Source organism: Cobetia sp. 1AS1 (genome assembly GCF_029846435.1).
Lineage (GTDB): Bacteria > Pseudomonadota > Gammaproteobacteria > Pseudomonadales > Halomonadaceae > Cobetia > Cobetia amphilecti.
In genome coordinates, this window is record NZ_JARWKU010000001.1 from 115,343 (window position 1) to 230,685 (window position 115,343).

The 115,343-nt window shown below is 63.1% G+C and carries 98 protein-coding genes, 1 tRNA gene and 1 pseudogene (2 of these 100 running past the window's edge); 69 read left to right on the plus strand and 31 right to left on the minus strand.

Translation table 11 applies throughout. The annotated features are described in order from the left end of the window. The 3 genes from QD280_RS00485 to QD280_RS00495 form a co-directional block, all read left to right on the plus strand. A protein-coding gene (locus QD280_RS00485) for a GGDEF domain-containing protein (RefSeq protein WP_279837961.1) crosses the window boundary here: on the plus strand, positions 1–760 show its 3' portion. It extends 437 nt beyond the left edge of the window; the window shows 760 of its 1,197 coding nt (coding positions 438–1,197); its start codon lies beyond the left edge, outside the window; it ends in the stop codon at positions 758–760. Positions 761–847: 87 nt separating this feature from the next. Continuing rightward, complete coding sequence (locus tag QD280_RS00490; RefSeq protein WP_043331848.1) at positions 848–1,483, plus strand: hypothetical protein; 636 nt, start codon at positions 848–850, stop codon at positions 1,481–1,483. Between the two features lie 369 nt (positions 1,484–1,852). Beyond that, on the plus strand, positions 1,853–2,392 hold the full coding sequence (locus QD280_RS00495; RefSeq protein WP_279837963.1) for a glycine zipper 2TM domain-containing protein: 540 nt from the start codon (positions 1,853–1,855) through the stop codon (positions 2,390–2,392). Positions 2,393–2,511: 119 nt separating this feature from the next. Here the strand turns inward: QD280_RS00495 and QD280_RS00500 are convergent, their stop codons facing one another. From QD280_RS00500 to QD280_RS00535, 8 genes are all read right to left on the minus strand, one after another. Further along, positions 2,512–3,207 (minus strand): ABC-type transport auxiliary lipoprotein family protein, encoded by a 696-nt coding sequence (locus QD280_RS00500; protein WP_279831377.1) that lies wholly within the window; start codon positions 3,205–3,207, stop codon positions 2,512–2,514. Positions 3,208–3,218: 11 nt separating this feature from the next. Further along, on the minus strand, positions 3,219–4,853 hold the full coding sequence (gene pqiB / locus QD280_RS00505) for an intermembrane transport protein PqiB (protein ID WP_054554969.1): 1,635 nt from the start codon (positions 4,851–4,853) through the stop codon (positions 3,219–3,221). Then, on the minus strand, positions 4,850–6,352 hold the full coding sequence (locus QD280_RS00510) for a paraquat-inducible protein A (protein ID WP_279837964.1): 1,503 nt from the start codon (positions 6,350–6,352) through the stop codon (positions 4,850–4,852). The genes pqiB and QD280_RS00510 overlap by 4 nt, the downstream gene beginning before the upstream one ends. Positions 6,353–6,714: 362 nt before the next feature. Next, a complete protein-coding gene (locus tag QD280_RS00515; protein WP_054554968.1) occupies positions 6,715–9,846 on the minus strand; it encodes an efflux RND transporter permease subunit in 3,132 nt (1,043 codons plus the stop codon). Positions 9,847–9,947: 101 nt separating this feature from the next. Then, entirely contained in the window at positions 9,948–11,246 is a 1,299-nt protein-coding gene (locus tag QD280_RS00520) for an efflux RND transporter periplasmic adaptor subunit (RefSeq protein WP_279837966.1), read from the minus strand. Between the two features lie 549 nt (positions 11,247–11,795). Further along, complete coding sequence (locus QD280_RS00525; RefSeq protein WP_279837967.1) at positions 11,796–13,037, minus strand: ArsA family ATPase; 1,242 nt, start codon at positions 13,035–13,037, stop codon at positions 11,796–11,798. Continuing rightward, complete coding sequence (locus tag QD280_RS00530; protein WP_199852375.1) at positions 13,028–13,348, minus strand: cory-CC-star protein; 321 nt, start codon at positions 13,346–13,348, stop codon at positions 13,028–13,030. Before QD280_RS00530 ends, QD280_RS00525 begins: the two co-directional genes overlap by 10 nt. Beyond that, the gene (locus tag QD280_RS00535; RefSeq protein WP_279837969.1) at positions 13,338–15,086 is read right to left on the minus strand and encodes a carbon starvation protein A; all 1,749 of its coding nucleotides are present in this window, start codon (positions 15,084–15,086) and stop codon (positions 13,338–13,340) included. Before QD280_RS00535 ends, QD280_RS00530 begins: the two co-directional genes overlap by 11 nt. A 443-nt stretch (positions 15,087–15,529) precedes the next feature. On the opposite strand from QD280_RS00535, the gene coxB reads away from it, so the two are divergent. Genes coxB through QD280_RS00555 form a run of 4 tightly spaced genes read left to right on the plus strand, consistent with a single transcriptional unit; the run spans position 15,530 to position 19,884 of the window. Next, positions 15,530–16,720, plus strand: coding sequence for a cytochrome c oxidase subunit II (gene coxB, locus QD280_RS00540; RefSeq protein ID WP_279837970.1), 1,191 nt, complete (start codon positions 15,530–15,532; stop codon positions 16,718–16,720). A gap of 30 nt (positions 16,721–16,750) precedes the next feature. Further along, a complete protein-coding gene (gene ctaD, locus QD280_RS00545; protein WP_107335293.1) occupies positions 16,751–18,403 on the plus strand; it encodes a cytochrome c oxidase subunit I in 1,653 nt (550 codons plus the stop codon). 27 nt (positions 18,404–18,430) lie between these two features. Continuing rightward, positions 18,431–19,027, plus strand: a complete 597-nt coding sequence (locus QD280_RS00550; protein ID WP_192838461.1) for a cytochrome c oxidase assembly protein — start codon at positions 18,431–18,433, stop codon at positions 19,025–19,027. Further along, positions 19,024–19,884: a cytochrome c oxidase subunit 3 gene (locus QD280_RS00555; protein ID WP_131431479.1), complete on the plus strand. Its 861-nt coding sequence runs from the start codon at positions 19,024–19,026 to the stop codon at positions 19,882–19,884. The genes QD280_RS00550 and QD280_RS00555 overlap by 4 nt, the downstream gene beginning before the upstream one ends. Before the next feature lie 17 nt (positions 19,885–19,901). Here the strand turns inward: QD280_RS00555 and QD280_RS00560 are convergent, their stop codons facing one another. Further along, on the minus strand, positions 19,902–20,093 hold the full coding sequence (locus QD280_RS00560) for a DUF2909 domain-containing protein (protein WP_279837971.1): 192 nt from the start codon (positions 20,091–20,093) through the stop codon (positions 19,902–19,904). Between QD280_RS00560 and QD280_RS00565 the strand changes: the two genes are divergently transcribed. From QD280_RS00565 to QD280_RS00575, 3 genes are all read left to right on the plus strand, one after another. Then, complete coding sequence (locus QD280_RS00565; protein ID WP_279837972.1) at positions 20,092–20,916, plus strand: SURF1 family protein; 825 nt, start codon at positions 20,092–20,094, stop codon at positions 20,914–20,916. The two genes, QD280_RS00560 and QD280_RS00565, sit on opposite strands and share 2 nt — an antisense overlap. Before the next feature lie 75 nt (positions 20,917–20,991). Then, entirely contained in the window at positions 20,992–21,633 is a 642-nt protein-coding gene (locus QD280_RS00570; protein ID WP_279837973.1) for a hypothetical protein, read from the plus strand. A 398-nt stretch (positions 21,634–22,031) separates the two neighbouring features. Continuing rightward, positions 22,032–23,138 (plus strand): COX15/CtaA family protein, encoded by a 1,107-nt coding sequence (locus QD280_RS00575; protein ID WP_347881950.1) that lies wholly within the window; start codon positions 22,032–22,034, stop codon positions 23,136–23,138. 168 nt (positions 23,139–23,306) lie between these two features. On the opposite strand, the gene QD280_RS00580 is transcribed toward QD280_RS00575, so the two are convergent. Then, positions 23,307–23,702, minus strand: a complete 396-nt coding sequence (locus QD280_RS00580) for a glutathione S-transferase N-terminal domain-containing protein (RefSeq protein WP_043337063.1) — start codon at positions 23,700–23,702, stop codon at positions 23,307–23,309. A 75-nt stretch (positions 23,703–23,777) separates the two neighbouring features. Continuing rightward, on the minus strand, positions 23,778–24,845 hold the full coding sequence (locus QD280_RS00585; protein ID WP_279837975.1) for a LysR family transcriptional regulator: 1,068 nt from the start codon (positions 24,843–24,845) through the stop codon (positions 23,778–23,780). A 131-nt stretch (positions 24,846–24,976) separates the two neighbouring features. Here QD280_RS00585 and QD280_RS00590 point away from each other — a divergent pair, with 131 nt between their 5' ends. The 6 genes from QD280_RS00590 to QD280_RS00615 all read left to right on the plus strand — a co-directional run bounded on the left by QD280_RS00590 (position 24,977) and on the right by QD280_RS00615 (position 30,320). Beyond that, positions 24,977–26,182, plus strand: coding sequence for a multidrug effflux MFS transporter (locus QD280_RS00590; protein ID WP_225347735.1), 1,206 nt, complete (start codon positions 24,977–24,979; stop codon positions 26,180–26,182). Between the two features lie 146 nt (positions 26,183–26,328). Next, positions 26,329–27,237 (plus strand): lipid kinase YegS, encoded by a 909-nt coding sequence (yegS, locus tag QD280_RS00595; protein WP_279837976.1) that lies wholly within the window; start codon positions 26,329–26,331, stop codon positions 27,235–27,237. Between the two features lie 163 nt (positions 27,238–27,400). Beyond that, complete coding sequence (locus tag QD280_RS00600) at positions 27,401–27,856, plus strand: NfeD family protein (RefSeq protein WP_279837977.1); 456 nt, start codon at positions 27,401–27,403, stop codon at positions 27,854–27,856. A gap of 137 nt (positions 27,857–27,993) precedes the next feature. Further along, a complete protein-coding gene (locus QD280_RS00605) occupies positions 27,994–29,019 on the plus strand; it encodes an SPFH domain-containing protein (protein ID WP_043337056.1) in 1,026 nt (341 codons plus the stop codon). 82 nt (positions 29,020–29,101) lie between these two features. Then, a complete protein-coding gene (locus tag QD280_RS00610) occupies positions 29,102–29,551 on the plus strand; it encodes a nucleoside deaminase (RefSeq protein ID WP_279838380.1) in 450 nt (149 codons plus the stop codon). Positions 29,552–29,771: 220 nt separating this feature from the next. After that, on the plus strand, positions 29,772–30,320 hold the full coding sequence (locus QD280_RS00615) for a hypothetical protein (RefSeq protein WP_279837978.1): 549 nt from the start codon (positions 29,772–29,774) through the stop codon (positions 30,318–30,320). A 259-nt stretch (positions 30,321–30,579) separates the two neighbouring features. Here QD280_RS00615 and QD280_RS00620 read toward each other — a convergent pair whose 3' ends face one another. Beyond that, positions 30,580–30,783, minus strand: coding sequence for a cold-shock protein (locus tag QD280_RS00620; protein WP_031382854.1), 204 nt, complete (start codon positions 30,781–30,783; stop codon positions 30,580–30,582). Positions 30,784–31,030: 247 nt separating this feature from the next. Between QD280_RS00620 and QD280_RS00625 the strand changes: the two genes are divergently transcribed. From QD280_RS00625 to QD280_RS00660, 8 genes are all read left to right on the plus strand, one after another. Further along, a complete protein-coding gene (locus QD280_RS00625) occupies positions 31,031–31,870 on the plus strand; it encodes a 2OG-Fe(II) oxygenase family protein (RefSeq protein ID WP_043335503.1) in 840 nt (279 codons plus the stop codon). A gap of 218 nt (positions 31,871–32,088) precedes the next feature. Continuing rightward, complete coding sequence (locus QD280_RS00630; RefSeq protein ID WP_166019341.1) at positions 32,089–32,514, plus strand: TM2 domain-containing protein; 426 nt, start codon at positions 32,089–32,091, stop codon at positions 32,512–32,514. A gap of 127 nt (positions 32,515–32,641) precedes the next feature. Further along, the gene (locus QD280_RS00635) at positions 32,642–33,067 is read left to right on the plus strand and encodes a hypothetical protein (protein ID WP_054554953.1); all 426 of its coding nucleotides are present in this window, start codon (positions 32,642–32,644) and stop codon (positions 33,065–33,067) included. Then, complete coding sequence (locus QD280_RS00640) at positions 33,067–33,780, plus strand: divalent cation transporter (RefSeq protein ID WP_279837980.1); 714 nt, start codon at positions 33,067–33,069, stop codon at positions 33,778–33,780. Before QD280_RS00635 ends, QD280_RS00640 begins: the two co-directional genes overlap by 1 nt. Positions 33,781–33,867: 87 nt before the next feature. Then, positions 33,868–34,452, plus strand: a complete 585-nt coding sequence (locus tag QD280_RS00645; protein ID WP_043335511.1) for an exopolysaccharide biosynthesis protein — start codon at positions 33,868–33,870, stop codon at positions 34,450–34,452. A gap of 300 nt (positions 34,453–34,752) precedes the next feature. Further along, positions 34,753–35,397 (plus strand): LysE family translocator, encoded by a 645-nt coding sequence (locus QD280_RS00650; protein WP_043335514.1) that lies wholly within the window; start codon positions 34,753–34,755, stop codon positions 35,395–35,397. A gap of 67 nt (positions 35,398–35,464) precedes the next feature. Beyond that, on the plus strand, positions 35,465–36,001 hold the full coding sequence (locus tag QD280_RS00655; protein WP_043335517.1) for a hypothetical protein: 537 nt from the start codon (positions 35,465–35,467) through the stop codon (positions 35,999–36,001). 113 nt (positions 36,002–36,114) lie between these two features. Beyond that, the gene (locus QD280_RS00660; protein ID WP_279837982.1) at positions 36,115–37,197 is read left to right on the plus strand and encodes a hypothetical protein; all 1,083 of its coding nucleotides are present in this window, start codon (positions 36,115–36,117) and stop codon (positions 37,195–37,197) included. A gap of 141 nt (positions 37,198–37,338) precedes the next feature. Here QD280_RS00660 and QD280_RS00665 read toward each other — a convergent pair whose 3' ends face one another. Continuing rightward, positions 37,339–39,321 (minus strand): transglycosylase SLT domain-containing protein, encoded by a 1,983-nt coding sequence (locus tag QD280_RS00665; RefSeq protein WP_279837983.1) that lies wholly within the window; start codon positions 39,319–39,321, stop codon positions 37,339–37,341. A gap of 274 nt (positions 39,322–39,595) precedes the next feature. Between QD280_RS00665 and QD280_RS00670 the strand changes: the two genes are divergently transcribed. The 12 genes from QD280_RS00670 (at position 39,596) to sixA (ending at position 54,841) form a co-directional block, all read left to right on the plus strand. After that, positions 39,596–39,934, plus strand: a complete 339-nt coding sequence (locus QD280_RS00670) for a DUF1232 domain-containing protein (RefSeq protein ID WP_279837984.1) — start codon at positions 39,596–39,598, stop codon at positions 39,932–39,934. Positions 39,935–40,175: 241 nt separating this feature from the next. Continuing rightward, positions 40,176–40,562: an MAPEG family protein gene (locus tag QD280_RS00675; RefSeq protein WP_153635312.1), complete on the plus strand. Its 387-nt coding sequence runs from the start codon at positions 40,176–40,178 to the stop codon at positions 40,560–40,562. Next, entirely contained in the window at positions 40,562–41,728 is a 1,167-nt protein-coding gene (locus QD280_RS00680; protein WP_279837985.1) for a PaaI family thioesterase, read from the plus strand. Before QD280_RS00675 ends, QD280_RS00680 begins: the two co-directional genes overlap by 1 nt. A gap of 344 nt (positions 41,729–42,072) precedes the next feature. Continuing rightward, positions 42,073–43,956, plus strand: coding sequence for a molecular chaperone HtpG (gene htpG / locus QD280_RS00685; protein WP_279837986.1), 1,884 nt, complete (start codon positions 42,073–42,075; stop codon positions 43,954–43,956). 416 nt (positions 43,957–44,372) lie between these two features. Beyond that, the gene (locus tag QD280_RS00690; protein WP_279837987.1) at positions 44,373–45,314 is read left to right on the plus strand and encodes a glucosaminidase domain-containing protein; all 942 of its coding nucleotides are present in this window, start codon (positions 44,373–44,375) and stop codon (positions 45,312–45,314) included. Positions 45,315–45,371: 57 nt separating this feature from the next. Continuing rightward, complete coding sequence (locus tag QD280_RS00695) at positions 45,372–47,429, plus strand: ATP-dependent helicase (RefSeq protein ID WP_279837988.1); 2,058 nt, start codon at positions 45,372–45,374, stop codon at positions 47,427–47,429. Next, complete coding sequence (locus QD280_RS00700) at positions 47,422–49,164, plus strand: YdiU family protein (protein WP_279837989.1); 1,743 nt, start codon at positions 47,422–47,424, stop codon at positions 49,162–49,164. Before QD280_RS00695 ends, QD280_RS00700 begins: the two co-directional genes overlap by 8 nt. A 619-nt stretch (positions 49,165–49,783) precedes the next feature. Then, entirely contained in the window at positions 49,784–51,001 is a 1,218-nt protein-coding gene (locus QD280_RS00705) for an NAD(P) transhydrogenase subunit alpha (RefSeq protein WP_279837991.1), read from the plus strand. Beyond that, positions 50,998–51,330, plus strand: coding sequence for an NAD(P) transhydrogenase subunit alpha (locus QD280_RS00710; protein WP_043335532.1), 333 nt, complete (start codon positions 50,998–51,000; stop codon positions 51,328–51,330). Before QD280_RS00705 ends, QD280_RS00710 begins: the two co-directional genes overlap by 4 nt. Continuing rightward, on the plus strand, positions 51,330–52,718 hold the full coding sequence (locus QD280_RS00715; protein WP_043335534.1) for an NAD(P)(+) transhydrogenase (Re/Si-specific) subunit beta: 1,389 nt from the start codon (positions 51,330–51,332) through the stop codon (positions 52,716–52,718). Before QD280_RS00710 ends, QD280_RS00715 begins: the two co-directional genes overlap by 1 nt. Positions 52,719–53,046: 328 nt before the next feature. Beyond that, positions 53,047–54,174, plus strand: coding sequence for an NAD(P)H-dependent glycerol-3-phosphate dehydrogenase (locus QD280_RS00720; protein ID WP_279837992.1), 1,128 nt, complete (start codon positions 53,047–53,049; stop codon positions 54,172–54,174). A 157-nt stretch (positions 54,175–54,331) separates the two neighbouring features. Continuing rightward, a complete protein-coding gene (sixA, locus tag QD280_RS00725) occupies positions 54,332–54,841 on the plus strand; it encodes a phosphohistidine phosphatase SixA (protein ID WP_054554945.1) in 510 nt (169 codons plus the stop codon). Between the two features lie 127 nt (positions 54,842–54,968). Here the strand turns inward: sixA and QD280_RS00730 are convergent, their stop codons facing one another. Together QD280_RS00730 and QD280_RS00735 are read right to left on the minus strand one after the other, a co-directional pair. Continuing rightward, a complete protein-coding gene (locus tag QD280_RS00730; RefSeq protein WP_043335541.1) occupies positions 54,969–55,919 on the minus strand; it encodes an AEC family transporter in 951 nt (316 codons plus the stop codon). A 140-nt stretch (positions 55,920–56,059) separates the two neighbouring features. Then, positions 56,060–56,191 carry a hypothetical protein gene (locus QD280_RS00735; RefSeq protein WP_263643036.1) on the minus strand — a complete coding sequence of 44 codons (132 nt, stop codon included), beginning with the start codon at positions 56,189–56,191 and terminating at the stop codon, positions 56,060–56,062. Between the two features lie 592 nt (positions 56,192–56,783). On the opposite strand from QD280_RS00735, the gene QD280_RS00740 reads away from it, so the two are divergent. The 6 genes from QD280_RS00740 to QD280_RS00765 all read left to right on the plus strand — a co-directional run bounded on the left by QD280_RS00740 (position 56,784) and on the right by QD280_RS00765 (position 65,373). Next, positions 56,784–57,959, plus strand: coding sequence for an ABC transporter ATP-binding protein (locus QD280_RS00740; protein WP_279837993.1), 1,176 nt, complete (start codon positions 56,784–56,786; stop codon positions 57,957–57,959). Beyond that, positions 57,956–60,730, plus strand: a complete 2,775-nt coding sequence (locus QD280_RS00745) for a GldG family protein (protein WP_279837994.1) — start codon at positions 57,956–57,958, stop codon at positions 60,728–60,730. Before QD280_RS00740 ends, QD280_RS00745 begins: the two co-directional genes overlap by 4 nt. Further along, entirely contained in the window at positions 60,730–62,076 is a 1,347-nt protein-coding gene (locus QD280_RS00750; RefSeq protein ID WP_279837995.1) for a hypothetical protein, read from the plus strand. Before QD280_RS00745 ends, QD280_RS00750 begins: the two co-directional genes overlap by 1 nt. 126 nt (positions 62,077–62,202) lie before the next feature. After that, a complete protein-coding gene (locus QD280_RS00755; RefSeq protein ID WP_279837997.1) occupies positions 62,203–63,177 on the plus strand; it encodes an alpha/beta hydrolase in 975 nt (324 codons plus the stop codon). Next, on the plus strand, positions 63,174–64,142 hold the full coding sequence (locus tag QD280_RS00760) for an alpha/beta fold hydrolase (protein ID WP_279837999.1): 969 nt from the start codon (positions 63,174–63,176) through the stop codon (positions 64,140–64,142). Before QD280_RS00755 ends, QD280_RS00760 begins: the two co-directional genes overlap by 4 nt. 58 nt (positions 64,143–64,200) lie before the next feature. Beyond that, entirely contained in the window at positions 64,201–65,373 is a 1,173-nt protein-coding gene (locus QD280_RS00765) for a patatin-like phospholipase family protein (protein WP_279838000.1), read from the plus strand. A gap of 156 nt (positions 65,374–65,529) precedes the next feature. Here the strand turns inward: QD280_RS00765 and QD280_RS00770 are convergent, their stop codons facing one another. Then, complete coding sequence (locus tag QD280_RS00770; protein WP_279838001.1) at positions 65,530–66,372, minus strand: transporter substrate-binding domain-containing protein; 843 nt, start codon at positions 66,370–66,372, stop codon at positions 65,530–65,532. A 156-nt stretch (positions 66,373–66,528) separates the two neighbouring features. Continuing rightward, positions 66,529–67,134 (minus strand): Smr/MutS family protein, encoded by a 606-nt coding sequence (locus tag QD280_RS00775; protein WP_279838002.1) that lies wholly within the window; start codon positions 67,132–67,134, stop codon positions 66,529–66,531. 254 nt (positions 67,135–67,388) lie between these two features. Here QD280_RS00775 and prmB point away from each other — a divergent pair, with 254 nt between their 5' ends. The 5 genes and pseudogenes from prmB to phaC all read left to right on the plus strand — a co-directional run. After that, complete coding sequence (prmB, locus tag QD280_RS00780) at positions 67,389–68,351, plus strand: 50S ribosomal protein L3 N(5)-glutamine methyltransferase (protein WP_279838003.1); 963 nt, start codon at positions 67,389–67,391, stop codon at positions 68,349–68,351. Between the two features lie 132 nt (positions 68,352–68,483). Beyond that, entirely contained in the window at positions 68,484–69,575 is a 1,092-nt protein-coding gene (aroC, locus tag QD280_RS00785) for a chorismate synthase (RefSeq protein ID WP_279838004.1), read from the plus strand. A gap of 236 nt (positions 69,576–69,811) precedes the next feature. Continuing rightward, the gene (locus QD280_RS00790; protein ID WP_279838006.1) at positions 69,812–70,354 is read left to right on the plus strand and encodes a DUF6489 family protein; all 543 of its coding nucleotides are present in this window, start codon (positions 69,812–69,814) and stop codon (positions 70,352–70,354) included. Between the two features lie 220 nt (positions 70,355–70,574). Next, complete coding sequence (locus QD280_RS00795) at positions 70,575–71,027, plus strand: phasin family protein (protein ID WP_043335557.1); 453 nt, start codon at positions 70,575–70,577, stop codon at positions 71,025–71,027. 534 nt (positions 71,028–71,561) lie between these two features. Then, positions 71,562–73,325: pseudogene (gene phaC / locus QD280_RS00800) on the plus strand (class I poly(R)-hydroxyalkanoic acid synthase); the annotation flags it as partial. Positions 73,326–74,389: 1,064 nt separating this feature from the next. Here phaC and QD280_RS00805 read toward each other — a convergent pair. Further along, positions 74,390–75,529, minus strand: a complete 1,140-nt coding sequence (locus QD280_RS00805; protein ID WP_279838008.1) for a YaaC family protein — start codon at positions 75,527–75,529, stop codon at positions 74,390–74,392. Positions 75,530–75,601: 72 nt separating this feature from the next. After that, positions 75,602–76,486 carry a LysR family transcriptional regulator gene (locus QD280_RS00810; protein ID WP_279838009.1) on the minus strand — a complete coding sequence of 295 codons (885 nt, stop codon included), beginning with the start codon at positions 76,484–76,486 and terminating at the stop codon, positions 75,602–75,604. 359 nt (positions 76,487–76,845) lie between these two features. Here QD280_RS00810 and leuC point away from each other — a divergent pair, with 359 nt between their 5' ends. The 15 genes from leuC to QD280_RS00885 all read left to right on the plus strand — a co-directional run bounded on the left by leuC (position 76,846) and on the right by QD280_RS00885 (position 95,538). Next, positions 76,846–78,297 (plus strand): 3-isopropylmalate dehydratase large subunit, encoded by a 1,452-nt coding sequence (gene leuC / locus QD280_RS00815; RefSeq protein WP_043335560.1) that lies wholly within the window; start codon positions 76,846–76,848, stop codon positions 78,295–78,297. Positions 78,298–78,308: 11 nt separating this feature from the next. Beyond that, the gene (leuD, locus tag QD280_RS00820; protein ID WP_107335256.1) at positions 78,309–78,962 is read left to right on the plus strand and encodes a 3-isopropylmalate dehydratase small subunit; all 654 of its coding nucleotides are present in this window, start codon (positions 78,309–78,311) and stop codon (positions 78,960–78,962) included. A gap of 145 nt (positions 78,963–79,107) precedes the next feature. Next, positions 79,108–80,190: a 3-isopropylmalate dehydrogenase gene (gene leuB, locus QD280_RS00825; protein ID WP_279838010.1), complete on the plus strand. Its 1,083-nt coding sequence runs from the start codon at positions 79,108–79,110 to the stop codon at positions 80,188–80,190. Between the two features lie 218 nt (positions 80,191–80,408). After that, positions 80,409–81,530, plus strand: a complete 1,122-nt coding sequence (asd, locus tag QD280_RS00830; protein ID WP_043335566.1) for an aspartate-semialdehyde dehydrogenase — start codon at positions 80,409–80,411, stop codon at positions 81,528–81,530. Between the two features lie 456 nt (positions 81,531–81,986). Beyond that, positions 81,987–84,836, plus strand: a complete 2,850-nt coding sequence (locus QD280_RS00835; RefSeq protein WP_279838012.1) for a FimV/HubP family polar landmark protein — start codon at positions 81,987–81,989, stop codon at positions 84,834–84,836. Further along, positions 84,836–85,957 carry a tRNA pseudouridine(38-40) synthase TruA gene (truA, locus tag QD280_RS00840; protein WP_347881943.1) on the plus strand — a complete coding sequence of 374 codons (1,122 nt, stop codon included), beginning with the start codon at positions 84,836–84,838 and terminating at the stop codon, positions 85,955–85,957. Before QD280_RS00835 ends, truA begins: the two co-directional genes overlap by 1 nt. A gap of 22 nt (positions 85,958–85,979) precedes the next feature. Next, positions 85,980–86,612 (plus strand): phosphoribosylanthranilate isomerase, encoded by a 633-nt coding sequence (locus tag QD280_RS00845; RefSeq protein WP_213113930.1) that lies wholly within the window; start codon positions 85,980–85,982, stop codon positions 86,610–86,612. Between the two features lie 303 nt (positions 86,613–86,915). Beyond that, on the plus strand, positions 86,916–87,935 hold the full coding sequence (accD, locus tag QD280_RS00850; RefSeq protein ID WP_213113867.1) for an acetyl-CoA carboxylase, carboxyltransferase subunit beta: 1,020 nt from the start codon (positions 86,916–86,918) through the stop codon (positions 87,933–87,935). Further along, positions 87,928–89,442 carry a bifunctional folylpolyglutamate synthase/dihydrofolate synthase gene (locus QD280_RS00855; RefSeq protein ID WP_279838014.1) on the plus strand — a complete coding sequence of 505 codons (1,515 nt, stop codon included), beginning with the start codon at positions 87,928–87,930 and terminating at the stop codon, positions 89,440–89,442. The genes accD and QD280_RS00855 overlap by 8 nt, the downstream gene beginning before the upstream one ends. Positions 89,443–89,491: 49 nt before the next feature. Further along, positions 89,492–90,220, plus strand: coding sequence for an SPOR domain-containing protein (locus tag QD280_RS00860; RefSeq protein ID WP_279838015.1), 729 nt, complete (start codon positions 89,492–89,494; stop codon positions 90,218–90,220). After that, on the plus strand, positions 90,217–90,945 hold the full coding sequence (locus tag QD280_RS00865) for a CvpA family protein (protein ID WP_279838016.1): 729 nt from the start codon (positions 90,217–90,219) through the stop codon (positions 90,943–90,945). Before QD280_RS00860 ends, QD280_RS00865 begins: the two co-directional genes overlap by 4 nt. A gap of 243 nt (positions 90,946–91,188) precedes the next feature. Beyond that, the gene (gene purF, locus QD280_RS00870; RefSeq protein WP_043336916.1) at positions 91,189–92,703 is read left to right on the plus strand and encodes an amidophosphoribosyltransferase; all 1,515 of its coding nucleotides are present in this window, start codon (positions 91,189–91,191) and stop codon (positions 92,701–92,703) included. Positions 92,704–92,938: 235 nt separating this feature from the next. Continuing rightward, positions 92,939–94,153, plus strand: a complete 1,215-nt coding sequence (locus QD280_RS00875; RefSeq protein ID WP_043336917.1) for an O-succinylhomoserine sulfhydrylase — start codon at positions 92,939–92,941, stop codon at positions 94,151–94,153. 177 nt (positions 94,154–94,330) lie between these two features. Continuing rightward, entirely contained in the window at positions 94,331–94,873 is a 543-nt protein-coding gene (locus tag QD280_RS00880) for a cytochrome b (RefSeq protein ID WP_279838017.1), read from the plus strand. Positions 94,874–94,938: 65 nt separating this feature from the next. After that, positions 94,939–95,538: a YceI family protein gene (locus QD280_RS00885; RefSeq protein WP_279838018.1), complete on the plus strand. Its 600-nt coding sequence runs from the start codon at positions 94,939–94,941 to the stop codon at positions 95,536–95,538. A 182-nt stretch (positions 95,539–95,720) separates the two neighbouring features. Here QD280_RS00885 and QD280_RS00890 read toward each other — a convergent pair whose 3' ends face one another. Together QD280_RS00890 and QD280_RS00895 are read right to left on the minus strand one after the other, a co-directional pair. Continuing rightward, complete coding sequence (locus tag QD280_RS00890; RefSeq protein WP_192838490.1) at positions 95,721–96,338, minus strand: LysE family translocator; 618 nt, start codon at positions 96,336–96,338, stop codon at positions 95,721–95,723. Positions 96,339–96,971: 633 nt separating this feature from the next. Continuing rightward, on the minus strand, positions 96,972–97,838 hold the full coding sequence (locus tag QD280_RS00895; protein WP_279838019.1) for a 2OG-Fe dioxygenase family protein: 867 nt from the start codon (positions 97,836–97,838) through the stop codon (positions 96,972–96,974). Positions 97,839–98,533: 695 nt separating this feature from the next. Between QD280_RS00895 and QD280_RS00900 the strand changes: the two genes are divergently transcribed. Next, a complete protein-coding gene (locus tag QD280_RS00900; protein WP_279838020.1) occupies positions 98,534–100,324 on the plus strand; it encodes an EAL domain-containing protein in 1,791 nt (596 codons plus the stop codon). A 398-nt stretch (positions 100,325–100,722) separates the two neighbouring features. Here QD280_RS00900 and QD280_RS00905 read toward each other — a convergent pair whose 3' ends face one another. Beyond that, on the minus strand, positions 100,723–101,646 hold the full coding sequence (locus tag QD280_RS00905) for a LysR family transcriptional regulator (RefSeq protein WP_192838491.1): 924 nt from the start codon (positions 101,644–101,646) through the stop codon (positions 100,723–100,725). 234 nt (positions 101,647–101,880) lie between these two features. On the opposite strand from QD280_RS00905, the gene trpB reads away from it, so the two are divergent. Both trpB and trpA read left to right on the plus strand, forming a co-directional pair. Next, the gene (gene trpB / locus QD280_RS00910; RefSeq protein ID WP_054554923.1) at positions 101,881–103,122 is read left to right on the plus strand and encodes a tryptophan synthase subunit beta; all 1,242 of its coding nucleotides are present in this window, start codon (positions 101,881–101,883) and stop codon (positions 103,120–103,122) included. Positions 103,123–103,248: 126 nt separating this feature from the next. After that, entirely contained in the window at positions 103,249–104,088 is an 840-nt protein-coding gene (gene trpA, locus QD280_RS00915; protein WP_107335249.1) for a tryptophan synthase subunit alpha, read from the plus strand. 167 nt (positions 104,089–104,255) lie between these two features. Here trpA and QD280_RS00920 read toward each other — a convergent pair whose 3' ends face one another. After that, positions 104,256–105,047 (minus strand): alpha/beta fold hydrolase, encoded by a 792-nt coding sequence (locus tag QD280_RS00920; RefSeq protein ID WP_279838021.1) that lies wholly within the window; start codon positions 105,045–105,047, stop codon positions 104,256–104,258. Between the two features lie 553 nt (positions 105,048–105,600). On the opposite strand from QD280_RS00920, the gene QD280_RS00925 reads away from it, so the two are divergent. The 3 genes from QD280_RS00925 to QD280_RS00935 all read left to right on the plus strand — a co-directional run bounded on the left by QD280_RS00925 (position 105,601) and on the right by QD280_RS00935 (position 109,624). Beyond that, on the plus strand, positions 105,601–107,952 hold the full coding sequence (locus QD280_RS00925) for an EAL domain-containing protein (RefSeq protein ID WP_279838023.1): 2,352 nt from the start codon (positions 105,601–105,603) through the stop codon (positions 107,950–107,952). Positions 107,953–108,142: 190 nt separating this feature from the next. Beyond that, positions 108,143–108,219 (plus strand) — tRNA-Arg (locus tag QD280_RS00930). 160 nt (positions 108,220–108,379) lie between these two features. Then, on the plus strand, positions 108,380–109,624 hold the full coding sequence (locus tag QD280_RS00935) for a tyrosine-type recombinase/integrase (RefSeq protein ID WP_279838024.1): 1,245 nt from the start codon (positions 108,380–108,382) through the stop codon (positions 109,622–109,624). On the opposite strand, the gene QD280_RS00940 is transcribed toward QD280_RS00935, so the two are convergent. Together QD280_RS00940 and QD280_RS00945 are read right to left on the minus strand one after the other, a co-directional pair. Continuing rightward, the gene (locus QD280_RS00940) at positions 109,593–109,826 is read right to left on the minus strand and encodes an AlpA family phage regulatory protein (protein ID WP_279838026.1); all 234 of its coding nucleotides are present in this window, start codon (positions 109,824–109,826) and stop codon (positions 109,593–109,595) included. The two genes, QD280_RS00935 and QD280_RS00940, sit on opposite strands and share 32 nt — an antisense overlap. Positions 109,827–109,839: 13 nt before the next feature. Beyond that, positions 109,840–109,989: a hypothetical protein gene (locus QD280_RS00945; RefSeq protein ID WP_160317839.1), complete on the minus strand. Its 150-nt coding sequence runs from the start codon at positions 109,987–109,989 to the stop codon at positions 109,840–109,842. 402 nt (positions 109,990–110,391) lie between these two features. Between QD280_RS00945 and QD280_RS00950 the strand changes: the two genes are divergently transcribed. Next, a complete protein-coding gene (locus QD280_RS00950; protein WP_279838029.1) occupies positions 110,392–110,613 on the plus strand; it encodes a hypothetical protein in 222 nt (73 codons plus the stop codon). Between the two features lie 284 nt (positions 110,614–110,897). Here QD280_RS00950 and QD280_RS00955 read toward each other — a convergent pair whose 3' ends face one another. The 6 genes from QD280_RS00955 to QD280_RS00980 all read right to left on the minus strand — a co-directional run. After that, positions 110,898–111,560: a hypothetical protein gene (locus tag QD280_RS00955; protein ID WP_279838031.1), complete on the minus strand. Its 663-nt coding sequence runs from the start codon at positions 111,558–111,560 to the stop codon at positions 110,898–110,900. Positions 111,561–111,669: 109 nt separating this feature from the next. Then, positions 111,670–112,215: a single-stranded DNA-binding protein gene (gene ssb, locus QD280_RS00960; protein ID WP_054554916.1), complete on the minus strand. Its 546-nt coding sequence runs from the start codon at positions 112,213–112,215 to the stop codon at positions 111,670–111,672. Between the two features lie 565 nt (positions 112,216–112,780). Beyond that, positions 112,781–113,056, minus strand: coding sequence for a hypothetical protein (locus QD280_RS00965; RefSeq protein ID WP_279838033.1), 276 nt, complete (start codon positions 113,054–113,056; stop codon positions 112,781–112,783). 159 nt (positions 113,057–113,215) lie between these two features. Further along, positions 113,216–113,695 carry a hypothetical protein gene (locus tag QD280_RS00970; RefSeq protein WP_279838034.1) on the minus strand — a complete coding sequence of 160 codons (480 nt, stop codon included), beginning with the start codon at positions 113,693–113,695 and terminating at the stop codon, positions 113,216–113,218. 134 nt (positions 113,696–113,829) lie between these two features. Further along, on the minus strand, positions 113,830–114,819 hold the full coding sequence (locus QD280_RS00975; RefSeq protein WP_279838035.1) for a hypothetical protein: 990 nt from the start codon (positions 114,817–114,819) through the stop codon (positions 113,830–113,832). Positions 114,820–115,151: 332 nt separating this feature from the next. After that, positions 115,152–115,343, minus strand: partial view of a helix-turn-helix transcriptional regulator gene (locus QD280_RS00980; protein ID WP_279838036.1) — the final stretch only. The gene runs 621 nt beyond the window's last position; 192 of the gene's 813 nt are visible here — the last part of the coding sequence; its start codon lies off the right edge, out of view — the gene reads right to left on this strand; the stop codon is at positions 115,152–115,154.

The window sequence follows — 115,343 nt, forward strand, 5'->3', positions numbered from 1 at the left end:
GGTGCAGATCGGGTGGGAGGCAGAGCAGCGCGAGAAGCGCTACCGTCGAGACTTGCGCCATGACCAGCTGACGGGGGCACTGTCTCGTTTTGCCTTGCTGGAAGAGGGGCCGCGTCTGCTGAGTCGTGGTGGCCTGGGAGTGCTGATGATCGATGTCGATCACTTCAAGGCCATCAATGATACCCAAGGGCATGCGATTGGCGATGAGGTGCTGATAGAGCTGACGCAACGGCTGCGTCACCACCTGCGCGGCAGTGACCAGTTGTGCCGCCAGGGGGGAGAAGAGTTCGTGGCCCTGTGCCCGACGGAGGACAGAGAAGGGCTCCAGCACGCAGCCGAACGCTTGCTGCTCTCGATCAACAGTCGTGCCTTCACGCTGAGCAACGGCCAGCTGCTGCGGGTCACCATCAGTATTGGGGTGGCCCAGGGCGGACCGGCCGCTTGCGCGGAATCACTGCTGCCGGACCTTCTGCAGCGTGCCGATCAGGCCATGTACCGTGCCAAGCGCGAAGGGCGCAATCGGGTGGTTACCGTCTGGGATACGCCCGATCACGGTGCAGCCAGTCTCGATCAGATCGAGCCGTCTGATCACGACCACCGCCCCGATCACAGCCACGACAGGCTGGCCATGCCAGGCATGCCGCCACTGGACACTCCGGGCGATGGATCAGGCGAAGCGGCCTCGACCCCCAGTCGCTCTGATGTCAGTCACCATGACGATGTGCAGACCGCCGATGAGGTCTATCAGTGGAAGCGCTGACGCAAGGATGATGGCTTTGCCATTTCACCTCATTGGGCGTGATATCCGTGCGTGATCCACGCTCTCACCAAGCGGAGAGACAAGTTGATGATGGATTCCTGTGGCAGCGTTTCGCGCCAGGTGTCGCGCCGGCTCTTGCGGGGACTGCTGGTGGCGACGCTGGTCAGTGGTATGCCGCTTGCGGCGGTTCAGGCGGAGGAGTCGCCGAATGCTGCAGCGTCTTCGAGTGACGGGCAGGCGCCCCGGGCGCAAGTGATTGCCGACCCGGCGACACCCTCTCTGCCGCCTGCCGCCAAGGCCAACAACAGCATCTTTCGCTGTGTCCAGGCGGGGGTGCCCACCTGGCAGCAGCAGCCTTGCCAGCAGGGCGATACCCCCGTCACGCTGGATGATTCGCTGACGGTGGTACCCGCCGCTGACGTGATAGAAGAGACTTCAGGCGAAGACCCGACCGCACAGCGCCTGGCGCGTGAGAAGGAGCGTGCCCTGGCCGCACGTGAGGAGAGTCAGCGCCAGTATCGCATTCGTTCAGCACTGGATGATGGCTATCTGGTGCAGGGTATGAGCGAGGCTCAGGCCATCTCGTTGCTGGGCAAGCCCAGTGATATCAGCGAGACGATTGCCGATGACACGTCCTGCCGTCTATTGAACTGGTGGGAAGATGTGCGCGTGCAGTTCTGCAACGATGAAGCCGTGTCCATCACGGCCAATCAGCTGGACTGAGTGACTTGCGGTCAGCGCTATCAAGGCAAGGGCCGGTGCGAGCTGAGGCGCTCGCACCGGCCCTTGCCTTGTCCAACTCGTACAGCCCTGTGCGTCAGCGCCAGGACGATGAGCGGGGTTTTCTGGCCGCAAGCCTGCTTGCCAAGAAATTGCTAATATAAGGCATGATCTAGCGTAGAACCCGGCTTTTTCATGTCCGATGTTGCGAAATGGCGACGACCGGGTGGTGAAGTTGCCACATTACCGAGTTTATCGAACAGTGTTAGATTACTCTCCGAACGCAGCGGCAAGCCCCTCAAGTGTCATCCAGGGGCATGGCTGACTGGCCGACGAGCCAGGCTGCAACACTATTCGGTGAGGAGAACACGCATGAACAAGTCCATCCTGATTGGCGCGATCGTGGCTGCACTGGGCATTGGCGGTGGAGTGGCGATCGGCAGCTATACGGCCAGCAACTCAGGCCCTGAATATGCCGATATCGTGGCGGTGGATGCCGTGACGGAAACCGTGACCACCCCGCGCGAGGTCTGTCACAACGAGACCGTGACGCATCAGGCTCCCAGCAAGGACACCCACAATGTCGTGGGCACGGCCGTTGGCGCGATCGTCGGCGGTGTGGTGGGCAATCAGTTTGGCGGTGGCAATGGCAAGAAGGTGATGACAGCCGCGGGTGCCGTGGGTGGCGGTTATGCCGGCAACCAGATCCAGGGCCAGATGAAGAAGGGCGACACCTACACCACGACCGAACAGCGCTGCGAAACGGTGCAGGACGCGTCAGACAAGGTGGTCGGCTACGACGTCAAGGTCGACATGGGTGACGAGACCCGCACCGTGCGTCTCGAGGAGAAGCCGGATGTGAAGCGCTTCGAGATCCGTGACGGTGAGCTGGTGTTGCCCCAGCAAGGCTGAGGCCAGCTAGCCGCCAGACCAGAAGCCCCCCGACGGATTCCGTCGGGGGGCTTCTGGTTTCTGGACATCCAGCTTTCTGGGCATCCAACCGTGCTCTTTTCCATCAGACCGTCAGGTCATCAGCTGGCATCCGCCGTGGCTGGCAGTGCCTTGGCGATCTCGCGTGCCAACTGCTCGCCAGTCACACGCCAGCCTTCGCCCAGGCTATTGACCAGCGCCGGATAGCCGTCATCCGTCAGGGGAGTCAGCGTCTGGATGTCGCCTTCCTCCAGCACGCTGCCATCCACGCCGCGCAGGCGCCAGCGACCGGTGATGACGGACTGGCCATCGTGGCGGCCGATGAAGCGATCCAGGCTTACGCTCAGGCGTGCGCCCTTGAGGCCGCTCAGGCTGGTGTCCGCGATACGGTACTGGCTCAGCGGTTGGGCGGGGCTGGCCTTGAGCTGTGTCAGCAGCTGGCGGGTCAGCATGTCCTGCAGGTCATCGGCCCACAGGTTCTGACTGGCCTGTACCAGCGTGATGTCATCCGTCTGATAGACCAGACTGCCGCCTTCCAGGTAGCTGGCCAGTTGCACCGGCATCACTTCCAGCAGGGGCGCATCGGCGGCAACGCTGCGCTGGGCACCGGCCTGTGTCGTTTGTGGCAGCAGGTAGGCGCCACCGGTGGCGGCAGTCGTGCAGCCCGCCAGTGTGCCGAGCATCAGCAAGCCTGCCATCAGGCCGCCGAAGCGGCCCTTGTGCGACGTGGAAGTGCGCGGTGAGGCAGACGCGCTGCACGCTTGCGGCATGGCGGCTGTGCGGGTCGAGAGACTCATGGCTGTCGTCATCATTGGGCCCTTGGAATCGGATCGCGAGTGGTCGGCTTGTCGAAGATCAGGCTGGAGGGGTTCTTCTCCAGCGTATCAAGCAGCGGTTCCGCCTTCTTGAGCACGCGGTCCAGTCGTTCGAGATCGCCTTCCAGCTTGCGGTAGGCGGAAGAATCCGGTGTCAGGCCATCCAGGGTGCGATTGAGGTTGTCGATGCTGGTGCTGATGTCGCCCGGCAGCTTCTGTACCGCCTCGGAACCCAACAGGCTATCGACATGACCGGCCGTCTTGTCGAGGCGCTTGACCAGACTCTCGGAGGCCGACAGCGTCTTGTTCAGGTTGCTCAGTACCGGCTCGACATCGAGTGCATTGAGCTTGTCGAGCAGGGCATTGAGCTTGGCTTCCATCTGCGCCAGGCCCCCCGAGACGCTCGGCATGACCTCGATATCATCGAAGGTATCAGCCTTGTAGGGCGGCGGGTTGTCATAGAAGTCGAGATCGACGAACAGGGCGCCGGTCAGCAGGTTGCCGGATTTCAGCGTCGCGCGCATGCCGCGCTTGAAGAGGCGCTCGAGGCGCTTCTTCCACTGGGCCACGCCTTCATCATCCACTTGCCCCTCGAGGCGTTCGGGCTCGATGCGAATCAGCACCGGAATCTCGAAGCTCGACAGCGTCCGCACGCGCTGGTGGGTCAGGCGATAGGGCACGCTGACCACGGTGCCGAGGCGGACGCCGCGGAATTCCACCGGCGCGCCGCGCGACAGGCCACGCACGGTATCGTCGACCATGATCACGTAGTCGATGGCCTGGTGGAAGCTGCCTTCACGGGCCTCTTCCTGGTCGGAATACAGCGTGAAGGAGGTGTTCTCGACCACCGGACGACCACGCGGCAGGTCTTCGGGAATGCCGAAGGCCACCCCGCCGCTCAGTACGCTTTCCAATGACCCGACATCGACCTGCAGGCCCTGGGAATCCAGGCGCAGGCTGACCCCGCTGGTGGACCAGAAGCGCGTGGTGGAGGTCACCAGCTCATGGTAGGGCGAGTCGATATACAGGGTGTAGTGCATTTCCTTCTCGCTGGGGCGGAACTCGCTGGATTCCACGCGCCCGACCACGAAGCCCTCATAGGTGACGGGGTCACCATCCGAGAGCACGCTGCCATCGTTGCTGGTGAGGTCGATGCGCAGCCCCTTGGCGTCCTGCGTTGTCACCGGCGGTTGCTCCAGCGCCACGAAGTGGTCCTCCTCATCGCGGCTGTCGCCGGGCTGAAGCTGGATATAGGCCCCCGACAGCACGGTGTTGAGGCCACTGATGCCCTCACGACCGATGCGCGGCTTCACGACCCAGAGCCGCGAGTCGGCATTGAGCATGCGCTCGCTGTCCTTGGACATGCGCGCGGTGACGATGGTCTTGTCGAGATTGTCCGACAGACGCACGGATTCGACCTTGCCGACCTCGACATTCCGGGTCTTGATCAGGGTCTTGCCCGCCTCGATACCTTCCGCCGTCTCCATTTCGATCGTGATCAGCGGGCCACGGCTGGCGTAGTTGTGCCACACCATCCAGGCGCCGATCAGCAGGGCCACGATCGGGACTATCCAGATCGGCGAAAGGCGGCGTCGACTTTCACGACGTGCGCGAGAATCATCACTCATAAGTCATCCTGTGAGGCGGCAGCGGAAGGGGGATTGCGGGAGGCATTCGGGGTCGTGAATGGCGTCGTGAACGGAGGCGTGGCCTGCGAGGACGCGGCAAGAGACGCGGAGCCCGTCAGCGGCGTCAGCGGCAGATCACCGAACAGCGTGTTCGCCATCATCGTCTTCTCCGTCTCGGTGTCCCAGACAAGGCGTGGGTCGAAGCTCAACGCCGACAGCATCGTCAGCACCACCACGCAGGCAAAGGACAGCGCCGCGGGCCCCGGGTGGACCGACATCAGCGCGCCCAGCTGGATCAACGCGGCCAGCAGCGCCACCACGAAGACATCGACCATCGACCAGCGCCCGACATATTCGGTGATGCGGTACAGGGTCACCCGCGCTCGCGCATGTTGCACCTCGGGGCGCTGGGCGCTGATGCACAGCCAGGCGATGGCGATCATCTTCGAGGCCGGCACCAGGATGCTGGCGATGAAGATGACCATCGCGATGGGCCAGTCACCATGTGACCAGAGCACCACGATGCCACCGGCAATCGTCTGCGGGTCATTTTCCCCGAGGCTGACCGTGGTCATGATCGGGAAGAGGTTGGCGGGGATGTACAGAATCGCCGCCGCGATCAGCCACGCCCAGGTGCGCTGCAGGCTCTGCGTCTTGCGCTGATGGACAGGGTCGCCACAGCGGCGGCAGTGGGTGTGAGCCTCCCGTTCGCCGCAGGCATTGATCAGGCCGCAGCTATGGCAACTGGCCAGTCCCTGCAAGGCGGCGCCGATACCCGGCAACGTCCCGCTGGGGGCAGCTGGCTCGCCCGCCAGCGCGAACCACATGCGATCCCCATCGATGCTGGCCAGCGTCTTGGTCATCAGCAGGGCGAAGGCGCAGAACGCCCAGAAGGAAGGGCCGAAACTGATATCGGCCATGCCGGCGATCTTGACCAGGCTCACCATCACGCCGACCAGAAACACATCCGCCATCATCCACGGGCGCAGGTGGCTCAGGGTGCGCGCAATGCCGCGAATGCCCGGCAAGGGCAGTTTCAGCCCGATGGCTGCATGCGTATAGATGACGCCCAGCAGGTAGAGCGCCGGCAGCATCACGATGGTCAGGATCAGCAGCACGGCCAGGGAAGGATAGGACTCGGCCGTCAGGGCGGCGGGCGTATCGATCAGGCTGAGGCTTGCCGAGATGCCACTGGTGGCAAAGGCGATGAACTCGAAGGGCAGCGTCAGTACCAGCATCACCAGGCACGCCATCGCCAGTGCCAGGGTGCGTTGCACGGCATGGGCATGGCGCTGGGCGAACAGATGATCGCAGCGCGGGCAGCGGGCGCGCTCGCCGGCCTTGAGCGCCGGCAGTGCCACGACGAGGTCGCAGCACTCGCAGGCACGCATCCGCCGCCGTGACACGCCTGACGTGACAGGCGCGAACACCTGCGGCGGATCACGGGTTTCAAAGGTACGCCGGGTGTAGCGGCGCAGGGCAGCAAGGGGACGAGGCATGTCGCTCCAGCGGGATCGGGTGGTGTATCGCCGTGCCGCGCGTGTTCGGGGCATGCGCAGAGGCATTGTCAGCCGCGGCTTGACCACGCCTGCGGCTGCGCTCTCGGGGATGCGCCGTCAGCGGTCTGGCCCCATGCACACGCGGCCCTGCGAAGGTATGGGAGCTGTGGAAGCACCAGGCCTGCGCAGGCAAACAGTGTTCGATAGTAGCATGATGCCGCAAAAGGCTGATGGCACTCAATGCTTGCCGCGTGAGCGCGCCTTTTATTGCCAGCCTGCAAACAGGCACGCCGCCCGGAGAGGGCGGCGTGCAGGGCCGTCACGCAGTGTGACAGCAATGAGGCTTCTGTCGTGATCAGAGATCAGACAAGGTCATCCTCCTGGCGGGCCGCTTCGTGGGCTCGCTTGAGGTCCTTCGGCTCACCGAAGAGGCGGCGCACGACCACATAGCAGACCGGCACCAGGAAGATCGCCAGCACCGTGGCCGAGATCATCCCGCCGATCACGCCGTTGCCGATGGCGTGACGGCTGGCGGCACCCGCACCCGTCGAGATGGCCAGTGGCACGGCACCCAGGGTGAAGGCCAGCGAGGTCATCAGGATCGGGCGCAGACGCATGCGTACGGCTTCCATAGTGGCATCGATCAGCGAGCGGCCTTGCACTTCAAGGTCCTTGGCGAATTCGACGATCAGGATCGCGTTCTTGGCCGAGAGCCCGATGGTCGTCACCAGGCCGACCTGGAAGTAGACGTCATTGTCGAGTCCGCGCATCCAGGTGGCGAGCAGGGCACCCAGCACCCCCAGCGGTACCACCAGCATGACGGAGAACGGAATGCTCCAGCTCTCATACAGCGCGGCCAGACACAGGAAGACGAAGACCAGCGAGATGGCATACAGATACGGTGCCATGCCACCACTCTGCGATTCCTGCAGCGAGATGCCGGTCCATTCCAGCGCGACGCCATTGTTGAGCTGGCTGACCATCTCTTCCATGGCCTGCATGGCCTCACCGGTGGAGTAACCCGGTGCCGCCTGTCCCAGCAGTTCCATCGAGGAGACGCCGTTGTAGCGTTCCAGCTGCGGCGACCCGTAGGTCCACTCGCCGTTGATGAAGGCGCTCAGCGGCACCATTTCGCCGGAGGTGTTGCGTACGTACCACTTCTTGAGGTCTTCCGGTTGCATGCGGGCACTGGCTTCCGCCTGCACATAGACCTTCTTGGTACGACCCTCGTCGAGGAAGTCATTGACGTAGGTCGAGCCCCACGCCGTGGAAAGCGTCGAGTAGACCTCTGACAGCGAGACCCCCATCGCCGTCGCCTTGAGTTCATCGATATTGAGCGTGAACTGCGGGCTGTCTTCCAGACCATTGGGGCGCAGGCCGGTCACGGCCGGATTCTGGCCCGCCATGCCCAGCAGCTGGTTGCGCGCGTCGGTCAGTGCCTTGTGGCCGATGCCGCCACGGTCGACCAGCATCATGTCGAAGCCGCTGGCGTTGCCCAGCTCCATGATCGGCGGCGGGTTGATGGCGAAGACCAGGGCTTCCTTCAAGGTGCCGAAGTAGCTCTGTGCTTCACTGACCACGCTGAAGGAATCGCGCTCGCGCTCATCCCACGGCTTCAGGTTGATGAAGGCCAGGCCCATGTTCTGACCGCGACCGGCGAAGCTGAAGCCGGCGACGTCGAACATTTCCTGAACCGCATCTTCCTGATCGACCAGGAAGTGATGCTCGACCTTTTCCAGCGTCTCGAGGGTCTGCTCCTGAGTGGAGCCCACCGGCAAGATGACCTGGTTGAACAGATAGCCCTGATCCTCATCCGGCAGGAAGCCGGTCGAGATGCGCGTGAATACCACGCCACAGCCGACGACGATCAATGCATAGACCAGCATCGAGCGACCGGTGCGCTTGAGCATGCCGCCAACGCCTTTCTGGTAACGCGCGTTGGAGCGATCGAAGACCCGGTTGAAGAGGCCGAAGAAGCCGGTGGTCTTCTCCTTGGTCGGCTTGAGCAGGGTGGCGCACAGGGCCGGCGTCAGGATCAATGCCACCAGTACGGACAGCGTCATCGCCGAGACGATGGTCACCGAGAACTGACGGAAGATCGCGCCGGTGGTGCCGGGGAAGAAGGCCATCGGAATGAACACGGATGACAGGACCAGGCCGATACCCACCAGTGCGCCGGTGATCTGGCCCATCGACTTGCGGGTCGCTTCCAGTGGCGAGAGCTTCTCTTCGTGCATGACGCGCTCGACGTTTTCCACCACCACGATCGCATCGTCGACCAATAGCCCGATGGCGAGCACCATGGCGAACATCGTCAGGGTATTGATGGAGAAGCCCAGCACTTCCAGCACCCCGAAGGTGCCCAGCAGCACGACCGGCACCGCGATGGTCGGAATCAGGGTGGCGCGGAAGTTCTGCAGGAACAGCAGCATCACCAGGAAGACCAGTGCCACGGCTTCCAGCAGTGTCATCACCACTTCTTCGATGGAAATCTTGACGAAGGGCGAGGTGTCGTACGGAACCTTGAAGCTCATGCCCGGCGGGAAGTAGGCGGACAGTTCATCGAGGCGGTCCTTGACGGCCTGGACGGTGTCCAGCGCGTTGGCGCCCGAGGCCAGCTTGATCCCCAGGCCTGCAGCAGGCTTGCCGTTGTAGCGGCTGACGGTGCTGTAGGTCTCGGCGCCTTTCTCGGCGCGGCCGACGTCACGCAGATAGACCTGAGAGCCATCTTCCTGGGTCTTGAGCAGGATGTTGCCGAACTGCTCCGGCGTTTCAAACAGGGTCTGCGCCACGATGGTGGCGTTGAGCTGCTGGCCTTCTTCCGCCGGCAGATTGCCCAGCTGGCCCGAGGCGATCTGGTTGTTCTGCGTGCTGATGGCCGTGGTGACGTCGCTGGTGGTCAGCTTGAAGTTGTTGAGCTTCTGCGGGTCGAGCCAGACACGCATGGCCCCCGGCGCGCCGAACAGCTGGGTCTCGCCGACGCCCTGGACACGCGCGACCTCATCCTGGATGTCGGAGGCGACATAGTCGGTCAATTGCTGCTTGGTCATGCTGCCATCGTCAGAGACGAAGGCCGCGACCATCAGGAAGCTGCCGGAAGACTTGGTGACCGAGACACCCTGGTTCTGTACGGATTGCGGCAGGCGCGGAGTGGCCAGCTGCAGCTTGTTCTGTACCTGAACCTGGGCGATGTCGGGATCGGTGCCGGTGTCAAAGCTCAGCTCGATGCTGGCGTTGCCCTGGGAGTCCGAGGTCGAGCTCATGTACAGCAGATTGTCGATGCCGTTCATCTGCTGCTCGATGACCTGGGTCACCGTGTCTTCCACCGTCTGGGCGGAGGCACCGGAGTAGGTAGCCTGGATGGTGATGCTGGTAGGGGCCAGCGAGGGGTACTGCTCGATCGGTAGCTTGAGGATACTGAAGATACCCCCCAGCATCACGATGATGGCGAGCACCCAGGCAAAGATAGGGCGATCGATGAAGAATCTGGCCATGACGTTTGAGGCTCCTGGAACGTCGTTCGGGACGGTCGCCAGTCACACGAGAAGCGTCTCTCGTCTGACTGGCGACAGTGGCGCGAAAAGCGGGGGCAAGCTTACTGGCTATCGCCGGTCTTGGCCTGTTCAGTTTCCGAGGAGTCGCTGCTGGCAGCAGTCCGCGACTGAGGTGCAGCGTTCTGGTCAGTGCCTGTCTCGTCCGAGGCGATCTCGACCGTGGCACCCGGCTTGATCTTCTGCAGACCGCTGACGATGACCTTGTCATTGCTGTCGAGGCCGCTGGTCACCAGCCACTGATTGTCGATGGCCTGACCGATCACGACCTGCTTGGCCTCGACCTTGTTCTCGGCATTGACCGTCATCACGCTGGCCTGGCCCGTGCTGTCACGGCTCACGGCCTTCTGCGGAATCAGGATGGCATCCTTGGCGACGGCTTCGGTCAGACGGGCACGCACGAACATGCCCGGCAGCAGCAGCTCATCTTCGTTGGGGAACAGTGCGCGCAGCGTGACCATGCCGGTCCCCTGGTCGACAGTGACATCCGCGAACTGCAGCTTGCCCTTGGCGCCATAGACGCTGCCGTCTTCCATCACCAGCTCGACTTCCGTCTGGACCGGTGCGGTGGTGGCATCGCGATTCTCGCCCAGCTCACGCTTGAGACGCAGCACTTCGGTGGCGGACTGGGTCAGGTCGACATAGATGGGGTCCAGCTGCTGGACGGTGGCCAGGCTGGTTTCCTGACTGGCCGTGACCAGTGCGCCCTTGGTGACGCTGGACTTGCCGATACGACCACTGATCGGTGAGGTGACCTTGGTGTAATCCAGGTTGATCTGCGCGCTGGATACCGCGGCCTTGGCCGAGGCGACATCGGCACGGTCTTCGCCGACGGTGGCCACGGCATCGTCATAATCCTGCTGGCTGACCATCTTGCGCGCGACGAGATTCTTGTAGCGCTTGGCCTTGAGGCTCGAGGTGTTGAGGCTCGCCTCGGCGCGCGCCAGGCTCGCCTTGGCGCTCTCGACATCGGCGCGATAGGTGCGCGAATCGATGTGATAGAGCACCTGACCTTCCTCGACGTCACTGCCTTCGGTGAAGTCGCGCGATTCGATGATGCCGCCGACCTGCGGACGCACTTCCGCGATCTGATAGGCACGCGTGCGGCCCGGAAGTTCGGTGGTGAGCGGTACATCCTGGGCAGTGACGGTGACGACATCGACCTGAGCGGCCTGGCTGGCGCCTGCGGCGGAGCCTTGGCCAGCCTCCTCCTTGTCGCCGCTACAGCCGGCCAGCAGGGCACCGACCAGCAGCAGGCTTGCCGGAAGCAGGCCGAGGCGGCGGGCATTGAAAGCCAATAGGTGTCTCTGCAAGCGGGATTGACTGGGGGAAGTCGGGGCCATGGAGCGTCCTTTACGAAATTCAGGGGCTGAAGTGCGTCACTATCGCCACATTGTGACTTACCGCAGGCGCGGCAGGTCAAAGCAACGATATCATGATGAGGAATATATTTAGCCCGCTATTCTATCGGAATGGCGAGGCGACTGTATGGTTGTTTTGTGCAGTTATTGCGCACCCTGTTGCAACAGATTGTTGCCATGTGAGCAGCATTCTGAACGTCTTGGAGGGGGATGCAAGACAATGCAATTCGCTTGCCATGCCCGCAGGCGTGCACATGCCTCGCCTCACTCAAGATGCGTGCACAAGTCAGGTGAGACGAGGTCAGTGATGGTGCATCAATATGCGCAAATTCTGAATAAGTTATCAGATCGAAGTGTCTGAATGATGAACTCCCCGACCACGTACGCGAATGCATGTCGTCAGCACATGACGGATCAGCGTGAGGTCGGGAGAGCGAGGAAGCGGGAGGGCGAAAGAGCGGAAGTGCTGAGGGGCTGAAGCGCTGAGGGGCTGAAGCACTGATGGGCTGAAGAGCAGGGCGACCTCTCGAGTCATCTGGCGGGGGCAGCGCAACCGCAAGAGGACGCGGCAGGGGCGGGTGACCAGGGGCGGAACGCCGTGAATTGTGCCACCAGCGGGGCAAGGCTTGCGCGGTCCTCCGGCAGCTGTGGTTGGCGCAGCAGACGCAGGCGCGGGCGATCAGCGAAGGCCTCCTCCAGTCTGGCGGCCCAATGTTGTTGCTGTTCTCGCCAGGTCGCGACCCAGTCAGCCTGCGGCTCGTGGGGCGTTGAGGAGGGACCGCCAGCCCCTTGCGCGGCGGGTTCCGGCAGGCACTGATTGATGATCAAGCCGCCGACGGCCAGACCATGAGCTTCCAGCGCCTCTCGTGTTCGGGTCGTCTCCAGACACGGCAGCTTCTCCGGCGTGCTGACCAGAATCACGCGCGCCCGGCGGGTATCGCTCAAGCGCTGACGCAATGCTGCGTAGCGCGTACGGCGTTGCTCCAGCGCCTCGCTGATCGGGTCTTCCGGCGCTTCTTCGCCTGGCGTCTCTGACGCCTGCTGACTGTCCAGCCACAGGCTGCGTTCGGCGACGGCGCGCCTACGCTGACCTAGCATGCCCTCCAGCCAGCCGCCCAGCACTTCAGGCAGGCTCAGCAGTCGAATTGTGTGCCCGCTGGGGGCCGTATCGAACAGGATGTGGCGATAGTGTGAATCTTCATCTTCCAGCGGGGCTGGCGGGGTCAGGATGATCTCCACCAGCGCATCGAAGAGTGCCGCTTCACTGGTGCCGGGGGCGTGGCGTGACAGTTCGAGCTGGCGCATCACGGTGGCACTGCGCTCGCCACTTACCAGGGGGGCGATCCGCTGGCGGACCGCCTCCAGGTAGCGGTCGCATTCCCGCTCGGGGTCCAGTTCCATCACGTCGAGGCGCGGCGCGATGTTGCAGGGCTTGCCACCGATCGCACCGAACAGGTCGCCCAGATTGTGCGCGGGGTCTGTCGATACCAGCAGGGTCGCTTCGCCTTTCTCCGCCAGTGCCAGCGCCTGGGCCGCCGCGCAGCTGGTCTTGCCGACACCGCCCTTGCCACCGAAGAACCAGATCTCGGGATGCTCTGATTTCCCGGCTTGCTCCGGTGCTTGGCCAGACTGGTGAGTGTGAGCCTTGTGAGCCTTGTGAGCCTCGTGAGTTTCGTAAGTCTCGTGAGCCGCTGACGGCTGAGTGCCTTCCCAGACAGCCGTATCTTTCGCCTTGCGGGATGCTGCGCGTTTCCAGAGCCTGCTCAACAGCACTTGATGCCCTCCAGCGGTGAATGCTCAAGTCCCTGACGCAGGTGCCAGTCATGCATGCGTTCCAGCATCAGCGGCAGCATCTCCAGCGAGACGGCCGGCGCCGGATTGGGGATGCCCATCAGCTCCGCGAAGCTCATCATCATGAAGATGTCCTCCTCTTCACGGGCAAGCTGCGCCAGATCGCGCTGCTGGTTGACGCGCAGCATGGCCTCCCAGCCATCCCGCAGCTGAATGGCGCCTGTCAGCAGGCGCCTTGTCAGTCCCGGCTGGCGTGGTGATGACGCCAACCGGGTATCGTCATCAGCTCTCATGAGCGCTCACCCGGGCGGGAGACTTCAGGCTGCGGCTGGCCTCGAGCAGAATCCACAGCGCAAACACCATGATCAGGCTGCCGAAGGTGAACAACAGCCATTGTGGGTCGTTGCTGCCCATGCCCGACCAATCCAGCACCACCTGCTGCACCATCGCCCACAGCGTCATGATCATCAAGAAGACCATCGGGGCCAGGGTATAGATGACAGGGCGGCCCTGACGCTTGAGCCACACCGAGACCAGCATCAGCGAGATGCCCGCCAGCAGCTGGTTGCTGGTGCCGAACAACGGCCACAGCAGGTAGCCGCCGGAACCGAAGCCCTTGGGCCCCTGCGGCAGGATGACCAGCGCGGCACTGGCGATGACGGCGATGCTGGTGGCGACATGCTTGTGGCTGAGCGCTGGCATGCCGTATTCGCTGCCCAGTTCCGCGATGATGTAGCGCATCAGGCGCACGGCGGAGTCCAGCGTGGTCGCTGCGAAGCTGACCACGATGACCGCGACCAGCGTACTGCCGACGTTGGCGGGCAGGCCGAGGTGCGAGATCAGTTGGCCGGACCCCTGAACGAAGCTCGAGAGGCCATTGGCACCCGCCGCGGCGAAGCTTGAATAGGTTGCGGTGAAGTCGGCCTGGGTTGTGAACAGGGTTGCCACCGCGATGATGGAAATCAGCGCCAGCATGCCTTCGCCCAGCGCGCCGGAGTAACCGATCAGGCGCGCATCCGGTTCATGGGACAGCTGCTTGGAGGTCGTGCCGGAGGCGACCAGACCGTGGAAGCCCGAGATGGCGCCGCAGGCGATGGTGATGAACAGCAGCGGGTAGAAGGACATCTCGGCATCGGCGTTGAAGGCCGGCGCCGTCAGCTGCGGGCCACCTACGGCCAGTCCCAGATACAGCAGCACCAGCCCGACCACCAGCTGGTGAGAGTTGATGGTGTCGCGTGGCTGCAGCAGCTTCCAGACCGGCAAGACCGAGGCGATGTAGACATAGCTCATCAGCGCGATGATCCACACCAGGAAGGCGCTGGAGATGGGCGAAAGGCCGAACAGCAGGGTGGCATCCTCGCCACCGGCCATGGCGGTGAAGGCACCGGCCAGATCGATCTGCAGGAACTCGAACTGACCCGCCAGCAGGGCGGCGGCATACATCACCATCAGCGCGAGCAGTGAGGGAATCAGCATCTTGCCGCCACGACGATAGACGCGATGGCCGATCCATACCGCCAGCGGAATCTGGATCAGCACCGACAGCACGCTGGCCGGGAAGTTGATGAACAGATTGGCGATCACCCAGGCGAACACCGCGTTCAGCATCAGGACCAGAATCAGGATGATGAACAGAAACAGCAGCTTGGCACGCTTGCCGATCAGCTTGTCCGCCAGGGTGCCGACCGACTGGCCGCGATGACGCGCCGATAGCGTCAAGGTGCCGAAATCATGCACGCCTGCCGCGAACAGACTGCCCAGCACGACCCACAGCACGGCCGGCAGCCAGCCCCAATAGACGGCGATCGCCGGACCGACGATGGGGGCTGCGCCCGCCACCGAGGTGAAATGGTGACCCCACAGCACCCAACGATTGGTCGGCAGGTAGTCGGTGTCGTCGCGCAGCGCATGTGCTGGCGTCACGAAATTCGGGTCGAGGCGGAAGATGCGCTCGGCCAGAAAGCGGGAATAGAAGCGGTAGCCGATGGCGAAGGCAACGCAGCCGAACAGGGCAAGCCAGATGGCGTTCATGGCAGATTCCGAGGGGCGTGGTGATGGATTGAGTAGGGCGTGCTGGCGTGTGTCAGGTGTCTGGACGCGTGCAGGAGGGCTTCAACACACTGGTGCAGATCGGCGTGACGCTAACATCGATAAATGCGCATATAACTTCGCCATTGGTCGCCCCGACGCGCGCCGGCATATCGCGAGCCGACTTCTTGGCAATGTCTCAATCGCCGCCTCTCTGCGTGGACTGAACGCAGAAGCGCGCCACTGCCTTGTGCTCAGGCGGCATCACGCGCGGGGTAGCCGTTTTTGCCTCGCTCTGCCTTGCGACCAAGGAGTATCAGTGGGTTGATCCACGCGACCTTGTGTTCCGCCAAGCTCTTCTATACTCGAAGCAAGTCGGAGCACGGGGAGCCGCTCAGCGCCGTCATCTGGGTGAGGCTCTCGATAACAATGACAAGGAGGCGCCGATGTCATGGATCGCGGAATGCCTTTCCCGTGTCACCAGGCCAATGCGTCTGCGCTTGCGACGCACAGTGACGACCCTGTCACTGACGACCCTGTCACTGACGACCTTGTCACTGACAGTCCTTTCCCCTTCGGTGCTGGCAGTCGAATACAACATGCCGGTCGGGGTCACCGCGGTCAGCCGCGAGATCCACTCGCTGCACATGATCATCTTCTGGATCTGTGTGGTCATCGGCATCGTGGTGTTCGGTGTGATGGGCTACGCGATGATCAAGCACCGCAAGTCACGCGGTGCGGTATCGGCAAGCTTCCATGAAAATACCCGTATCGAGATTCTGTGGACCGCCATCCCGCTGTTGATCCTGGTGGTGATGGCGGTGCCTGCCACCGCCACGCTCAAGGACATGTACGACGCTTCCGAGTCGGCGCTGGACGTGAAGATCACTGGCCATCAATGGCGCTGGCAGTACGAGTATCTGGGCGAGGATGTCGCCTTCACCTCAAGCCTCGCGACCCCGCGCGAGCAGATCAACAACACCGCCGCCAAGGGCGAGCATTACCTGCTGGAAGTCGACAACCCGCTGGTGTTGCCCATCAATCGCAAGGTGCGCTTCCTGACCACCTCCGCCGACGTCATCCACTCCTGGTGGGTGCCCGACTTCGGCGTCAAGAAGGACGCCATCCCCGGCTTCATCAATGAGGCATGGACGCGTATCGAGACCCCTGGCACCTATCGTGGCCAGTGCACCGAGCTGTGCGGCAAGGACCACGGCTTCATGCCGGTGGTGGTCGAGGCGCTACCGGAGGCCGAGTTCGATGAGTGGCTGATCGCGCGCAAGGCCGAAGCCGAGGCCGCGCTCAACGATGCCGGTCGTGACTGGAGTCTCGAGGAGCTGATGGAGAAGGGCGAGAAGACCTACGCCACCATCTGCGCCTCCTGTCATCAGCCGGATGGCCAGGGCATGCCGCCGGCGTTCCCCTCGCTGGTGGGCAGCGCCATCGTCACCCAAGACATGCAGGCGCACATCGATATCGTGGTCAACGGCAAGGCGGGCACGCCCATGGCGGCCTTTGCCGATGTGCTGAGCCCGGTCGAGCTGGCGGCTGTCATCACCTATGAGCGCAACGCCTGGGGCAACGATACCGGCGAGCTGGTGCAGCCAGCCGTCATCAAGGAACAGCTGTCTCAATAGCGTGCAAGCGACGCATTCAGGAGGCGTGTCATGGCCAGTGAACAGCCACGCAAGGCGGTACTTCAGGCCAGCGAGAGCGAGGGGGCCACCGCAGGCGGCGCTCATGTGGGCGAGGGCCACGGCAGCGCGCCGCGCGGCATGCTGCGCTGGCTGCTGACCACCAATCACAAGGATATCGGCACCCTCTATCTGATCTTCTCGCTGAGCATGCTGTTCATCGGCGGCATCATGGCGCTGGTGATCCGCACCGAGCTGTTCCAGCCCGGCCTGCAGATGGTGCAGCCGGAGTTCTTCAACCAGATGACCACCATGCATGGGCTGATCATGGTGTTCGGCGCCATCATGCCGGCCTTCACGGGACTGGCCAACTGGATGATTCCGCTGCAGATCGGCGCGCCCGACATGGCGCTGCCACGCCTCAACAACTTCAGCTTCTGGCTGTTGCCGGTCGCCTTCCTGTTGCTGCTTTCCACCCTGCTGATGGAGGGCGGTGGCCCCAACTTCGGCTGGACCTTCTACGCGCCGCTGTCCACCACCTATGCGCCGCCCTCGACCAGCTTCTTCATCTTCTCGCTGCACATCGCCGGCATCAGCTCGATTCTCGGCGCCATCAACATCATCGCCACCATCCTCAATCTGCGTGCCCCGGGCATGCGCCTGATGGACATGCCGCTGTTCGTCTGGACCTGGCTGATCACGGCCTTCCTGCTGATCGCGGTGATGCCGGTGCTGGCGGGCGCCATCACCATGATGCTGTTCGACATCAACTTCGGCACCAGCTACTTCAATGCCGCCGGTGGCGGCGACCCGGTGCTGTTCCAGCACCTGTTCTGGTTCTTCGGGCATCCCGAGGTCTACATCATGATCCTGCCGGCCTTCGGCATCGTGTCCGCCATCGTGCCGACCTTCTCGCGCAAGCGACTGTTCGGTTACGCCTCGATGGTCTACGCCACCGGTTCCATCGCGATCATGTCCTTCCTGGTCTGGGCGCATCACATGTTCGCCGTCGGCCTGCCATTGGTGGCGGAACTGTTCTTCATGTACACGACGATGCTGATCGCGGTGCCGACCGGCGTGAAGGTCTTCAACTGGATCGCCACCATGTTCCGCGGCTCCATCAGCTTCGAGCCCCCGATGCTGTTTGCGATCGCCTTCATCGTCCAGTTCACCATCGGCGGCTTCTCGGGCCTGATGCTGGCCATCGCCCCGGCGGATTTCCAGTACCACGACACCTACTTCGTGGTGGCGCATTTCCACTATGTGCTGGTGCCCGGCGCGCTGTTCGCGATTCTCGCCGGAGCCTACTACTGGCTGCCCAAGTGGACCGGCTTCTATCCCCACGAGGGGCTCTCGAAGTGGCATTTCTGGCTGTCGGTCATCGGCGTCAACCTGACCTTCTTCCCGATGCACTTCTCGGGGCTGGCCGGCATGCCGCGCCGCATCCCGGATTACGCGCTGCAATTCGCCGACTTCAACATGCTGTCCAGTATCGGCGCCTTCCTGTTCGGTATCTCGCAGCTGCTGTTCCTGGTCGTGATCGTCAAGTGCGCGCGCGGCGGTGTCAGGGCGCCGGCGTGTGCCTGGGAGGGCGCGGTGGACCTGGAGTGGAGCGTGCCGAGCCCGGCGCCGCTGCATACCTTCGAGATTCCTCCGCAGACCCGCGATGGCCAGATCATCCGCTGAGCGATGGACAGCGGCCAGGAGAGTGACATGCCCTCACGCGATCACGCAGCACAACAGCAACAGGCAGTGGCACGCACCGTGCGGCGCACGCTGCTGGCGCTGGTCGCGATGCTGGGCTTCGCCTTCGCGCTGGTGCCGCTCTATGACGTCTTCTGCAATCTCACCGGCCTGAATGGCAAGGCCGCCAGTCAGGCCAGGGCCGCGGTGGCCATGGAGATCGACGAGAGCCGCTGGGTCTCGGTGCGCTTCATCACCCAACAGGGGCAGGGCCTGCCGTGGACGCTCGAGGCGCTGGATGAGCAATTCCGCATCCATCCCGGTGGCCAGTACAGCGCGCGTTTCGTGTTCACCAATCACGCCGATTACCCGGTGCGTGGCCGCGCGGTCCCCAGTGTCAGTCCTGCCGAGGGCTCACTGCATCTGCGCAAGATCATGTGCTTCTGCTTCCAGGAGCAGACGCTGGCAGCAGGCGAGCGGCGCGAGCTGCCGCTGGTCTTTCAGGTCGACCCTGACCTTCCGGAGGGCATTCGTGATCTGACTCTGGCGTACACGCTCTATCCGGTCACGACGCCGTCATCCGCGGGGGACGATGGTGCAGAGCATTCTGCAGGAGGTGAAACATGAGCAGTGGCAGCTATTACGTTCCGGCGCACAGCGCCTGGCCCATCTTCGGCGTGCTGGCGGTGGGCGGAATGATGATCGGCACCGGAATCTGGATGGTGCACGGCAGCGCCGCCTGGTTGTCAGGCATCGGCCTGCTGGCCGTGGTGCTGGTGATGGCGGGCTGGTTTCGGGATGTGGTGCGCGAGTCGATGGGCGGCCTCTACGATGACCAGATGGACCGCTCGTTCCGCTGGGGCATGGCCTGGTTCATCTTCTCGGAATTGATGTTCTTCGCGGCCTTCTTCGGGGCGCTGTTCTATCTGCGAACCTTCGCGCTGCCCTGGCTCGATGGTGAGGGCGCCAAGGGGGTGACGGCGCTGCTGTGGCCGGACTTCACCGCCAGCTGGCCCCTGATGACGCCGCCGGATGCCAGCATCGCCGGACCCAGAGAGCTGCTGTCGCCCTGGCAGCTGCCGCTGGCCAACACGCTGTTGCTGGTAAGCTCCAGCGTCACCCTGACGGTGGCGCATGAAGCGCTGAAGATGGAGTTTCGGCGCACGGCGCGCAACTGGCTGGCGGGCACCGTGGTGCTGGGGCTGTGCTTTCTGACCCTGCAGGGCATCGAATACTACGAGGCCTGGCACCACCTGGGGCTGACGCTGCAGGCGGGGGTCTATGGCGGCACCTTCTTCCTGCTGACCGGTTTTCATGGTCTGCACGTCACCATCGGCACCCTGATTCTGATCGTGATGCTGGTGCGCGTGATACGCGGCCACTTCTCGAGTGAACGTCACTTCGCCTTCGAAGCGGCTGCCTGGTACTGGCACTTCGTCGATGCGGTGTGGATCGGTCTGTTCCTGTTCGTCTATGTGTTCTGACAGCACGCGGCGTGATGTCAGTCCAGCATTCCGGTGGAGAAGCCAATGACCAGCAGAATCACCAGAGACACTGCCAGGCCAACCCGCCATTTGAGAGAGGTCAGCAGGCGTCGACTGCGGCTGCCATCGCGCAGCAGAAAACCGGCGCCGGCGACCAGGCTTGCCAGCATGCCGATAAAGACCAGTGCGATCAGCGATTTGAGCAGCATGTCACCTCCCGGGGCGCAGACAGTGGCGGGTGAGCACAGCGCGGCACTCGCTAGTGACAGTCGAGCTCATCCGGCAGACAAGCGCAAGTCAGCGCCAGCGGCGCAGGTGTCATCCACAGCGGCGACGCAGGAGCGCCAGGTCGGACGCGGCTGGTGGCTGTTCTGGGGATGCCTGATCGTGCTCGGTCTGTGTCTGTGCAGCTGGCAGGTGATGCGTGGCCAGGCGCGTGCCCAGCATCTGGAGGATACCGCCAGCGCGCCGGAGCTGGTGATGCCGACGGCACCGCCCGCCAGTGCCAGCCTGATCGAGCTGCGCGGCGAGTGGCTCGCGGAACACAGCCTGCTGCTGGACAACCGCACGCTGGACAAGCGCCATGGCGTGGCGGTGCTCACGCCCTTCCGAACGCTGGATGGCCGCTGGTGGCTGGTGGAGCGTGGCTTCGTGGCATCGCCGGCCCCGCGTAGCGACCCGGAGTTCACGACCCCGACAGGCTCCGGGGTGATCAGTGGTCGCTGGCAGTGGTTGAACGGCCAGGGCAACAGTGGTGGCCCACTGTTCGGCCCCAATCGCGAGGGGCAGCGCCTGCAGCAGGTCGATCTGAGCGCCTGGCAGGCGTTGGGCACGCCGGCCTTTGCGGGTGTTCTGCACCAGACGAGCGGGGAGGGGCGATTCCTGCCCTGGTGGCAGCCGAGCAACATGACGCCAGAGCGTCATTACGCCTATGCGCTGCAGTGGCTGGGGCTAAGCCTGGGGGCGGCAGTGGTCATGATTCTGGGCGCGCGCCGTCAACGCCAGTCCGCGCTGCGTCAGCGCCAGGCCTAGCGCCCGGTGCTTGTGTCTTGAGCCTGTTGTCCGCATGCCCGGACATGCAGGGAAGCCGTCGTCAGGAGGAGAGCGATGACACACGTGATGCGACAGCGTCTGAAACTCGTGGCCTTGCTGGGGCTGTTGTCCGCCCCGCTGCCCTTGGCGTGGGCCATGCTGAGCGCACAGGTCGGGATTCCCGAGGGGCGGGTGGCAAATGGTGCCCTGTTGCCAAAGGTCAAGCCGCTCACGGACTGGTCGCTCGACTACCTCGTTACAGAGAACGCCACTGACAACGTCACCGAAAACGCCACAGGAAACGCGACTGGCGGCGCTGTTAGCGCGAAGGAGGCCCCCGGCATGCCGCCGCTGGCCGCGCGAGGCGCGGATGAGCAGCGTTTCTGGCTCAGCTGGCCGGAGCCGAACCAGCCGCAGCTGGCCGCGGCGCAGGCCGAGCGCTGGTGGCGCCTACATCGCGCGCTTGGCAAGGAGGCGCCACGCCTGGGCCGCCTGGTGGTGGCTGAAAAGGCCTTTGTGCATCCTCAGGTGCCGGGCGAGCAACGGGCACTCGGGCGCTGGCCAGCGCCCAACGACACCACTTCCGCGCGGCACCAGTTACGCCTGATCGACCCTCACGGACAGGTCGTGGTCGCCTACGGGCCCGAGATTACGCCGCAGGCCGTGATGAAGGATGTACGCCGGCTGCTCAAGCGTAATCCGGTCGGACCTCGATAGGTCGCGCCTCGCCAGGTTGCGCCTCGATAGTTAGCGCCTCGCCAGGTCGCACCTCGCCAGGTCGCGCGTGATCTTCTTTCGCTTCACCAGGGAGATATGCCATGTCTCGCCTCGCCATACAGAAGCGCTATCCACCGCGGGCCTGCGCCGTCTCGCGGGCCTGCGCCGTCTCGCGGGCCTGCGCCGTCTCGCGGGCTCGCCAACGAGGGGCGGCGTTGCTGCCTCGCCCGCCATTTGCGCGCCACGCCACCACGGATGAAGCCTCAGCTGCGCAGGCCTTCTCGATGGCGACGCCTGAGCTGACGCCTGATCTGGTGCATGGCCCTGTCTCACGGCAGGCGGCGAGCCGACGGGTGACGGCACGCCTGTGGCACAGCAGCCAGCGACTGGTCGCCAGCATGTTGGGATTGGTCATTCTGGTGATCGGGCTGGGAGCCTGGACGCGGCTGGTGGACGCCGGTCTGGGGTGCCCCGACTGGCCGGGCTGTTATGGCGCCCTGGTCGTGCCGGATGCCCAGACGGCGAGTCTGCATAGCCCGCATCACCCGCTTGAAGGCTACAAGGCGTGGGCGGAGATGATCCATCGCTATGCGGCGAGTCTGCTCGGGCTTGCGGCCATCGCATTGCTCGCGCTGGGCTGGCGGATACGCCGTCAGGAAGCTCATCAGTCGCAAACCTTCGAGGGTGGCAGCGGCGAGGCAAAGGTGACTGATCACTGGGGCGCGGAGGCGCGCACGCGTTTTCCCCTGGCCGGCTGCTGGCTGTTGTTGGGCATGCTGTTGGTCCAAGGCGCGTTCGGGGCCTTTACCGTGACGCTGAAGCTGTGGCCGCAGGTGGTGACGCTGCATCTGCTGGGCGGCCTGAGCGTGTTGAGCCTGCTGCTGTTGCTGTGGCTATCACTCAGACGGCGGGCGGCGCACCTCAAGGTGACGGCTGAGCAACACAAGGCGGGCGCTGATGCAGCGCACATCCGGCGTCAGCCCTGGCTGGCCACTCTGGCCGCGGCTCTGCTGCTGGGGCAGCTGGCCCTGGGGGGCTGGACCTCGAGCAATTATGCCGGGCTTGCCTGTGAAGGTTTCCCGACCTGCAATGGTGCCGCATGGCCGGCGATGGACTGGGGAGAGGGCTTCCACCTGACCCAGGATGTCGGCCCCAGCTATCTGCATGGGCAGCTGCATGGTGAGGCGCGCACGGCCATCCACATGGCGCACCGTGGCGGGGCCGTGTTGCTGGGGGCGGTGCTGTTGGCGCTGTATTGGCGCCAGCGCCGCCACTTGCCGGCGCGGACGGCGGCGCCTGACAACCCCTGGCGCTGGGCGCTGGGATGTTGGCTGGTGCAGGCAGGCTTGGGGATCGCCAATGTGCTGTGGTGGTTGCCGCTGGATCTGGCGCTGGCGCATACCCTGGGAGCTGTCGCGCTGACGCTGGCGATGGTGTGGGCAATGGATCAGATGCGCCAGGCGGCTCGCCACAAGCGGGCTTCCGTCTCGCAGGCGCTGGCCTGATGAGAAGCAGATGGTGGGCAGCAGTTAGGCGGAAGGTAGGCAAGAAGGTGGGCAAGACGGTAAGCAGAAGAGAGGCGCCCAAGCGCGCGTGTTCGCGCTCACCAGACCGCAAGAGGCCGCTCCTGAGAGCGGCCTCTTGCGGTCTGCGTCGTATCAGCCGTTATCTTGTCAGGCCGCGCTGCCGAAGCGCTCCTGCAGGTAGGCATTGATGGTGTCGGATTCGTACATCCACTCTTCGCGACCATCGTCATGGGTGATCAGCAGGCACGGCACCTTGACGCGACCGCCACCCTGTTCGAGGGCCTGGCGGTGAGTGGCGTTGTGCTGGGTGTCGCGTTGCTCGACGTTCAGGTTCAGCTGATGCATGCGCTTGCGCACCTTGATGCAGAACGGGCAGGTCGAGAACTGATACAACGCCAGCTTGGCCGTCTCGGCATCCACCTCGGCCTGCTGGGCGGGGCTGCGCTCGAGCGCGCTGCCGCGGGTCAGCTTCTCACTGAGCAGCATGAAGGGAGCCAGCACCAGACGCAGGGTGCGGAAGAACAGGCGGATGATGGAGCGCATGGCAGAACCTCATGGGACGTGCGGGTATCGGCGCCAGTGCCGCAGGGCGGGTGGCGAATTCACAATGGGGCCATTCTAGAGCTCAGCGGCCTCGGCGTCTTCCCCATGCGCGTTGCGGATATGCGTCAGCAGGGACTGTCGCAACCAGCGGTGCCCGGGGTCCTGCTCGTGGCTGGCATGCCAGATCAAGCGGTAGCTGAGCGCGGGCAGGCGCATCGGTAGCTCAAGGATCGCCAGCCCGTGCAGCTCGCTGCTGGCCTGGGCAAAGCTTCTGGGGGCGCAGAACACCAGCTCGCTGTGCGCGACGATGCTCAGGGCATCGCGGAAATCCGGCACCAGCACGCTGATGCGGCGTGGTGCGCCGTGCTGCTCCAGCCGCTCATCCAGCGACCAGCGTGAGCGCCCCTCGCAGGTGGCCTGGACATGACTCAAGGCCGCGAATTCACTCAGCGTCATCGGTGTCTGGCGCCGCGTGAGCGGATGATCACGCCGCACTAGAATCACATGGTCGTCGCGCCACAGCAGGCGCGATTGGAAGCCAGCGGGGAGGGCAGGCGGCTCGCCCGGGGTCTCGGCACTGTGATCGTGTCCGGCAAGCCCGATATCCAGCTGGCCCTTTTCCATCAGACTCAGGCAATCGGCCTGCCAGCGGCTGATCTCGAGGCTGCCATGCGGCAGCGCATCGGTCAGTGCGCGCGTGCAGGACGGCATCAGGGTCGCCCAGGCGCTTTCCAGCACCGCCAGTTGAAAGCGCCGCTGGCTGGTGGCGGGGGTGAAGGTGGCAGGGGCGCTCAGATTCTCGAGGCGCGAGAGCAGCTCGGCCAGTTCACCACGCAATGACAGGGCCCGCGCCGTGGGGCGCAGACCGTGGCGTTCGCGAATGAAAAGGGCGTCATCAAACATCACGCGCAGGCGTGCCAGACTCTTGCTGACGGCAGACTGCGAGAGGTGAAGACGGCCCGCCGCGCGCGTCACGCTGCACTCTTCCAGCAGCACCTGCAGCACCTGCAGCAGATTGAGGTCGATGCGCGTGTTGAAGGGCGTGGCCGCTGGCGCTGAGCTCGAAGACGCAGGCAGTGAAGACGCGGCTGGAGACTGGGCGGCAACCGGCCTTGCGGGTGTCTGCGGGGCTGTCGCGCTCATGAGTTTCTCCAGTGGAATATCAGGCCTGAAATAATATCATTTTGCTTCATAAGTCGCAGGCGCTAGGCTCTGCGGATTCTTGATGGCCCCTCTGTCGGGCCGCCCTTGGCTTCTGACTCTCGAGATTATCCATGTCCGTGTCTTCCTCTGCTGCCGCAAGGCCCATGCCCAACGCACGACTATTGCTGTTGCTGCTGGTCGGCTGCGTGATGTTCTCGCCGTTGGCGATCGATATCTATCTGCCCTCACTGCCGGCGATGGCGCGCGAATTCGCCCAGCCCACCGATGTGATGCAGATGACGGTGACGCTGTTTCTGGGCGCTGTGGGTGTCGGGCAGATTCTGGTCGGCCCGTTGACGGACCTCTACGGACGGCGTCCGGCGCTGTTGGGTGGCGCGACGGTCTACCTCGTCGGCGCGATGGTCGCCGTGCTGGCACAGGACATCAGCATGCTGTATCTCGGGCGTATCCTGCAGGGGCTGGGGGCATGTGCCACGGTGACGGTGGCCTTCGCGGCCGTGCGTGACTGCTACACGCCTGAGCAGGGCGCCAGGATGTACAGCTATCTGAATGGTGCGCTGTGCATCATCCCGGCGCTGGCGCCGGTGCTGGGCGGCCTGCTGGCGGTGCAGTTCGGCTGGCGCTCCAACTTCCTGTTCATGGCCGCCTTCGCGCTGTGCGTCGGCCTGATGGCGTGGAAGAGCTTTGGCGAGACGCGTCCGGCCACAACGGTCGTGGAGCGTCCGCTGTACAACTGGGCGCGCTACCGCCCCGTGTTGACCAGCTGGCGCTTCCTGTATCAGGCGCTGGTCGCGATGGCCGCGATGAGCGCCATCCTGCTGTATGTGTCGTCGTCCTCCGAGCTGCTGGTCGAGCGCCTCGGTCACTCCGAGCTGGTCTTCAGTGCCCTGTTCGGCGGCAATGCCGTGATCAATATCATCACCTTCTTCTTCGCACCGCGCGTGATCACGCGCCTCGGCCGTCAGCCCACCGTGCGCCTGGGGCTGGCGATCATCCTGCTCTCCGGCCTGATGCAGGGCGCGGCCTTCGCCTGGCTGCCACTGTCGGCCGCTGCCTTCATGGTGCCGGTGGCAGTGCTGTCGGTCGGCTTCTCGCTGGCGCTCGGCGCGGCGTCAAGCCTGGCGCTGGAGGCCTTCGCTGAGCGTGCCGGCACCGCAGCGGCGCTGCTCGGCAGCATCCAGCTCGGCGGCTCGGCAGTGGTGGCGACGGCGCTGCTCAATACGCCGCTCGCCCCTCAGCAGGGGCTGCTGCTGATCAGCGTGGTGATGGTGCTGCCGTTGCTGCTGTTGGGCGCGCGACGTCAGCCGGGCGTCTAGTCGGTAGGACTGGCCGGTGCGACTGGCCGGGCATGGAGGATTCGCTGGCTGACAACCGCGGCGGGCCGCGGGGCAGAGATGGTTCATTGAAGGCCCCCGACCAGAGTATGCTTGTCGCTCGATCCGCATGTCGCCAAGGAGGCACCATGGAATCAGCGGCGCGTGTGCGCGTGATACTCAACGGGGACAAGGCTCAGCAGCCGGAGCTGCGTGAGGCCATCTTCGCTCAGCGTGAGCGTATGGCAGGGCTTGAAGTGCGGTTGACCTTCGAGGGAGATGACGTCGCGAGGCTTGTGAGCGAGGCGGTCGATGAAGGCGTCACGCGGCTGGTCGTTGGCGGCGGTGACGGCACCCTCAATCTGATCGCCAATGCATTGATGCAGCATCCACCCGCGAAGCGTCCGGAAGTCGCGATCCTGCCGTTGGGCACCGCCAATGACCTGGCGACCTCGCTCGGCATCCCCGAGCCGGTGACGGAATCGCTGGCGCTGGCCTGTGAAGGCGCGGCGCGGGCCGTGGATGTGGTGCAGCTGGATGATGCCTACTTCCTCAACATGGCCTCGGCAGGTTTCGGCGCCGAGGTGACGCGCTCGACGCCCGGTGGCCTCAAGAAACTGTTCGGTGGCGGGGCCTATTCGCTGATGGGTGTGCTCAAGGCGTGGGACTTCCGCCCCTATCGTGGCAGCGTGACCCTCAACGGGGTGGAGGAGGAGCTGGCGTTGTTCGTGCTGGCGATCGGCAATGGTCGTCAGGCGGGCGGCGGTCAGGAGCTGGCACCTCGGGCGCTGCTCGATGATGGCTGCTTCGATGTGCTGGTGATCCGTGACTTCCCCATCGCGCGGGTGGGTGAGGTGATCGAGGAGCTGGAGTCGCTCCCCGACAACGGCCATTTCGTGCGGTATGTGCGCACTGACTCGCTGCACTATCGGGGTGAGGCGCTGCCGGTGAATCTCGATGGCGAGAGCTATCTGATCGAGAACAGCGAATTCCAGCTGATTCCCGGCGCTATGCGTCTGGTCGCCCCGCAGGACGCCGCCCTGCTGACACCCTCATGAGCCCGAAGATGGGCCATTGAGCGCTGGCTGAGCCATGAGGGCTGGCTGGTACACGAGCGCAGTCTGAGGTTTACTCAGGCTGCGCTCGTTGCGTTGGTGGCAGCGTATTCTTCCAATCTCTCGGCCGCTCAGGGCGGGAGTCAGGACCTCAGGGAGTGATTGCATGGTCGGTTTGGCGGCGTGGCATATCTGGGTCATCCTCGCGTTGATTCTGGCGGGGCTTGAGCTGCTGGGCGCGCAGTTCGTGCTGCTGGCACTGGGTGTCAGTGCCCTCGGGGGCGCTCTGGCGGCGGGGCTGGGGGCGGGGCTAAACCTCCAGTTGATCAGCGTCGCGATCACGGCCCTGGTGCTGGTGCCGCTGTTCGTGCGCAAGATCCATCCCTATCTGTTGCCCAAGACGCCCTACGGCACCCTTGGCAGCGGCGCGGAGACCGGGCAGCTGGCCAAGGTGATCATCGGCAACGGCGGCAAACCTGCCGTGCGCGTGTCAGGCAATGAGTATCCGCTACGCTGGGAGGGGGAGACGCCGCCGGCAGCAGGGGACACGGTCAGGATCGTCAGCGTCGAAGGCATCACCGTCTGTGTCGAGCCTGTCTCGAAGGAGTCGGTCTCGAAGTAGTCTGTCTCGAAGGAAACTGCACAAAGACGCCATGAGATCGCGGCTCGACAGCGCGGTCGTGGTGGCAGCGGGTCAGGCGTGATCGGATATCTCACAAGGGCTTGCGGATACGGCCCAGTTCAAGGGAGTTGAGCAATATGATTATCAGTCCGGGACTCATCATCATTCTTTTCATACTGGCGCTGGTGGTAATCCTGCTGGCCAAGGGATTGATGATCGTCCAGCAGTCAGAAGCCGTCGTCATCGAACGCCTCGGCAGCTACAGCCGCACACTGGAATCCGGCGTGAATCTGGTAATTCCGTTCATCGACAAGCCGCGTTCCATCACCATTCGCCGTTATCGTGAGGTCAAGGGCGACAACCTGCCCTTGGTGGTGGAGGAGACGCGCATCGATCGCCGCGAGACGGTGATGGACTTCCCCGGCCAGAGCGTGGTGACGACGGATAACGTCACCGTGACTGTCAATGGCGCGCTCTACTTCCAGATCGTCGATCCCAAGCGCGCCGTCTATGAAGTCGAGAACTTCACCCAGGCCGTCGAGGTTCTGGCCAAGACCAGCCTGCGCTCCGAGATCGGTCGCATGGAGCTCGACAAGCTCTTCGAGAGCCGCAAGGAGGTCAACGACGCCTTGCAGATCACCATGGATGAAGTCGGTGACAAGTGGGGCGTCAAGGTGACGCGCGTCGAGATCCAGGACATCAGCATGCCCGAGGAAGTCGAGGACGCCATGCGGCTGCAGATGGCGGCCGAGCGCAAGCGTCGCGCCACGGTGACCGAGGCCAATGGCCAGCGCGAAGCTGCCATCGCGACCGCCGAGGGCGAGAAGCAGTCTTCGGTACTGCGCGCCGAGGGTGACAAGCAGGCCGCGATTCTGCGCGCCGAAGGTGAGCGTCAGGCCATCTATCAGCTGCGCGATGCCATCGGTGCGGAAGACCCGCAGCTGGTGGTCGGCTACATGCTGGGGCAGAAATATCTGCAGGTGCTGCCGGACATGGCGCGCGAAGGTGATCGCGTCTTCATCCCCTACGAGGCCTCTGCCTTGCTGGGTGCCATGGGCAGTTTCCGCGAGCTTGCCACTGAAGTCGGCGAGCCCACCAATGCCAGCAATGAAGGGCTGCGACGCGCCCGTCAGATGATGACCGGCGAAGCGGGCCTGGGCTGAGTGTATTGTGCCGAGCAGTGAGTGGCAGTAGGCTGCCGCTCCACTGAATATTCACCGCATCTGGAGCAAGACGATGACAGCAATGACTACCGATCATGAGCGCTTCCTGCAGGCCGCCATTGAAGAGGCGGAAAAGGGCTATGCGGCTGGCGGCGTGCCGATCGGCTCGGTACTCGTCCATGATGGCAAGATCATCGGTCGTGGCCACAATCAGCGCCAGCAGAAGGGCAGCACGGTGTTGCATGGTGAAATGGATGCACTGGAAAACGCCGGTCGCCTGCCGGCCAGCGTCTATCGTGAATCCGTGCTCTATACCACGCTGTCACCGTGCCCGATGTGCAGCGGTGCCATCCAGCTCTACGGTATCCCGCATGTCGTGGTCGGTGAGAACCACACCTTCATGGGCGCGGAAGACCACCTGCGTGGCCTGGGCGTCAAGGTCGATGTGGTCGACAACGCGCGCTGCCGCGAGCTGATGGCGACCTTCATTCGCGAGCAGTCGGACGTCTGGAACGAAGATATCGGTGAGTGATCGCGGCGCGATTTTTGGTGGTAGCTGATGGAAAATGGTGTTCGTTAACACTATTCTGCTGTGAAAAGGGCGAAATGCTTGAAAAGCTGTCGGTCTGGCACCATGTCTTGGGTATCAGGCGCCAAGCCACGCTTTCGCTTGCATGACTACACGACCTTTGTTGCAATGCCACTTGCAGGAAACAGGGGCTGGCAACTCCCCACCTATCATGGAGAAGACGATGAAACTCAAGCAATGGATGATTCCCGCACTGGCCGCTGGCCTGTCTCTGGCCATCGCTGGTTGCGATAACGGCGATACTGACAAAGCTGCCCAGAACGCCGAGACCTCTGCCGAGCAGAGCGCCGAACAGGCTGAACAGAGCGCCGATCAAGCGACTGACGCCGCTGCCGAGAAGATGGACCAGGCAGCTGATGAAGCGGCCGCAGAGATAGATGACGCTGCTGACAAGGCCGACAACATGGCTGACGACGCTGCCGAATCCGCCGATGCCATGGGCGATGAAGCTGCCGCCGAGAGCGAAAGCGCCCTCGACGCGACCAAGAACGCTGCTTCCGAGACCTATGAGTCCGCCAAGGAAGGTGTCAACGACGCTGCTGACGCCACTGCCGATGCTGCCAAGAACGCCTATGACTCCACCAAGGAGCAGGCTGCCGAGCTGACCGACTCCGCTGAGCAGTCTGGCGACAACGCTGCTGCCGAAGCGAACGAGAAGATCAACGCTGCGCAGCAGGATGCCAACGAGTCCATCGACGAAGCGCAGCAGTAATCACTGGCCAGCGAATGCTGGCGTGATGCCTGTCGCAAGCCGTGTCACTGGCTGAGTGTGAGTGACATGGCCGCCGATACAAGAACGCCGCGCCCCTTTGGGTCGCGGCGTTCTTGTTGATGGCGACTCTTCGATAAGCGTGAGTCAGGCCAAGGCCTGGCCACAAAAAAGCCCGCCGGAAGGCGGGCTTTTCCATGACTGTCTTGCTGCCATCATCAGAGCGCCAGTGAGGGCGGCCTGACCAGGCTGATCGAGAAGATCAGGCCGGCTTGATGTTTGCGGCCTGAAGGCCTTTCTTGCCCTGGGTGACGTCGAAGGAAACCTTCTGACCGTCTTGCAGGGACTTGAAGCCTTCTGCCTGAATTTCAGAGAAGTGCGCGAACAGGTCGTCGCCGCCGTCGTCCGGAGAAATGAAGCCGAAACCTTTGGTGTCGTTAAACCACTTGACTGTGCCAGTTGCCATGATTCTTTCCTTGCTTACGAGATGATGTTGGTGGTCTGCCCATCAGACCAGAGTGCGTTGGTGCGGCTAGGGGGAATTCCACCAGAGAGACGCGTTGCGTCCAGCGACGACATCCTTTCCTGCTTGACCTACGCATGCAGCCTGGGCTGCACGTGCTCGCTTCCATTCGAACAGAAAGTTGTCGTATTGGCGACTCCTTCCGGCTCAAGTAGGATGCTCACACAGAGCCAACATAGATGGAAATGCCATGAAGGTCCAGAACGTAGATTACCGCTCGGCCGATGCAGCCGAAAAATTTGTCGAATCCCTGCGCACGACGGGCTTCGGTGTCATCCGCAATCACCCGATCTCTCATGAATTGGTCGAGAAGATCTACGCCGAATGGGCCGAATTCTTCTCCAGCGCCGACAAGCTTGACTGGCGCTTTGACCCCAAGACCCAGGATGGACTGTTCCCGGCAGATGTCTCCGAGACCGCCAAGGGCCATACGGCGCGTGATCTCAAGGAGTATTACCACATCTATCCGTGGGGCAAGATTCCGGACAGCCTGCGCGAGAATGCCATGGAGTATTACCGCCAGGCCGAAGCCTTTGCAGCAGAGCTTCTGAGCTGGGTCGAGGCCCATTCACCTGCCGAAGTGGCCGAGCTCTACCGTGAACCGCTCTCCAACATGATCAAGGACAGCGGTCAGACGCTGCTGCGCGTGCTTCACTACCCGCCGATGACCGGCAGTGAAGAGCCGGGCGCCGTCCGTGCCGCGGCGCATGAAGACATCAATCTGCTGACCGTGCTGCCGGCAGCCAACGAGCCGGGCCTGCAGGTGATGGACGTCAATGGCGAGTGGATGGACGTGCCCTGTGATCCGGGTCAGCTGGTCATCAATGTTGGCGACATGCTCCAGGAGACCAGTGGTGGCTACTTCCCGTCGACCACGCACCGCGTGATCAACCCGACCGGCGAGGGCTCCAGCCAGTCACGCCTGTCGCTGCCGCTGTTCCTGCATCCGCGCCCCGAAGTGGTACTGTCTGACAAGCACACGGCGGACTCCTACCTCAAGGAACGTCTGCGCGAGCTGGGCGTCATCTAGCGCCGGCTGCGGCTTGGCTTTCATTCCCGGCCTGGCTTTCGCTCCCGGGAGCGATGAAAAGATACCTGCTGATCCGACGCCATCCGCGCCAGTGCGCGGGTGGCGTTGTCGTTTCCGGGCGTGGCCTCTGGCGGCAGAAGGCTTGATTCATCGGCGCCAAGACCGCATTGACAGTATTCGCAATCATGATCTGCCGCATCGCGGCTAAGGCTTCACTGATGACCACATCGCCTGTTGTACAGGACACGCATTCCAAGACCATGGGCTATCTGCTGTGGATCTTCGGTTTCCTCGGCGCGCACCGTTTCTACTATGGCAAGCCGGTCACCGGCACCATCTGGCTGTTCACCTTCGGGTTGCTGGGCATCGGCTGGTTGATCGACCTGTTCCTGATTCCGGCGATGGACCGCGAGGCGGACTTCCGTTTTCGTGAAGGCCCGATCAATTACTCGCTGAGCTGGATTCTGCTCACCTTCCTGGGCGTGTTCGGCATCCATCGCATGTACATGGGCAAGTGGCTGACCGGCTTGCTCTACCTGTGCACCGGTGGGCTGTTCTTCATCGGCGTGCTGTATGACTTCTGGACACTCAATGACCAGATATCGCTGCGCCATGCCGAGCAGTCGCCGGCCACCCAGCGCTAGAGATCACGCCTGCGTTGCATCCAGCGGGACGGAAGTGACGTAGCAGGAAAGGCAGTGTCGAGATTTCGCATGTTCTAATGTGCTGGGGCTCGGATGTTTTCATCAACATGACGACAAGGAAGTGAACATGATCTGGTTGAAAGCCTTCATCGCCGCCTTTCTGGCGACTCTGATCTTCCATCAGGGCCTCTTCGGGCTCTTCTATCTGGCCGATATCCTGCCCAAGGCGCCCTACAACATGACGCCTACCGGGCCGCTGGGCGTTCCATCAGTGCTCTCGCTGGCCTTCTGGGGCGGGCTGTGGGGGCTACCGCTGTGGGCATTGGTGCGTCGCAGGACGGGCGTCAGCCACTGGCTGATCAGCCTCGTCTTCGGTGCAGTCGGCCCGACGGCCGTGGCCATGCTGGTCGTCTTTCCGCTCAAGGGGATCGAGGTCGCGCCGCTGATGGTGGTCGGTGGCCTGATCCTGAATGGCGCCTGGGGTGTCGGCACCAGCCTGTTGATGCGTGTGCTGGGCGCCCGACCGAGTCCTGCAGCCCCGACGACAGCATGATGGCATCGATTCCGTGGACCATGGTGGCGCTCGCCTGGGCTGCCGGGTTGTGCATCCCGCTGGGTGGCGTGATCGCCCAGCTGGAGCGCAGTCACGAGAGTCACGTCAAGCGCAGCTGGCTGGCGGGGATCACCGCGCTCGGCGGCGGTATTCTGTTGGCCGCCGTGTCATTGGTGCTGGTGCCGCATGCCATGCAGGCGCTGTCCATCGCGGCGCTGTTGGGGCTGTTTCTGCTGGGCGCGCTGATCTTCATGCAACTGGACCGCTGGCTGGCGCGCGGTGGCGGCGCCAAGGGCCAGTTGCTGGCGATGCTGATGGACTTCATCCCCGAGGCGATCGCGCTGGGCGCACTGGCCTCTGCCTCTCCCGCCGCGGCGATGCTGCTGGCACTGTTCATTGCGGTGCAGAACCTGCCGGAAGGCTTCAATGCCTATCGTGAGCTGGAAGGGGCCGGGCTGACGGCGCGTCAGGGGCTCGGGGCCTTCGTGCTGCTGTCTCTGCTGGGCCCGCTGGCGGCATTGGCCGGCCATCTGTGGCTTGCGGATGTGCCGGGCGTGCTGGGCGGACTGATGGCCTTCGCCGCCGGCGGCATTCTCTACCTCGTCTTCCAAGACATTGCGCCCCAGTCGCGGGTGGCGCATCACTGGTCACCGCCGTTGGGCGCCTCGCTGGGGTTCATGATCGGCATGCTGGGCGATCGCCTGGTCGGCTGACGATTAACCGTGGCGGGGCGGCACCAGCTGACTCGCCACGGCTCGAGACCTTCACACCCTCTGTCATCTTCCCGATAGGGAGCTCGCATGAGCAAGCACGCCAATGAAGGCAACCTCACGGGGTTGCTGGAAGAGCTGGACCGCGAGATCGAAGGGGATATCTCGCTGGGCGACATTCTGGAGCACTTCAACTCCCGGGGCTTCGGCCCCTTGCTGGTATTGCCTGCCTTGCTGGTACTGCTGCCGACCGGAGCGATCCCCGGGGTACCGACGACCTGTGCGCTGTTCATCGTGCTGATCGCGGGTCAACTGTTGCTGGGGCGCAAGATGCCGTGGTTGCCACGCCGGCTGGCGCGCTTCAGTTTCGAGCATCAACGCCTGACCCATGGCGTCGAGCGGGCAAGGCCCTGGACGCGACGCCTTGATCGTCTGCTCAAGCCACGCCTGAGCTTCATGACGCGAGGCATTGCCTATCGCGGTATCGCAGCGCTGACCATCCTGCTGGCCACGGCCATGGTGCCGCTGGAGTTGGTGCCCTTCGCCGCGGCCTTGCCGGCAGCGACCTTGCTGCTGCTGGGACTGGGGCTGATCGGGGAGGATGGCCTGGTCATCCTGCTGGCCTTGCTGGTGCTGCTGCTGGATATCGCCACGGGGTTCTGGTTGGTAGGTTGAAGGCTGCGTTGGTCGCTCAACAGCGACGCAGCGTATTTTAGGAGTTGAGGCTCGTATCCTTGATGACGCGAGATGGCTTCTGCATGCCATCAGCTGCGGGCTCATGAGAGCGCCTGCGCCGTTGTGTAGCAACGCAGTAAGACAAAAGACTGAAGTGCACCATTCAGAGGCAAACCAGGCTGTCATCTTGATGGGGATGGCTTTGCAGGCTGGCCGTGCTCGCCTAGACTGGTCGCCTGTTCAGTGCCATGGGGGCACGAATTCGGCTACTGAAGCGGGTCTGTCGCAAGGACGTTCGTCATGTTTGATTTCATCCAGTTCGATGCTGCCTTCTGGTCCTTCGTGGTGGCCATCACCTTGCTGACGGTCACGCCCGGGGTCGACACCCTGTTGGTGATTCGCAATACCTCGCGCGGTGGCCTGCGTGACGGCGTGCTCACCAGTCTCGCGATCTGTGCCGGCCTCTTCGTGCACGCGCTGGTGTCGTCGGCGGGCATCTCGCTGATCCTGTTGCAGTCGGCATGGGCGTTCTCGGCCCTCAAGCTGGTCGGGGCGGGCTATCTGATCTGGCTGGGCATCAAGAGTCTCAAGAGTGCGCGGCGCGCGCGCGGGCTGAATGTCGACGTCAGCGTGACACGGCAGCAGGTATCGTGCTGGCTGCCGCTGCGTGAGGGCTTCCTGTCCAATGTGCTCAATCCCAAGACGGTGGTGTTCTACATGGCCTTTCTGCCGCAGTTCATCGCGCCGACCGACCCGGCCGTGCTCAAGTCATTGTGGCTGGCGGGTGTCCACTTCGTGATCGCCAATCTCTGGCAGATCAGCGTGGCGCTGATGGTCGGTGGTGCAGGGCGCTGGCTGGCAAGGCCGCGGGTCGCCTGCTGGATGGAAGGCATCACCGGGTCCGTCATGGTGCTGCTGGGGGCACGGCTGGCGCTAGGCCGCTAGGGATGAGCGGCCACTGCCAACATCGCAACGGAGCGCATGGGATGACGGTTCGTATCCTTGATGACACATGGATCCTGTGACATTGACACTGGCGGCCTTTCTCAAGGTCGTCACGCACCTGGAGGCTCGGGATATCAGTGATGTCTACGATTCCCGCGTACAGCAGGTACGGGTGCTTTACTACGGTTACACCATCGACTTCCGCCACCAGCTGTGGCGCATCGATGATGAATCGGTCTGTGCACATCTGGAAAAGACCGGTACCGCCGTCGAGCAGCGCGAGTGCTCGCGCATGGCCAGCCGACTGTTCGTCGAGACCTGTCATGCCTTGCAGCGCCGGGGACGGGCGGCACATATCGACACCCGCACCATGTATTGCAAGGCCGCAGCGACCTTCAAGCCCCGGCGCGACCCCTATGCGGGCATGACGCCGGCAGAGCGCAAGGCGCGCAAGGCGCTGGAAGCGGCGCATCGAGAAGCCGAGCAGGCCTGCAACCGCTACGTGCTGGATGCCCTGTCCTCGAATTCTCTGGAGATCCTGCGTCTGCGGCAACGCTACTGCGACAAGAGCAATCGATTGGCAGCACGGCTCGAACAACAATGATGCCCGGGCCGGTGCTCATGCCTGCCCGAGCCAACGACAGCAGCGGTACAGTGCTGCATTCATGACATGAAGACCGGCCCATCAAGGCTGGCATTGGCAGGGAACGCAATCGGATGAGTCTTTCACATACCCTTCGTCGCCGTCTGGGCGGGTTGAGTGCCGTGGTGCTGGTGGTCGCCGGGATAGCGGCCTGGCTGTACGCCGTCGATGAGGGGCGCTGGGTCGGTCGCGTGACCACGCGCCCCGAAACGCTGAATCTCGAGTCGGTGGAGCAGGGCAATCTGCCGGTCAATCAGTTCGTCTCGTTGCGCAATCACTGGGCGGTCTATCGCGAGCACACCGAGACCTTCCGCCTCGATGCCAATGCAGACGGGGGGCGCCGCATCGAGACGCTCTATTATCCGGTCATCTCTGACATGAATCCCTATCTGCTGGAGCTGGCCGGTCTGTCACGCGCCTTCGGGGGCATCGATGGCATTCCCTCGGAAGAATGGCCGCGCATCGAGCGCATGGGCGTGCTGGTGCGAACCGACTCCGTGCAGAGCCTGGAAAACGTGCCGCCGCTGATCGAGTTCCCCGATGGCCTGTTCGGCACCGTATTGCACGCCGAGACGGACCTGCCGGGCGATGAGCGCTCCCTTCTGGCCGAGCGCTGGCCCGATATCGATCTGTCGCGTGTGATCATCATCAATGCCGGCCACCGCCCCGGTAATGTCTGGGCGATGATCGTCTATGGCGTGCTGGGGACGCTCTGCTGGGCACTGGCGGTCTGGCTGATGGTGCGACTGATGCGTACACCGCGCGTCACGCGCTCCCAGCCTCTGGCCTATTCCGGCCGAGCGGCATCGGAGCCGGTGGTGTCGCAGGCATACCCGGGCAGCGAGTCTGAGGGCGAGGGGGCGTCTCAGCCCTATGCGCCTCGCTCCCATGCGGTATCTCAGTCCTATGCGGAATCTCAGGCCCATGACGACGCACCACAGCCCCAGGGCGCTCCCGGCAAGCGCCAGGGCTGGCGTGGCAAGGGCAAGGGAGGCGATGAAGGGCGACCTCTGAGCTATGCCGAGGCGCTGGGACGGTATACCCCTCAGCAGAAGCCGCCGTTCGGCAATGGCGTGGCTGCCTCGCGACCGGGCGAAGCCAAGGGCGAGAGCCAGTCCGGGGTCTCGCCCGCCATTCGTCCACGTCGCGATGACTGACTGAACGAATGACTGAAAGAATGGCTGAAGGGCGCAATGAGCTCTGATGCCATGGGCCATGACGCCATGCGCCCTGATGCCATGGAAACGAAAACGCCAGCCCCAAGGGGCTGGCGTTTTCGTTGCTGGATGCTGCTCGGCTCAGCGGCGATCCACCAGGGCGGTGGTGTAGCGCTGGCTGACTTCGCGGTCGCTGACCACCTTGACGCCCTCGCTGGTGCCCTTGGCCAGGCTTTCGAAGATCACGCGGTAGGCCAGCACGGCCTTGACGTATTCGCGGGTCTCCTTGAAGGGGATACGCTCGACGAAGCGGTCGTATTCGCCCGGGGTGTCGGCGAGCCAACGATCGACGCGCCCCGGCCCGGCGTTGTAGGCCGCGGCGGCGGCCAGGCGGTTGCCGGAGTAGCGGTCCAGCATCTCGCGGATATAGGTGCTGCCAAGACGGATATTGGTGACCGGATCACCCAGCGCTGCGTTGCTGGGCGTGGGCAGGCCCAGGCCGCGACTGACCTGAGCGGCGGTGCCCGGCATCAGCTGCATCAGGCCGCGTGCGCCCACCGGCGAGGTGGCGGTGGGGTTGAAGGCGCTCTCGCGACGCGCGAGTGCCATCAGCATCCACGGGTCGACGCCGGCATCGGCACCGAAGCGCTGGAAGTCCTGCTGCCAGGCCGGCGGGAAGCGCCAGGAAAGTCCATCCCACAGCTGGCCGCGGATGGTGGCGAAAACGGTCAGGTCATACCATTTCTGCTGCAGTGCATAGGCTGCGAGACGGCGTGCATCGGCGTCATCCGCCTGGGTGACGGCGTTGAACCACTCGGAGCGAGCCAGACCGATCTCGTCGATGTCCATCAGCGCCCTGACACGCTTGACGGCCGGTGTCTCGGCGACCTCGGCCAGCTCCGCGTCGGAGAAGTCCTGGTCATCGCGGTTGAGCGAATACGCCTGCCCGATACGGTCGGCGGCCAGGAAACCGTAGAAGTTGCGCTCGGTCGCGGCGCGCGTCCAGGCGGCGCGTGCTTCCTGCGGGCGACCCAGGCTGTCATCGGCACGCCCCAGCCAATACTGGTAGCGGGCTTCATTGCGGAAGCGGTCCGGCATCTTCAACACCCATTCACGCACCTGCGGCCAGTCGCCATCGCGCACCGCGTTGCGCATGCGCAGATCGAACAGCTCCTCGTCATCGAGGATGGTCAGGCGCTGATCGACCCAGCCGCGGTTGTTGGGGATGTCGCGCACCAATGAATACCAGGCCAGGTCGCGTTCGACGGTGTGGCGTTGTTCATCACTCATCGGCATGTGCGGATTCACCTTGCGCCAGGCTTCCAGCGCGGCCTCGGTGTCGGCACGCACGAAGCCATGCATGGCGGCGACGCTCAAGGCGGCGAAGGCATGGCCGCCGTGGCCGAGGTTGGTCGGCAGGCGCGTGATGGCGGCAAAGTTGCCCTCCAGCTGTTCGCGTGCCGCGATGGCCCGCTGCCAGCTGCTGGGCAGCTGGCGCTCGAGATAGCTGACCATGCCACCCTGGCCGGCAGCCCAGGCGAGCATGGCGCGCTCCCAGATGGCTTGATCATCGATCACGCCACGCTCGCGCAACGCCGAGAACAGCGGGTCACAGGCCGAGTCCTGCGAGCCGGACACATGCCAGAGCTTCAGGCCGCCTTGCGATGCGCTCGCGACATCATTGCTCAGCTGCGCCGTGTAGTAATAGCACTGGCGCTGCGCGCCGGCCGGCACGCCATCGCTGACTTCCAGCAGGGCATCATGACGGCCGGTACGCCCGTAGGCGGAGATCGCCTGGCCTCGCATCCACTCGGCCAACGGCGAGTCCGCATGACGCTCGATGAAGGACAGCACTTCCGCGGCGGTGGCGTACGGCAGGCGGGCCTTGAGCTGGTGATACTCGATGTAGCCCTCCAGCACGTGGCCATTGACGGCGACCTGCTGAATCTCGTCAAAACGCTTGGCGCGCGCATCATCGAAGGCGGCGCGGAAGCTCTGGTCACTGGGAGTGGCGGCCTGCAGGGGCAGGCTCAGTCCCAACAGCAGGCCTAGGCCGGTGAGGTGCCGCAGCGCCGCGAAGCGACGGCTGCCACGGGATCGGAGTGTTTGCTTGCCTGGTGTCACCTGGGACTCCTGCGACTGTCGGTAAAGGGGGCGTGGACTGGCTGCGACCTTGTGGTGGCGGTTCAGTGCCCCGATGTTGAACAAGTGCCCCGATATTGGCTATCCGGGGTTGCCGATTCAGTAACGATAGTGGCTATCGTGGCAGTGGACGGCGCTGAATAACAGCACCATCTGATACTGATAGTGAATTATCCAAGTGTGAAATCGCGGCTGTGCTGCCGCGAAGATGGCAAGCTCAGCGAATGAAATTTGTGCTACCCGTGAGGAGTCCACTATGGGCAAGGCATTATGGTTGACGCGATTGTTTGGCCGCCGACATGTGCTGGGCAAGGCAGGCGCCGCCTTGCGCACCATGGGGCCCTTGCTGCGCGACGTGGTGAGCGGACGTTATCGCCCGGTACCGTGGAAGGCGCTGGGGTTGGCGGCCGGCGCCTTCATCTATCTGGTCTCGCCGCTGGATCTGATCCCGGATCTGCTGGTGGGGCTGGGGATTCTCGATGATCTGGTGATCGTGACCTGGTTGCTCGGCAAGCTCGATGATGCGCTGGCCGACTATCGCCTGTGGCGTGGCGAGATTCCCGAACCTGATCCCTCCGAGCCGCCGAGTCCCTGAAGGCGTGCAGCGTGGAAACACCATTCCTCTACCAGCCCTGACGGCTGGCACTGGCCATTGGCCGCATGGCAGGGACGCCGCGACCCTGCCATGCTCGTGACACGCTATCAAACACCAGTTTGAATGGCGCGCCGTCAGTGTTTGGTCTGCCGTTTTATCACAGGGCGGCCCACCGTTTGTTCACAAACGAGACGCGCCGCTGTGGCAACGCCCTGAACAACGCCTTTCAAGGAAATTCTGCATGCTGATCTATGCCTGCCTGCTGTTTGCGGCACTGATGCTGGTGCTGACCAAGGTGCCGGTCGCCTGGGCGCAACAGCGAACCGGACGCTACGACAACCACGATCCGCGCGCACAGCAGCGTGAACTGACGGGCTTCGGGGCCCGCGCGCTCGCCGCGCACCAGAACACCATCGAAGCCTTTCCGCTGTTTGCCGCCGGGGTGCTGGTCAGCGTGATTACCGCGCCGGGCGCGCCCATCGCGACCACGCTGGCGGTGATCTTCGTGCTGGTACGTCTGGGCTATTGGGGCTGCTATCTGGCCAACATCGCCCCGTTGCGCTCCCTTTTGTGGGGCGCCGGCTATCTGGTCTCCCTCACGTTGATGGCGATGCCGCTGTGGATGTGATGCCTGCAGTGCCGCAGAGCCTGCTGGGGCTGGCCGTCAATCCCGCTGACGTGCCGGCTGCGGGTGGCGTATTGGATGACGCCAGCTGGGCGCGGGCGCTGACCGGATTCCTGAGCTTCATTCCGCACACGGCGCGCTTGAACGTCAGGGTCGAGGAGGTCGCCGCGCCGGCCATTCGCATGCAGCTGCCGTGGCAACCGGCCTTGATCGGCGATCCGCACCGTAGGCTGGTGCATGGTGGTGTGCTGACCATGTTTGCCGATACGCTGTGCGGCAGTGCCGTGCTCACGGGGCTGTCGGCACCGGAAGTCTGCCCGACGCTGGATCTGCGCCTCGATCACTACCGACCCGGTGTCGAGGGCCTGGCGTTGGTGGGCGAGGCGCGCGTGCTGCGGGTCACGGAATCGATGGTGTTTACCGAGGCGCAGATCTGGCAGCAGCCGGGCAAGATCCTGTGTCGCGCGATCGGCAACTTCGTCAGGCTCGGCGAGCGCAATACGCCCAGCGGCTTTGCCGAGGCGCTGCTGGCGGCGGCCAATGCTCAAGCCCCCGCGAATCCTTCCACGGTCGAGTCGGAACCGCTGGGGCAGGCAGCACAGCCAGCAGGCGAGAAAACCGAGGCGCAGGCGCCGCACAATGCCCAGGACCCGCGCGGCCTGCTCAGTGCGCGACGTTTCGTCGAAGGACAGCGCACTCACGCCGACCTGGCGGCGCTGCTGGCGAGTCTGCCCTACGCGCAGGCGATCGGGCTTGGGCTGTGCGCCATTGACGGGCAGCAGGCGGGCGCGGCCAGTGATATCGAGCTGCATCCTGAGCAGGCGCTGAGCTATTCCATGGCGGCGATGCCCGACAATGTCGGCAACCCGATGCTGCCGGCGGTGCATGGCGGCGTGCTGGCCGCGGCAATGGAAACCGCTGCGACGCTCGAGGTGCTCAGGCGGCATGGGCGCGGCGGGCGTGAAGCGCGCCTGCCCAAGCTGATCGATTTCTCCATCGACTATCTGGCCACGGCGCGCGGCGATCAGGTGACGCGCATCGACTGTGAAGTGATGCGTGAAGGTCGCCGCATGACCAATGTGCGCGTCAGCGCCTGGCAGAAATCCCGCGAGCAACCGGTCGCCAGCGCGCGCATGCACTTCGTGCTGGAATCACTCGCCTCCCCGTGATGGCAGGTGATGCCTGCTCCGCAGGCATCACACTCGAAAGCGCCTCCCTGATGGCTATCTCTCCGTTGGCTTCCTTCGTTGGCTCCTTTCGTTGGCTCCTTTCGCTACTACCCCAGGAAGCCGCTTGGGGGTTTCCGTGGCACATGCCTGGCGCGCATGGCGCAATCATCTGTCGCTAGTGCCTTGAAATCCCTCACCCTTGCCCCATATCTGATCCACGAGTGCTTCCTTCGATCTGCCGCCCAAGAAAGGCAGGCGTCGGCGAGCCGGTTCCATTGTTGCGGGGGCGCTCTGGCCACCGCGAATCTTCTTTTCAGGCATCCACGACATAGAGGTCCTTTTCGATGACGACCGCCACTCACACCGAAACGCATGGCTTCCAGACAGAAGTGAAGCAGCTGCTTCACCTCATGATCCACTCGCTGTATTCCAACCGCGAGATCTTCCTGCGCGAGCTGGTCTCCAACGCGGCGGATGCCTGCGACAAGCTGCGCTACCAGGCGCTGGACAACGATGCCCTCTACGGCAACGACAGCGAACTGCGCATCGAGATCGAGCACGATGCCGAGGCGAAGACTATCACCCTGCGTGACAACGGCATCGGCATGAGCCGTGACGATGTGGTCGCCAACCTGGGCACCATCGCACGCTCCGGCACCGCCGAGTTCATGAAGAACCTGTCGGGTGACCAGCAGAAGGATTCGCGTCTGATCGGTCAGTTCGGGGTCGGCTTCTACTCCGGCTTCATCGTCGCCGACGAGATCACCGTGCGCACCCGTCGCGCCGACCTGGGCGCTGACCAGGGTGTCGAGTGGACCTCGCGTGGCGAAGGCGAGTTCAGCGTCGCAGACATCGAGCGCGCCGAGCGCGGTACCGAGATCGTGCTGCACCTCAAGGACGATGCCATCGAGTTCGCTGACGATTATCGTCTGCGCAACCTGGTCACCAAGTACTCCGACCATATCGAACTGCCGGTGCGCATGAAGCGCGTCGAGAAGGACGAGGAAGGCAACGAGCAGGTCCACTGGGAAACCGCCAACTCCGCCACCGCGCTGTGGGTGCGCTCCAAGTCCGAGGTCAGCGACGAGGAGTACAAGAACTTCTACAAGCACGTCTCGCATGACTTCTCCGACCCGCTCAGCTGGAGCCACAACAAGGTCGAGGGCAAGCTCGAGTACACCAGCCTGCTGTTCGTGCCGGGCCGTGCGCCGTTCGACCTCTACCAGCGTGACGCCGCGCGTGGCCTGAAGCTCTACGTGCAGCGCGTCTTCATCATGGACGACGCCGAGCAGTTCCTGCCGCTGTACCTGCGCTTCATCAAGGGCGTGCTGGACACCAACGACCTGTCGCTGAACGTCTCGCGCGAACTGCTGCAGCAGGACCCGCAGGTCGACAAGCTCAAGTCCGCGCTGACCAAGCGTGGCCTGGACATGCTCAAGAAGCTGGCCAAGGATCCCGAGCAGTACCAGACCTTCTGGAACCAGTTCGGCTCCGTGCTCAAGGAAGGCGCGGCGGAAGACTTCGCCAACCGCGAGAAGATCGCCGAGCTGCTGCGCTTCTCCACCACCGAGACCGACAGCGCGACCCAGGACCAGTCTCTGGCCCAGTACGTCGAGCGCATGAAGGAAGGCCAGAGCAAGATCTACTATCTGGTCGCCGACAGCTTCAATGCCGCCAAGTCCAGCCCGCACCTCGAGATCTTCCGCAAGAAGGGCATCGAAGTCCTGCTGCTGACCGACCGCATCGACGAGTGGCTGATGAGCCACCTCACCGAGTTCGACGGCAAGTCCTTCGCGGATGTCGCCAAGGGCGATCTCGATCTCGGCGATGTCGAGAACGAAGAAGAGAAGAAGGCCCAGGAAGAGACCGCCAAGGCCAAGGAAGATCTGGTCAAGCGCGTCCAGGAAGCGCTGGCCGAGAACGTTCAGGAAGTGCGCATCACGCACCGTCTGACCGATTCCCCGGCCTGCGTGGTGCTGCCGGAGCACGAGATGGGCTACCAGATGCGCAAGATGATGGAAGCCGCTGGCCAGCCGTTGCCGGAAGTGAAGCCGATTCTCGAGCTGAACCCGGAGCACGCTCTGGTCACGCGTCTGGAAGGCGGTGAAGGCGATTACTTCACCGATCTGGCACACGTGCTGCTCGATCAGGCCATCATCGCCGAAGGCGGTGCGCTGGAGGATCCGGCCGCTTACGTGCGCCGCCTGAACAGCATGCTCAGCGCCTGAGACGGCGGAACGATCGAGTCACTGGCTTGATCAAGCATGTCCGCAACGACGCCCTCGCAGCCTATGCTGCGGGGGCGTTTTGCGTTGGGTGTGTCGTCAGCGATAGCGTCCAGTGCGAGGTGCAAGGTGTGCAGGGCAGGAAGGCGGCAGGGTAGGAAGGTAAGAAGGGGAAAGGGAAAAAGAAAAAGGGGAGGAAGCGTAGAGAGCACTGAGAGCGCGCCGCGTCAGTGGCGCGAAAGGCGGGCATCGCCTGGCGGTCTGTCGGTGACAAACGACAGGGCTTGCCGTGTCTTTCCTCGCTTGGCCGGCCGCGCCATCTTCTCGCCCACGCGTTTTTAGGGTTTCATGCAGCCTCATGAGATACGCTGATGGTATCTCGCGTCTTGCTACTGCATCCCTCTCGATGAGCGCAGCACATGACTTACCTATCTTTCTCTGCGGATTGGCTGACTGGCGGAGTGCGTGGCCTGCCACGCCTGTCTGCGTGGACGTGGGCGAGGGCCTGGTCGTGGCGCCTGAGCCCTGTCCGTCTGGGCGCTGTCCGTCTGGGCTCTGTTCGTCTGGGCTCTGTTCGTCTGGTCAGCGCCGCCTTGCTGCTGATGATGGGGCTGGGCTCGATGGCGCAGGCGGCGCGGCTGGATGATGAGCTGCTGGCCCGTGACAAGACCCATCAGATGCCGGACCTGCGACCCTATCCCGCGGGTAACAAGCGCAAGGTCGCATTCTTCGAGCTGATGATCCCGCTGGTGGTGGCCGAGAACCAGCGCATCGCCGAGCAGCGCGACTGGTTGCTGGCGATGCGCAAGCGCGCCGGGGACGGAGGGCGTGACTACAGCGAGCGCGAGCAGGAGCGTCTCAACGGCCTGTGTGATCAGGCCAATCTGCCCTGTGACGTCACGCGCGAGGACATCGGCGTCAGCTGGACGCGCCTGCTGCTGCGCATCGATACCCTGCCGCTGGACATGGTGCTGGTGCAGGCCATCGAGGAGTCGGGCTGGGGGACGTCGGGCCATGCCCGTGAGGGCAACAATCTGTTCGGCATGCGCTGCTTCTCGCGCGGCTGCGGTATCGGGCCGCCGGGGCGTGAATATCGGCGTTTCGAGAGTCTGGAGGCGGGTATCGCCGCCTATTTCGACAACCTCAATTCCCAGCGCAGCTATGCCGAGCTACGTGAGCTGCGCGGGCGTCTGCGCAACGCGGGCCAGCCGGTGCGCGCCGAAGACCTCATCCCGACGTTGAGTGCCTACTCGACGCGGGGCAACGCCTACTTCACCACGCTCTATGATCTGTTGCGCTGGAATCGTGGCCTGATGCGTACCGTGCGTGAACGCCTCGCGGCCAATGGCGCCCTGTCCTAGTCATGATCGCGTAGCGAAGGTCTTGCCCCCCGCGCTGACAGGGGGGATCATGCCGCCATGCATCTGAGCAATGATCAACGGCGAATTCTCGCCCATCCCTTTCCCTCGCGCCTGCGCGATCGCACGCCGGCCAACAGCGCCGAGCACAGCGATTGCGTGGTGGTGCGTGCCTGTGCCGGCAGCGGCAAGACCGTGCTGATGGTCGAGCTGGCGCGTACCTACGCCGACGAGACCCTCATCTATACCTCGCTCAACCCAGCGGTGGCCGGGCGGACTGCCAGTCAGCTGCCCGCCAATGTCCAGTCGCTGTCGCTGCACCAGCTGGCACGCCAGGCCTTGATGGAGGAGTACGGCGACAAGCTCAAGCGGCAGCCCGACATCACGCGTCGTTTGGCGCCGCAGAGCCTCAGCTGGCTGGGCAGTCTTTCCAGCCAGTCGCGCAGCCTGATCGCCCAGGGCCTGAACACCTTCTTCGCCGAGAGTGACGCGGTGCCGATGCCTGAGCACCTGCCCGACGGCGTGGCACAACGGCTGAGCGCAAATGAGCTGCGCCAGCTGGTCGAGAGCATGCGACTGGTGTGGGAGTGCCTGCTGGACCCCGCCGATCACCAGCAGAGCCTGTCGTTCAACGCCTTGCTCAAGCTGTGGTCGCAACATGGCCAGTCGCTGGAGGCCGACCTGGTGATGCTGGATGAGGCGCAGGACGCCACGCCAGCGTTGCTGGCCATGTTGCGTCGCCAGCGCTGCGACCTGCTGCTGATCGGCGACCCGCATCAGAGCCTGTCGCGTCAGGTGGAAGGTATGAGCTCGCTGGATTCGCCGCTGCTGGCCGATGCCACCGTCTACTCGCTGCCCGGTGCCTGGCGCTTCGGACCGGCATTGGCGGCGCTGGGCACGCGGCTGGCGGCCTGTTCGCCCACCGCCCGCGAGCAGGCCATGAGCGGCCTCGGCCCGGCGACCCGTCTGGCGCTGCCTGCGGTGCGTGAGGCATTGCTGCACTCCGGCAAGCGCCATGCGGTGATCAGTGCCGGCCCGGTGGCGGCGCTGGGTGAGGCGCTGTCACTGCATCAGCGCGGCATCGCGGTGGCCTGGCTGGACGGCATCGAAGGCTATCCGCTGGCGGGGCTGCTGGATCACTGGCGGCTCTGGCGCGCACATCAGATGGCCGAGCAGGGCGACAGCGCGAGTCAGCGTGAGTGGTGGCGACTGCTGCCCCCCTCCCTGACACAGCTCGGTCAGACCCCGGCGCAGGTGCTGGGAGCGCTGACGCGTCTCGATGATCACCAGGCGCGCAGCCTGCATGAGCTGGCCTCCTGGTATGCCCAGGCGCCACTCGATCAATGGATCGGGGAGCTGCGCAAGCACGATGGCGACCTGCAGGCCGCCATCGTCAGTGCTCACTCGCGGGGGCAGTCGGTCGAGCTGCCCACGGTCATGCTGGGGACGGTGTTCCGCGCCAAGGGTCTCGAATTTGATTGCGTGGTGCTGGCCGATGATCTGGCACTGCCAGGCGCGCGCCAGCAATTGCCCAATCAGGTGCTGGTCACCAATCTCAGCTACACCGCCGCCACGCGGGCACGCCAGCTGCTGGTGCTCAATGAGCGCCTGAGCCACTGGTGGCAGGCGCAGGGCGAGAGTGAGCGCTTCCCTCTGCTCGAGGCACTGCCGCAGGCCTGGCTGAGCGAGTCCACGCATGGCGTGCAGGCGCCACATCCGTGGTGGGGCAAGGCACGCCTGTCGGAGTTGGCGCTGACACCGCGCAAGCGCCTGCTGCTGCGCCGGCATGAGACCTCGCTTGAGGGCACGTCTGCTGCGGCTGGCACGCGCGATCAGGCGCCAGCCTCGGGCGCTCCTGCCAGCCATGCTCAGCACCTGGCTCATGATCAGCACCTGGGCCATGCCCGGGACTCCGACGATGCCCTGCAGGCGCTCAAGCGTCAGGCACGCACCGACACGACGGCGCGCAAGCTGTATGAAATGGCCAGCAAGCTGCCGCCCGGGCGACCCTCCGGCGGCTTGCGCAGCCTGCTGACCCCGAGCGACGCCGCCGCGTCCACTTCTTCCCCCAGCGAGTCGCCGACCCCCGGCGGCCCGACGGAGCCTCTTGATGAGTGAGTTTGCCCCTACGCCCGCCGCGCACGTGCACGACCTGGCGGCGCTGCGCTTCAACAATCGCTATGCCCGCCTGCCGGAGCACTTCTTCACGCGTGTTGCCCCGCAGCCGCGACACGGCACGCGCCTTGCCGATGTGAGTCCTGACTGCGCCCGCCTGCTGGGGCTGGAGGCGCCCTTGACCTCTGACGCCTCCAGCGAGGAGGCGCTCGAGCAGCTGCGCCTCCTGATGGCCGGTGAGCAGTTGCTGCCGGGTATGGACGCATTGGCCCAGAAATACACTGGCCATCAGTTCGGTCACTACAACCCGCAGCTCGGCGACGGGCGTGGCATTCTCCTCGGCGAGCTTGAGACCGACCACGGCAGGACCTTCGATCTGCATCTCAAGGGCGCCGGGCGTACGCCTTACTCGCGCTTCGGCGATGGTCAGGCGGTGGTGCGCTCCAGCGTGCGCGAGTATCTGGCCAGCGAGTACATGGCCGCGCTGGGCATTCCCACCAGCCGCGCACTGGCGCTGGCGGTGAATGCCGAGCGGGTCCAGCGCGAGACCGTCGAGCCCGGCGCTACCGTGTTGCGCGTCTGCGAGAGCCACCTGCGTTTCGGGCACTTCGAGTGGCTGGCCCACTCCGGCCGGCATGAAGACCTCAAGACGCTGATAGATCACGCCCTGCGGGAGCACTTTGCTGAGTGCCTGCCTGAGCATCTGTCTGAGTGCCTGCCCGAAGAGCTGACTGAACGTCTGCCGGAAGGCGGCGCGCAGGCAGCGGCGGACCAGCCGCTTGCAGATCAGCCGCTTGCAGACCAGCCCCTTGCAGATCAAGTGCGCGTGACCAGCGCGCTGGCCATGTTCGAGACAGTGATCACTCGCACCGCGAGACTGATCGCGGCCTGGCAGGCCTACGGCTTCGTGCATGCGGTGATGAACACCGACAACATGTCGCTGCTGGGGCTGACCTTCGATTACGGGCCCTACGCCTTCCTCGATGGCTATGAAGAGAATCTGGTGCCGAATCATACCGATCAGGCCGGGCGCTATGGTTTCGCCCAGCAACCGGGCATCGGGCTATGGAATCTGGAGCGTCTGGGGATCGCGCTGTCGCCGCTGATCGATGTCGAAGCGCTCTCCGCTGCGCTGGGCGCCTACGAGGGCGAGTTGCAGCGTGAATATGCCCGCCTGATGCGTGCGCGTCTCGGGTTGCCGGATGCGCGCGATGAGGACATGACGCTGGTGCAGCAGTGGCGCGAGCTGCTGGCGGCCGGCAAGGTCGACCACACCCATGCCTACCGTCTGCTCAGTCATTGGGATGTCGCGCAGCCCGCGCCGGAAACGCTGGTCGTGCGCCTGGCGGGGGAGCGTGGGCCGCATGGCAACTCGGCCCAGGCGCGCGATGAAGCCTCGGCGTGGCTTGAGCGCTATCAGGCGCGCGTCATGGCCATCGGGCTCTCCGCCGAGGATGAGCGCCAGCGTCGTCTGTCCATGCTCGGCTGCAATCCGCTCTATGTGCCGCGCACGCATCTGCTGCTGGAGGTGATCGCACGGGTCGAGCAGGGCGATGACACTTCGCTCAAGGCCTTGCGTCAGCGTCTGACGGCGCCTTTCTTCCGCCCCGAGGAGGGCAGTCTGGAGGCGGCACTGGCGCTGGGGCAGGCGCAGGGCGTCGCTGCCGAGCTCGTCGATGACTGGACACGGCCACCGGCGGCGAATGCAGCGCCGATCTGCATGAGTTGCTCTTCCTGAGCTGCTCGTCCTGAGCGGTTCTTATGGGGGGCTGAACTGCTGCGCTGACAGCGCAAGCCATGGCCGGACATCCGCTTGGCGCAATGCAGGAAACACGCGCTGACACTCAAGTCATCGTCACGAAAATGGGATACTGCTGCGGCGGTATCCCATTTTTCATGGCAGACGCTGTGGCAGCCATAAGCTCGAGATTATGCGATGCATAACACAAAGCTGAGCTATTCTTGGTGAGGTGCCTTTTGTAAACTCATTGCAAATCAGTCACTTGGTAGTGCCGCAAGGCGCCTGTCAGCATAAGGCGGCTGTTATGGCTGCCATAACGATAGCTTTATGCTTGATTTTATTGCTTTTTTTGCAATGCAGCGCTTGACCCTGATGCACCGACAAGAAAAGACTGATGCTGGACACTCATCGTGTCGCGGGTGATGTCAGGCCTTCTGGCCATGCGTGAGTCACGGCTTGCGATTCAGGCAAGTCTCACCTGTGACAGGCAATAACGTCGCTGAAAGCGCCTCCGGCAGGCAGGATGGCGCGAATCAGCGCTCAACAGGAACGACGCCATGAACCTTTCAAGGCTGGCAGCCTCAGGCATGAACACGGACGTGAAACGAGGTGCGCGATGCTGAATATTCTAGTCGTGCGCGAGATGCGTGCACCGGACCTGGTGACACCCGACGAGGGCGTGAGCAGCACACTGGCGCGCGGGGAATGCCGCGTCGCGCTGGACCCGGTGACGGCCGGCAAGCTCGCGCGTCACCTGGACAGCAGCGTCAGTGACACCAGCGATGCCATCGTGCACGTGGAGAGCGGTGCCGGACGTCATGCACACTTCGACGATGCGGCCTACGCCGCCCAGGCCGGGGTGGCGGTCGTCGCCGAGGCCGATATCGCGGCAGCGCGTGCCGCGGCGGATCTCGTGCTGTGCGTGCGCACGCCCAGCGAATCACAGATCAGCGAGTTGCGTGAGGGCGCGGTGGTGGTGGCATTGATGACGCCGTACCAGAACCCGCAGCTCATTACCAAGCTTGCCAGCCAGGGGCTGACCAGCCTGTGCATGGAATTCGTGCCGCGTATCTCGCGCGCTCAGAGCATGGACGCCCTGTCCTCGCAGGCGGGTGTCGCGGGCTATCACGCCGCGCTGCTGGCGGCCAATGAGTCCTCGGTATTCTTCCCGATGCTGACGACTGCCGCCGGGACCGTGCGTCCGGCGCGTGTCGTGGTGGTCGGTGCTGGCGTTGCGGGCCTGCAGGCCATCGCGACCGCCAAGCGTCTCGGCGCCCAGGTGTGGGCCTATGACATCCGTGCTGCCGCGCGTGAGCAGGTCGAATCGCTGGGCGCCAAGATGATCGATACCGGCGTCGATGCCTCCGGCGAGGGCGGCTACGCCCGCGAGCTGACCGATGACGAGCGCGCCCAGCAGGCCGATGCGCTGGCACGTCACATGGGCGATGCGCATGTGGTGATCTCCACCGCCGCGATTCCGGGGCGTCCGTCGCCGCGCATCATCAGCCGCGAGATGGTCGAAGGCATGAAGCCCGGCGCCGTGCTGGTCGATCTCGCCGCCGAAGGCGGTGGCAACTGTGAACTGACCGAGCCCGGCAAGCGTGTCGAGCACGCCGGCGTCACGGTACTCGGCCCGCTGGACATGGCCTCGAGCCTGGCGGTCAATGCCAGCGAGATGTACGCCAAGAACCTCTTCAACCTGCTGACCCCCTTCATGAAGGACGGCGAACTGACGCTGGACTTCGAGGATGCGGTGCTCGGCCCGATGCGTCTGACCGAAGGCGGCCGCATCACCCACGATGACGTACGCGCTCGCGCGGAGGACGCCGCATGATCGAAGGACTTTCTGCCGTATACATCCTGATGCTGGCGGCCTTCGTCGGCTACGAGGTCATCTCGCGCGTGCCGGTGATTCTGCACACGCCCCTGATGTCCGGTTCCAACTTCATCCACGGCATCGTGCTGGTCGGGGCGATGATCGCCCTCGGTCAGGCCGAGACCGGCATGCAGCAGTTCATCGGCTTCATCGCCGTGCTGCTGGGCGCCGGCAACGCGGTCGGCGGTTATGTGGTCACCGAGCGCATGCTGGAAATGTTCAAGACCAGTGATCGCAGCAAGGGCACAGACGCTGCCAATGGCATCAACGACAAGGAGGCTCGCTGATGAACTGGCTGGTCGAAACAGGGTATTTCGCGGCGGCGGTGGTCTTCATCCTCGGCCTCAAGCGCATGTCACATCCTTCCACGGCACGCAGCGGCATCCATTGGGCCGGTATCGCGATGGTCGTGGCCACGCTGCTCACCTTCCTGCATCCGCAGATTGATGGTCGTTATGGCCTGATGCTGCTGGCCATCGTCATCGGTGGCGGTATCGCCTGGTACTCCGGCAACAAGGTCGAGATGACCGACATGCCGCAGATGATCGCCATCTACAACGGCATGGGCGGCGGTGCGGCAGCGGCGATCGCCGCGGTCGAGCTGATGCGCATGAGTGACAACCCGGCACTGATCGAGCAGCACGGCTCGCTGGCGCTGTGGCTGGGTGTACTCGGGGCGATGATCGGTGCGGTGGCCTTCTCCGGTTCCATCGTGGCCTGGGCCAAGCTGGATGGGCGCCTCAAGAAGGCGTTCAACTTCCCGAGTCAGCAGCTGATCAACATGATCGTGCTGGGCCTGACGGTCTACCTGGGTGTCGTGATCGCGGCGGTGGAGCCATCAAGCTCGCTGGTACTGGTGTTCTTCGCGCTCGCGTTGCTGTTCGGCGCGATGCTGGCACTGCCCATCGGTGGCGCCGACATGCCGGTGATCATCTCGCTGTTCAATGCGCTGACCGGCCTTGCGGTGGCGATGGAAGGCTTCGTGCTCGGCAATGCCGCGATGATCATCGCCGGTACTGTCGTCGGGGCGGCCGGTACGCTGCTGACCCAGCTGATGGCCAAGGCCATGAATCGTCCGATCCGCAACGTGCTGTTCAAGCAGTTCGGTGGCGCATCAGGTGTCGAGCAGGGCGAGATCGAGGGCAGCATGAAGGCCTCCGATCCGATGGACGCCGCCGTGCAGCTGGCCTTCGCCGAGCGCGTCATCATCGTGCCGGGCTACGGCATGGCGGTGGCACAGGCGCAGCACAAGGTCTGGGAGATGGTCGAGCTGCTGGGTGAGCGTGGCGTCGAAGTGCGCTTCGCGATCCACCCGGTCGCCGGTCGCATGCCGGGCCACATGAACGTGCTGCTGGCGGAAGCCGGCGTGCCCTACGACATGATCGCGGACCTGGACGAGATCAACAACGACTTCGAGACCACCGACGTCACGCTGGTCATCGGCGCCAATGACGTGGTCAATCCGGTCGCCAAGAACGACGCCTCAAGCCCGCTGTACGGCATGCCGATCCTCAACGCCGACCAGTCACGCAATGTGCTGGTGATCAAGCGCGGTCAAGGCTCCGGCTTCTCCGGGGTCGAGAATCACCTGTTCTATCTTGACCACACGCGCATGGTATATGGTGATGGTCAGAAGGTGGTTGGCGACATGATCACGGCCCTCAAGACACTGTGATCTGACGCCTCGGCGTGATGGGGCAAGTCTGCCGCCATCACGCCAGTGCCGAACAGACCGGCAATTTCTGCGCCTCAGGGGCAGGGATTGCCGGTTTTTTTATGCATATCGATTGTTCATGCGTATCGATGGTGCATGCCAGTCGATTGCTTGCGAGGCGCACGTGGCAGGCACGTCACTCAGGCGCGTCACCCAGGCGCGTCACCCAGGCGCAGCCCCCTGCGTTGGCCACGAGGTCTGCGCAGACATCTCTTGTTCAGCATTCTCTGACAAACTATGAGTACAATGCCTGCCATTCACTGAGCACATCGTCATCCAAGGAGTCAGCATGTCTGCCACTACCCCTTCACCTCGTCGGGCCATTCGTGATCGCGAGGTAAGCGAAACGACCCCTCAGGCGGTGGGACTCAATGTCTGCGTGCTGGGTGGCGGCAGCTTCGGGACCGCGATCGCCTCGATTGCCGCCGACAATGGTGCCAGCGTCACCCAGTGGATGCGTGATGCCAACCAGGCCGAGGAGGTCAACACCCGGCACCGCAACTCGGGCTATCTGCCGGGCTTCGAGATCAATGCCTCGGTGCGTGCCACCACCGACATGGCCGATGCACTGGCCGAGGCCGAGCTGGTCTGCGTGGCGATTCCTTCCAAGGCCTTCCGTACGGTGGTCCGTCAGGCGCGCGCTCACCTGCGTGAAGGGCAGATTCTGGTGGCCACCACCAAGGGCATCGAGAGCGAAGGCTTCACCCTGATGAGCGAGGTGCTGGAGCAGGAAACCGGCTTCACGCATATCGGCGTACTGTCTGGCCCCAATCTGGCGGCCGAGATCGCCCAGCGGCAACTGACGGCCACGGTGATTGCCTCCGATGATGCCTACACCCGCGCTCGCGTGCAGACGGCCTTCGGTTGCGACTATTTCCGTGTCTATGCCAGCAATGACCGCTACGGCGTCGAGCTGGGCGGGGCGTTGAAGAACATCTACGCCATCGCGGCCGGCATGGCCGCGGCCCTTGGCATGGGCGAGAACACCCGCGCCATGCTGATGACCCGCGCGCTGGCCGAGATGAGCCGCTTCGCGGTGGCCAAGGGCGCCAATCCGATGACCTTCCTTGGCCTTGCCGGCGTGGGCGATCTGATCGTGACCTGCTCCTCGCCGCTGTCGCGCAACTATCGGGTCGGCTACGCGCTGGGAGAAGGGCGCACCCTCGACCAGGCGGTCGAGGTGCTGGGGCAGGTCGCCGAGGGTGTCAACACCGTACGACTGGTGCAGGATGAATCCGAGCGACTGGGCATCTACATGCCGCTGGTCAGTGGCATGGCCAAGGTGCTGTTCGAGAATGTCGACCCGCATCACATGGCCCGCGCGCTGATGGGCGGTGAGCAATCCAGCGATGTGGAATTCGTGCTGTCGCGTGAGTCGGTGCAGCAGGCGCGGCAGTTGGAACCCGACGGCTCCTGAGGACTCATAGCAGGTAGCGGGTGATGGAGTGTGTTTCGCCATCTCCTTGTCTGACTCGTGCAACGCTCCGGTTGGCGAGTCCCTGGTCATCGGCCGCAGCGATAGAGCGAGTGATGAAGCGCTTGCGCTGCGGCAGTCATCTTTTCAGGAGAATGTCATGAGTGTACTGATCATGCGTCACGGTGAGGCCCAGGCCGGCACGCCGGACCCCAGCCGCGAATTGAGTGAATATGGCCGCGAAGAGGCGCGCCGCATCGGGCGCTGGTTGGCCCATCAGCTTCCCGCCGAGCGTCGTGCGCGCCTGACGCTGGTCGTCAGTCCCTTCACCCGTGCCCAGCAGACCGCCCAGGAGATCTCCTCGGCGCTGGAGTTGAGTGGTGAGCAGCAGACCACGCTCGAGATCATCACCCCGGACGACCCGCTGACGCCGGTACTCGACTGGCTGCAGACCCATGTGCCGCCCACCTCTGAAGGGCGCGAGCCGCGCGACTGGCTGATCATCAGCCACAATCCGCTGGTCTCGAATCTGGCCAGCGCCCTGGTCGATGGCCCCGGCAGCACCCAGCTGGCCTTTGCCACCGCAAGTCTTGCCTGGCTGGACGCCGATGTCTGGGCTGCCGGTCTGGCGGACCTGCACCAGTTCGTGAGCCCGGCGGAGCTGGCGTAAGTCACGCGCGGCTGTCATGAACCACTACCATTGAGCCACAACGAAACGCCCCCGCCAGTCTGCACTGGCGGGGGCGTTTCGTTGTGGCCTGCAGCCAGACCGCTGCTGCTTGATCAGACCGCTGCTGCTAGACCAGACCGCTCAGCTTGAGCACGAAGATGCCTGCCGTGATGGTGATGCCCGCCATCAGGGTGCTGATGGCGATGATGTTGGCGGCCAGGCGGTCATTGCCGCCCATCGCCCGCACCATCACGAAGCTTGCCGCCGCCGTCGGTGAGGCGAAGAACAGGAAGAGCACTCCGAGTTCGGTGCCGCGGAAGCCCAGCAGCACGGCGACGGTGGTCGCCAGCAGCGGCACGCTGATCATCTTCATCAAGCTGGCGCTCAGCGCCAGCTTGCGGCCTTCACGCAGCGAGCGCATCGACAGGGTGCCGCCGATGCAGATCAATGCCAGCGGCAGCGTCATGCGCGCGAAGTAGTCGCCGGAGGTCTCCAGCCACTCGGGCAGCTGCCAGCTGAAGGCCGCGAAGGGCAGGGCAGCCAGCACGCCGAGAATCAACGGGTTGGTGATGATGCCGCGCGCGATGCCACTCCAGCTGGTGCGGCCATCGCCGAGATAGCTCGACAGCACCACCACCGACAGCATGTTGTAGGACAGGATGACGACGCCCATCAGGATGCCGCCCATCGAGAGGCCGAGATCGCCGTAGAGGTTGGCGGCCAGTGCCAGCCCGACGATGGCGCAGTTGCCGCGAAACGAGCCCTGGACCACCTCGCCGCGTTCCTTTCTCGGCACGCGCAGGATCGCCCAGCCCCACAGCAGCAGGAAGGTGCCCAGTGTCGCCAGCGCGAAATAGGTCAGCATGCCCGGACGCAGGGCGTGATCCAGATCCGCGCGCACGATGGAGAGGAAGACCAGCGCCGGCATGGTGCCCTTGAACACCAGCGATGAGGCGGTGCCGATGAAGGTGTCATCGATCCAGCCGAGGCGTTTGAGGCCCAGGCCCAGAAATACCATCGCGAAAACCGGAACGGTGACGTTCAGGGTCGCGACGAACAGCGCCAGCATGTCGTTCATGAAGTAGTCTCGCTCATTTCCGCCCTTGTCCTGTGAGTGTTGCGGTCTGTCTGGTGAGGCTTTTGGTCAGTGCCTGGCGAGCGTCGCGCTACCGCGGCGGCCCGTTGCAGCCCCGTCGTGAACTGCCGCGGCGGCCTGGCTCAGGCCAGCCAGAAGCCCGTGATCAAGGCCGCTGCCAGCAAGGCCCAGAACAGGCCGTTGCGCAGGCGGGTATCGCGACGCGGCCTGGAAGACGGCGAGGAAGTAGCGGACTGCTTGTCATGCTTGGGCATCGAGGGGTCCTGTCCAGCAAGGTGAAATATTGGCTCAGCGAATGAAGGCTCAGCGGGAGAAGGCTCAACGTGTGAAGGCCCTGGCGGGCAGACGGCCGGCCAGCAGGCGCTCTGACAACGGCGCGTGCCTGTCATCCGCCCAGCATATCAGGCTTTCCTTAGACTTAGGGATAGTCGTTCAGCTCGGCCATCAGCTCTGGTATCAGGTTGCGCTGGCCGCATGGCGCCAACCAGGGGCGCGGGCGGGCGTGATGGTAGAGAAGACCGGCGCCGAGGCCCGCCTGAGGGCCGGCAAAGGGCGGAATAGACGCCATAACCGCGCGAGTGGCGACTGTGCGCGCACTCCTGCTTGGCGAGCGCAGGCTGTCCGCTTACCCTGTGCGCTGCATTGTCATCTGTCACGGTTATCTGCCGGTGCCACGGTTATCTTCCGGCCTCATGATCACCTGCCGGAACCATCAGCCCCGGCAGCGCATTGCCCCTATCAAGAAAAGTACAAGGAGCGGGTATCTTGCAGGACCCATACACGACCTCTGCGTCATCTTCTGCCGCGACGCCCTCTGACGCGACGCCCTTTGCTGCGACTCGTTCTGTGGCGACTCGCTCTGCGGCAACTCCCGCGCGCGCGTCTGCCGAGCCGTCCGCTTCCCCGGCGCTGTTGGTCAGTCGTGGGCTCGGGCGTCAATTCGGCCAGCAACAGGCTGTCACCGGGCTGACCTTCACGGCCTCGCGTGGTGAGGTCATCGGTCTGCTGGGCCCCAATGGTGCCGGCAAGACCACCAGTCTGCGCATGCTGGCGGGCACGCTCGCCGCTACCCAGGGCCAGTTGGAGCTGGAAGGCGAAGCCTTCGATGGTCGCGCCAGTCAGCGCCAGCTCAATCGTCTCAAGCGTCGCATCGGCTATCTGCCGGAGGGCGCGCCCCTGTGGCCGCAGCTGACGGTGCGCGAGAGCCTCGAGTGCGTGGCGGGTCTGCATGGGTTGTCGCGCAAGGTGCGCAATGATCGCCTTGCGGCATTGATGGATCGCCTGGATATCACGCCTTTCGCCAATCAATTGTGCGCTGTGTTATCCAAAGGCTTTCGGCGTCGCGTGGCGCTGGCGATGGCGTTGACCCATGATCCGGACATCCTGCTGCTCGATGAGCCCACCGATGGGCTGGACCCGCTGCAGAAGGACAGCGTGCGCGCCTTCATTCGTGAGCTGGGTCGCGAGCGACTGATCATCGTCTCCACCCACCTGCTGGAGGAAGTGCCTCGTATCTGTGACCGCGTGCTGGTCATGGCCAATGGCCAGCTGGGCTTCGATGACACGCCGGAGGCGCTGGCCGCGACCTCCGTCAGCGAAGGCATTCTGGGTGGCAGCCGTTCGCGCTACGGCGCGGGGTATGGGGCGAGTTCCAGCCTGCCGGTATGGCGAGTGACGCTGAGCCGGGCCCTGAGCGAGCGCGAGCTGGCCAGTGTCTCGCGTCTGCCGGGCGTGGCGGCCATCACGCCCGTCAAGCCCGGCGATGCCATGGCGCGTGACAAGTCGCCGCTGGTGGTCTCGACCGGCGCCGTGCTGCGTCTGGCCGGGCGGCTCCACCAGGACCCGCGCCCCGCGCTGGCACGCTGGTGCAGCTACATGGAGATCCGCCTCGATGAATGCGTCCACGAACGGGGCGATATCGAGGTCGCGTTCCGCCAGCTGGTGACGCGCATGGCGGAGCAGCCCTCGCCGCTGCCGATGCGCAAGCAGACACCGCGCGCAGATCAGGAGGTGTCGTCATGAGGGCCGTTCTCGCGCTGGTCCGCCGTGACCTGCATCAGGCACTGACGCAGGGCGCCAGCTGGTCGCTGCTGGTGGTGATGGCGGTGCTGGCTCCATTGGGGGCCTTCGAGGTGGGCGATCTGCTGGCACGTGATCGCGCCGATCTTGGCTCGCTGTGGCAGGTATTGCCCTGGCTGCTGGTGCTGTGGACACCGCTGCTGGCGCTGCGCGGCTGGCCGGAAGAGCGTGCCAACGGCCTGCTCGAATGGCTGTCCGGCCTCGGGCTGGGGTCGTGGCGACTGGCCAGCGCACGCCTGATCAGTGCCAGCGTGCTGGGCTGGCTGGGGCTTGCGATGACGGCGCCGCTGGTGGTGCTGATCCATTGGCTCGGCACGCCGGATCTCGGCCTGATGCTCAGCGGCTATCTGGGCATGGCGCTGCTGGTGATGGCGCTGGCCAGTCTCGGCCAGGCGCTGGCGGTGCGCGCGCCTTCTGCGCTGTCGGCGTGGCTCGGGGCGCTGGTACTGGGCCTGGCGCTGATGCTGCCGGGCACACCCGCGGTGACGAGCCAGCTGGCTCAGCATCTGGCGCCGCACTGGGTGCAGCTGCTAGATCTGATCAGCTTGCCAGCACATCTGACGCCTTTCAGTGAAGGCCGGCCGACCTGGCTAGATGCCAGCTACTTCCTGCTGCTGACCCTGGCCGGGCTGGTGCTGCAGGCGCGCGGCCTCAGTCAGGAGCGCCATGCACGCAAGCAGGCGCCACAGTGGCTGGTCACGGCGGCGCTGGCGGCTGCGGTCACCGCGTTATTGCTGGCCGGCGTGCGCCTGCCGCCGCTGCTGACGGCCGACGGCCACAATCCGCTCACCCGCGCGCATGATCTGACCGCCACGCGTCAGCACAGCCTGAGCCCCGCCAGTCGTGCGGTGCTCGATGACCTCGAGGCACCGGTGACGCTGACCTTCGCCTACAGCGAACGCTTCGCCGCCGACCTGCCGCAGCTGCGTGAACTGGCGACACGGATCGAGACGCGTCTGGCCGCCTTCGCACGTGAACCGCAGATACGCCTCAAGCGTGTCGACCCTGCGCCGGACAGTGCCGACTTCGCGGATCTCGAAGCGCAGGGCCTGACCGCGCTGTCATTGCCGGGCGGCGAAGAGATGCTGTTCGGGCTGGTGGTGGATGGCCCCTACGCCGAACGCCGCGCCATTCCGCTGCTCAAGGCGGCGGATATCGGCGGGCTGGAAGCGCAGGTGACACGCCAGATCCAGGAAGTCTCGCGCACCGAGCCGCCGCGCCTGGGTGTCGTCTCGCGTTTGCCGGTGATGGGCCAACCCAGTCTGGAGCAGGGCAGAGCGCTGGGCAGCTGGGGCCTGATGGAGCATCTCAATGCACGCCTGCGCATCGACTGGCTGTCGGCCGGCGATGATGCCGCGCGTCCGATCGCCGATCAGGATGCGTTGCTGGTGATCGCGCCGCGGCTGTTGCCGGTCAAGACGCTGGAGGCCATCACGGCCTATCTCGAGCGTGGCGGCCGAGTGTTGATGCTGGTGGACCCGCTGCCCGAAATGCTCGATCAGCCGGCGCCGGCTTCCGAGGCGCTGACGACATTGCTGGCGCGCGCCGGGCTTGAATCACGCGCGGGCGAGGTGGTGGCGGATGCGCAGCTGGCCTTGCCGATCGGCTTGCTGGACGGCACGCGTGCGCTGAGTCCGACGTTGCTCGGGCTAAGTGCTGCCCAGCTGTCGGACGCCGCGCTCAACCTCAATGTCGAGCAACTGGTGATGTCCAGCGCGGGCTGGTTGGCGCCGCTGCCTGATGCAGCAGACGCATCATCGAAAGGCCCGGGAGCGCAAGACGCGCCGTTGCAGTGGCTGATTCGTGGCAGTGATGAGGCGCGGCTGATTCCGGCGGCGCGTGTTCACGCCAGCCGCATGGATCCGCGTCCGCTGTCGGGACTGGCGGGGGAAACACCGCCGGCGGGCGGGCTGGCCGTGCTGGCGCAATGGCCAGCGGCAGGCGCCAAGGGCGGCCAGTTGCTGGTGGTCAGCGATGTCGACATGGCCAGTGATCGTCTGTGGCGGCGCACGGCAGCGGATGGCAGCGAGCAGGCCCTCAATGCCAATGCGCGCTGGCTGGAAAATGCCGTGGACCTGCTGGCGGGCAGCCCCGAGCTGGTCGCCCTGCGCGCGCGTGCCCATCAGGTGCGCGAGCTGACGCGCCTGCATCAACTGGCCGATCGTCAGGCCGCCGAGGAGACCCGGCTGCGCAATGACTGGCAGACGCGTCTGAGTGCGCTCGGCGCGACGCCGGTGTCTGGCAAGGCCGAAGCCGCGCAGCAAAGCGACGCCCTGGCGGCGATGCAGCATGACTTCGAGGACGCTCTGTCACGTCAGCAGCGTGAGGCGAATGCCGAGCGTGATGCCCTGCGCCGCGAGCTGCGCCTGTGGACGCTGCTGGCCTTGCCGGTGGCGTTGAGCCTGCTTGGCGAGCTGATCTGCTGGCGGCGTTATCGTGCCAGCCGTCGCGCGGGCTATCAGTCGACAGGGCGTCTGTCGGGCCACGGTCAGCCCAGCGGGAAGCGCAGCGCAGAACGAAATGAACAGCGCAAGGAACAGCGCAATGCACAGCACAGCGCCCGCTCCGCGAGTCACGCCGCCATAAGCGCTTCGACAGGCTCGGGCAAGTCAGCCGCAGGTTCAGGCAAGGCAGATTCAGGCAAGGCGGCTTCAGGCAAGGCAGCTTCAGGCAAGGCGACGCCGTGCGATACTACCCAGTCGGGAGGTGATTGATGGGGCGCTTCAATCGGACGGGATGGGCACTGACGGCGCTGGTCTCCGTGGCCGCGGTGACGGCGCTCACCGCAGGGCCGTCACTGCTGGAATCGCTGCGTTCAGGCCCCGCCACGGGCGGGACAGACTTGGCCCAGTGGCAAAGTGATTCGCTGATGAGCCAGGCGCTGACGACAGTGGCCGCGGGTCAGTCAGGCATCTTGCTGCCCTTGCCGCTGCTCTCGCAGGTGGCCGCCTCGGCGCAGCGTATCGGCATTCGACGTGGCGCAGAGGCCAGCCAGGACTGGTTGAGTCTGGCGCGTGGGCCCGCAGGCGACTGGCAGATCACCTCATTGGCCGGCTGGCCTGCCCGCCAGGGCAAGGTGGAGGCGCTGGTGAGTCAGCTGGGCGAGGCACAATTGCGCACGCGCAAGCCGGCCACGGACAAGGCACTTGAAGCGCTGGGCTTCAGCGCGCAGTCACCGCTGCTGAGCGTGAAGGGCAACGGCGCTCAGGTGAGTCTGCAACTGGGCGCCAGGCCCGCGGCGGCAACGCAGCTGAGCGGTGCGGGCAGGGCTGAGTTGGCGGGACGCTACGTGCGGTGGGTGCCATCGCCCTCGGATGCGAAAGTGAAAGGCTCCCACGCTTTGGCTGGCGTGAATGGCGCGCCGATCTGGGAGCTGACGCGCGATATCGGGTTGCCGGACTGGCGCGGCGGCATGGCGCCCAGCGAGGTGCTGAATGTCACCGAGCTGCGCAGTGACGCCGCGGTGTACAAGCCGCTGAGTCGCATGGACATCTCGCTGGCGGCGTCTGCTCAAGACGCGTCAGCACGGCAAGCGCCGCTGGTGCGAGGCCTGGCACCTGACAGCGACGCTGCCCATCAGATTCTCGCTGCGCTGTCGCCGCTGACGCAGAATGACCTGCGCCCCCGTGCCTCCACGCCTGAAAGCGGCGCAGCCCAGCCAGACGCCTGGCAGCCTGCCGTGACGCTGACCCTCAACTGGTCGCGCCCCTCGCTCTATTACCGTCAGCATGAGCAGCTCAATGATCGCACCCAGCTGGTGCTGGCCATCGCCGCGGGCAGCAAGCCCTGGGCGCGGCTGACGCTCTCCGGCAAGGGGTGGCCGCCTGAACTGGTCGCGCGCTTGAATGCCGTCGAGATACAGGTCAATGGCGCGCTGCGCGATCATCTGCTGGCACTGGGCGCGAGGGTGCCCCAAGACGAGCACGTTGAGCTCACGGCTGTCGCGGTTCAGGCGGCGCTGGCGGTCAGTCGTGCCTTGGCGTTGCCTGAGGCGGAAGCAGCCGAGCCCAGCACGGAAACAGCCGCTGCGCTGGTGCCGGCGGGCATGGAAGGGGAGTGAGGTGCTCCATGGGCCAAAGGGAGGAGTAGCGCCTATTGGGCGGGGCTGGCATGCTGTTGACTATATTTAAACAACCGTTTGTCTGGGCGCGTCAGGGACGGCGGCCCGTGGTAAGGAGACCTTACGATGAATGCCACCTCACGGCAACCCCGGCCCGGGCAGGACTTGTCCGGACGTGCCTTGTCCGAACAGGCCTTGTCCAAGCAGGGCGACGCTGACCCGGCGGGCCTGAATACCGACACCGAGCGCCCGGTGCTGGCCTTCGCGCATGCCAATGGCTTCACCGGTGCCTGCTACAAGAGCCTGCTGGCGCCGCTGGCCGAGCACTTCAATCTGCTGCCGGTGGACCGACTGGCGCACGACCCTGCCTATCCGGTCGGCAACAATCTGATCTCGCTGCGTGATGAGTGGCTGGCATGTCTGGACGCCGCACTGGGGCCGTTGCCCGCGGCGGGCGGCGCCGGGCGCAAGGTGATCGGGGTCGGGCATTCGCTGGGAGGCATCGTCAATTACATGGCGGCGCTCAAGCAGCCGGAACGCTTCCACTGCCTCGTGCTGCTCGACCCGCCGTTGATGCTGGGCCGTGATGCGCTGGGCATGAAGGTCGCCAAGCGCTTCGGCTTCATTGATCGTGTCACGCCGGCAGGCCGCACTCGCGGGCGTCGCGCACGCTGGGACTCCCGTCAGGCCATGCAGGATTACCTGCGCCGCCGCTCACTGTTCGCCAACTTCACGCCAGAGGCGCTGGATGACTACGTCGACAACGCCACCCATCGTCACGCGGACGGCAGCCTGTCATTGAGCTTCGATACCCGTCACGAGGTCGAGATCTTCCGTCACCTCAGCGATCACCTGTCAGGCTCGCCGGCGAAGCTGGCGGTGCCGGTCAGGATTCTGGCCGGCGCCCAGTCTGATCTGCTCACGCCGGCGCGCCAGGCACGCCTGCGCCGCGCCGGGCTGACGGTGGAGCATGTCCGGGGAGGACATATGTACCCCTTTGAATACCCACAGGAGACGCGCGCCGCGCTGCTGGCGGCCATCGCCGACCTCGCGCCGCCGGATGTGCTGCCGCCAGGCCTGCTGGCCGGGAGGCAAGCATGAGCACTGATCAAACCGTTCAGGACATCGCAGAGGCTCCCCTGAGCGCCAACGTTACGCTGCGTGAGCGTCGCTTCCCACGGCGCACGGGCGGAGAGCTGGCGGCCCTGGAGTGGGCGCCTGCCGAGCACGCCGAGCAGGCACCGACGTGGCTGGCGCTGCATGGCTGGCTCGACAATGCCGCCAGCTTCAGCCGCCTGGCGCCGCTGTTGTGTGAACGGCTGGGCATTCGTCTCATCGCCATCGACATGGTCGGTCACGGGCACTCGAGTCCGCTGGGTGAGCACGGTGATTATGCGGTATGGGATTACTGCCACGATGTGATCGAGGCACTGGAAGGCCTGTATGACGAGGGGCTGTCGCGCGCGCCCGTCACGGTGATGGCGCACTCGCTGGGGGCGGCGGTGTCGGGGCAGGTGGCTGCGGCGCTGCCGGAATATATCGCGCGACTGGTGCTGATCGATGGCATCGGCGCACTTGCCACGCCAGCCTCGGAGGTGGTCGATCAGCTGCGCCGCGGATTGCTGGCACGCCACGCGCAGCCGGTCAGACGCGCCGCCACGCGACGTGCCCATTATCGTCATGTCGAGGACGCCGTGGCGGCGCGGGTCGCGGGAGGTGTTACGCCGATCGATGCCGACACGGCGCGGCCGATCGTCGAGCGCAACCTCGAGGTACTGGAAGACGGTGGCCTGCGGCTGAGAAGTGACCGCCGCCTGCTGCGGCCTTCACTGATGCGCTACACCCCGGAGCAGGTGCTGGCGTTATTGGCGGCGTTGACCCAACCGGTACTGCTGATCGAGGGCGAGCAGGGTATCCTGACCATAAGGCACGAGGCGCAGCAGGCGCGCGATGCCGTGAAGAGGCTCGAGCGTCGCGTCTTGCCGGGTGGCCACCACCTGCATCTGGAGCCGCCGCATGTGGCGGCGGTCGCCGATGCCATCGTCGAGTGGATCAGCTCGCACTGAGCGATGCACCGCGTGCCGCGTCCGTTCATCCATCATCATCTGCAGCGGGAGACATGCCATGGCCAAGCGCAAGACCATCGCCCTGGCACTGGGGAGTGGCGGGGCCCGAGGCTATGCCCATATCGGCGTCATCGAGGAAGTGCTGGCGCGCGGTTACGACATTCGCGCCATTTCGGGCTGCTCGATGGGCGCACTGGTCGGGGGTATCCATGCCGCCGGCAAGCTGGATGCCTATCGCGACTGGGTCTGTGAGCTGGATTATTTTGACGTGCTGCGGCTGGTGGATGTCACCTGGAGCCCGATGGGCGCCATCCGCGCGCGTCGCATCATGGATGAGCTGGAAGCCCTGATCGGCGACACGCGCATCGAGGACCTGCCGATTGCGGTCACCACCGTCGCCACCGACCTGATCGCCCAGAAGGAGGTCTGGTTCCAGAGCGGCAATCTGCTCGAGGCGATTCGGGCCTCCATCGCGGTGCCCGGGGTGATCACGCCGGTGCAACGCGACCGCAAGGTGCTGGTGGATGGCGGCCTGATGAATCCCTTGCCGATCACGCCGCTGGTCGCCGCCCACGTTGACCTGGTGCTGGCGGTCAACGCCACGGCGCATTCGCCGCGCAACCAGACACTGGAGCAGATGCTGCCACCGGCCGATGCCGCCGAGGAAGAGGCGCGCGAAGCCGCCCTGGAGGCGCGCGGCGGTGGTTTCAGTGACTGGCTGCGGGGAGTGCGTCGCGGGGCCGAGCGCATCTTCTCTGCCGAGAAGGAGCAGGCGCTGGAGGACCAGCAGGGCATGGCATTTGCCAGCCCGGTCGGCGGCGTCCCGCTGCCGCCGGGCGATGCCTCGCGCCTGAAGTTCGAGGCACTGAAAAGCAGCGATGCCGAGCCAGCGCCGGGAGAAGAAGCGTTGGCAGAGCCGCAGGCAGAGACTGGCGCTGTCACCCAGGGCAAGCAGCTGCCGCCAGCGTCCGCAGCCGAGCCTGAGCGGGTCGATGAGAATGCGCCGGAGCTTGCCTGGGGCAAGCTGGACATGATGATGCGTTCCTTCGATATCACCCAGGCGACGCTGGCCAAGTACAAGATCGCCGGCTATCCGCCGGATATCCTGGTCGAGATTCCCAAGACGGTGTGTGGTGCCTATGAATTCCACCGCGCCGCGGGCCTGATCAAGCTGGGCCGTCATCTGGCCGCCGAAGCGCTGGATCGCTACGAGAAGGGCAGCGACGGCTAGCCTGCCGTGAGTTGCCCTTTAATGAAAAAGCCCCCGCCGATTGGCGGGGGCTTTTCGTTGCAGTGCTCTTCACTACAGTGCTCTTCAATACAGAGCGCTTCAATACAGAGCGCTTCATTGCAGAGCGTGTGACCGGAGCCTGAGCGAAGCGTCGTCTCAGCCGTTGATCCACTTGTCGAAGATGGCAGCCTGCTCGCCGGTGCCCTGCATCTGGGTCAGCCACTGATCGACGTAGGCCTTCCAGATATTGTCACCCAGCGGCAGCAGATAGCCTTTCTGGGAGAAGGTGAACGGCGAGTCTGGGTGCACGCTGCACAGCTCCGGGTGACGGCTGGCCTGCAGCTGGGTCTCGATGGCGTCGGTCACCATCACATCGGCACGGTCTTCGATGATGTTGTTGAAGATGGTGCGGTTGTCGTTGTGCGCGACGCGCGTGGCATCGCTCAGGAATTCGTTGGCGAAGCGCTCGTTGGTGCCGCCCGGGTTGACGGTGATGCGCACGCTGGGCTGATTGATCTGCGCGACGGTCTGGTACTTGTCGACGTCTTCGCAGCGCACGATGGGCGTCTTGCCGCCGGTCTGGTACGGCTGGCTGAAGTAGGCCTGAGCCTGGCGGTCCAGCTTGACCGAGATACCGGACATGGCGATGTCGCACTTGCCGGAGGTGAAGTCTTCCATCAGTGTCGGCCAGCTGGTCGGCACGGTCTGTACCGTGGCGCCCAGGCTCCTGGCCAGTGAGGCGGCCATGTCGATGTCGATGCCTTCGAAGTCGCCATTGTCTTCACGGTGGCTGAAGGGCGCATAGTCACCGGTGGTGCAGACCTTCAGCACTTGGCCTTGTTGCACGCGCGAAAGCGTGCTGTCGGACAGTGCATCGCTGGCGGTGGCCGGCATGGCGAAGGCCAGTGACAGACCAGCGGCGGTCGCGCCGCCGAGAATGGCAGCGGAAAGGGCGCGGCGTGAAGAGGTGCGCATTGGCTGTTCAGCGTTGGGTGTCATCAGGGTGTTCCCTTGTCGTTATGGCGGCAGGCTCGGCGTGAGGCCTGCCTCTGCTACTCAAATACTCAACTATACGGATGCCCAGCTATTCAGGCGCTCAGCTATCAGATGCTCGGATCATCAATGTCTCGGCGATGTGGCGACCGTAGGATTCGCTCAGTCGAGCAGCGGGTCACGGCCCTTGCTGCGCAGCAGGACATAGACTGCGCCGCTGCCGCCATCCAGCTCCAGTGACGAGGTAAAGGCCAGCACGTCAGGCCATTGGCGCAGCCAGGCATTGACGTGGCTCTTGATGATGGGGTGATCAGCCATGCCGGTCCATGCCTTGCCATGCACCACCAGCACGCAGCGTGAGCGACGGGCGATGGCATCGTCGATGAAGGACTCGAGCTCGATGCGGGCCTGCTCCAGCGTATAGCCGTGCAGGTCGAGGCCCGCCTCCCAGGCGATCTCGCCGCGCTTGAGGCGCTGACGCTGGCGGTAGGGGAGATCTGGTACCGCGAAGTCGAGCAGCTGACTGGGCGTGACCGGCTCGACCTGACCATCGGTGGTGCGCGATGGCGTGCCGAGCGAGTCGGTCGAGGCTTCGCTGGCGGCAGCGCGGCGCGCCGCCAGACGCGCCTGCTCTTCCTTGTCGAGGGGCTTGCGGCCGGGGTCGGCGCGGTTGGTGGTGATCTTGCGTACGCCGGCCTGCTTGAGGGCGGCACGGAAGGCGTTGAAGTCGTCGCCGGTATCCGAGCTGTCGTCGTGGTTGGGTGGCATGGCCGGGCTCCGCGGGCAATAAAATGGCAAGTCGCGCAGTATAGCGCGGCTGTTGTCGCTGTCGAAGACAGGCGGTTGCCACTGTCGAAGACAAACGATTGTCGCTTGCGAAGACAAAAGCGGCAGGCGCGCCATCAAGGCATGCCAAGGGTCGCCGCCACGCCTCGTGAACGCTACAATGCCTGCGCGAGACGCCACCGACCCCTCACGACTGGCGGCGCTCGTTGTCCATCTGTCCGCTTACAGGAATCACCGTGTCCACATCTTCCGCGTCCGACCTGCGCCATCCTTCCAGCCTCAGTGAGCCGGACTCCCGTCTCGTCGAGGAGCTGGTGACCCTGCGCGACCTGATCCGCTGGGCGACCAGTGAGTTCCACGCGCATCGCCTGCACTTCGCCCACGGCACCGATTCTGCCTGGGACGAAGCGGTGGCGCTGGTGCTGGGTGCGCTGCATCTGCCGTGGGACACGGACCCCGCCGTGATCGACGCGCGCCTTCTGACCATGGAGCGAGCGCGCATCGTGGCGCTGGTGCGTGAGCGCATCACCACCCGCAAGCCGCTGCCGTATCTGCTGGGCGAGGCCTTCTTCACCGGCGTGCCCTTCGATGTCGATGAGCGTGTGCTGATTCCGCGCTCGCCGATCGCCGAGCTGATCGAGAGCGGCTTCTCGGCCTGGTTCCCGGAACTGCCGCCGACTCGCGTGCTGGACATGTGTACCGGTTCCGGCTGCATCGGTATCGCCACCGCGCTGGTGATGCCGACCGCCGAGGTCGACCTGGTCGATATCAGCAGCGAGGCGCTGGAAGTCGCGCGACGCAACATCGAACGCCACGACGTGGCAGGGCGTGTCATCGCCGTGCAGTCGGACCTGTTCGCGGGCGTGGCGGGCAAGCGCTATGACCTGATCGTCTCCAATCCGCCCTACGTGGATACCTTCGATCTCTCCAACATGCCGCAGGAATTCGGCCATGAGCCGGCACTGGCGCTGGGCGCCGGTGACGACGGCCTGGATATCGTGCGCCGTATCCTGCGCGAGGCGCGTGACTACCTGACCGACGACGGCATCTTGATCGTCGAGGTCGGCAACTCCGAGCGTCACCTGATGGAAGCCTTCCCGGAAGTGCCCTTCATGTGGCTGGAGTTCGAGCGCGGCGGCAACGGCGTCTTCGCCATCGATGCCCAGACGCTGGAAGTCTGCGCGCCCGAATTCGCCTGAGCTGGCGGGTGCCTGACCCGGCGGGATTCGCCAGAAGCACGGGCGCAGGCCGCCAGGCTCTGCAACGCTTACGACAACTATTATCAGAACGCCGTCGGCCATGACCGGCGGCATCGCCTGAGGACCCCCTGAATGTCCGGAAATACCTTCGGCAAGCTGTTCACCGTCACCACCTTCGGCGAAAGCCACGGCCCGGCACTGGGCGCCATCATCGATGGTTGCCCGCCGGGCATCGAGATCAGCGAAGCGGATCTGCAGATCGATCTGGACCGCCGCCGTCCCGGCACCTCGCGCCACACCACCCAGCGTCGCGAGCCGGACCAGGTGCGCATTCTCTCGGGCGTGTTCGAGGGTCGCACCACTGGCACGGCCATCGGCCTGATGGTCGAGAACACCGATCAGCGCTCCAAGGACTACGGCAAGATCAAGGACCAGTTCCGTCCGGCCCACGCCGACTACACCTATCACCACAAGTACGGTGAGCGTGACTACCGTGGCGGCGGCCGCAGTTCGGCCCGCGAGACCGCGATGCGTGTCGCCGCCGGTGCCATCGCCAAGAAGTATCTGGCGGGCCTCGGCGTGCAGGTGCGTGGCTACCTGTCCCAGCTCGGCCCCATCGAGCTTGAGGTCAAGGACTGGTCGCTGGTCGACACCAACCCGTTCTTCTGTGGCGATGCCGATCGCCTCGAGGAGCTGGAGCAGTACATGGACGCCCTGCGCAAGGAAGGCGATTCCGTGGGCGCCAAGGTCACCGTCGAGGCGACTGGCGTGCCGGTCGGCCTGGGTGAGCCGATCTTCGATCGCATCGATGCCGAACTCGCGCATGGCCTGATGAGCATCAATGCCGTCAAGGGCGTCGAGATCGGTGACGGTTTCGCCGTGGTCAGCCAGAAGGGCACCGAGCACCGTGACGAGATGACGCCGGAAGGCTTTCTCTCCAATCATGCCGGCGGCATTCTGGGCGGTATCACCAGCGGCCAGACCATCCGTGCCAGCATCGCCCTCAAGCCGACCTCCAGCCTGCGACTGCCGGGTCGCAGCATCGACGTCAACGGCGAGGCGGTCGAGGTGATCACCACCGGCCGTCATGATCCGTGTGTCGGTATCCGCGCCACGCCGATCGCCGAGGCGATGGTCGCGCTGACACTGATGGACCACCTGCTGCGCCATCGCGGTCAGAACGCCGACGTCAAGGTCGACACGCCGGTGCTGCGAGAGGTGTAAGCCGCTTGCGGCGCTGCTGAGCTTGTAGAAAGACACGCCCCAGTCGTGGAGTGATGCCCTGCATCCTTCGTGGCTGGGGCGTCTTGCGTTGTGGGCTGGCTTGCGGAAAGTAAATAAGAAAAGACGTAAGTAGCAGGCTGCCCCCGTGTCATTCGCGCTGCTAGACTCGAATGGCATGCATGCCAGCGGACTCGCGCACCACGCCGTGCGCGGGCAGACAACACAAGGAATCTGCCATGAAGATCAATGTCGAATTCGACCTCACGCCGCAGGAATTTCGCCAGGCGATGGGCCTGCCGGACGTGGAAGCCTTCCAGCAGGAATTGATGGAGCGCTTTCGTCGCCAGATGGAGGCGGGTGTTGAAGGTTACGACCCCATGAGTCTGCTCAAGCCGTTGATGGCGCCGGGCGCGGGCACGCCGTTTGCCAAGTTCATGCCGCCGGGCATGGCCGAGGGGATGATGGGCGGCGCGCCTGGCGCTGGCAATGCCGGGCAGGGCGCAGCGGGCGGCATGCCCGGCGACATGGGCGAGAGCATGGCCCAGGGCATGGCCGCCTTCAATCAGTATCAGAAGATGATGCTGGATACCCTGCAGCAGTTCGGTCAGGGCGGCGCGGAAGGCAAGGACGCTGACAAGACGGAGCCTGCCGCACGCAGGAGTTCGGGGCGTACTAGTGATCAAGGCGCGGATCAGAAGGCAGAGCAAAGCGCCAGTCGGGTGGATGATGCGAAACCGGCCTCCGCGGCCAGTGCGCGCTCACGCGCCAAGCGCAGTTGATGACCGGCAGGCGCGAAGAACGCTCTTGGCTGACAGGGGCGTGAGGAATGCCCGGCCAATCCCATGACAGAAAATGTCCTTTGACAGTTTTCTGTCATGGGATTGCAACCACCTGAGGAGCAGACTAGTCTTTGTGCAGTGCAGCATATTGCTGTGCTCCACAGGTGGCGCAGAGATTTCTGCGCGCTGTCCCGGTACGGAATCCATGGGAGGAACCGTCATGCAGCAGGATCAGATGTTCAACGCCTTTGCCGAGCAAGCCCGCAGCTTCTACCAGCCGATGCGCAAGCTCAACACTCTGATGCTCGACCATATGGGCAAGATTGCCGATTATCAGATGGACGCTGCCAAGCGCTATACCGAGACTGGTCTCGAGCGTGCGCGTGCTGCCACTGAAATCAAGGGTATGGAAGAGTTCAGCGAGTTCAGCAACCGCCAGCTGGAAGTGGCGACCGAGCTGTCTCAGCAGATGATGGATGATTCCCTGAAGCTGGCCGAGATGGGCAACGAAATGCGCGCCCAGCTCGAACAGGCCTACTCTGACGCTGGCAAGGAAGCCACCGACAAGGCGTCCGCTGCCACAGAGAAAGCCGCTTCAGCAGCAGAGGACAAGGCATCCTCCGCTGCCAGCAACAAGCCGGCTGCCGCGACAAGCCGCGCCAAGCAGAACTAAGGTATACCCCGAAAAGGCTGGCGCTTGCGCCAGCCTTTTTTTTGCCGTTTTCAGGCATTGCCCCTGCCGTGCTGGAAGGCGCATGCTGGAGATGAGCACGCTGGCACACAGGCTGTTTTGCTCTCGTATTTGCCGCGCGCGAATCCGACGGAAAGCAGACCTGCAGGAGGCAGACCATTCCAACTGACAGCGCACTTTGCTTGCCCTGGCATGTTCAACTGCAGCACCCTGAAATCAGCCGTGAAACGGTCTTCAAAACAGTCTGAAAAGCAGTGCCCGTCGCCAGTGAAGGCGCCCGTCTCACGAGAGACGGCATGGCACTGCTCAGTGGTCAGGAAGGATTCGATTCGATGAAATCGTGCCGCCGGCAGATGTTCGGCAGCCAAGCTTCGATAGCCAATGACGTGATGGTCAATGACAAGGAGGAAGGGCGATATGGACTCAGCCCAGCAGCAGGCGTTCTCGCAGACATTCTCTCAGGCCTTTACCAGTCTGTTCCCCGATGGTGCTGAAGGCACGGAGTGGGCCAGCGTGATGCAGCAGGCCAGTGCCCAGTATCAAGCCTTGATGAGTGACATGCTGGAGCGCCTATGGCCCAGCGCTGCCGCTTCCACCATCTATGACGAGATGGGTCGTTGCTTCCAGGCGGGGGCCGAGGCCCTGGCACGTGACCCGCAACTGTTGATGTCGACCCAGACGCGCCTCTTCCAGGACCAGATGGCCCTGTTGCAGGGCACGTTGCGCGAGCTGAATGGCGAGAGCGTCGAGCCGGTGATCACGCCCGCGCGCTCTGACCGTCGCTTCCGCGATGAGGCCTGGCAGAGCGAGCCCTATTACCACTTCCTCGTGCAGCAATACCTGCTGTTCTCGCGCGCCGTGGACGACATGCTGGCCGGCATTCAAGGCCTGCCGGAGAGCCAGAAGCGCAATCTCGAGTTCTACGCGCGCCAGTACGTCAGCGCCTTCTCGCCCTCCAACTTCGCCTCCACCAACCCGGAAGTGCAGCGCGTGACCCGCGAGACCGGCGGCCAGAACCTGCTCGACGGCCTGAAGCGTCTGCGCGATGACCTGGCCAACTCCGCCGAAGGCATCAATGTCGCGATGACCGACACCGAAGCCTTCCGTCTCGGCGACAACATCGCCGTCACGCCGGGCGACGTGGTCTTCGAGAACGAGCTGATCCAGCTGATCCAGTATCGTCCGGCCACCGAGAAGGCCTTCAGCACGCCGTTGCTGGTCGTGCCGCCGTGGATCAACAAGTACTACATTCTCGATCTGCGTCAGGACAATTCGATGATGCGCTGGCTGGTGGAGCAGGGTCACACCGTGTTCCTGATCTCCTGGCGCAACCCGGGGCCCGAGCAGAGTGATCTCACCTGGGCCGATTACATGCAGATGGGCCCGCTGGCCGCGATGGATGCCATCGAGCAGGCCACCGGCGAGAAGCAGGTCAACATCCTGTCCTACTGCATCGGCGGCACGCTGACAGCCAGCACCATGGCCTATCTGGCGGCCGAGAAGCAGTCCGACCGCGTGCGCTCGGTCAGCTACATGGCAACGCTGCAGGACTTCTCCGATCCCGGTGAGATCGGTGTCTTCCTCAACGAGCCGGTGCTGCAGGGCCTCGAGAAGCAGATGGCGCAGGACGGCTATCTGGATGGCCGCGTGATGGCGTTCTCCTTCAATCTGCTGCGCGAGAATGACCTGTTCTGGTCGTTCTACGTCTCCAACTATCTCAAGGGCGAAGCGCCGACCGCGTTCGACCTGCTGTACTGGAACACCGACGGCACCAACCTGCCGGCCGGTACCCATGCCTGGTATCTGCGTCACATGTATCTCGAGAACCGCCTGGTGCAGCCCGGCGGCATCGAGCTGGACGGCGTGCCGATCGATCTCTCGCAGATCGAGACACCGAGCTACTGGGTCTCCGCGCGCGAGGACCACATCGCCAAGTGGCAGACCACCTACAACGGCACCCAGCTGCCCAAGGCCTCCATCAAGCGCTTCGTGCTCGGTGGCTCTGGTCATATCGCGGGTATCGTCAATCCGCCGCACAAGAACAAGTACGGCTACGCCACCAATGACAGCCTGCCGGCAACGCCGGATGAGTGGCTCGAGGGCACCGAGCAGCACGAAGGTTCCTGGTGGAATGACTGGCAGGCGTGGATGACCGGCAATGGCTTCGTGGAGCCGGAACCGGAGGTCTCTGCGCGCACGCCGGGCGAGGGCAAGCTCGACGTGATCGAAGCGGCGCCGGGGCGTTATGCGCGCCAGACCATTCCGGAAGTGCTGGGGCAGAGCGTGCCGGAAGAGATCACCAGCGTGGCGGATGCGCAGCTCAAGGCCGTGCGTGATGTGCAGCAGACGGTCGAGAAGAGCGTGAATGAAGCGCTCAAGCAGGTGACGCTGCCGCTGGAAGAGGCCATGACCGCGATGACCGAAGCCGTCACCGGCAAGGCCGCCAATGATGCCGGTGACACGGCGGGCAACAGCTCATCCAGTGCCTCCAAAGCGCAAGGTGCGAGCACCAGACCTGCCGCTTCCAAGGCCGCATCAGCTGCTGGGGCGCCAGCCGCTGGATCGCCAGCCGCTGAGTCGTCAGCGCCGGCAAGCAAGCCCGCCGCGCGCAAGCGTGCTGCACCCAAGAGCACAGCCTCCAGGAGCACTGCTGCCAAGAGCACTGCTTCCAAGAGCGCAACGACCACCAGCAGCACGGCCAGCGACAGCACTGCAAAACAGAGCACTGCGAGCACGGCTGCCAGCAGCACCGGTAGCTCAGCGACCAAGACCACCACGGCGAGAAAGACCTCCACGCCACGCAAGACGGCAGCCAGCAAGACGACCACTGCCAACAAGTCAACGGCGGCCAAGACGACTGTAAGCAAGACGACTGCGAGCAAGTCAGACTCTGACAGCAAGCCGTCTGCATCAGGCACCTCGAGCAGCAGCACTTCTTCCACGTCTTCGGGTTCCAGCTCGGCAGGCTCCAGCGCTACGAAGCCCGCGACGACGCGCAAGAGCACTGCCAGCAAGAGCACTGCCAAGACGGGTAGCAGCACGGGGGCTTCCAATCAGGGGGCTTCCCGCTCGGGCACTTCAAGTTCTGGTGCTGCCACTACCACCGCCAAGAGCGACACCGGCAGCGAAGCACCCAAGCCGCGCCGTGGCCGTCCCTCCAATGCCAGCAAGGCCGCCGCCGCCAAGGCAGCGGAAGAAGCGAAGAAGGATGATGCCAAGCCTGCGACCAGCAAAGCGAAAAATGCGACAAGTTCTATAAGTAAAGATGGTAATGTAGAAGAGTGAAAGTCTAAATTTAGACTGCTGACAAAATCCGACTCCATTGTGAGTCGGGTTTTTTTATTTTATACGATAGGGGCGTGGGCTACTTCTCTTCCTGCAAATTCACTTGCTATAAGGAAAAGAAATTGTTGCGGTATATTTGTTATAGTTTCTTCAATATGAGCGCCATCAGGTCTTTCCAATAAGTCCTCGAAAAAATATGGTCTATAGCGAGTTACAGAACCTAGATAGTATATGAATGCATAAATTGACATGACTTGTGGGAGGCGTTGGTTTTTTTCTCCTTCTGGCGAAAGGTAAGCATAGTTTTTCCTGTAAGGCGGCATTCTAAGTACTGAAGACCATACTCTGTTTTTTATTAAATTGGTTAATTCTTCAAGCTTGTCACTTGGTCTTCCGGTATAAGTTAGAGGCAAAGTTTGTTCAAATTTTAGTAGCAAGCGACTATTTAGATTTTCCTCTGATTTTATGTGGTGAAATAAATCTCTTAGGCATCCTTCCTTCAGAAATTGAGTCCTACTAATCCCAAATCTAGATAAATCATCAGCATAAATATTTAAAACCATCCAAATTTTTTTTGTTTCGTTGTCATGGAAAAAATCGATCCTTTCGATTTCGATGAATCTCTCCTTAGCCTCATATGCATCCGCCCAGAGTCTGTGGCCCTGCAATATCTGAGGGTGAAGGTTTTTCAAATCATATACTTTCTCTCTCGCTGCTTCTGGACTTCCAGTAAAAGCGTGTACGAAGTCTGAAAAAATATTTACTTGATTACCTCTAGACTTGTAAGATTTTAGAAAAGAGTTTTCGAATTCTACTCCATCGGGGTGTATTGTTTCTTGTAATCCGTGATGAGCCTTGTCGTACTCTGTTCTTACTCCTTTGAACAATACAAAAGCTTTAGCTAGATTCAGCAGCGAGTAGTATACAAGTAAAGGCTTCGATGAAGTTTCATGAGCAGACTGATAGGCGCGGTAAAAGTCTTCTGCTTGGGCCACAAATGAATTTGCTTGGTTTTTTATAGAGCCATCCTGAATGGTAGCAATAGATCCACGAATTATGGACCAAGGATTGGTGGCAAATACTCGCGTTTGTAAGCCGAATCGTCTATCACGCTTGACTACTGTATGTCGACTGTAATTTATAGGTCTTTTCTTTACTTTAAGAATTTTTCCTCTTCTAGCTTGTCTATACGTTGGCATGTTATTCCCTCTAGTAGTTTTTGTTTTAATATAAGTATTTGTAGATATGGATGCAAGGCTATTACGGTCCTATTATCTCGATGCCGCATCCCTTGCCCCTTCCAGCAGCTCGATCATGGCGCTGGCGGCGTTCGAGAGGGTGCGGTTGTTGTGATAGAGGTAGCCGAGCTGGCGTTCGATGGGGCGGTGATCGATGGGCAGGATTTCGATCTCGTCGTCGATCATGCTTTCCGGCAGTACGCTCCAGCCCAGGCCGATGGCGACCATCATCTTGAGGGTTTCGAGGTAGTTGGTGGACATCGAGACTTCCACCGAGAGGCCGTCACGCGCGAAGGTGTCGATGACGATGCCGCGCGTGAAGGTCAGGTGGCCCGGCAGCACGGCGTCGTGCTGTGAGAGGGCGGCCAGCGGCAACGCTTTGTGACCTGCCAGCGGGTGATCACGTCCGCACACGAAGCGCATCTCATCCAGCCACACCGGCACCACCGTCAGATTGGGATCGCGATGCGGTGCCAGGGTGACGACGGCCAGTTCCAGCTCCCCATCCAGTACGCCCTGATAGGCCTGTTCCGAATCCAGAAAGCGCATGTCCATGCGCACCTCGGGGTGGGCCATGGTGAAGGCCTTGAGCAGCGGCGGCAGCCGGTGCAGGCCCACATGGTGGCTGGTGGCCATCGTCAGGCTGCCTTTTACCTCGCCGGAAAGATTGCGCAGCGCACGCCGGGTGTCATCGTGCATCACCAGAATGGCGCGGGCGCGGGGCAGCAGGATATTGCCGGCCTCCGTCAGCGAGACACGCCGCCCGATGCGATCGAACAGCCGTGCGCCATGCAGTTGCTCCAGCTGGGCAATGCGCTTGGAAACGGCCGGCTGGGTGAGGTGCAGCTGCTCGGCGGCAAGCGAGAAGGAGGCGGTTTCGGCGACGGCGACGAAGGCCTGCAGAGAGGGTGTGTCCATGTGGGGCAGCTATCCTGTCATGAGGGCGCTCATAGGGGCATTCAGGGGAGCGTCAAGCGGGGCGATCGATGCCGCCGCAGGCGGATGCACTCCTGATCAAGACCTGACGAGCAATGGTATTCCTTTTGGGAATCCAAAGCATGAAAAACATGAATTGCTTTTATTCATTGTCGCCGAGTACTCTTGATGGCACAGGACGCGGCGGCGATGCTGGAGCCAGCAAGCAAGTGGTCACTATCCACGGGCTCGCACGACCGCCCCGCCATCAACACTGGACGACACACCCTCATCAAGGGGCCGTTACGAGCCCCGAGGCAGCAAGCGCGCTCTTACCGTAAGGCGCCACGAGGAGACACGACATGGCTAGCCAGACCCTTTATGACAAGTTGTGGGATCAGCACCTGGTCAAGCAACGCGAAGACGGTACTGCACTCATCTACATCGACCGTCACCTGCTGCACGAAGTCACGTCGCCGCAGGCATTCGAAGGGCTGCGTCTGGCCGGTCGCAAACCGTGGCGTCTGGATGCCAACCTGGCAACGCCGGACCACAACGTGCCGACGTCTCTCAAGGAGCGTGCTGCGGGCATCGCGGGCATCGAGGACGAGACCTCACGCATCCAGGTGCAGACCCTCGACGACAACTGCAACAGCTTCAACATCGAGCAGTTCACCATCAATGATGCGCGTCAGGGCATCGTGCACGTGGTCGGGCCGGAGCAGGGCGCGACTCTGCCGGGCATGACCGTGGTATGTGGCGATTCCCACACCGCGACCCACGGTGCCTTCGCGGCACTGGCCCACGGGATCGGCACCTCCGAGGTCGAGCACGTGCTCGCCACCCAGTGCCTGATCCAGCGCAAGATGAAGAACATGCTGGTGCGCGTCGATGGTCGTCTCGGCACTGGCGTCACCGCCAAGGATGTCGTGCTCGCCATCATCGGCGAGATCGGCACCGCCGGCGGTACCGGCTACGCCATCGAATTCGGCGGCTCTGCCATCCAGGATATCTCCATGGAAGGCCGCATGACCATCTGCAACATGGCGATCGAAGCCGGTGCGCGGGTCGGTCTGGTCGGTGTCGATGACATCACCATCGACTATCTCTACGAGCGCCCCTATGCGCCGAACGCCCAGCAGTGGGAAGCGGCCGTCGCCGACTGGCGCAATCTGGTCTCCGATGCGGACGCCGAATTCGACAAGGTCGTGGTGCTCAAGGCCGAAGACATCGCGCCGCAGGTCACCTGGGGCACCAGCCCGGAGCAGGTCACCAGCGTCAATGGCGTGGTGCCGGACCCGGCCGCGGCCAGCGATGACACCGAAGCGCGTGGCATCACCCGTGCGCTCGAGTACATGGGCCTCAGCGCTCAGCAGAAGATCACCGACATCAAGCTGGACCGCGTGTTCATCGGTTCCTGCACCAACTCGCGTATCGAGGACTTGCGTGAAGCGGCGCGCGTGGCCGAAGGCCGCACGGTCGCCAAGAGCCTCAAGCAGGCGATGGTGGTGCCGGGCTCTGGCTTGGTGAAGGCGCAGGCGGAAGCGGAAGGGCTGCACGAGATCTTCCTCGCGGCGGGCTTTGAATGGCGTGAGCCGGGCTGCTCCATGTGTCTGGCGATGAACGCTGACAAGCTGGGCGCCGGTGAGCATTGTGCTTCTACCTCCAACCGCAACTTCGAAGGCCGCCAGGGCTTCGGTGGGCGTACGCACCTCGTCAGCCCGGCCATGGCCGCCGCTGCCGCGATTGCGGGTCACTTCGTTGATGTACGTGACTTTGCCCCCATCCCTACCAACAACACTCAAGTCGCCTGAGGAGGCCCGATATGGAAAAGTTCATTCGCCAGCAGGGCCTCGTGGCACCGCTTGATCGCGCCAACGTCGATACCGACCTGATCATCCCGAAGCAGTTTCTGAAGTCGATCAAGCGTACCGGCTTCGGGCCGAACCTCTTCGATGAGCTGCGTTATCTCGATGAGGGCTATATCGGTCAGGACATCAGCAAGCGTCCGCTGAATCCGGATTTCGTGCTCAATCAGCCGCGTTACGCGGGTGCCAGCGTATTGCTGGCGCGTCGCAACTTCGGTTGTGGTTCCTCGCGTGAACACGCGCCCTGGGCACTGACCGACTTCGGCTTCCGCGTGGTCATCGCGCCGAGCTTCGCCGATATCTTCTACAACAACTCGTTCAAGAACGGTCTGTTGTTGATTACCCTCGACGAGGACACGGTGGACCGTCTGTTCAAGGAAGCCGAGGCGGTGGAAGGGTATCGTCTGGATATCGACCTCGAGGCACAGGCGGTCATCACGCCGTCCGGTGAGTCGATTCCCTTCGAGGTCGACAGCTTCCGCAAGCATTGCCTGATGGAAGGCCTGGACGATATCGGTCTGACCCTCAAGGACCAGGACGCCATCGACAGCTTCGAGAAGCGTCATCGCACCGAGCGTCCGTGGCTGTTCCGCGACGGCAAGACGGCCTGATCTGGCCAGCGTCGCGTCAGTCAGCGCCTGACATCGCAACATATTCGTCATGGCTCGCCGTCCAGAATGGCGGCGAGCCCAGTCTCAGCACCGATGGTGAACCGTCGGTCTCGCCGGAAGACTTCCGGCCCAAGGAGAGTTCCAGATGAGCCGCAATATCCTGATTCTGCCCGGTGATGGCATTGGCCCGGAAATCACCGCCGAAGCCGTGAAGATCCTTGAAGCCGCCCGCAGCGAAGGTCTGGACATCACGCTGAGCGAAGGCAAGGTCGGTGGTGCAGGGTATGACGCGGCCGGTCACCCGCTACCGGCGGAAACGCTGGAGGCGGCCAAGGCGGCGGACGCCATCCTGCTCGGCGCAGTCGGTGGCCCGCAGTGGGACAAGCTCGAGGACATCTCGCTGCGCCCGGAACGCGGCCTGCTGGGGCTGCGCAAGGAGCTCGAGCTGTTCGCCAATCTGCGTCCGGCGATTCTCTACCCGCAGCTGGCCGAGGCCTCCAGCCTCAAGCCGGAAGTGGTGTCCGGTCTGGATATCATGATCGTGCGTGAGCTGACCGGCGGCATCTACTTCGGTCAGCCGCGTGGCATCGAGACGCGTGATGGCCAGCAGGTCGGGTACAACACCTACGTCTACTCCGAGTCCGAGATCGAGCGTATCGGTCGCACCGCCTTCGAGATGGCGCAGAAGCGCAACAAGAAGCTGTGCAGCGTCGACAAGGCCAACGTGCTGGAAGTCACTATGCTGTGGCGTGACGTGATGGAGCGTATCTCCGGCGACTACCCGGATGTCGAGCTGTCGCACATGTACGTCGACAACGCCGCCATGCAGCTGGTGCGTGCCCCCAAGCAGTTCGACGTGGTGGTCACCGGCAACATGTTCGGCGACATCCTGTCGGATGAGGCCGCCATGTTGACCGGCTCCATCGGCATGCTGCCGTCCGCCTCGCTGAATGCGGGTGGTCAGGGCATGTATGAGCCGTGCCACGGCAGCGCGCCGGACATCGCGGGTCAGGGCATCGCCAACCCGCTGGCGACCATCCTGTCGGTGGCCATGATGCTGCGCTACTCGCTCAACGAAGCCGCCTGGGCCGAGCGCATCGAGAAGGCGGTCGGCGTGGTGCTGAATGAAGGTCTGCGCACTGCCGACATCGCCTACGCCGGGACGCGCAAGGTCTCCACCTCCGAGATGGGCGATGCCGTGCTGGCCGCCTTCAAGGCCCAGGCGTAAGGCAAGACCCGCGTGAACGCCGCAAGCCAGCGGCGTTCACGTGATGATCATGGGGGAGCTCGGCGTGCGTCGCCGGGTTCTCATGTCAGGACCTGCGGCTGGAGCGTTGGGCAAGGCTCGCCTCGTGTGAGTTGCCTGTGCTCGCTGCGGGTCATTCCTGTGTCGGGAGCGGTGGTGTCTTCCATGCTCCCGGCCGTGCATGAACAAGGAGAACAAGCATGTTGAAAGTCGGATTTGTCGGTTGGCGTGGCATGGTCGGTTCCGTGCTGATGCAACGCATGCGTGATGACAACGATTTCGCCGGTATCGAGCCGGTATTCTTCTCCACCTCCCAGGTCGGTCAGGCCGGTCCTGACGTGGGCACGCCGGTGCCGGCGCTCAAGGATGCCAATGACATCAATGAGCTGAAGGCGCTGGATGTCATCGTCACCTGTCAGGGCGGCGACTACACCAAGCAGGTGTTTGGCCCGCTGCGTGACGCCGGCTGGAAGGGCGACTGGATCGATGCGGCCTCCACCCTGCGCATGGACAAGGACGCCGTGCTGGTGCTGGACCCGGTCAACCGTCACGTGATCGACCAGAAGATCGGCGCCGGTGCCAACACCTTCGTCGGCGGCAACTGCACCGTCAGCCTGATGCTGATGGGCCTGGGCGGCCTGTTCGAGGCCGGCATGGTCGAGTGGATGACCTCCATGAGCTACCAGGCGGCGTCCGGCAGCGGTGCGCGCCACATGCGTGAGCTGCTGACCCAGATGGGCCAGCTCAATGGCAGCGTGGCCTCCGAGCTTGCGGACCCGGCCAGCGCCATCCTCGACATCGACCGCAAGGTGACCGCCACCATGCGCGGCGATGACTTCGCGACCCAGCAGTTCGGTGCGCCGCTGGCCGGCTCGCTGCTGCCGTGGATCGATTCCGCGATGGAATCCGGTCAGACCCGCGAGGAGTGGAAGGCCGGTGTCGAGGCCAACAAGATTCTCGACAGCCAGGGCAACCCGATCATGATCGATGGGCTGTGCGTGCGTATCGGTGCGATGCGTTCCCACTCCCAGGCCTTCACCGTCAAGCTCAAGCAGGACGTGCCGCTGGACGAGATCGAAGACCGCCTGGCCAAGCACAACGACTGGGTCAAGGTCGTCGCCAATACCAAGGAAGACAGCCTCAAGCACCTGACGCCGGCCGCTGCGACCGGCACCCTGACCGTACCGGTCGGCCGTCTGCGCAAGCTGGCGATGGGTGGCGAATACCTGTCCGCCTTCAGTGTCGGTGACCAGCTGCTGTGGGGGGCCGCGGAGCCGCTCAAGCGCATGCTGACCATCCTGCGTGAACATCGCGCGGCCTGATCGCACTGTGTAGCAACATGTCGTCGGGTTCGTTGCGAGCCTGACCTGAAAGCGCCCTCGGCTCTCTGGAGTCGAGGGCGTTTCTCTTTTGCACGTTACGTCATGGAAGATCGGTGATTTCAGGTAAGAGGTAGGTCACTGATGTCACGGCGAGTACCAGATATCTCAGTCTTTCCTGCGCATTTTTTGCGATTTTGACTGGCGCTTTTGATGCATGATGGCAGGGAGGTGTTTTTTACGGGTATCGTAAAGGGGATATCGTCGAGCTGGTCACTCGCGATATGACGCCTCTGCGGCCTTTATCTATCGTGGGCCGTCACTCTATCGTTGAAACTTTTTCCACTTTGCCAATGGCTTCCCGCACTCTTGGGACGGACTCTCTGGTATCTTGTGTAAGTATACGTAACATAATGCGCAGGCCGGGCAATGATTCGGCCGCATACGAAGGGACACTCAATGGGACGCAAGCTTCCTCTCGCACTGGCGGTGTCGTTCGCCGTCTACAGTGCTCAGGCCTTGGCAGTCGGCATGGAATCGCCGCGGTTGCGCTCGAATCTGAATCAGCCACTGGACGCGCGCATCGGCCTCACGGATACCTCGGGCCTCGATGCCAGCCTCATCAAGGCCGGCGTTGCCGATTCTGCCGCCTTTACGCGAGCGGGCGTCGATCGCAGCTATGTCAGCGATGACATCAAGGTTGCCGTCAAGCAGCAGGGTGGGCGCTACTATCTCCAGCTGTCCACCAATGGCGCGGTACGTGAGCCCTATGTGGACCTGCTGCTGGATGTCGAATGGCCCAATGGCAAGCTGCAGCGTCAGGTGACCCTGTTGTTCGATCCGGCGGGCTATTCGAGTCAGCCGTCATTGGTGACACCTGCCGGCGCGCGTTCGCGCCCGCTGGCCACCAACGATTCCTCGCCGACGCGTTCCGTGGTGTTCCGCGACAATGCCCAGTCCAGCCAGGATGCCTCACGCAGTGCGTCATCCAGCACGCCGCCGTCCAGCATCAAGGTGCGCAACGGTGATTCGCTGTGGACGATCGCGCGTCGCGTGCGTCCGGATGCCAGTGTCAGCATCCGTCAGGCCATGCTGGCGATCCAGGAAGCCAACCCCAGGGCCTTCCCGGGCGGCAACATCAACAAGCTGCGTACGGGAGTGGTGCTGAGCGTGCCGGACCGCAGCACCATGTTGGGACGTTCGCGTACCGAGGCCGACAAGGAAGTGCGTCAGCAGTATCAGCAGTGGGTTGCGGGCGCGCAGGGCAAGACCGTGCCGGCTCCGGCCAGCAAGAAAACCGCTGCGGCCAGCACGTCGAACGAGCCCTCCGCCAGTGCTGCGCCTGCGGCCACGGCCGCACCGAGCGGGCCCGCCAGCGCGGGTGCCGACGGCAAGCCGCGTCTGACGTTGCTGGATGAAGACGGCAGCAAGCCCAAGGCGGCGGCCAGTGGTCAGATATCGGCGGGTAGTCAGCAGGCGATCGATGAACTGTCTGATCGCCTCGAGTCGCTGGAAGATCAGCTGCTGACCAATCAGCAACGCCTCGATCAGCTGGAGCAGGAGCGTGATGACCTGCGCAGCGAAGTGGCCTCCCTGCGCAACGAAGTCGGCGAGCTGCGAGCATCGCTGGCAGAGCGTACCGAGCAGCTCGAGACGGCCAAGGTGCTGCTCGCCAAACAGAATCGTCTGCTCGTCAACAGTGGCATCTCGCCGTTGGCGTTGCCGGAAAGCCTGATCGCCGCCGGGGTGGACCTCGGTCAGCCGCGCGACGGCGAGGGCAACCTGGTGTTGCCCAAGCAGCCGTGGCCCCAGGCGACCTGGCAGTGGGTGCAGGACAACCTGGCCATCGTCGGCGGGGCGGCCGGGGCATTGCTGCTTCTGTTGCTGCTGTTGTTGCGTCGCCGCTCCGGTTCCGGGGGCGATGAGAACATGAGCTTTGCCGATGCGGTCCGCGGCAATGAAGAGCCCGACCAGGACAAGCCTCGCGTTTTCCCGGATACCTTTGCGGCCTCGACTGCCGCTGCTGCCGCGGGTCACAAGTCATCCGCGTCTGAAGATGCCAACGTGGCGGCGCGCCGGGGTTCCGGTAGCCTTGAGCCGCTCTCCCAGCCGGAAGCGGCGGCGATCAGCGAGGCGGACATCTTCATCGCCTACGGCCGCTTCGATCAGGCTCAGGCCCTGCTGGAAGCCGGTCTGGTGGAAGATCCCGCACGCCAGGACCTGCGCCTCAAGCTGATGGGAGTCCATGGCGAGCTTGGCAACGCCGAAGCCCTGCACCAGGAAGGTGAGCAGGTGCTGGCGGCCGGCAATGAAGAAGAGCGCTTCGAGGCTCAGGCGCTGCTGGATCGTTACAGTGTCTCAAGCAGTGCGCTGCGTGCTGTCGCAGGCGGCGGCGCGAGTCAGGTGGGGCGCAAGGTCTCCTATCTGTCGGGGGTGGCAAGCCAGCAGGGGGCAGCGCCTCGCGCGCCGCTTGAAGGTCGCGACAAGGTCGATGATGCGGCTCATGGCCCGGCAGATGCATCCGCCACGGGCTCTGACGCCTCCCTTGATGACCAGGAAGATGCCGGCGCGCTGTCTGACAGCGTGAGCGAACCGCTGGTCGAGCACGCTCCCGATCAAGGCGTCGCGTTCGAACCGGGCCTCAAGGGCGAGGACCTCGAGAAGGCGCCAGTGCGTGAGAGCCACTTCAACAGCGACAACGTGATCGATTACCAGGCGCCGGAATTGACGCTGGGAGATGCTGGTCACGCTGATGGCGAGAAGGGGGCTGATGCCGCGGCATCCAAGGCGGCGGATAGCGCGCTCAAGGGCGAGTCCGTCGAGTTTACCTCACTGCGTGAAGAGCTGGATGACCACTCCGCGCTCGAGAGCGGTGCCGCGAGCGAGAAGAACGGTGCTGCAAGTGAGAGCAGTGGCGCAAGTGAAGGCAGCGCTGCGAGCCAGAAGCCGTATGAGGTGTCCAGCAAGCCGTCAGCCGCAGTCGATGGCATGGACGAGTTGCCGTCACTGGATAGCATGACGCTGGAAGAGGTGGACGTGCCGCGGCGTGATATCTCGGAATTCGAGGTCGAGGAAGTGGCGTTCGAGTCTGGGGATCAGGATAATGCCTATCCCTCTGTCGAGTCGGCAGGGTTTGGGGCTGGCGCCCAGGATACCGTGGCATTCCAACAGCTCGAGGAAGCCCGTCAGTTGTTGGTGGATGGCGATGATGATCAGGCGGCTGCGCTGCTTGAGCCGCTCGCTACTGCCAGTGATGACATGGTCCGTGAAGAGGCGCTGGCGTTGATGGAGCGCTTTGGTCTGACCTGATGCCCTTTTTTACACCGTTGGATGATAACGAGAAACGCCCGGGGCGCATTGCTCTGGGCGTTGAATATGATGGCACCCGCTATTGTGGCTGGCAGCGTCTGAGCCACGCCCCCTCCGTGCAGGAAGCGCTTGAGAAGGCCTTGTCCAAGGTCGCCTCCACGCCGATTACCGTGCATTGCAGTGGCCGCACCGATTCCGGTGTGCATGCCGTGCGTCAGGTCGTGCATTTCGATACCCCCGTGGGCCGCAGTCGCAAGGCCTGGCGCATGGGCGGTAACGTCAACCTTCCCCCCGATATCGGGATTCATTGGGCCGTGCCGGTGCCCGATGATTTCCATGCGCGTTTCAGCGCCATCGCCCGTCGCTATCGCTACATAATCATCAACCAGCCGTTTCGGCCGGTGATGGAGCGCAACAATGTCACCTGGTGTCGCGAGCCGCTCAATGTCGCCGACATGCAGGCCGCGGCGGCGCATCTGGTGGGCGAGCTGGATTTCTCGGCGTTCCGCGCCGCAGGCTGTCAGTCGCGTTCGCCGCGCCGTCACGTGCACTTCATTGAAGTCAGTCGCCATGGCCATATCGTCATGATCGATATCCAGGCCAATGCCTTCCTGCATCACATGGTGCGCAATATCGCGGGCACCTTGATGGCCATCGGGCGTGGCGAGAAGCCTGTCGAGTGGATCGTCGAGCTGATGCGCGGAGGAGATCGCACGCGCTCGAGCGCGACGGCAGCGGCGACAGGGCTTCACTTCGTCGATGTCATCTATCCGCCGCGCTATGCGCTGCCCAAGGAACCCCTGGGGCCTGGTCTGGTCGCACATCTTGGCGAGTGGACGGGCGAGCGCCCGTTGCCGGACTGCCCGATGGTGCGCTCACGCATGGCGCGCGCCGAGGCCGAGGGTGCCGAAGAGGCGCGTGCGGCAGGCAAGCTCAGTGAGCAGGAGGCCATCCGGCTGGCCAACGTGGCCCGTGAAGCCGAGCGCCTCAGTCGCGAGCATGAACAAGCGATTCCTGCGCCAGGCGATCCTGCGGCAGGCGATCCTGCGCCAGGCGACCCTGCGGCAGGCGCCGAGGATGACACGCTGACGGCTGCCACCCAGAATGAATCCTCACGTTGAACGGAGTGATCCCATGACCGAGATGAGCGCTCGAGCGAGCCAGCGTACCCGGATCAAGATCTGTGGCTTGACGCGAGAGCAGGATATCCGCGACGCCGTGGCAGCAGGGGCCGATGCGCTGGGCTTCGTGCTGTGGCCGGGCAGCAAGCGTGCGGTCGATGTGGCGCGTCTGGCCGAGCTTGCCGCGTGCGTGCCGGCCTTCGTGACGCGGGTCGGCCTGTTCGTGGATGCCAGCGGCGAAGAGATTGCCGCAGCGGCACCGCATCTCGATCTGCTCCAGTTGCATGGCAATGAGACGCCGGAGCAGTGCCGGGCGGCTGGGCGGCCCTATATCAAGGCGTTGCGCATGCGTGACGGGATCGATCTCGCCGCGCAGGCGGTGCGCTACCATGACGCGCGTGGCCTTTTGCTGGATGCCTATCGTCCCGGCGTGCCCGGTGGCACCGGCGAGACCTTCGACTGGTCGCGTATCCCGGCCGATCTGCCGCTGCCGGTCATCCTGGCCGGTGGTCTCGAGTCAGGCAATGTCGCCTCGGCGGTGGCGCAGGTCGCCCCTTACGCGGTCGATGTCTCCGGTGGTGTGGAAGCCGCGCCCGGCGAGAAGAGTGACGAGCGCATGCAGGCATTCTGTCAGGCAGTCCGCCAGCAGCGCTGATTTGCCGGCAAGCGTTGTGGCCCTTGCGTTGCTTTCGTCCCAAGCGGCGAGGGCCGCAACGCTCAATTGGCATCTCGCACTACCCGCAAGGGGGGCGAAGCCGCTACAATGACCCCCAGAATTCGGAAAAGTGGCCGTACGACCAATGGGTTGCACGGTCTTTTCCATTGGCACTGCCCTGTGATGGTAGCTGCCCGCCATATTGCCGGGGCGTGAACGCCCTGGAATATGTGCCAACTCGCATGGCCGCCGACAGTCGTCGAGCGGTGCCCAGAACAGCAGCAAAACGGAAGCCTCCCCACCATGAGCTGGCTTGACAAGATTGTGCCGTCAATGAGCCGTATCCAACGCAAGGATCGGCGTACCTCCATTCCTGACGGCCTGTGGCGTAAATGCCCCAAGTGCGAAGCAGTCCTGTACCTTCCGGAGCTGACCAAGCACGACAACGTCTGCCCGAAGTGTGACCACCACCTGCGTCTCACTGCGCGTGCGCGTCTGTCCTGGTTCCTCGACAGCGAAGGCCGCGAGGAAATCGCGGCGGATCTCGAGCCGGTCGATCGCCTCAAGTTCCGCGACTCCAAGAAGTACAAGGATCGCCTGAGCGCTGCCCAGAAGCAGACTTCCGAGAAGGATGCGCTGGTCGCCATGCGCGGTGCTCTCGCCGGTCAGCCGGTCGTGGCCGTGGCCTTCGAGTTCAGCTTCATGGGTGGCTCCATGGGTGCCATCGTCGGCGAGAAGTTCGTGCGTGCAGCAGAGCTTGCGCTGGCCGAGAACATCCCGCTGGTCTGCTTCGCCGCCTCCGGTGGTGCTCGTATGCAGGAAGCCTTGTTCTCCCTGATGCAGATGGCCAAGACCTCCGCGGCGCTTGAAAAGCTCAAGCAGGCTGGCGTGCCGTACATCAGCGTGCTGACCGATCCGGTCTTCGGTGGCGTGTCTGCGTCGCTGGCGATGCTGGGCGACCTGAATGTCGCCGAGCCGAACGCCCTGATCGGCTTTGCCGGTCCGCGTGTCATCGAGCAGACCGTGCGCGAGAAGCTGCCGGAAGGCTTCCAGCGCTCCGAGTTCCTGCTCGAGCATGGCGCCGTCGACATGATCATCCACCGCCGCGAGATGCGTGAGCGCCTGTCCAGCATCCTGCTCAAGCTGCAGGGCATGCCGGTCAACGCCGCCAACCTGCCGGTCGCGGATGCGGTCGTCGAAGAAGAATCCGTCGAGGCGGATGCGACTGTCGAAGCACCGGCCGAGCCGCGCTCCGCCGTGGACAGCGTGCTCGACGAGACCTTCACCAGCGAGAAGCCGCAAGGCGAACGTCGCGATGGCTGAGCAGGGCTCCGCCCCGGCAAGCTGCAGCACCGATGAGGTGCTGCAGTCTTCCTCATTCCCTCCGCTGGATGCCGCTTCGTGGCAGCTTTCCCCCCTGCATGATGCCGTGCCGCGTGGCCTCTCGCTGGATGAGTGGCTGACGCGTCTCGAGCATCAGCACCCCGTCAGTATCGATATGGGCCTTGCCCGAGTGCTGTGCGTGGCCAGGCGTCTCGGTCTGGTCGGGGCGGGTGCGCGTCGGCTCGGTGGCCGCATCATTACCGTGGCCGGCACCAACGGCAAGGGCTCGACGGTTGCCATGCTCGAGGCGCTGGGGCGTGCCCACGGGCTGAGCACCGCCACCTATACCTCTCCGCACCTGCTGCATTACAACGAGCGTCTGAGCTTCAATGGTCAAGACGTCAGTGATGCGGCATTGGTCACGGCCTTCGAGCAGGTCGATTCCGCGCGCCACTCCGGGCTGTCGGCCAGTGGTGAGCCGCTGGATGACGAGGGCGTGATCAGCCTGACCTACTTCGAGGCCGGCACGCTGGCCGGGCTATGGCTGATCGCTCAGCAGCAGCCGCAGCTCGCGATTCTGGAAGTTGGCCTGGGCGGGCGTCTGGATGCCGTCAACATCATCGACTGTGATGTCGCGATGATCATCACGGTCGCACAGGATCATGCCGCGTTTCTTGGCACCGACCTCGAGAACATCGGCTTCGAGAAGGCCGGGATTCTGCGCGCCGGCAAGCCGGCCGTATTCGGCTCGGATGTGCTGCCGTCCAGTTGTGCGGCGCATGCTCGCACGCTGGGTGTCACGCCGCAGGTGCTGTGGCAGGACTTTCGCTGGCAGGCCGCGGCTGAATTTGTGAATGGCAGTGTGAATAGCAGTGTGGATGGCAGCACGGACCATTCGGCTACCTCGCAATGGCAATGGCAGCGCCTGTCAGCGCCGGCACTGACGTTCGATGCGCTGCCAGACCCGGGCTTGCCGCGGGACAATGCGGCCAGTGCGCTGAATGCGCTGGTCGAGGCCGGTATCGAGCTCAACGCCGAATGCGTGCAGCAGGCCATGGCGAGCGTCAAGCTCAAGGGGCGCATGCAGTGGCTGAGTCGTCACGGGCGTGACTGGTGTCTGGATGTCGGCCATAACCCGCATGCCGCGAGTTATCTGGCCAGTCGTCTTGCCGCTCATGACCTGCGTTGCGCGCGGGATCCTGCCACCCGGCCGCGGCGGGCGTTGCTCGCCATGCTGGGCGACAAGGATGCCGCTGGCGTGATTCAGGCGCTGGCACCGGTGGTGGACGGCTTCGTCGTCGCCACCCTGGAGGGCGAGCGTAGCCGCCAGGCCAGTGAGCTTGCCGCCGTGGTCCGCCACTGTGGTGGTGAGGTACTGGCGGAGTGCGAGACGGTCACCGCTGCAGCCGAATGGTTGGCACGCGAGACGAGCGCTGGAGAAGTGTTGGTCTGTGGTTCCTTCTTCACGGTCGGTGAAGCATTGATGTGGCTCGACGCCCAGGCCTGATGCAGGCCGGCGGTGGGTCCGGGATTTCGGGTGCAAGGGAGATGTCACAATGAAATATGGCAAACGCGAGCGAATCAGCGGTGCGGTCATCCTGCTGGCGTTGGGGGTGATCTTCATCCCGATGCTCTTCGATGAGCCGCCGGCCCGTGATGAGCGCCCGAGTCCGGTGATGACGCTTGGCAAACCGGTGGATATCGATCGCTCCAACGTCGATGAGCCGCAGCCGCCCAGTGAGCTGAAGATCGGCACGGATGTGCCGATCACCTTCGTCGACAGCAACGGCAAGGTGCGTGACAGTGACCCGGGTGCCGGCAGTGACAGCGGTTCCGAGTCCCAGGGCCGTGTCGCCGAGGCCGAGCAATTGTCGCCGACCCGCTCTGTGGCCAGCAGCGAGCCGCAGTCAAAGCCAAAGCCGGAGCTGGAACCGGAACCGGAACCCGCTGCCAAGCCGGAGCCCAAGCCTGCTCCCAAGGCTGAACCCAAGCCCGCGCCCAAGCCTGAACCGAAGCCTGCGGTAGCCTCGAATGCGCCGTCGTCTTCCGCCGGTGGCTGGGCCGTGCAGGTCGGCAGCTTCGGTGACCCGGCCAATGCCGAGCGTCTCCAGAAGGAGCTGCAGGGCAAGGGTTTCGCGGCATACCGTATCCCGCGTGGCAGCAAGTTGACCGTTGTCTTCGTCGGCCCGTACAAGTCCTCCGAGATCGGTGAGTCCGCACGCTCGCGCCTGCAGCAGCAGGTCAATATCAAGGGCCTGCTGGTACGACGCAAGGAGGGTGAGTGAACGAGCTGGTCTGGATCGATTGGCTATGTCTGGGCCTGATCGGTATCTCGGTACTGCTGGGGCTGATGCGGGGCCTGCTCAGCGAGGCCCTGGGCCTGGCGGGCTGGCTGGTGGCACTGGTCGCGGCACGCCAGTTCGGCGCCGAGGTGGGTGGCCTGCTCGAAGAGATGATCGTCTCGCCGGGCATCCGCACCGCGGTCGGCTTCGTGCTGGTGGTGATCGCGAGCGTGCTGATCTGGGGGCTGATGTTGCGCCTGCTGGAACGCTTGATTCATGCGGTCGGCATGGGCGGCTTCAATCGTCTGCTCGGCGGTGTGTTCGGCGCCTTGCGCGCGGCGGTCATACTGGTGCTGATCACCGCCGTGGTGGGGCTGACGCCCCTGCGTGACAGCGCCGACTGGCAGGCCGCCCAGTTGCGGCCGACGCTTGAGCAGCTGCGCGACTGGTCGTTGGCTCGCTATCGTGAATGGGATACGGGCGGTGACTGGGGTCAGAGCGTGTCGCTGCCGGACTCCACCAGCGGCACCCGGCTCAAGCAGCAGGCCAGCGGTCTGATCGACAGCGCCCAGCGAGAAGGGCGTGCGTTGAGCGACAGCCTCAGCCAGCAGGCGCTGCAGTCGTTCACGCGCCAGGATTCCGCCCAGGACCAGCCCTCGCTGGAGGCGTTGCTCAGGGGCAACACCGCTGGCGAGGCCACAAGCCGCAATGCGGGTGGTGAGCAGTGACAGGCAGGATTTTCAGCGCCGGGCATCGTGGCCCGGCGTTGTCGTTTTCGGCATTCGGCACGCGTTGCTGAAGCCTCATGCGGGGCAGTCGAAGGGGTTGACCCATCGGTCAGGTGTTGCCTGCATGGGGGGCAGGCCTGACAATTGCGCCGTGTGAGCACTCATATTGCCATATGGACGGGCGCCGGCAGTCGCCAGCGTGCGCTTCCCTATCCAAGTGTGTATTAGTGAGGTAATGACGGGATGTGCGGGATTGTAGGTTTGATGGCCAACGCCTCGGTCAACCAGGCGCTGTATGACGCGCTGACCGTATTGCAGCACCGCGGGCAGGACGCCGCGGGCATGATGACCTGGCACGAAGGTCGTTTCCTGCTGCGCAAGAGCAATGGTCTGGTGCGTGATGTCTTCCGCACTCGTCACATGCAGCGTCTCAAGGGCAACATGGGGATCGGCCATGTTCGCTACCCGACCGCCGGTTCCTCCAGCGAGGCGGAATCACAGCCGTTCTATGTCAACTCGCCTTACGGCATCACGCTGGCGCACAACGGCAACCTGACCAACTCCGACCAGCTCAAGCAGGAGTTGTTCTCCTCTGATCTGCGTCACATCAACACCAGCTCCGATTCCGAGGTGCTGCTCAACGTCTTCGCTCACGAGCTGGGCAAGCAGGGCATGCGTCTGGGCGCCGGTGATGTGTTCGATGCCGTGCGTCGTGTGCATCGTCGCTGCAAGGGCGGCTACGCGGCCGTCTCGATCATCAACGGCACTGGCCTGGTCGCTTTCCGCGACCCGCACGGCATCCGTCCGGCGTGTTTCGGCAAGCGTGACTCCGCCGAAGGCGTCGAGTACATGATCGCCTCCGAATCCGTGGCGCTCGACGTCGCCGGCTTCGAGTTGATCCGTGATCTGGCCCCGGGCGAAGCGGTATTCATCGACATGGAGCGTGAGCTGCACACCCTGCAGTGCGCGGATGATCCGGTCCTCAAGCCGTGCATCTTCGAACACGTCTACCTGGCGCGTCCGGATTCCCTGCTCGACGGTGCCTATGTCTACGGCACCCGCATGCGCATGGGCGAGAAGCTGGCCGACAAGATCGTGCGGGAATGGCCGGAGCAGGACATCGATGTCGTGATTCCGATCCCCGATACCTCGCGTACCTCCGCCCTCGAGCTGGCCCAGCATCTGGGAGTGACTTACCGCGAAGGCTTCATGAAGAACCGCTATATCGGCCGTACCTTCATCATGCCGGGTCAGACACTGCGCAAGAAGTCCGTGCGTCAGAAGCTCAACGCCATCGATATCGAGTTTGCCGGCAAGAACGTGCTGCTGGTGGATGATTCCATCGTGCGCGGCACCACCTGCAACGAGATCATCCAGATGGCGCGCGAAGCGGGCGCCAAGAACGTCTACTTCGCGTCGGCAGCACCGGCGGTTCGCTATCCCAACGTCTACGGCATCGACATGCCGGCGGCGGAAGAGCTGATCGCCCATGACCGTACCGAGAAGGAAATCGCGGACCTGATTGGCGCTGACCGTCTGTTCTATCAGGACCTCGACGACCTGAAGGACGCCTGTCGTGAAGTCAATCCGGCGCTGGATGAGTTCGATTGCTCCGTGTTCGACGGTGTCTACGTGACCGGCGATATCGACGAAGCCTATCTGAACGACCTGCGTGCCTCGCGCAACGATGGCGCCAAGAGCGCTGGCGAGACCCACGCGGTGGTGGATCTGCACAACGATTCGGAAGATCTCGACTGATCCGGCTGCCTGCCATCCTCGGCAGGCAATCACGCGATGAGCGAACCGCAACGGGCTCCGGAGAAATCCGGGGCCCGTTGCGCGTTCAAAACCGGTAACATTGGCGCATCGCTTTTCCTTCTTCTTGCTGTCGACGCGACCCGAAATGCTGAAGACGCGACATGTCACAGCGGCGCGTGATGCTGGATCGTGATTCACAGGGCAGTAGATTCCATCAGTAGAGGTACTGGACACCATGCACGACGACAATCTTTCCCGCGCCGGTCTTTCCCGCGATGAGCTGGGCCTCGAGACGCTCGCCATCCGTGCCGGTCACCTGCGCGGTGCCGAGCAGGAACACGGCGAGCCCATCTACACCACCTCAAGCTTCGTCTATGGCAGCGCCGCTGAGGCCGCAGCCAAGTTCGGGGGAGATGAAGCCGGCAACATCTACTCGCGCTTCACCAATCCGACGGTGCGCTTCTTCGAGGAGCGCCTGGCGGCGATGGAAGGCGGTGAGCGTTGCGTGGCGACCAGTTCCGGCATGGCCGCGATCATGTCCACCGTGCTGGCGTTGCTGGAATCCGGCGATGAAATCGTCGCATCGCGTTCCATCTTCGGTTCGAGTGTCAGCCTGTTCACCAAGTACTTCGGCAAGCTGGGCATCACCACGCGCTTCGTCGAACTGAAGGATCTGGACGCCTGGCGCGACGCGATCACGCCGGCCACCAAGCTGCTGTTCGCCGAGACGCCGTCCAATCCGCTGTCCGAGCTTGGCGATATCAAGGCATTGGCGGCGCTGGCCCATGAGAACGACGCCTGGCTCGCCATCGACAACTGCTTCTGTACGCCGGCTCTGCAGCGTCCGCTGACGCTGGGCGCCGATATCGTCATCCACTCCGCCACCAAGTATCTCGATGGTCAGGGCCGGACGCTGGGCGGCGCCGTGGTGGGAAGCTCCTCGTTGATGGAAGAGGTCTATGGCGTGGTGCGTACCTGCGGGCCGTGCCTGAGCCCCTTCAACGCCTGGGTCTTCCTCAAGGGCCTCGAGACGCTGAACATTCGCATGGAAGCCCACTGTGCACGCGCGCTGACGCTGGCACATTGGCTGGAAGCGCATCCGGCCATCGAACGGGTGCATTACTCCGGACTTGAGAGCCATCCGCAGCATGAACTGGCCAAGGCCCAGCAGAAGGCCTTCGGTGCGGTGCTGGGGGTGGTGGTCAAGGGCGGCCGTGAGGCGGCCTGGTCGGTAGTCGATGCGACGCGCATCCTGTCGATCACCGGCAACCTGGGCGACGTGAAGACCACCATCACGCACCCGGCCACCACGACTCATGGTCGCCTCAGCGATGACCAGAAAGCGGCCGCCGGCATCGAAGAGGGCCTGCTGCGTATTGCCGTCGGCCTGGAAGACCTCGACGACATCAAGCGTGATCTGGCGCGCGGACTTGATCGCCTCGCGAGCTGAGTCCCGTAACGCCTGCCTTTGCACACCAACGCCCGGTTCTGCCGAGCGTTGGTGTCTCTGGACAATTTCGCTGGTGTTGCCCGCAAGGGTTGGCGTCCGTTCGGGCACTGGTTAAGCTCTTGCTCAAAGAACCTGCCAGCTCGATGGTCAGGTGGAGACTGTCATCAGGAGCACCTCATGTGGCGTAATTCTCGACGGGGCTGGGGCTGGCCTGTCATCGTGATGCATTGGCTGTCGGCGCTGGCCATCGTCGGGCTCTTCGCGCTGGGCTGGTGGATGACGTCGCTTGGCTATTACGATGCCTGGTACCAGCTCGGTCCGTGGTGGCATCGCTCGGTCGGGGTGATATTGCTGGTGCTGACGCTGGTGCGGCTCGCCTGGCGCTGGAGCCAGACGACCCCACAGGCGCACGGCACGCGCAATGAGCAGCGCGCGGCGCTGGTCGGGCATGTGCTGCTCTACGTGCTGATGCTGGTGGTGATGATCTCGGGTTACCTCATTTCCACCGCTGACGGGCGAGGCATCAAGGTATTCGATCTCTTCGAGGTGCCGGCAGTGATCTCGGGGCTGAAGGATCAGGCATCGCTGGCAGGTGAGGTGCATTGGTATGCTGCCTGTGCGCTGATCATCCTGTCGCTGGGGCATGCGGCGGCGGCATTCAAGCATCACCTGCTGGATGGGCAGGACACGTTGCGGCGCATGATTCGGCCGCTGCGCTGACGAAAAGGAAGGCGTTGGGTACGCTCGAACGCCAGATGTGACGAAACCTCTCAAGGAGCACCAACATGAACAAGACATCCTTCCTCGGCAAGTCACTGGTGGCAGGTCTCATGGCGGCGTCGTTGCCGCTGATGACGGGGCAGGCACAGGCCTCCGATTACACGATCGATACCGATGGCCAGCATGCCTTCATCCAGTTCAAGATCAGCCATCTGGGCTATTCCTACGTGCTGGGGCAGTTCAAGGAGTTCAGTGGTGATTTCTCCTATGACCAGGGCAAGCCGGAAGATGCAAAGGTGTCGGTAGAAGTCGATGTCGATAGCCTGGACAGCGCCCACGCCGAACGCGACAAGCACATCAAATCGGCCGACTTCCTGGATGTCTCCCAATATCCGACAGCGACCTTCACCTCGACCGGCTTCGAGTCCACCGGCGATGGTTCCGGCAAGCTGAAGGGCGACCTGACGCTGCACGGCCAGACGCAGCCCGTGACCCTGGATGTGGATCATATCGGCGGTGGTGAAGACCCGTGGGGCGGCTACCGTCAGGGCTTTGAAGGCACCACCACGCTGAAGCTCGCCGACTACGGCATCGATACCTCCAAGCTTGGCCCGAATGCGGCCACCGTCGATCTGTATCTGGTCATCGAAGGTATCCGCCAGTAAGGACGGCAAGTGCAGGACACTGGTGCTGACGTCAGCGCCGACAGTGTGCACTGACGCCGTGGGCTGAGCGCAAGCGCTCTGCAATCCCACCCCATGCCTCTCGACACAAACGCCCCTGCCAATCGGCAGGGGCGTTTGTGTTTGTGCAAGGCGCTCGCGTCACATGGAGCGTCGTTCAGGCGTCAGCCGCGCAATGCCAGATAGCCGCCTGCCCCGATCATCAGACCGCCGGCGCTGCGATTGAGGCGTTTGACTGCCTTCGCCGAGCGCAGATAGCGGCGGACACGCCCGGCGAGATAGCCCACCGGCACCACGCCCAGCAGCAATGCGCTCAGGTTGAGTCCGGCGGCGATCACGATATCGCTGCCGGTCAGCTGGGTGATATCCATGAAGGTGGGCAGGAAGGCGATATAGAACAGGATGACCTTGGGGTTGGATGCCGAGATGAGAAAGCCCTGTAGAAACCCTTTCCACCAGTTGCCACGTAGCCTGGGGACTTCAGCTTCCTCCAGTGTCGGTGAGCTCGTCCATAACTTGTAGCCGAGATAGAGCAGGTAGGCGGCGCCCAGGATACGGATGACCACGAAGACCTCGCCCCAATGCGTGGCCAGTGCCGACAGGCCGAACACCGCCGCCAGCATGTAGCAGACATCACTGAGACTCATGCCCACGGCCATCGGCACGCAGGCATTGCCACCCTGGCTCATGCCGCGCGCCAGCAGCGCCAGGATGCCAGGCCCGGGGGTGATGCCAAACAGGAAGATGGCAATGAAGAAGGTCAGCCCGCTTTCAAAGGTCATGAGAGGTCCCTGATGCATAGAGGGGAGGACAGCGCCGCCAAAGCGACGATGCAATCAAGCGCGTCTCGACGACAGGCGAGAGCGCCAAGCGCAAGACACCAGAGTAATGCAAAGCGCGGCGGTGCGGGAGAGCAGAAAAAGAGGAGGGGATGAAGGAGGAGAAAGCGAGAACAAGGAAAGACTGAAGAGATCAGAATGAAGAAGAGAGAAGAGAGAAGAGAGAGAAGAAGGAAGAATCGTGTAACAGGGCAGATGCATGATTCAAGGCAAGCGCGAAGCGGGCGCTCTGTGGCATATAAAAGCGCCAGCCGGTGGCCCGGCTGGCGCTGGGTGCTGCACATGCACGTTTTCGTCGGCGCGCATCTTGTGACAGTGCGTCACCTGATGGCAGGTTCTCCTTCTTCTTTCCTGTGTCTGACGCCATGAGGCTCGGGCGCTCAGGTACTCAGGCACTTGGGTACTTAGATACTCAGGTGCTCAGGCGCTTGGGCGCTCAGGGATTCAGGCGCTCAGAACAGGGTTTCACGTATCGGGGGCATCGGCATCGTGGCTTCTGCGCGGCGGGGCTTCAGATGAGACGACGCCGCAAGTTGCGATGCGTCTCGCTGCGATGGCTCGCGAGCAATCCGTTGCTCACTCGCAGTCGTTGAGGACGGCGTCCGGGAAATGACGACGCAGCATGCGGTTCTGGAACTCGTCGATGAACGAGCAGTTGATGATGATGATGAAGCGCTCGAAGTGCTCGCCGGCGTTCTCCTGGGTGATGGAGCTGACACTGTGGAACAGCTGGTCATCGTGGATGTGCAGGACCTCGCCCGGCGCCAGCTCCGTGGTGGTCAGCAGCTCCTTGCCTGCCTTGTCCTGATAGAGGGTGTTGATGGCACCGCTGACATTCTCGCGGTTGAGCACCAGGATGCTCAGGTACTTGCAGCCATCGGCGTGGATGCCCTGACCCTGGAGAGGGTCGATGGTGCCATCACCACGCACGCCGGTGATCTGCATCAGGATCGGTTCACGCGGGCCGATACCCCACATATCGGCCCAGGCCTTCACGAAGGCGCGCACATCCTCGCGCTCGGTGAAGCTCTCTTCCAGCGGTGCGTAATAGCGCAGACGGTCAGCCATGCTGGCGGCATCATTGAACTTGCCGCCCTGCGCCATCGGACATTCGCCCAGCGTCTCGACTTCATGCTGGTCGTTCAGGTGCAGCCAGGACATGCGCTTCCAGCGGGTGTTGACGTAGGGGTCGCGCGGCAGGTCCTTCAGGAAGCACTGCCAGGCCTCGAGGTCGATCTGGGAGGTGATGGACGCCTTGCTCCAATGCTGGCGTGCCAGCTCCTCGTGGACTGCCTCCGGCCAGTACTGCGAGGCAAGCGGCAGGCGCAAGGGGGTGGTGTCCGTCTTGGGGGTCGGGTAGTGCTCCACCAGGCCGCCCTGTTCCAGGGTGATCTTGCGGGAAGAGTCGGCCAGTTGACGTACGCCACGATTTGCGATGTTCATATGAAATTCCTCGACGTTTTGTGCGCTTGGGCGCAAATGGAAGGTGTTGCGTTGGCAACGTCGAGGAGAATGGGAAGGTGCGCACGAGATAGTCAAACCCGTACCATGGCGGTAACACGCTAATCTCGCGCAAGTATCATCAATATGGGTACATGGCCGATATCGAGGTATGAGTAATCTAATCGACTGGTATTATGTAAGTCATTGGCGCTATTCTTCGCCCTTTGCAGACGAGCAGCGCAACGCAGGTTCAGGCCGTCTGGCACTGAATGAAGCGTTGAGGATAGTGATCGAGAGGCGCTGCAAGACGCTGGGTTTACGCGCAGCAGACCCTTAGACTTTTCTCATGACGACAAGAACTCGTTCTGCGTGTGAGAGAACTCGTTCGAAGTGACATTCCGTCACGAGTTGATCTGCCCCGCCGAAGTCCGGCGAACAGGCGAAGGACGGCAGCGGAGGTATCCTTCAACATGGCTAAAGGGTTCCGCCAGGCCAGCAGGGCCGCCGGAATATTGTGCTCTCGTCCCGTCATCATTGCCGTGGTACTGACGTTGATGGTGGTGGTGATGTGGGGCCAGAGCATGCTGGGTCGATGGCCAACCGCGTTACTGATGGTGATTCTTGGCGCAACTGCGGGCATCATGCTATCTCGCAAGCGTCAGGTGTCACATCATCAGCATACGCAGGAGGCGGTCATGCAGACGAGTATGGTTGGCCTCTCGACCAGCAAGGGACTTCCCGTCAGTGATCAGCGCTTTCGAGAGCTGTTGGAAAGTCTGCCGCGCGTCGCCGTTCAGGGCTATGACAGCCAGCGCCGCGTCATCTACTGGAACGAGGCCAGCGAGCGGCTATACGGCTATAGCGAGCAGGAAGCTCGCGGACGATGCCTGGAAACTCTGGTGATCCCGGAGACGATGGCAGATGTCGTGGTGGACGCACACCATGCCTGGGTCTCTCAGGGTATCGAGATCCCCTCCAGTGAACTTGAGCTCAAGCACAAGTCAGGCGCCCCCGTGCCTGTCTTTTCCCACCATGTGATGCTGGGAGAGCGCACTGACAACCCGCTGATGTTCTGTATCGACATCGATCTGGCGGGTGAGCGCAAGGTCCAGCGTGATCTGGATTACATGACGCGTTTCGACCCCCTGACGGAGCTGCCCAATCGCCAGACCTTCGAGAGCGAACTCGGCGAGGCGCTCAGTGAATGTCAGCGTCATGACGACACCCTGATGGTGCTGTTTCTCGATATCGATCATTTCACCGAGATCAATGACACCCTCGGTTACGAGATGGGTGACCGCGTCATCCGTAGCGTGGCCAAGCGTCTGCAGGGCTTCCAGCGCAATCAGGATCTGCTCTCGCGCTTTGGTGGCGATGAATTCGTGCTGGCGATGCCACGACTGGATTACGAGAGTGATGCCCTGTCGGTGGTCGAGAGCATTCGTCAGGACTTCCAGCGACCCTTCGAGATCGAAGGGCGCCAGTTGCTGCTGCGCCTGAGTATCGGCATCAGCCTGTATCCCGAGAATGGGAGCGAGGCGGCCGAGCTGGTGCGCAATGCCGATGTCGCCAAGCATCGTGCCAAGCTGGCCGGGCGCGATGGCTATCAGTTCTTCAATCAGGAAGTCCGCAACGAGATGCTGCATCAGCACCATCTGGCCGGACGCCTGCAGGCGCTGTTGAATCAGGATGGCGGTGGGGAATTGTCGCTGCATTATCAGCCGCAGGTGGCGGCGCGCAGTGAGCGCATCGAATCCTTCGAGGCGCTGCTGCGCTGGCATTCTCCCGAGGGCTATATTCCGCCCTCCGATTTCGTGAAGGTCGCCGAGCGCACCAATCTGATCGAGCGTCTGGGAGACTGGGTCATCCGCCAGGCGTGTCGTCAGCAGGCCGAATGGCGCGCCATGGGGCTGAAAGGCTACCGGATCGACATCAACATCTCCGGACGCCAGGCCATCAGCTCGGATGTCTTCACCCGCCTTGAGGCCTATGTCGAGGAATACGGACTGACACCGCGGGACATCGGTATCGAGCTGACCGAGAACGTGTTGATCGATGCCGACATCAAGGTACGCGACAGCCTGCGGGCGCTCTACGACCGTGGCTACAAGATCGCCATCGATGACTTCGGCACCGGCTATTCCTCGATGAGCTATCTCAAGTTGTTGCCCGTGACGGCGCTCAAGATAGATCGCTCCTTCGTGATCGAGTGCGCCCAGGAGCCCAAGGACCGCGCCATCATGGAGGCTACGGTCTTCCTTGGGCATCGCCTCGGGCTGGAGGTGGTCGCGGAAGGGGTCGAGAACGAACAGCAGCTGGAGTTGCTGCGCGAGATGCGTTGTGACCTGATTCAGGGCTATTACTTCTACAAGCCGATGGCGGCCACGGATATTCAGCGTCTGTTACTCGGCGGCAACAATCCGCCGAATCGCGCCTCGGGGGCCCTCGCCTCGGACAAGGGTGCTGCAGCCCCTGGCTGTCACTGATACCGGTCGGCCATGCGAGCGATTGATGGTGCTTCTCCAGCAAAGGTCTGTTGCTGTTTGGGCCCTTTTTTGTTCGCGGACTAAAAGATATGATGCTGACAGTTGAAACGCGTCAGGCCGTCACCCTTCATCTCGAGTCTTCCATCTCGGATAAGGACTGGCCACCTGACGTGAAGTCTTCGAGTCGAGCCAGCCATGGCTCCTCGATCATTTCTGCCGAGGGTGGCTGCGTCGTTCAATGCGCAGGGTTGTTCGCCCATCCTCGCTTCCAGCCTGCGTTGCAGGTTGCGATGGTTCCTTGAGCGGATTCACGATCTTTCCGGCGCTATCCTCTGGATACATGTCCGGGCAAGCCAGTCCTTGTGACTGGCTTTTTTTATGCCTGTCACAAAGTGTGGCTAGTGGGGCGGTGCCGTCGCCAGCTCCCGGGCGAGCCATTCGCCCAGCGCCTCGGCATGCGGGTGGCGAGCACGAGCGCGGCCGACCTGCGGCAAGGTCAGCGTCAGGCATGCCTCGGTCTCGACGAAGCCCCAGGGGGCGACGAGGCGCTTGCTGCGAAGGTCTTCCTCCACCAGATAGTCCGGCGCGATGCCGACGCCCAGCCCGACCAGTGTCGCCTCGAGCAGGTAGTTGAGGTGCTCGAAGCCTTGCGCGTAATCAAGCCCCTCACTGGATAGCCCCTGGCGTGAGCACCAATCCGGCCAGGCTTGCGGGCGCGATCGGGTATGCAGCAGGGGCAGGCCAAGCAGAACCTCGGGGGGAGGGGGGCTGGATGCCTCGCTCAGCCACTCGCTGTCGGGCCGCAGGACGGGCCCGATGCGCTCGGTGCCCAGCACGCGCGTCTCCTGATGCTCGGCGTCGTCAAAGGGCGGCGTCTGGAAGCGCAGGACACCGTCCACGCCATTGCGCAGCCCTTCGTTGTCATCACTGGCGGTCAGGTGCAGCTCGAGTTCCGGCAGGGCGTCCTTGAGTGCCCCCAGCCGCGGAATGAACCAGCGTGCCAGAAACGACCCCGGGCAGCTCAGCACGAAGGGCGCCCGCGCATCACTGCGTGCCAGTGCACCGCACACGCGTGCCAGACCGCCAAGGTGATGACGGGTCGCGGTCGCCAGCTCACGGCCGGCCTGTGTCAGCGTCAGGCCACGCCCGGCGCGATCGAACAGGCGTGTGCCGAGTGCGTCTTCCAGCTGGCGGATCTGACGGCTGACGGCCCCGTGGGTCACATGCAGTTCCTCTGCGGCGCGCGAGGCGCTCTCATGGCGAGCTGCCACATCGAAGGTGCGCAGGGCATTGAGGGGAGGCAGTAGCTCGGTGCGCTCCATGGTGTGTCTCCTGAGCAAGTGCTGGGCGAGTGCTGGACGTGTCATTGGCATGGAAAGAGTGGCTGCGCGGCAATGACCGTCTCGACCATGTGTGAGATTTTCTCACACATCTTGGCGAATTTATCGTTTTTCTTCCAGTGCCTGCAGCGCTAGGATGATCACCATATCGCTGGCCCCGCAGATGCCTTGCGCAGTATGTGAGACCAGCCACTGACACGATTCGAGGAGTTCAGCATGAGCCAGACGACTGCTACCCCCAGCCTGCGCCAAGGGCCTGATGCCAAGGGTTTCTTCGGTGATTTCGGCGGCCGCTTCGTTGCCGAGACGCTGATGCCATTGATCCTGCACCTGCAGCGCGAGTATGAAGCCGCCAAGCAGGACCCGGCATTCGCCGAGGAGCTGGCTGGCCTGTCCGCGGACTATGTCGGCCGCCAGAGCCCGCTGTATTTCGCCGAGCGCCTGACCGAGCAGCTGGGCGGCGCCAAGATCTATCTCAAGCGTGAAGACCTGATGCATACCGGGGCTCACAAGATCAACAATGCGCTGGGCCAGGTACTGCTCGCTCGCCGCATGGGCAAGCAGCGCATCATCGCCGAGACCGGTGCCGGCATGCACGGTGTGGCGACTGCCACCGTGGCGGCGCGTTTCGGGCTGGACTGCGTGATCTACATGGGCTCCACCGATATCCATCGTCAGCAGCCCAATGTGCAGCGCATGCAGCTGCTGGGCGCCAAGGTCGTGCCTGTCACCGCCGGTGATGGCACGCTGAAGGACGCCATGAACGAGGCGCTGCGTGACTGGGTCACCAACGTCGATGACACCTTCTACATCATCGGTACCGTGGCCGGGCCGCACCCATATCCGCAGCTGGTGCGTGACTTCCAGTCCATCATCGGTCAGGAAACCCGCGTGCAGCTGCAGGAGAAGGAAGGGCGTCTGCCGGATTCGCTGGTCGCCTGCATCGGCGGCGGTTCCAATGCCATGGGCCTGTTCCACCCGTTCCTCGATGAGGAAAGCGTCGAGATCATCGGTGTCGAAGCCGCTGGTGAAGGCCTTGAGACTCCGCGTCATGCCGCCAGCCTCAAGGGCGGCCTGCCGGGCGTACTGCATGGCAACCGCACCTTCCTGCTGCAGGATGAAGAAGGTCAGATCGGCGATGCGCACTCCATCTCCGCCGGTCTCGACTATCCGGGTATCGGTCCGGAACACGCATGGTTGCATGACATCAAGCGTGCCGAATATGTCGCCGCGACCGACCAGGAAGCGCTGGACGCCTTCAAGATGCTGTGCCGTCTGGAAGGCATCATTCCGGCGCTGGAGTCCTCCCATGCGCTGGCGGAAGTCATCAAGCGTGCACCGGGCCTGCCGAAGGACCACCTGATGGTGGTCAACCTGAGCGGCCGTGGTGACAAGGACATGGCCACCGTGACTCATCACCTGGCCGACGAACTGGGCCTGAACCCTGACGGCGAGTAAGCCCGGGTCTGTCACGTGTTGCCCGGCGTCAGAATCGTCAGTCGCTGATCGAGTCTGAGCGCCCCATGCCTTCTTCGCCTGCAGCTGTCATCGATGCCTGTAGGCCAGCAAATTCGGAGTCTATTGATGAGCACTTCCGCTATCGACACTACTGCCAGCAGCCGTCTTGACCGTCGCTTCGCTGCCGTGCGCGCCGAGAATCGTGCCGCGCTGGTGACCTACATCACTGCGGGCGACCCCGGCTACGATGCCAGCCTCGCGACCTTCCTCGGCATGGCGGACGCCGGCGCCGATGTCATCGAGCTGGGCATGCCGTTCACGGACCCGATGGCCGATGGTCTGGCCATTCAGCATGCTACCCAGCGTGCCCTGAAGGCCGGCCAGACCATGGACCGCACCCTGGCGATGGTCAGCGAGTTCCGCAAGCGCGATCAGGACACTCCCATCGTGCTGATGGGCTACTACAACCCGATCTATCGTCGTGGCGTGAGCCGTTTTCTCGAGCAGGCGAGCGAGGCCGGCGTCGACGGCCTGATCGTCGTCGATCTGCCGCCGGAGCACGATGACGAGCTGTGCGTCCCGGCCAGCGAAGCGGGCATCAGCTTCATTCGCCTCGCTACACCGACCACTGACAGCGAGCGCCTGCCGGGTGTGCTGGCCAACACCTCGGGCTTCCTCTACTACGTCTCCAGCAATGGCGTGACCGGCGGCGCGGCACCGACTGCCGAGAAGGTCGAGGCCGAGGTCGGTCGCATTCGTGAGCATACCGATATTCCGGTCGCGGTCGGCTTCGGTATCCGTACCGCTGAACAGGCGGCACGGATCGGGCGTTTCTCCGACGGTGTGGTAGTCGGTTCTGCCTTGATCGACCTGCAGGCCAATGCCGAGACGCCGGAGCAGGGTACTCAAGCCGTGCACGCCCTGACCCGTGAGCTGGCTGATGCCCTGAAGACCGCACGTCAGTGATCGCTGGTTAGCGGTCAGCATGCCCCTCGCAGGGGCGGTAGTTAGTTAGATAGATAGACAGCAACGCCTCGAACCCTGTTCGGGGCGTTGCTGTTTGCGGGGCACGCGCTATTGGCACGACGCGGCGTGTCACGTCCATCGCCTCGTTCTTGCTCTCGCTCTTGCTTTCATTCTTGTGAAGCACGCGATGGCAGGATCTGAGACAACCAGTGTGCTATCCGCCCACGTACCTGCTCACTGTCGTGCCATTGCAGCAGCAGGTGGGGCGCCTCGGGCAGGTAATGAATCTCGAGCGTATCGCGTGAGGCGCTCGGCCAGTCGCTGACCAGCCGCTCGATGGCCACCCGGGGCACGGTCTTGTCGCGATCACCGTGCAACAGCAGGGTGGGCGGCAGTCGTGTGTCAGCAGAAAGTGCTGCGATGTCATCGCTGGCATGATCCGTGAAGCGAATCAGGCCGTAATAGGCATCAAGGCGCACGGAATGCACGACGCGGGAATCCTCGGCCAATCGCCTGGCGGCCGCGGGCTTGAGTTCTCCTTCGGGGTACCTGCGTGGTACCTCCACGCTGGTCGCGGGGATCAGGTGCGCCGCCGTCCAGAGCCCTGCGTTGTGCAGATAGCGCCAGCGGATACCGCCGCGGACGCCCGGGGCGGCGAGCAGGCTGCCATCGATCGACAGCGCCGGGTGCTGGGCGAGGGCATTGAGTATCACCGAGCCGCCCATGCTTTCGCCCGCCACGATCAAGGGGAGGTCCGGGTGGCGCTGGCGCAGTACCGTGATGGCGTCCACCAGGTCCTCGACCAGCAACGGGGTCTCCGGCCATCGCCCTTGCTGGCTGGACTCCCCGAAACCGCGTTGGTCATAGGCGTAGGTCACGATGCCTTGTCCGGCCAGCCACGGGCCCAGATCGGCATATGCCAGGCGGAAGTCGCCGTAGCTGTGCAGGCCAAGCAGCATGGCGCGTTGAGGGGTTGCCTGCGCAGGTTGCCAGGACTCCCATGTCAGCGACGTGGCGTCGCGGGTCACGAGATGGGGTGAGGCGGAGGATTCATCAAGGTAAGGGGCCTGGTGGATGTCATTGGCCGCAAGGTAGTGCGGCCCGCATCCCGAAAGCAGCATGCAGAGTGTGACTGACACAAAGGGCAGCAGAGCGTTCAAGGAGTGGCTCTCCGTGGCGAATGGCGTGATGTGTGTACTACGCCCGACGCTGCCGAGTGGATCATGCTGTCAGGGCATCTGAAATGTGAGCGCTGTCAGTGTTGTGGGAGTGAACGCGCTCGATTCAAAGCCTGAGCGGCGCTCGAGAGTCGAATCATGATCGACGCCAGTGCCGATCGAATGACGCTGGACTCATATTCAACGCATCGCAGTGGGTTAATATTACTGATACATAGGCCGCATACTGGTGCCGAGGATCCGGCACGCTGGTGCTGGTAATTCTCCGAGTCCTGCACAAGGCTCGGCATGTCATCCAGCCAGGATCGCAGAGGAGTCTGCTGAGGATACGCCAGTGAGTGACACCACATCGTTTGGCACCATGCCGAGCACTTCCCGGCCCGCCAATGGCCAGGAAGCCGAAGGCTTGCTGAATCAGCTGCTGGATCACACCAGCAACGGCGTCTGTTGCTACGACCTCGAAGGGCGCATTCGCTGGGTCAACCCCGCTTTTGAGCAGCTTCTCGGCTATCGAGAGCAGCAGGTGGTCGGCAAGGTGCCCAGTGAATTCCTGATGGGGCCGGCATCCGATCTGCTGGTCATCACCCGATTGCGTGAACAGCGCCGCCGCGGCGAACCCAGCGATGAGGAGCTGGTGCATTACGACAGCAATGGCCAACCACTGCGATTGCGGCTGCGCTGCATTCCGCTCAAGGATTCCAGGGGGCGGGTGGAAGGGTATCTGGGGCTGCAGACGGACATTACCCAGATGCACCGAGCCTTAATGTTGAGCCACTCCCAGCTTGAGCTGCTGGAAGCCGTGGCGGCAGGTCAGTCTCTGGACAAGACATTGCGAGACCTGTGCCTGACCATCGAAGGCGCCGCGGTTCAGGTTCGCTCCTCGTTGCTGCTGCTGGATGATGTGGGCCGCACCATCGTGGCAGGGCAGGGGCCCAGCCTGCCGGCAAGCTTCATGCTGTTCACCCGTGGCTTGAAGATCGGGGAAGGCGTGGGCACCTGTGGGACGGCGATGTGGCGGCGCAAGCCGGTCATGACGCCTTCCATCGCGCAGGAACCTGCCTGGGAGGGCTTCCGTGAGCATCCGCATGCGTTGGGGCTGGATGCCTGCCTGTCGATGCCGATTCTCGATGGCGAGGATAACCCCCTGGGCAGCTTTGCCTTCTATGCCGAGACAGGCGAGGTCTTCGATGCGACTCACCATGGCTTGCTCGAAGTGGCGGTCAAGGTAGCCAGGCTGGCGATCGAACGCTATCGACGTGACCAGCAACTGACGCATCAGGCCTTGCACGATTCGTTGACCGGCTTGCCCAACCGGCGTCTCGTGCGTCGTCATCTCTGTGAGCTGGCGGAGCAGGCCCAGCCCGGCGAGATGGGCGCGCTGATGTTTCTGGATCTCGATCACTTCAAGCGTCTCAACGATATCCTCGGACACGATGCCGGTGACCTGGCACTCAAGCAGGTCGCCTCGCGTCTGGCAGAGATGCTGGGCCCGCAGGACTTCCTCGCGCGCCATGGGGGAGACGAGTTCATCGTGCTGCTGGCACCGAGAGCCGGTGGGCCGCGCGAAGCGGCTAGCCGAGCGCGCCAGGTGGCGGAGCAGATGCTGGAGCGACTGCAGGAGCCGCTGGAGCTTGAAGGGCGAACGCATCAGTTGACCGGCTCGTTGGGCATCACGCTCTATCCGCGTCACGAGGAAGGCTATGGCGCCTGCCCTCAGCAAGTGTTGCCGGCTGGCAAGGCGGAGCATGACGAGATCGATAGAGAAGAGGGCGATGCCTGGAGTCACCTCCTGCATCAAGCGGATATCGCGCTCTATGAGAGCAAGGGGGCCGGGCGTGCACGGCTGTGTTTCTTCGCGCCCGAGATGCGCCAGCGCATCATCGATGCCGCCCGGATGGAACACGCGTTGCGTGAGGCCGTGTCTCGCCAGCAGCTGAGTGTCCACCTCCAGCCGCAATTTTCCCTGCCCGAAAGTGGTGAGCCGCAATTGTGTGGCGCCGAGGCATTGCTGCGTTGGCATGACCCGCAGCTGGGGATGGTCTCGCCAGCGACCTTCATCCCCATCGCGGAGGAGTCCGGACTGATTCTCGAGCTGGGGCATTGGGTGCTGGAACAGGTCTGTCGCGAGCTTGCCGCCATGACCGCCCGAGGCTATGCGCTACCGATGGCGGTCAATGTCAGTCAGGTGCAGTTCCGTAGTAGCGAGTTCGTGCCGCAGGTCACCAGGCTATTGGCGCAACATGACTTCGCGCCTGAGCTCTTGCGTATGGAAATCACCGAGAGCCTGGCGACGGATGATGAAGCGGCAATGCTCGAGAAGATTGACCAGCTGGCAGCCTTGGGCCTGAGCTTCTCGATTGATGACTTCGGCATCGGCTACTCGAACCTATCGCGTTTGCGTCGTATGCCGCTCAAGGAGCTGAAGATAGATCGCAGCTTCATCAATGACCTGTCTCATGAGGAATCGCCAGACACGCGTACCACAGGCAACGAGATCGTGCGTGCCATGTTGATGATGGCGCGCGCTCTGTCACTCGATGTCGTGGCGGAAGGCGTGGAAGAGACGGAGCAGCTCGAAGTCTTGCGGCGCATGGGCTGCGAGCGAGTCCAGGGTTACCTGCTGGGGCGCCCGCGTCCGATGGCAGAGGTGATTGGCGATGCGGAGGCCCGGTTGTCAAAAGGATAGGGAAGGCATGTTCATGAGGCTGTCTCAGCCAGCCAGAGGGCATGGCACCGAAATCAGGCGTCGAGCTTGCTCTCAGGATATTGATCCAGTGGCTGAAGCATGTGGCTGATGACAGGGGGCGTGATGCTGACGGCGCAGCAATCGTCGGGTTTATCTCGCCACTTCAATGGCTTATACTTCCGCTCGCTACGCCCCCTTAGCTCAGCTGGATAGAGCGGCCCCCTCCTAAGGGGCAGGTCGCAGGTTCGACTCCTGCAGGGGGCGCCAAGTCCCTCTTTTCCCTGCTTTACCCTCCTCTTATATTCTCGTAACTCCTTGTTTTACCTTTATTGTGTTCGTAATACTGTATATTTATACATGTATCCACTCTAGAGGCCCGTGTATGGTGTGGTGTATGGTGAGGTTCCACCATACATGGGCACCATACATGAAGCGTGATGCTATCAAGCGGCGACCGCTTGCAGACACCGTGTTGTCTACCCTCGAGCCAGAAGCGCGTGAGTATCGTGAGGCCTATGGCCTGGACCGTCTCTACTTCGTCGTGTCGCCAACTGGCCGCAAGCGCTGGGAGGTTCGCTACAAACACCCGATCACCCAAAAGTGGTCGTTCATGGGAGTAGGGGGTTACCCGGACACCAAGGCCAAGAAAGCGCGAGCTCAAGCTATTCAGATTGCCGAACTGGTAGCCGACGGCATTGACCCCCGGGAGCACCTTAGAGGGGGCGGTGGTGTCCGGACCTTTGGGGTTGTCGCGGAGCAGTGGTACGAGCACAAGCAGATGCAGGGGAGATCGGCCAAGACGCTGACCAAGATGAGGCATTGGCTCGATAATGATGCGTTGCCTGCACTGGGAGATATAGCAGTTGCTGATGTGTCACGGGCTGACTGCGTGCGCGTTCAGAAAGGCATTGAGGCCCGCAAGGCTTTCAATATTGCCGAGAAGTCCCGGGCTTTTCTGCGCCGGATCTTCGACTTCGCCATTGCTCACGGCTATTGCGAGAACAACCCGGCTTCGAACCTGCTGGACGTTGCGGCGCCGGCACCTGTCTCCAAGCCTCGTCCTCATCTACTGGAAGAAGATCTCCCAGACTTTCTGCGTGCGCTGCGTATGACAACCAGCCGCCGGTCTACTCGCTTGGCTGCCTGGATGGTCGTGTGGACGGCATCGCGACCAGGCATGGTGCGATGGATGGAATGGAGCGAGATCAAGGGCAAGTCGTGGCACATCCCCGCGGAGAAAATGAAGATGCGCCGCGATCATGTCGTGCCATTGTGCCGCCAAGCACTGCAAGCGCTTGAAGAGATGCGTCCTCTCTCTGGACGATCTAGGTATGTATTCACTGGGGAGGGGGCAAAGCTACCTGTCCTGTCGGATGCTGCGATCAATCGCTGCTTCTCGAATGCAGGATATAAGGAGAGGATGACGGGGCATGGAGCCCGCCACACGGCCAAGACGCTGCTGAGTGAGCATGGGTGGCCGTTACAGTGGACGGAGATGCAGCTTGCGCACAAGCCGATCGGGTTGGAGGGCGTGTACAACCAGGCGTCGTACCTTGAGCAGAGGCGGAAGATGATGCAGTGGTATGCCGACTACCTTGAGGCATTGGAAGTCGGCATGACCAAGGCCAAGCGGGACAAGTTCAAGCGTCGTCAGCGGGACGTAACTGCGTAGCCCATTGGCTCATCCATGCTTCAATCTCATGCTCGTACCAATAGTTGGTCGATGCCCGGCCAATGCCATCCTTGATGGGGCGCGGGAAGTTGGGGTCTTTTACCAGCAGCTTCTCGAGTGATGAGCGGCTGCGGCCTATCTTCTCGCAGACTTCACGGGTGCGGAGGAAGCGCAGCGGCTGGTGTGTGGCTGTGTCTGTCATGATCATCTCCTGTCTAGTCACCTTGATAACGGCCCGAGCTGTAGCCCAGGGCCTGCTCTTCTTGCGCGGCGGCATGATTGGCCATCGCGTCTTGCACACCGGGCACCTGCATCACTAAGGTGTACTTGCGGCGCCAGTGATCTCGTCGTTGGCTGATCATCACGATCAGGTCTTCCAGTGGCAGTGCTTCACCATCTTCTGCGGCGTACCCGGTACCGTGACAATGGACACATGGGGAGGTATGGAAGACGCCTTGAAATGTGCCGCTGCCACCGCATTGCGGGCATGGTCCATGCGCTGGCGGCTCCCACGTTGCTTGCGATACTTGACGCATAGACTCCCCTGATATCCGGATTTCACTAGATATTTAACTCATCTTGATATTCAAATAGAGAGCTGGTGTGACGGTTTACTTAATACTATTGGGCTAAACTCATCGATGACTACTAGTTTCTTCTCTAGTTATATGAGCCACGATTGGCTACATGGTAAATACAAAAAATTGAGCAGGCATTATTCCATGTTGGTACAATTGTACCGTTCATAAACGGAAAGGAGCTGCAAAATGATTGATAAGCATAAAAAAGCTATAGGGGTGCCGGAAAGCCATGATTTGACTTGCACGGGTAGTACTTGTAAGCAGAAGCATGGTTGGGATACCGATACATATGTTTATGAGGAGCGTGATAAGGCTGGGTCTCTACTAGCGAAATACGAGGTTGATGATTCAACACATATGTACCCGCCCTTCGAAAATAAAGTCACGTTTCGGAAGGTTAAAGCGTAAGATCCCAGTTTCAGTTTAGCTATACGGCTTCATCGTTTCGTCAATTTAATTCACCAGAGTGCACGAGGCATGTTGCTGGCCTTGCCTCGTGCATTGCTATTCTCTTGATAGCAGGGTGATGCCAGCATCAGGTCATGCGCGGGCACCTGACTCCAATCCGCCTGATGTGAGTCCTGGCAGATGTGTGCTGCGTCCGGATGATTGCGGCTGTGCCATTCGACAGCATCCGGCCATGCTGGTGCCGGTGCTGAATCCACCGGCCCCGGCGAAGAGGTCGATGACGTTCATGGCTTCACCTTGCGATGGCCTGCGTCGTAGAGCGCTCCCAATAGGTACTCTTCCGACAGTGCCCCGTGCAGCTCGCGCTTATGAGCGTCAGCCGCGGCCTTGGTTATCTGCTTCATGTCCTCAATGGCCGTCTCACGCTCGCAGCGGATGGGGCGGAATTGAAGATCGTTGAACGCTGACACCCACCAGCCGCCATCTTTCGTTTCCCATAGTTCGCGGCAGATACACACGGCAAGCCCGCGATTGAGGTGGACAATCACCTCGACTGCCTTCCCGTCACGTCTGACGTCTTCCTCGCTCACCCGGTCATGAGTAGTTAGCACCAGCTTTACCACCGCACCCACCGGCGGCAGGCCCTCGCCATTCCAGTCGCTTGGATCGACTTCATCTGCTGAGGTGATTGCAACCGCATCGCTGACTGGCCGCTCGAGGTGTTGGACGTGTGCCAGCAGCGCCTCTTCCCATTGTTCCCGCGTAACGACAATGCGGCGCTCATGGGCACCTATCCATGCGTAATGCCATTCGTTGTTGGTCGGGCCCTTGATCCAACCCTCGAGATCGCCGTGACCGTTATCGGTCGGGAGGCTGCATTCCGTCTCGGGTCGCGGCCACGGGTGGGGGAGGTGCAGCAGGCTTTCCATCAGTTGATCGCGGGTCATGTCAGTCTTCCTTGGTGAGCAGTGTGTCAAGCCAGCCACCGGCGAGCAGGCAAAAGAAAGCCGCCAGGCAAGTGGCGGCGATGAGTAGCGGGTGAATCATGGTCATTCCCTAGAACGGGATCTCGTCATCAAAGTCATCGAAGCTGCCGGCTGGCGGAGCCCCGAAATTGTTCGGCTGATGTTGTCCTGTAGGTGGCTGACCTACACCGTGGTGCGTACTGGCGGGCGCCGGTTGCTGGTAGCCGCCTTGCTGCTGGGGTGGCTGCTGATAGCCCTGCTGAGCTGGCGGACGCTGTGCCTGGGACGGTTGCCCGCCTCCGGAACCGCCGAGCATCTGCATGTCGTTGGCGACGATCTCGGTGCTGTAGCGTTCGATGCCTTGCTGGTCCGTCCACTTGCGAGTCTGCAAGCGCCCTTCGATGTACACCTGAGCGCCTTTCTTGAGGTACTGCTGAGCGATCTCGGCGGTCTTGTTGAACAGCACCACCCGATGCCATTCGGTGCGTTCCTGGACGTTGCCGGTCTGCCTGTCTCGCCACTTGTCAGTGGTGGCGATGCTGAGGTTGGCCACGGCTGAGCCGCTGGGAGTGAAGCGCACCTCTGGGTCTTGGCCGAGATGGCCGATCAGGATCGCCTTGTTGATGCCGCGGGCCATGCTGGTCTCCTTGAGTGGTTGAGCGCACAGGTCAGCCCCCAGTAGAGACTGGCGTGTGAGCACAAAAAGGCCCACCGATTAAGGTGGGCAAGGTGTGCCGAGAGACACGATGAAAAAGGGGAGTGCCAAAAGGCCCCGTCAGGGACGTGACGGGGAAGCACAGGCACTGCAGGGAAAGGGCATCGGGAAGCGGTCGCGCTTTGCGAAGGCTTGCCATTGCACTCTCGGGTGGGCTCTGCCATTGGCAAAGCCCCATACATTCCCAGTATTGCGACAGCCCTGGGCGGCGTACTCCCAGCGGCCTCTCACATGTCTAGCGCTACGGGCGGGCTGGGCATACCTGATTGTTAAAGAGCAGCCGCATTGCCCGGCGGTTCGGGACTCATCAGGCGATACCGGCAGTGCCGATGCCCTCTGATAAGCGCTGTCTCTCCAGCTGTCACACCACTTGCCCAGGTGTCGGGGGTAAGGCCGCTAGCGCAAGGGAGGAACCAGCGCCTTACCTGCGGGTGGTTATGCTCGCAATCCCACTGGCACCACCTGCTGGCCGAGGGGCGAGGTCCGATCAGCGACTGGCGAGCTGCTGACCATGCGTAATCTGAGGGGAGCAGAGGCTGGCGGCATTGCCGTGGAAGTCCGGCCAGCCGCGGCGCTGTGATTCGACGAAACCGGCCTTGGCGTCTTCCTGCCACATGGCGGTCATTTCGCAGTATTCGGCTTCGCTGGCGGACAGCTGGCGTGGGTCATCGGTCTGCTGGGTGAGGCTGGCGAGCGTGACCAGACCGCCGACGATGACGGCGAGGGTGATGGCTGAACGATGCTTGCGGGCTGTATCGGTCATGGGCTGCTCCAATCCACTCAGTGACGATGGCGGTGTGCCGTGTCGATGGATTAAATATGAACTATCAGTTCAACTGAAGTCAAGTACCAAAAGTACATGTTTTAATTTGGACAATAAAAAACCCGCCACGATGGGCGGGTCAGATGGCCTGCGGGAAGCTTAGCGGTCTGCGTTCTCGATGCGTCGCTTGTACGTCTCGGCGGCCTGAGTGTCTGTGCCACCGTGTTCCGCGTAATCGAAGCTACCGGCTGGAATGGGGGCTGGCTCCCGCGTCTTTTGTGGCTGGGGAGAGGCTGGCGGTGGGGTGGGGGATTTAGCCCCATGTACGGGCTTGCTGGCGCTCAGGGAGCTATTGCGGCCGCAGTGATGACAGATGGTGGCCTGCTTAGGGATCAGTGAGAGGCAGTGCGGGCATTCCTTGTCAGTGGACTTGGCGCCGCGCAGTCGTCGGCGTTTGAGTTTCACCGGGTCGCCCGGCATGGCGATGACGTAGAGCATGCCCATCAATGGCGTGCCGAAGAATCCCACGGCGCCCGACGATAGGACATCCACGCCCTTGTAGTACGCGGCATGCATTACGGCTAGCCAGGGCAGTAGAAAGACAGAGAGAGTCAAGAATATGATCAATGTGGCAGACATGAGTTCGCCTCCTTGCTAGTCATGTGGAGTGACGAGGTCACCCAAGGATAGTACTGCTGGCAAATGATAAATGCTTAAAACCCGCCACGGTGGACGGGTTTCTCTAGCGAATAATAAAAATAACCAGTTAATATCTAGTGCTGTGAGAATTTTGAGTTCATGCCTATCATCGTTGCTGAATTTATTGCTCCTAGGCGTGTACGGACTGTGAGTTTTATAAAGATGGGCTCGTCGTCTCGTAAGGCTTCCCAGAGCTCATCTAGTTCATCCGGTTTGAGTTTGTCTTTTGCAAGCTCTGCACGGATAGATGCACCTTGTTTGTCACTTAGAGTTACAGTAAAGCCTTCGGGTTTAGTTGCTATACCCGCAATATGATAAAAGTCATCCTGCCGATCTAGCTCAGTGCTTTGTCGTTCCGAGCGATTAGCTTCTTCAATATCACTTCTGTTGTAAATCTTTTCATTTATCTCCACTGAATCAGCAGTGGGAGTGGCTTTGAGAATATTGCTATCCATCTGACTCTTTTCTTTAATAGCCAATCTAATAGTCTCATTGGATTCTCCCAATGCTGTTATTAGTGCAGCTTGTCTCTTGGTTTCTTCTTCTTGCGACTTAATGGCAAGTTCTGTAGCGTGCTGCTGATCAGTTTCATTCTGTTTGCGGGTGTTGTAGGCATTAAATGCTTTGCTCCCACCCCAAACAACCGCCAAACCTAGAACAACAATTACTATCTCAGTGCCGGTCATTTTTTCAATCCCCGCTTCGCTGAGCTTTTCCAGCCAATTCCCCAAGTCAATTTCTATAAGTGAACTGCCTTTTGAGACTTGGAAAATTAGCTCAATTTCTTCTCTTTCATCGTTGCTTAATGCTTTAGCAGATTTTCCATATAAAGCATTAGCATAAATTCTGTTTAGCTGTGTCTGAAGCTCGGACAATGCTTTAATTAATCGACCGTTGAGTGATGCCTGGTAATTGTCACCCTTTATTAGTATGGTGATTTTAGACCAGTCACCCTTAATGTCTAAGTCAATTATTTTGTCTTCTTTTACCCCATCAAGAGCTTTCTCTATGAGGTCGAAAGCTTCTTCTCGAGAATTAATGATTAACTGTTCTTTTTCTGACATCGGATGTCCCTATCTAGTGTCTGAAAATAGTATTGTATGATTTTAATCAATGTCGCAACTTTGAACTTGCCTTGCCTTGCCTTGCCTTGCCTTGCTTACCGAACTGTCAGTCAAAAATGATACACGCGCTAAAGGGCCCGGCAATTTTCCTTGCACCTTCTCATCAAAGGGCCCAAAGACGGGGAGATGGTAGCACCGGTGATACGGGGAGGGTAGCACCAGTGACACGGGGAGGGTGACACCAGTGTCAGGGAGAGAGCGACACCAGCGTCGTACCTAGAACCTACCTATTAGAACCTCTCTCTCTGATTACGCGTGCGCGAGAGGATTGCTCAGGCAAACACTTCCCACCAGAAGACGCGGCCGATGATCTTCGGGGCATCCGGATCCCCTTGGGTGTAGATCTCTTCCGGGTATTCATGGTGATTATCGCTGACCACTCGCATGCGGCCCAACGGCAAGCGGTAGAGGCGCTTCACGCGCAGCATGCCGCCATGGTCTAGCGCGTAGATCTTGCCATCGAT

What these genes read in the sequence shown, in the direction of transcription:
- QD280_RS00490 (WP_043331848.1), top strand. Translation starts at nt 848, where the DNA reads ATGATGGATTCCTGTGGCAGCGTTTCGCGCCAGGTGTCGCGCCGGCTC.
- QD280_RS00495 (WP_279837963.1), top strand. Translation starts at nt 1,853, where the DNA reads ATGAACAAGTCCATCCTGATTGGCGCGATCGTGGCTGCACTGGGCATT.
- QD280_RS00500 (WP_279831377.1), bottom strand. Translation starts at nt 3,207, where the DNA reads ATGAGTCTCTCGACCCGCACAGCCGCCATGCCGCAAGCGTGCAGCGCG.
- pqiB (WP_054554969.1), bottom strand. Translation starts at nt 4,853, where the DNA reads ATGAGTGATGATTCTCGCGCACGTCGTGAAAGTCGACGCCGCCTTTCG.
- QD280_RS00510 (WP_279837964.1), bottom strand. Translation starts at nt 6,352, where the DNA reads ATGCCTCGTCCCCTTGCTGCCCTGCGCCGCTACACCCGGCGTACCTTT.
- QD280_RS00515 (WP_054554968.1), bottom strand. Translation starts at nt 9,846, where the DNA reads ATGGCCAGATTCTTCATCGATCGCCCTATCTTTGCCTGGGTGCTCGCC.
- QD280_RS00520 (WP_279837966.1), bottom strand. Translation starts at nt 11,246, where the DNA reads ATGGCCCCGACTTCCCCCAGTCAATCCCGCTTGCAGAGACACCTATTG.
- QD280_RS00530 (WP_199852375.1), bottom strand. Translation starts at nt 13,348, where the DNA reads ATGAGAGCTGATGACGATACCCGGTTGGCGTCATCACCACGCCAGCCG.
- QD280_RS00535 (WP_279837969.1), bottom strand. Translation starts at nt 15,086, where the DNA reads ATGAACGCCATCTGGCTTGCCCTGTTCGGCTGCGTTGCCTTCGCCATC.
- coxB (WP_279837970.1), top strand. Translation starts at nt 15,530, where the DNA reads ATGTCATGGATCGCGGAATGCCTTTCCCGTGTCACCAGGCCAATGCGT.
- ctaD (WP_107335293.1), top strand. Translation starts at nt 16,751, where the DNA reads ATGGCCAGTGAACAGCCACGCAAGGCGGTACTTCAGGCCAGCGAGAGC.
- QD280_RS00550 (WP_192838461.1), top strand. Translation starts at nt 18,431, where the DNA reads ATGCCCTCACGCGATCACGCAGCACAACAGCAACAGGCAGTGGCACGC.
- QD280_RS00555 (WP_131431479.1), top strand. Translation starts at nt 19,024, where the DNA reads ATGAGCAGTGGCAGCTATTACGTTCCGGCGCACAGCGCCTGGCCCATC.
- QD280_RS00565 (WP_279837972.1), top strand. Translation starts at nt 20,092, where the DNA reads ATGTCACCTCCCGGGGCGCAGACAGTGGCGGGTGAGCACAGCGCGGCA.
- QD280_RS00560 (WP_279837971.1), bottom strand. Translation starts at nt 20,093, where the DNA reads ATGCTGCTCAAATCGCTGATCGCACTGGTCTTTATCGGCATGCTGGCA.
- QD280_RS00570 (WP_279837973.1), top strand. Translation starts at nt 20,992, where the DNA reads ATGACACACGTGATGCGACAGCGTCTGAAACTCGTGGCCTTGCTGGGG.
- QD280_RS00575 (WP_347881950.1), top strand. Translation starts at nt 22,032, where the DNA reads ATGTTGGGATTGGTCATTCTGGTGATCGGGCTGGGAGCCTGGACGCGG.
- QD280_RS00580 (WP_043337063.1), bottom strand. Translation starts at nt 23,702, where the DNA reads ATGCGCTCCATCATCCGCCTGTTCTTCCGCACCCTGCGTCTGGTGCTG.
- QD280_RS00585 (WP_279837975.1), bottom strand. Translation starts at nt 24,845, where the DNA reads ATGAGCGCGACAGCCCCGCAGACACCCGCAAGGCCGGTTGCCGCCCAG.
- QD280_RS00590 (WP_225347735.1), top strand. Translation starts at nt 24,977, where the DNA reads ATGTCCGTGTCTTCCTCTGCTGCCGCAAGGCCCATGCCCAACGCACGA.
- yegS (WP_279837976.1), top strand. Translation starts at nt 26,329, where the DNA reads ATGGAATCAGCGGCGCGTGTGCGCGTGATACTCAACGGGGACAAGGCT.
- QD280_RS00600 (WP_279837977.1), top strand. Translation starts at nt 27,401, where the DNA reads ATGGTCGGTTTGGCGGCGTGGCATATCTGGGTCATCCTCGCGTTGATT.
- QD280_RS00605 (WP_043337056.1), top strand. Translation starts at nt 27,994, where the DNA reads ATGATTATCAGTCCGGGACTCATCATCATTCTTTTCATACTGGCGCTG.
- QD280_RS00610 (WP_279838380.1), top strand. Translation starts at nt 29,102, where the DNA reads ATGACTACCGATCATGAGCGCTTCCTGCAGGCCGCCATTGAAGAGGCG.
- QD280_RS00615 (WP_279837978.1), top strand. Translation starts at nt 29,772, where the DNA reads ATGAAACTCAAGCAATGGATGATTCCCGCACTGGCCGCTGGCCTGTCT.
- QD280_RS00620 (WP_031382854.1), bottom strand. Translation starts at nt 30,783, where the DNA reads ATGGCAACTGGCACAGTCAAGTGGTTTAACGACACCAAAGGTTTCGGC.
- QD280_RS00625 (WP_043335503.1), top strand. Translation starts at nt 31,031, where the DNA reads ATGAAGGTCCAGAACGTAGATTACCGCTCGGCCGATGCAGCCGAAAAA.
- QD280_RS00630 (WP_166019341.1), top strand. Translation starts at nt 32,089, where the DNA reads ATGACCACATCGCCTGTTGTACAGGACACGCATTCCAAGACCATGGGC.
- QD280_RS00635 (WP_054554953.1), top strand. Translation starts at nt 32,642, where the DNA reads ATGATCTGGTTGAAAGCCTTCATCGCCGCCTTTCTGGCGACTCTGATC.
- QD280_RS00640 (WP_279837980.1), top strand. Translation starts at nt 33,067, where the DNA reads ATGGCATCGATTCCGTGGACCATGGTGGCGCTCGCCTGGGCTGCCGGG.
- QD280_RS00645 (WP_043335511.1), top strand. Translation starts at nt 33,868, where the DNA reads ATGAGCAAGCACGCCAATGAAGGCAACCTCACGGGGTTGCTGGAAGAG.
- QD280_RS00650 (WP_043335514.1), top strand. Translation starts at nt 34,753, where the DNA reads ATGTTTGATTTCATCCAGTTCGATGCTGCCTTCTGGTCCTTCGTGGTG.
- QD280_RS00655 (WP_043335517.1), top strand. Translation starts at nt 35,465, where the DNA reads ATGGATCCTGTGACATTGACACTGGCGGCCTTTCTCAAGGTCGTCACG.
- QD280_RS00660 (WP_279837982.1), top strand. Translation starts at nt 36,115, where the DNA reads ATGAGTCTTTCACATACCCTTCGTCGCCGTCTGGGCGGGTTGAGTGCC.
- QD280_RS00670 (WP_279837984.1), top strand. Translation starts at nt 39,596, where the DNA reads ATGGGCAAGGCATTATGGTTGACGCGATTGTTTGGCCGCCGACATGTG.
- QD280_RS00675 (WP_153635312.1), top strand. Translation starts at nt 40,176, where the DNA reads ATGCTGATCTATGCCTGCCTGCTGTTTGCGGCACTGATGCTGGTGCTG.
- QD280_RS00680 (WP_279837985.1), top strand. Translation starts at nt 40,562, where the DNA reads ATGCCTGCAGTGCCGCAGAGCCTGCTGGGGCTGGCCGTCAATCCCGCT.
- htpG (WP_279837986.1), top strand. Translation starts at nt 42,073, where the DNA reads ATGACGACCGCCACTCACACCGAAACGCATGGCTTCCAGACAGAAGTG.
- QD280_RS00690 (WP_279837987.1), top strand. Translation starts at nt 44,373, where the DNA reads ATGACTTACCTATCTTTCTCTGCGGATTGGCTGACTGGCGGAGTGCGT.
- QD280_RS00695 (WP_279837988.1), top strand. Translation starts at nt 45,372, where the DNA reads ATGCATCTGAGCAATGATCAACGGCGAATTCTCGCCCATCCCTTTCCC.
- QD280_RS00700 (WP_279837989.1), top strand. Translation starts at nt 47,422, where the DNA reads ATGAGTGAGTTTGCCCCTACGCCCGCCGCGCACGTGCACGACCTGGCG.
- QD280_RS00705 (WP_279837991.1), top strand. Translation starts at nt 49,784, where the DNA reads ATGCTGAATATTCTAGTCGTGCGCGAGATGCGTGCACCGGACCTGGTG.
- QD280_RS00710 (WP_043335532.1), top strand. Translation starts at nt 50,998, where the DNA reads ATGATCGAAGGACTTTCTGCCGTATACATCCTGATGCTGGCGGCCTTC.
- QD280_RS00715 (WP_043335534.1), top strand. Translation starts at nt 51,330, where the DNA reads ATGAACTGGCTGGTCGAAACAGGGTATTTCGCGGCGGCGGTGGTCTTC.
- QD280_RS00720 (WP_279837992.1), top strand. Translation starts at nt 53,047, where the DNA reads ATGTCTGCCACTACCCCTTCACCTCGTCGGGCCATTCGTGATCGCGAG.
- sixA (WP_054554945.1), top strand. Translation starts at nt 54,332, where the DNA reads ATGAGTGTACTGATCATGCGTCACGGTGAGGCCCAGGCCGGCACGCCG.
- QD280_RS00730 (WP_043335541.1), bottom strand. Translation starts at nt 55,919, where the DNA reads ATGAACGACATGCTGGCGCTGTTCGTCGCGACCCTGAACGTCACCGTT.
- QD280_RS00735 (WP_263643036.1), bottom strand. Translation starts at nt 56,191, where the DNA reads ATGCCCAAGCATGACAAGCAGTCCGCTACTTCCTCGCCGTCTTCCAGG.
- QD280_RS00745 (WP_279837994.1), top strand. Translation starts at nt 57,956, where the DNA reads ATGAGGGCCGTTCTCGCGCTGGTCCGCCGTGACCTGCATCAGGCACTG.
- QD280_RS00750 (WP_279837995.1), top strand. Translation starts at nt 60,730, where the DNA reads ATGGGGCGCTTCAATCGGACGGGATGGGCACTGACGGCGCTGGTCTCC.
- QD280_RS00755 (WP_279837997.1), top strand. Translation starts at nt 62,203, where the DNA reads ATGAATGCCACCTCACGGCAACCCCGGCCCGGGCAGGACTTGTCCGGA.
- QD280_RS00760 (WP_279837999.1), top strand. Translation starts at nt 63,174, where the DNA reads ATGAGCACTGATCAAACCGTTCAGGACATCGCAGAGGCTCCCCTGAGC.
- QD280_RS00765 (WP_279838000.1), top strand. Translation starts at nt 64,201, where the DNA reads ATGGCCAAGCGCAAGACCATCGCCCTGGCACTGGGGAGTGGCGGGGCC.
- QD280_RS00770 (WP_279838001.1), bottom strand. Translation starts at nt 66,372, where the DNA reads ATGACACCCAACGCTGAACAGCCAATGCGCACCTCTTCACGCCGCGCC.
- QD280_RS00775 (WP_279838002.1), bottom strand. Translation starts at nt 67,134, where the DNA reads ATGCCACCCAACCACGACGACAGCTCGGATACCGGCGACGACTTCAAC.
- aroC (WP_279838004.1), top strand. Translation starts at nt 68,484, where the DNA reads ATGTCCGGAAATACCTTCGGCAAGCTGTTCACCGTCACCACCTTCGGC.
- QD280_RS00790 (WP_279838006.1), top strand. Translation starts at nt 69,812, where the DNA reads ATGAAGATCAATGTCGAATTCGACCTCACGCCGCAGGAATTTCGCCAG.
- QD280_RS00795 (WP_043335557.1), top strand. Translation starts at nt 70,575, where the DNA reads ATGCAGCAGGATCAGATGTTCAACGCCTTTGCCGAGCAAGCCCGCAGC.
- QD280_RS00805 (WP_279838008.1), bottom strand. Translation starts at nt 75,529, where the DNA reads ATGCCAACGTATAGACAAGCTAGAAGAGGAAAAATTCTTAAAGTAAAG.
- QD280_RS00810 (WP_279838009.1), bottom strand. Translation starts at nt 76,486, where the DNA reads ATGGACACACCCTCTCTGCAGGCCTTCGTCGCCGTCGCCGAAACCGCC.
- leuC (WP_043335560.1), top strand. Translation starts at nt 76,846, where the DNA reads ATGGCTAGCCAGACCCTTTATGACAAGTTGTGGGATCAGCACCTGGTC.
- leuD (WP_107335256.1), top strand. Translation starts at nt 78,309, where the DNA reads ATGGAAAAGTTCATTCGCCAGCAGGGCCTCGTGGCACCGCTTGATCGC.
- leuB (WP_279838010.1), top strand. Translation starts at nt 79,108, where the DNA reads ATGAGCCGCAATATCCTGATTCTGCCCGGTGATGGCATTGGCCCGGAA.
- asd (WP_043335566.1), top strand. Translation starts at nt 80,409, where the DNA reads ATGTTGAAAGTCGGATTTGTCGGTTGGCGTGGCATGGTCGGTTCCGTG.
- QD280_RS00835 (WP_279838012.1), top strand. Translation starts at nt 81,987, where the DNA reads ATGGGACGCAAGCTTCCTCTCGCACTGGCGGTGTCGTTCGCCGTCTAC.
- truA (WP_347881943.1), top strand. Translation starts at nt 84,836, where the DNA reads ATGCCCTTTTTTACACCGTTGGATGATAACGAGAAACGCCCGGGGCGC.
- QD280_RS00845 (WP_213113930.1), top strand. Translation starts at nt 85,980, where the DNA reads ATGAGCGCTCGAGCGAGCCAGCGTACCCGGATCAAGATCTGTGGCTTG.
- accD (WP_213113867.1), top strand. Translation starts at nt 86,916, where the DNA reads ATGAGCTGGCTTGACAAGATTGTGCCGTCAATGAGCCGTATCCAACGC.
- QD280_RS00855 (WP_279838014.1), top strand. Translation starts at nt 87,928, where the DNA reads ATGGCTGAGCAGGGCTCCGCCCCGGCAAGCTGCAGCACCGATGAGGTG.
- QD280_RS00860 (WP_279838015.1), top strand. Translation starts at nt 89,492, where the DNA reads ATGAAATATGGCAAACGCGAGCGAATCAGCGGTGCGGTCATCCTGCTG.
- purF (WP_043336916.1), top strand. Translation starts at nt 91,189, where the DNA reads ATGTGCGGGATTGTAGGTTTGATGGCCAACGCCTCGGTCAACCAGGCG.
- QD280_RS00875 (WP_043336917.1), top strand. Translation starts at nt 92,939, where the DNA reads ATGCACGACGACAATCTTTCCCGCGCCGGTCTTTCCCGCGATGAGCTG.
- QD280_RS00880 (WP_279838017.1), top strand. Translation starts at nt 94,331, where the DNA reads ATGTGGCGTAATTCTCGACGGGGCTGGGGCTGGCCTGTCATCGTGATG.
- QD280_RS00885 (WP_279838018.1), top strand. Translation starts at nt 94,939, where the DNA reads ATGAACAAGACATCCTTCCTCGGCAAGTCACTGGTGGCAGGTCTCATG.
- QD280_RS00890 (WP_192838490.1), bottom strand. Translation starts at nt 96,338, where the DNA reads ATGACCTTTGAAAGCGGGCTGACCTTCTTCATTGCCATCTTCCTGTTT.
- QD280_RS00895 (WP_279838019.1), bottom strand. Translation starts at nt 97,838, where the DNA reads ATGAACATCGCAAATCGTGGCGTACGTCAACTGGCCGACTCTTCCCGC.
- QD280_RS00900 (WP_279838020.1), top strand. Translation starts at nt 98,534, where the DNA reads ATGCAGACGAGTATGGTTGGCCTCTCGACCAGCAAGGGACTTCCCGTC.
- QD280_RS00905 (WP_192838491.1), bottom strand. Translation starts at nt 101,646, where the DNA reads ATGGAGCGCACCGAGCTACTGCCTCCCCTCAATGCCCTGCGCACCTTC.
- trpB (WP_054554923.1), top strand. Translation starts at nt 101,881, where the DNA reads ATGAGCCAGACGACTGCTACCCCCAGCCTGCGCCAAGGGCCTGATGCC.
- trpA (WP_107335249.1), top strand. Translation starts at nt 103,249, where the DNA reads ATGAGCACTTCCGCTATCGACACTACTGCCAGCAGCCGTCTTGACCGT.
- QD280_RS00920 (WP_279838021.1), bottom strand. Translation starts at nt 105,047, where the DNA reads ATGCTGCTTGGCCTGCACAGCTACGGCGACTTCCGCCTGGCATATGCC.
- QD280_RS00935 (WP_279838024.1), top strand. Translation starts at nt 108,380, where the DNA reads ATGAAGCGTGATGCTATCAAGCGGCGACCGCTTGCAGACACCGTGTTG.
- QD280_RS00940 (WP_279838026.1), bottom strand. Translation starts at nt 109,826, where the DNA reads ATGACAGACACAGCCACACACCAGCCGCTGCGCTTCCTCCGCACCCGT.
- QD280_RS00950 (WP_279838029.1), top strand. Translation starts at nt 110,392, where the DNA reads ATGATTGATAAGCATAAAAAAGCTATAGGGGTGCCGGAAAGCCATGAT.
- QD280_RS00955 (WP_279838031.1), bottom strand. Translation starts at nt 111,560, where the DNA reads ATGACCCGCGATCAACTGATGGAAAGCCTGCTGCACCTCCCCCACCCG.
- ssb (WP_054554916.1), bottom strand. Translation starts at nt 112,215, where the DNA reads ATGGCCCGCGGCATCAACAAGGCGATCCTGATCGGCCATCTCGGCCAA.
- QD280_RS00965 (WP_279838033.1), bottom strand. Translation starts at nt 113,056, where the DNA reads ATGACCGATACAGCCCGCAAGCATCGTTCAGCCATCACCCTCGCCGTC.
- QD280_RS00970 (WP_279838034.1), bottom strand. Translation starts at nt 113,695, where the DNA reads ATGTCTGCCACATTGATCATATTCTTGACTCTCTCTGTCTTTCTACTG.
- QD280_RS00975 (WP_279838035.1), bottom strand. Translation starts at nt 114,819, where the DNA reads ATGTCAGAAAAAGAACAGTTAATCATTAATTCTCGAGAAGAAGCTTTC.